Origin of the sequence: Nocardia sp. CA-120079, assembly GCF_050955745.1 — a bacterium.
GTDB lineage: Bacteria > Actinomycetota > Actinomycetes > Mycobacteriales > Mycobacteriaceae > Nocardia.
The window spans coordinates 8,986,065-9,099,674 of the sequence record NZ_CP192088.1; the positions used below are offsets into that span (position 1 = coordinate 8,986,065).

Annotated in this window: 110 protein-coding genes and 5 tRNA genes (2 of these 115 running past the window's edge); 47 read left to right on the forward strand and 68 right to left on the reverse strand. The window is 65.5% G+C overall.

What is annotated here, in order from left to right:
* From ACQPYR_RS40565 to ACQPYR_RS40590, 6 genes are all read right to left on the reverse strand, one after another.
* Positions 1-197: the beginning of a polyprenol monophosphomannose synthase gene (locus ACQPYR_RS40565; RefSeq protein ID WP_433624999.1), read on the reverse strand. 523 nt of this gene lie to the left of the window's left edge; only the first 197 of its 720 coding nucleotides appear in the window; the start codon lies at positions 195-197; the stop codon falls past the left edge of the window.
* Between the two features lie 582 nt (positions 198-779).
* Complete coding sequence (locus ACQPYR_RS40570) at positions 780-1,007, reverse strand: hypothetical protein (protein ID WP_433625001.1); 228 nt, start codon at positions 1,005-1,007, stop codon at positions 780-782.
* A gap of 340 nt (positions 1,008-1,347) precedes the next feature.
* Positions 1,348-1,421: transfer RNA gene (locus ACQPYR_RS40575), tRNA-Phe, on the reverse strand.
* Between the two features lie 59 nt (positions 1,422-1,480).
* A tRNA-Asp gene (locus tag ACQPYR_RS40580) sits at positions 1,481-1,554 on the reverse strand.
* A gap of 29 nt (positions 1,555-1,583) precedes the next feature.
* Positions 1,584-1,656, reverse strand: a tRNA-Glu gene (locus ACQPYR_RS40585).
* Between the two features lie 93 nt (positions 1,657-1,749).
* Positions 1,750-2,415, reverse strand: coding sequence for a TetR family transcriptional regulator (locus tag ACQPYR_RS40590; RefSeq protein WP_433625003.1), 666 nt, complete (start codon positions 2,413-2,415; stop codon positions 1,750-1,752).
* A gap of 850 nt (positions 2,416-3,265) precedes the next feature.
* On the opposite strand from ACQPYR_RS40590, the gene ACQPYR_RS40595 reads away from it, so the two are divergent.
* A tRNA-Lys gene (locus ACQPYR_RS40595) sits at positions 3,266-3,338 on the forward strand.
* 862 nt (positions 3,339-4,200) lie between these two features.
* A complete protein-coding gene (locus tag ACQPYR_RS40600; protein ID WP_433635375.1) occupies positions 4,201-5,166 on the forward strand; it encodes an acyl-ACP desaturase in 966 nt (321 codons plus the stop codon).
* 120 nt (positions 5,167-5,286) lie between these two features.
* Here the strand turns inward: ACQPYR_RS40600 and ACQPYR_RS40605 are convergent, their stop codons facing one another.
* Both ACQPYR_RS40605 and ACQPYR_RS40610 read right to left on the reverse strand, forming a co-directional pair.
* Positions 5,287-5,505 carry a hypothetical protein gene (locus tag ACQPYR_RS40605; protein ID WP_433625005.1) on the reverse strand — a complete coding sequence of 73 codons (219 nt, stop codon included), beginning with the start codon at positions 5,503-5,505 and terminating at the stop codon, positions 5,287-5,289.
* Positions 5,502-6,020 (reverse strand): hypothetical protein, encoded by a 519-nt coding sequence (locus ACQPYR_RS40610; protein ID WP_433625008.1) that lies wholly within the window; start codon positions 6,018-6,020, stop codon positions 5,502-5,504. Before ACQPYR_RS40610 ends, ACQPYR_RS40605 begins: the two co-directional genes overlap by 4 nt.
* A gap of 22 nt (positions 6,021-6,042) precedes the next feature.
* Between ACQPYR_RS40610 and ACQPYR_RS40615 the strand changes: the two genes are divergently transcribed.
* The 4 genes from ACQPYR_RS40615 (at position 6,043) to phoU (ending at position 11,504) form a co-directional block, all read left to right on the forward strand.
* Positions 6,043-6,909: an SDR family oxidoreductase gene (locus ACQPYR_RS40615; RefSeq protein WP_433625011.1), complete on the forward strand. Its 867-nt coding sequence runs from the start codon at positions 6,043-6,045 to the stop codon at positions 6,907-6,909.
* A gap of 64 nt (positions 6,910-6,973) precedes the next feature.
* Positions 6,974-8,128: a tRNA dihydrouridine synthase DusB gene (gene dusB / locus ACQPYR_RS40620; protein ID WP_433625014.1), complete on the forward strand. Its 1,155-nt coding sequence runs from the start codon at positions 6,974-6,976 to the stop codon at positions 8,126-8,128.
* 222 nt (positions 8,129-8,350) lie between these two features.
* Positions 8,351-10,741 (forward strand): LCP family protein, encoded by a 2,391-nt coding sequence (locus tag ACQPYR_RS40625; RefSeq protein ID WP_433625017.1) that lies wholly within the window; start codon positions 8,351-8,353, stop codon positions 10,739-10,741.
* 100 nt (positions 10,742-10,841) lie between these two features.
* Entirely contained in the window at positions 10,842-11,504 is a 663-nt protein-coding gene (phoU, locus tag ACQPYR_RS40630; protein WP_433625019.1) for a phosphate signaling complex protein PhoU, read from the forward strand.
* Between the two features lie 198 nt (positions 11,505-11,702).
* Here phoU and pstB read toward each other — a convergent pair whose 3' ends face one another.
* From pstB to ACQPYR_RS40660, 6 genes are all read right to left on the reverse strand, one after another.
* On the reverse strand, positions 11,703-12,479 hold the full coding sequence (gene pstB, locus ACQPYR_RS40635; RefSeq protein ID WP_040686399.1) for a phosphate ABC transporter ATP-binding protein PstB: 777 nt from the start codon (positions 12,477-12,479) through the stop codon (positions 11,703-11,705).
* Positions 12,480-12,493: 14 nt separating this feature from the next.
* Positions 12,494-13,399, reverse strand: coding sequence for a phosphate ABC transporter permease PstA (gene pstA / locus ACQPYR_RS40640; protein WP_433625022.1), 906 nt, complete (start codon positions 13,397-13,399; stop codon positions 12,494-12,496).
* The gene (gene pstC, locus ACQPYR_RS40645) at positions 13,399-14,391 is read right to left on the reverse strand and encodes a phosphate ABC transporter permease subunit PstC (RefSeq protein ID WP_433625025.1); all 993 of its coding nucleotides are present in this window, start codon (positions 14,389-14,391) and stop codon (positions 13,399-13,401) included. The genes pstA and pstC overlap by 1 nt, the downstream gene beginning before the upstream one ends.
* A 91-nt stretch (positions 14,392-14,482) precedes the next feature.
* A complete protein-coding gene (gene pstS, locus ACQPYR_RS40650) occupies positions 14,483-15,598 on the reverse strand; it encodes a phosphate ABC transporter substrate-binding protein PstS (protein WP_433625027.1) in 1,116 nt (371 codons plus the stop codon).
* 249 nt (positions 15,599-15,847) lie between these two features.
* A complete protein-coding gene (gene mshD / locus ACQPYR_RS40655) occupies positions 15,848-16,759 on the reverse strand; it encodes a mycothiol synthase (RefSeq protein WP_433625029.1) in 912 nt (303 codons plus the stop codon).
* A 139-nt stretch (positions 16,760-16,898) separates the two neighbouring features.
* Entirely contained in the window at positions 16,899-17,666 is a 768-nt protein-coding gene (locus ACQPYR_RS40660; RefSeq protein ID WP_063044454.1) for a winged helix-turn-helix transcriptional regulator, read from the reverse strand.
* Positions 17,667-17,849: 183 nt separating this feature from the next.
* Between ACQPYR_RS40660 and ACQPYR_RS40665 the strand changes: the two genes are divergently transcribed.
* From ACQPYR_RS40665 to ACQPYR_RS40690, 6 genes are all read left to right on the forward strand, one after another.
* Positions 17,850-18,656, forward strand: coding sequence for an LmeA family phospholipid-binding protein (locus ACQPYR_RS40665; RefSeq protein ID WP_433625031.1), 807 nt, complete (start codon positions 17,850-17,852; stop codon positions 18,654-18,656).
* Positions 18,653-19,093, forward strand: coding sequence for a thioredoxin family protein (locus tag ACQPYR_RS40670; protein WP_433625033.1), 441 nt, complete (start codon positions 18,653-18,655; stop codon positions 19,091-19,093). The genes ACQPYR_RS40665 and ACQPYR_RS40670 overlap by 4 nt, the downstream gene beginning before the upstream one ends.
* 322 nt (positions 19,094-19,415) lie before the next feature.
* Entirely contained in the window at positions 19,416-19,913 is a 498-nt protein-coding gene (locus tag ACQPYR_RS40675) for a DUF4395 domain-containing protein (RefSeq protein ID WP_433625035.1), read from the forward strand.
* A 31-nt stretch (positions 19,914-19,944) separates the two neighbouring features.
* On the forward strand, positions 19,945-20,778 hold the full coding sequence (locus ACQPYR_RS40680) for a sulfurtransferase (protein WP_040686391.1): 834 nt from the start codon (positions 19,945-19,947) through the stop codon (positions 20,776-20,778).
* Positions 20,779-20,782: 4 nt separating this feature from the next.
* Positions 20,783-21,088, forward strand: coding sequence for a DUF1416 domain-containing protein (locus tag ACQPYR_RS40685; protein ID WP_433625037.1), 306 nt, complete (start codon positions 20,783-20,785; stop codon positions 21,086-21,088).
* 183 nt (positions 21,089-21,271) lie between these two features.
* Complete coding sequence (locus tag ACQPYR_RS40690; RefSeq protein WP_433625039.1) at positions 21,272-21,979, forward strand: FABP family protein; 708 nt, start codon at positions 21,272-21,274, stop codon at positions 21,977-21,979.
* On the opposite strand, the gene ACQPYR_RS40695 is transcribed toward ACQPYR_RS40690, so the two are convergent.
* From ACQPYR_RS40695 to ACQPYR_RS40725, 7 genes are all read right to left on the reverse strand, one after another.
* Positions 21,976-22,563: a Uma2 family endonuclease gene (locus tag ACQPYR_RS40695; RefSeq protein ID WP_433625041.1), complete on the reverse strand. Its 588-nt coding sequence runs from the start codon at positions 22,561-22,563 to the stop codon at positions 21,976-21,978. The two genes, ACQPYR_RS40690 and ACQPYR_RS40695, sit on opposite strands and share 4 nt — an antisense overlap.
* Positions 22,564-22,648: 85 nt before the next feature.
* Positions 22,649-23,086, reverse strand: coding sequence for a hypothetical protein (locus ACQPYR_RS40700; RefSeq protein ID WP_433625043.1), 438 nt, complete (start codon positions 23,084-23,086; stop codon positions 22,649-22,651).
* A 291-nt stretch (positions 23,087-23,377) separates the two neighbouring features.
* On the reverse strand, positions 23,378-25,408 hold the full coding sequence (locus ACQPYR_RS40705; protein WP_433635376.1) for an ATP-binding cassette domain-containing protein: 2,031 nt from the start codon (positions 25,406-25,408) through the stop codon (positions 23,378-23,380).
* A 68-nt stretch (positions 25,409-25,476) separates the two neighbouring features.
* A complete protein-coding gene (gene cydD, locus ACQPYR_RS40710) occupies positions 25,477-27,228 on the reverse strand; it encodes a thiol reductant ABC exporter subunit CydD (RefSeq protein WP_433625045.1) in 1,752 nt (583 codons plus the stop codon).
* A gap of 2 nt (positions 27,229-27,230) precedes the next feature.
* Positions 27,231-28,262, reverse strand: coding sequence for a cytochrome d ubiquinol oxidase subunit II (cydB, locus tag ACQPYR_RS40715; RefSeq protein ID WP_433625047.1), 1,032 nt, complete (start codon positions 28,260-28,262; stop codon positions 27,231-27,233).
* 9 nt (positions 28,263-28,271) lie between these two features.
* Positions 28,272-29,756, reverse strand: a complete 1,485-nt coding sequence (locus tag ACQPYR_RS40720; RefSeq protein ID WP_433625049.1) for a cytochrome ubiquinol oxidase subunit I — start codon at positions 29,754-29,756, stop codon at positions 28,272-28,274.
* Positions 29,757-29,930: 174 nt separating this feature from the next.
* Positions 29,931-30,848, reverse strand: coding sequence for an aminodeoxychorismate lyase (locus ACQPYR_RS40725; RefSeq protein WP_433625051.1), 918 nt, complete (start codon positions 30,846-30,848; stop codon positions 29,931-29,933).
* A gap of 424 nt (positions 30,849-31,272) precedes the next feature.
* Here ACQPYR_RS40725 and ACQPYR_RS40730 point away from each other — a divergent pair, with 424 nt between their 5' ends.
* The 4 genes from ACQPYR_RS40730 to ACQPYR_RS40745 all read left to right on the forward strand — a co-directional run bounded on the left by ACQPYR_RS40730 (position 31,273) and on the right by ACQPYR_RS40745 (position 34,439).
* On the forward strand, positions 31,273-32,388 hold the full coding sequence (locus ACQPYR_RS40730; RefSeq protein WP_433625053.1) for a YgfZ/GcvT domain-containing protein: 1,116 nt from the start codon (positions 31,273-31,275) through the stop codon (positions 32,386-32,388).
* Positions 32,388-33,110: an MOSC domain-containing protein gene (locus tag ACQPYR_RS40735; RefSeq protein WP_433625055.1), complete on the forward strand. Its 723-nt coding sequence runs from the start codon at positions 32,388-32,390 to the stop codon at positions 33,108-33,110. Before ACQPYR_RS40730 ends, ACQPYR_RS40735 begins: the two co-directional genes overlap by 1 nt.
* Positions 33,107-34,051, forward strand: a complete 945-nt coding sequence (locus ACQPYR_RS40740; protein WP_433625057.1) for an asparaginase — start codon at positions 33,107-33,109, stop codon at positions 34,049-34,051. Before ACQPYR_RS40735 ends, ACQPYR_RS40740 begins: the two co-directional genes overlap by 4 nt.
* Positions 34,052-34,226: 175 nt before the next feature.
* Positions 34,227-34,439, forward strand: coding sequence for a DUF3073 domain-containing protein (locus ACQPYR_RS40745; RefSeq protein WP_364396718.1), 213 nt, complete (start codon positions 34,227-34,229; stop codon positions 34,437-34,439).
* A gap of 235 nt (positions 34,440-34,674) precedes the next feature.
* Here the strand turns inward: ACQPYR_RS40745 and purM are convergent, their stop codons facing one another.
* From purM to purF, 6 genes are all read right to left on the reverse strand, one after another.
* Complete coding sequence (gene purM / locus ACQPYR_RS40750; protein WP_433625059.1) at positions 34,675-35,754, reverse strand: phosphoribosylformylglycinamidine cyclo-ligase; 1,080 nt, start codon at positions 35,752-35,754, stop codon at positions 34,675-34,677.
* A gap of 217 nt (positions 35,755-35,971) precedes the next feature.
* Entirely contained in the window at positions 35,972-37,681 is a 1,710-nt protein-coding gene (locus ACQPYR_RS40755) for an ABC transporter ATP-binding protein (protein ID WP_433625061.1), read from the reverse strand.
* Positions 37,678-38,733, reverse strand: a complete 1,056-nt coding sequence (locus ACQPYR_RS40760; protein ID WP_433635377.1) for an ABC transporter permease — start codon at positions 38,731-38,733, stop codon at positions 37,678-37,680. Before ACQPYR_RS40760 ends, ACQPYR_RS40755 begins: the two co-directional genes overlap by 4 nt.
* 44 nt (positions 38,734-38,777) lie before the next feature.
* On the reverse strand, positions 38,778-39,788 hold the full coding sequence (locus ACQPYR_RS40765) for an ABC transporter permease (RefSeq protein ID WP_433635378.1): 1,011 nt from the start codon (positions 39,786-39,788) through the stop codon (positions 38,778-38,780).
* A 119-nt stretch (positions 39,789-39,907) separates the two neighbouring features.
* Positions 39,908-41,464, reverse strand: a complete 1,557-nt coding sequence (locus ACQPYR_RS40770; protein ID WP_433635379.1) for an ABC transporter substrate-binding protein — start codon at positions 41,462-41,464, stop codon at positions 39,908-39,910.
* A 400-nt stretch (positions 41,465-41,864) separates the two neighbouring features.
* Positions 41,865-43,424, reverse strand: coding sequence for an amidophosphoribosyltransferase (gene purF / locus ACQPYR_RS40775; RefSeq protein WP_433635380.1), 1,560 nt, complete (start codon positions 43,422-43,424; stop codon positions 41,865-41,867).
* 217 nt (positions 43,425-43,641) lie between these two features.
* Here purF and ACQPYR_RS40780 point away from each other — a divergent pair, with 217 nt between their 5' ends.
* Positions 43,642-44,895: an ABC transporter permease gene (locus ACQPYR_RS40780; protein WP_433635381.1), complete on the forward strand. Its 1,254-nt coding sequence runs from the start codon at positions 43,642-43,644 to the stop codon at positions 44,893-44,895.
* Positions 44,896-44,950: 55 nt separating this feature from the next.
* Complete coding sequence (locus ACQPYR_RS40785; protein WP_433625063.1) at positions 44,951-46,018, forward strand: acyl-CoA dehydrogenase family protein; 1,068 nt, start codon at positions 44,951-44,953, stop codon at positions 46,016-46,018.
* 140 nt (positions 46,019-46,158) lie between these two features.
* Here the strand turns inward: ACQPYR_RS40785 and ACQPYR_RS40790 are convergent, their stop codons facing one another.
* Positions 46,159-46,443 (reverse strand): hypothetical protein, encoded by a 285-nt coding sequence (locus ACQPYR_RS40790; RefSeq protein ID WP_433625065.1) that lies wholly within the window; start codon positions 46,441-46,443, stop codon positions 46,159-46,161.
* Between the two features lie 521 nt (positions 46,444-46,964).
* Between ACQPYR_RS40790 and ACQPYR_RS40795 the strand changes: the two genes are divergently transcribed.
* The 5 genes from ACQPYR_RS40795 to ACQPYR_RS40815 all read left to right on the forward strand — a co-directional run bounded on the left by ACQPYR_RS40795 (position 46,965) and on the right by ACQPYR_RS40815 (position 49,764).
* Positions 46,965-47,864, forward strand: a complete 900-nt coding sequence (locus tag ACQPYR_RS40795; protein WP_433625067.1) for a helix-turn-helix domain-containing protein — start codon at positions 46,965-46,967, stop codon at positions 47,862-47,864.
* Positions 47,861-48,070, forward strand: coding sequence for a DUF397 domain-containing protein (locus ACQPYR_RS40800; RefSeq protein ID WP_433625069.1), 210 nt, complete (start codon positions 47,861-47,863; stop codon positions 48,068-48,070). The genes ACQPYR_RS40795 and ACQPYR_RS40800 overlap by 4 nt, the downstream gene beginning before the upstream one ends.
* Before the next feature lie 418 nt (positions 48,071-48,488).
* Positions 48,489-48,827: an SAM-dependent methyltransferase gene (locus ACQPYR_RS40805; protein ID WP_433625071.1), complete on the forward strand. Its 339-nt coding sequence runs from the start codon at positions 48,489-48,491 to the stop codon at positions 48,825-48,827.
* A gap of 80 nt (positions 48,828-48,907) precedes the next feature.
* Positions 48,908-49,309 (forward strand): hypothetical protein, encoded by a 402-nt coding sequence (locus ACQPYR_RS40810; RefSeq protein WP_433625073.1) that lies wholly within the window; start codon positions 48,908-48,910, stop codon positions 49,307-49,309.
* Positions 49,306-49,764, forward strand: coding sequence for a hypothetical protein (locus ACQPYR_RS40815; protein WP_433625074.1), 459 nt, complete (start codon positions 49,306-49,308; stop codon positions 49,762-49,764). The genes ACQPYR_RS40810 and ACQPYR_RS40815 overlap by 4 nt, the downstream gene beginning before the upstream one ends.
* A gap of 147 nt (positions 49,765-49,911) precedes the next feature.
* Here the strand turns inward: ACQPYR_RS40815 and ACQPYR_RS40820 are convergent, their stop codons facing one another.
* The 4 genes from ACQPYR_RS40820 to ACQPYR_RS40835 form a co-directional block, all read right to left on the reverse strand.
* Positions 49,912-50,307 (reverse strand): sterol carrier family protein, encoded by a 396-nt coding sequence (locus tag ACQPYR_RS40820; protein ID WP_433625076.1) that lies wholly within the window; start codon positions 50,305-50,307, stop codon positions 49,912-49,914.
* A gap of 321 nt (positions 50,308-50,628) precedes the next feature.
* On the reverse strand, positions 50,629-51,315 hold the full coding sequence (locus ACQPYR_RS40825; protein ID WP_433625078.1) for a hypothetical protein: 687 nt from the start codon (positions 51,313-51,315) through the stop codon (positions 50,629-50,631).
* A gap of 189 nt (positions 51,316-51,504) precedes the next feature.
* Positions 51,505-52,170: a lysostaphin resistance A-like protein gene (locus ACQPYR_RS40830; RefSeq protein ID WP_433625080.1), complete on the reverse strand. Its 666-nt coding sequence runs from the start codon at positions 52,168-52,170 to the stop codon at positions 51,505-51,507.
* Positions 52,167-53,918, reverse strand: coding sequence for an alpha/beta hydrolase (locus tag ACQPYR_RS40835; protein ID WP_433625082.1), 1,752 nt, complete (start codon positions 53,916-53,918; stop codon positions 52,167-52,169). Before ACQPYR_RS40835 ends, ACQPYR_RS40830 begins: the two co-directional genes overlap by 4 nt.
* A gap of 294 nt (positions 53,919-54,212) precedes the next feature.
* Here ACQPYR_RS40835 and ACQPYR_RS40840 point away from each other — a divergent pair, with 294 nt between their 5' ends.
* Positions 54,213-54,503, forward strand: a complete 291-nt coding sequence (locus ACQPYR_RS40840; protein ID WP_063044483.1) for a YiaA/YiaB family inner membrane protein — start codon at positions 54,213-54,215, stop codon at positions 54,501-54,503.
* A 56-nt stretch (positions 54,504-54,559) separates the two neighbouring features.
* Here ACQPYR_RS40840 and ACQPYR_RS40845 read toward each other — a convergent pair whose 3' ends face one another.
* Positions 54,560-56,338, reverse strand: coding sequence for an alpha/beta hydrolase (locus ACQPYR_RS40845; RefSeq protein WP_433625084.1), 1,779 nt, complete (start codon positions 56,336-56,338; stop codon positions 54,560-54,562).
* The gene (gene purL / locus ACQPYR_RS40850; RefSeq protein ID WP_433625086.1) at positions 56,335-58,629 is read right to left on the reverse strand and encodes a phosphoribosylformylglycinamidine synthase subunit PurL; all 2,295 of its coding nucleotides are present in this window, start codon (positions 58,627-58,629) and stop codon (positions 56,335-56,337) included. Before purL ends, ACQPYR_RS40845 begins: the two co-directional genes overlap by 4 nt.
* A 177-nt stretch (positions 58,630-58,806) precedes the next feature.
* Between purL and ACQPYR_RS40855 the strand changes: the two genes are divergently transcribed.
* A complete protein-coding gene (locus ACQPYR_RS40855; protein WP_433625088.1) occupies positions 58,807-60,165 on the forward strand; it encodes a glycosyltransferase 87 family protein in 1,359 nt (452 codons plus the stop codon).
* Between the two features lie 236 nt (positions 60,166-60,401).
* Here ACQPYR_RS40855 and ACQPYR_RS40860 read toward each other — a convergent pair whose 3' ends face one another.
* Positions 60,402-61,700, reverse strand: a complete 1,299-nt coding sequence (locus ACQPYR_RS40860; protein ID WP_433625090.1) for a M18 family aminopeptidase — start codon at positions 61,698-61,700, stop codon at positions 60,402-60,404.
* 311 nt (positions 61,701-62,011) lie between these two features.
* Positions 62,012-62,437, reverse strand: a complete 426-nt coding sequence (locus tag ACQPYR_RS40865; protein WP_433625092.1) for a MarR family winged helix-turn-helix transcriptional regulator — start codon at positions 62,435-62,437, stop codon at positions 62,012-62,014.
* A gap of 49 nt (positions 62,438-62,486) precedes the next feature.
* Here ACQPYR_RS40865 and ACQPYR_RS40870 point away from each other — a divergent pair, with 49 nt between their 5' ends.
* Entirely contained in the window at positions 62,487-63,563 is a 1,077-nt protein-coding gene (locus ACQPYR_RS40870) for a substrate-binding domain-containing protein (RefSeq protein WP_433625094.1), read from the forward strand.
* Between the two features lie 342 nt (positions 63,564-63,905).
* Here ACQPYR_RS40870 and purQ read toward each other — a convergent pair whose 3' ends face one another.
* Together purQ and purS are read right to left on the reverse strand one after the other, a co-directional pair.
* Positions 63,906-64,583 (reverse strand): phosphoribosylformylglycinamidine synthase subunit PurQ, encoded by a 678-nt coding sequence (purQ, locus tag ACQPYR_RS40875; protein WP_433625096.1) that lies wholly within the window; start codon positions 64,581-64,583, stop codon positions 63,906-63,908.
* Positions 64,580-64,816: a phosphoribosylformylglycinamidine synthase subunit PurS gene (purS, locus tag ACQPYR_RS40880; RefSeq protein ID WP_062988386.1), complete on the reverse strand. Its 237-nt coding sequence runs from the start codon at positions 64,814-64,816 to the stop codon at positions 64,580-64,582. Before purS ends, purQ begins: the two co-directional genes overlap by 4 nt.
* 95 nt (positions 64,817-64,911) lie before the next feature.
* On the opposite strand from purS, the gene ACQPYR_RS40885 reads away from it, so the two are divergent.
* Positions 64,912-65,556 carry an MBL fold metallo-hydrolase gene (locus ACQPYR_RS40885; RefSeq protein ID WP_433625098.1) on the forward strand — a complete coding sequence of 215 codons (645 nt, stop codon included), beginning with the start codon at positions 64,912-64,914 and terminating at the stop codon, positions 65,554-65,556.
* Between the two features lie 88 nt (positions 65,557-65,644).
* Here ACQPYR_RS40885 and ACQPYR_RS40890 read toward each other — a convergent pair whose 3' ends face one another.
* Entirely contained in the window at positions 65,645-67,009 is a 1,365-nt protein-coding gene (locus tag ACQPYR_RS40890) for a dipeptidase (RefSeq protein WP_433625100.1), read from the reverse strand.
* 231 nt (positions 67,010-67,240) lie between these two features.
* Here ACQPYR_RS40890 and ACQPYR_RS40895 point away from each other — a divergent pair, with 231 nt between their 5' ends.
* Complete coding sequence (locus ACQPYR_RS40895) at positions 67,241-68,653, forward strand: glutamate decarboxylase (protein WP_433625102.1); 1,413 nt, start codon at positions 67,241-67,243, stop codon at positions 68,651-68,653.
* Between the two features lie 115 nt (positions 68,654-68,768).
* Here the strand turns inward: ACQPYR_RS40895 and ACQPYR_RS40900 are convergent, their stop codons facing one another.
* The gene (locus ACQPYR_RS40900; RefSeq protein ID WP_433625104.1) at positions 68,769-69,470 is read right to left on the reverse strand and encodes a DUF2334 domain-containing protein; all 702 of its coding nucleotides are present in this window, start codon (positions 69,468-69,470) and stop codon (positions 68,769-68,771) included.
* A gap of 103 nt (positions 69,471-69,573) precedes the next feature.
* Here ACQPYR_RS40900 and ACQPYR_RS40905 point away from each other — a divergent pair, with 103 nt between their 5' ends.
* A complete protein-coding gene (locus tag ACQPYR_RS40905; RefSeq protein ID WP_387286375.1) occupies positions 69,574-69,864 on the forward strand; it encodes a hypothetical protein in 291 nt (96 codons plus the stop codon).
* A 1-nt stretch (position 69,865) separates the two neighbouring features.
* Here the strand turns inward: ACQPYR_RS40905 and ACQPYR_RS40910 are convergent, their stop codons facing one another.
* Positions 69,866-70,516, reverse strand: coding sequence for a nitroreductase family protein (locus ACQPYR_RS40910; RefSeq protein WP_433625106.1), 651 nt, complete (start codon positions 70,514-70,516; stop codon positions 69,866-69,868).
* Between the two features lie 121 nt (positions 70,517-70,637).
* Between ACQPYR_RS40910 and ACQPYR_RS40915 the strand changes: the two genes are divergently transcribed.
* Entirely contained in the window at positions 70,638-71,081 is a 444-nt protein-coding gene (locus ACQPYR_RS40915; protein ID WP_433625108.1) for a MarR family winged helix-turn-helix transcriptional regulator, read from the forward strand.
* A gap of 31 nt (positions 71,082-71,112) precedes the next feature.
* Here the strand turns inward: ACQPYR_RS40915 and ACQPYR_RS40920 are convergent, their stop codons facing one another.
* Both ACQPYR_RS40920 and ACQPYR_RS40925 read right to left on the reverse strand, forming a co-directional pair.
* Positions 71,113-73,284 (reverse strand): S9 family peptidase, encoded by a 2,172-nt coding sequence (locus tag ACQPYR_RS40920; RefSeq protein ID WP_433625110.1) that lies wholly within the window; start codon positions 73,282-73,284, stop codon positions 71,113-71,115.
* Positions 73,285-73,294: 10 nt separating this feature from the next.
* Positions 73,295-73,666, reverse strand: coding sequence for a MerR family transcriptional regulator (locus ACQPYR_RS40925; RefSeq protein WP_433625112.1), 372 nt, complete (start codon positions 73,664-73,666; stop codon positions 73,295-73,297).
* A gap of 80 nt (positions 73,667-73,746) precedes the next feature.
* Between ACQPYR_RS40925 and ACQPYR_RS40930 the strand changes: the two genes are divergently transcribed.
* Both ACQPYR_RS40930 and ACQPYR_RS40935 read left to right on the forward strand, forming a co-directional pair.
* Positions 73,747-74,835, forward strand: a complete 1,089-nt coding sequence (locus ACQPYR_RS40930) for an alkene reductase (protein WP_433625114.1) — start codon at positions 73,747-73,749, stop codon at positions 74,833-74,835.
* A gap of 42 nt (positions 74,836-74,877) precedes the next feature.
* A complete protein-coding gene (locus ACQPYR_RS40935; protein WP_433625116.1) occupies positions 74,878-75,912 on the forward strand; it encodes a DUF2330 domain-containing protein in 1,035 nt (344 codons plus the stop codon).
* 2 nt (positions 75,913-75,914) lie between these two features.
* Here the strand turns inward: ACQPYR_RS40935 and ACQPYR_RS40940 are convergent, their stop codons facing one another.
* The 5 genes from ACQPYR_RS40940 to ACQPYR_RS40960 all read right to left on the reverse strand — a co-directional run bounded on the left by ACQPYR_RS40940 (position 75,915) and on the right by ACQPYR_RS40960 (position 80,838).
* Complete coding sequence (locus ACQPYR_RS40940) at positions 75,915-76,871, reverse strand: alpha/beta hydrolase (RefSeq protein ID WP_433625118.1); 957 nt, start codon at positions 76,869-76,871, stop codon at positions 75,915-75,917.
* A gap of 148 nt (positions 76,872-77,019) precedes the next feature.
* On the reverse strand, positions 77,020-77,442 hold the full coding sequence (locus ACQPYR_RS40945; RefSeq protein ID WP_433625120.1) for an HIT family protein: 423 nt from the start codon (positions 77,440-77,442) through the stop codon (positions 77,020-77,022).
* A 21-nt stretch (positions 77,443-77,463) separates the two neighbouring features.
* Positions 77,464-78,885 (reverse strand): adenylosuccinate lyase, encoded by a 1,422-nt coding sequence (gene purB / locus ACQPYR_RS40950; RefSeq protein ID WP_433625122.1) that lies wholly within the window; start codon positions 78,883-78,885, stop codon positions 77,464-77,466.
* A 6-nt stretch (positions 78,886-78,891) separates the two neighbouring features.
* The gene (locus tag ACQPYR_RS40955; protein WP_433625124.1) at positions 78,892-79,530 is read right to left on the reverse strand and encodes a TetR/AcrR family transcriptional regulator; all 639 of its coding nucleotides are present in this window, start codon (positions 79,528-79,530) and stop codon (positions 78,892-78,894) included.
* Between the two features lie 141 nt (positions 79,531-79,671).
* A complete protein-coding gene (locus ACQPYR_RS40960; RefSeq protein WP_433625126.1) occupies positions 79,672-80,838 on the reverse strand; it encodes a pyridoxal phosphate-dependent aminotransferase in 1,167 nt (388 codons plus the stop codon).
* A 126-nt stretch (positions 80,839-80,964) separates the two neighbouring features.
* Between ACQPYR_RS40960 and ACQPYR_RS40965 the strand changes: the two genes are divergently transcribed.
* Positions 80,965-81,939, forward strand: coding sequence for a M23 family metallopeptidase (locus ACQPYR_RS40965; RefSeq protein WP_433625128.1), 975 nt, complete (start codon positions 80,965-80,967; stop codon positions 81,937-81,939).
* Between the two features lie 58 nt (positions 81,940-81,997).
* Here the strand turns inward: ACQPYR_RS40965 and purD are convergent, their stop codons facing one another.
* Positions 81,998-83,269 (reverse strand): phosphoribosylamine--glycine ligase, encoded by a 1,272-nt coding sequence (gene purD / locus ACQPYR_RS40970; RefSeq protein WP_433625130.1) that lies wholly within the window; start codon positions 83,267-83,269, stop codon positions 81,998-82,000.
* Positions 83,270-83,522: 253 nt separating this feature from the next.
* On the opposite strand from purD, the gene ACQPYR_RS40975 reads away from it, so the two are divergent.
* The gene (locus ACQPYR_RS40975; RefSeq protein ID WP_063046650.1) at positions 83,523-83,897 is read left to right on the forward strand and encodes a PH domain-containing protein; all 375 of its coding nucleotides are present in this window, start codon (positions 83,523-83,525) and stop codon (positions 83,895-83,897) included.
* On the opposite strand, the gene ACQPYR_RS40980 is transcribed toward ACQPYR_RS40975, so the two are convergent.
* Positions 83,885-84,955 carry an alpha/beta fold hydrolase gene (locus ACQPYR_RS40980; protein WP_433625132.1) on the reverse strand — a complete coding sequence of 357 codons (1,071 nt, stop codon included), beginning with the start codon at positions 84,953-84,955 and terminating at the stop codon, positions 83,885-83,887. The genes ACQPYR_RS40975 and ACQPYR_RS40980 overlap by 13 nt on opposite strands.
* Before the next feature lie 113 nt (positions 84,956-85,068).
* Between ACQPYR_RS40980 and ACQPYR_RS40985 the strand changes: the two genes are divergently transcribed.
* A complete protein-coding gene (locus tag ACQPYR_RS40985) occupies positions 85,069-85,494 on the forward strand; it encodes an HIT family protein (RefSeq protein WP_433625134.1) in 426 nt (141 codons plus the stop codon).
* A gap of 223 nt (positions 85,495-85,717) precedes the next feature.
* Here the strand turns inward: ACQPYR_RS40985 and ACQPYR_RS40990 are convergent.
* The 3 genes from ACQPYR_RS40990 to ACQPYR_RS41000 form a co-directional block, all read right to left on the reverse strand.
* Positions 85,718-85,792, reverse strand: a tRNA-Thr gene (locus ACQPYR_RS40990).
* A gap of 122 nt (positions 85,793-85,914) precedes the next feature.
* Positions 85,915-86,157, reverse strand: a complete 243-nt coding sequence (locus ACQPYR_RS40995) for an MbtH family protein (RefSeq protein ID WP_011207082.1) — start codon at positions 86,155-86,157, stop codon at positions 85,915-85,917.
* A 128-nt stretch (positions 86,158-86,285) separates the two neighbouring features.
* Positions 86,286-87,119, reverse strand: coding sequence for an alpha/beta fold hydrolase (locus ACQPYR_RS41000; protein WP_387287424.1), 834 nt, complete (start codon positions 87,117-87,119; stop codon positions 86,286-86,288).
* A 188-nt stretch (positions 87,120-87,307) separates the two neighbouring features.
* Between ACQPYR_RS41000 and ACQPYR_RS41005 the strand changes: the two genes are divergently transcribed.
* From ACQPYR_RS41005 to ACQPYR_RS41020, 4 genes are all read left to right on the forward strand, one after another.
* Positions 87,308-87,478: a hypothetical protein gene (locus ACQPYR_RS41005; protein WP_433625136.1), complete on the forward strand. Its 171-nt coding sequence runs from the start codon at positions 87,308-87,310 to the stop codon at positions 87,476-87,478.
* A 177-nt stretch (positions 87,479-87,655) separates the two neighbouring features.
* Positions 87,656-89,140: an alpha,alpha-trehalose-phosphate synthase (UDP-forming) gene (locus ACQPYR_RS41010; RefSeq protein ID WP_433635382.1), complete on the forward strand. Its 1,485-nt coding sequence runs from the start codon at positions 87,656-87,658 to the stop codon at positions 89,138-89,140.
* A gap of 249 nt (positions 89,141-89,389) precedes the next feature.
* A complete protein-coding gene (locus tag ACQPYR_RS41015; RefSeq protein ID WP_433625138.1) occupies positions 89,390-90,121 on the forward strand; it encodes a response regulator transcription factor in 732 nt (243 codons plus the stop codon).
* A 2-nt stretch (positions 90,122-90,123) separates the two neighbouring features.
* Positions 90,124-91,620, forward strand: coding sequence for a sensor histidine kinase (locus ACQPYR_RS41020; protein ID WP_433625140.1), 1,497 nt, complete (start codon positions 90,124-90,126; stop codon positions 91,618-91,620).
* Positions 91,621-91,656: 36 nt separating this feature from the next.
* Here the strand turns inward: ACQPYR_RS41020 and ACQPYR_RS41025 are convergent, their stop codons facing one another.
* From ACQPYR_RS41025 to ACQPYR_RS41080, 12 genes are all read right to left on the reverse strand, one after another.
* Entirely contained in the window at positions 91,657-92,196 is a 540-nt protein-coding gene (locus ACQPYR_RS41025; protein WP_433625142.1) for a h domain protein, read from the reverse strand.
* The gene (locus ACQPYR_RS41030; protein ID WP_433625144.1) at positions 92,193-92,921 is read right to left on the reverse strand and encodes a hypothetical protein; all 729 of its coding nucleotides are present in this window, start codon (positions 92,919-92,921) and stop codon (positions 92,193-92,195) included. Before ACQPYR_RS41030 ends, ACQPYR_RS41025 begins: the two co-directional genes overlap by 4 nt.
* Before the next feature lie 73 nt (positions 92,922-92,994).
* Positions 92,995-94,404 carry an MCE family protein gene (locus ACQPYR_RS41035; RefSeq protein WP_433625146.1) on the reverse strand — a complete coding sequence of 470 codons (1,410 nt, stop codon included), beginning with the start codon at positions 94,402-94,404 and terminating at the stop codon, positions 92,995-92,997.
* On the reverse strand, positions 94,401-95,621 hold the full coding sequence (locus tag ACQPYR_RS41040) for an MCE family protein (protein ID WP_433625149.1): 1,221 nt from the start codon (positions 95,619-95,621) through the stop codon (positions 94,401-94,403). The genes ACQPYR_RS41035 and ACQPYR_RS41040 overlap by 4 nt, the downstream gene beginning before the upstream one ends.
* Positions 95,618-96,886 carry an MCE family protein gene (locus ACQPYR_RS41045; RefSeq protein WP_433625152.1) on the reverse strand — a complete coding sequence of 423 codons (1,269 nt, stop codon included), beginning with the start codon at positions 96,884-96,886 and terminating at the stop codon, positions 95,618-95,620. Before ACQPYR_RS41045 ends, ACQPYR_RS41040 begins: the two co-directional genes overlap by 4 nt.
* The gene (locus ACQPYR_RS41050; RefSeq protein ID WP_433625155.1) at positions 96,883-97,950 is read right to left on the reverse strand and encodes an MCE family protein; all 1,068 of its coding nucleotides are present in this window, start codon (positions 97,948-97,950) and stop codon (positions 96,883-96,885) included. The genes ACQPYR_RS41045 and ACQPYR_RS41050 overlap by 4 nt, the downstream gene beginning before the upstream one ends.
* Positions 97,947-98,975, reverse strand: a complete 1,029-nt coding sequence (locus tag ACQPYR_RS41055) for an MCE family protein (protein ID WP_433625158.1) — start codon at positions 98,973-98,975, stop codon at positions 97,947-97,949. Before ACQPYR_RS41055 ends, ACQPYR_RS41050 begins: the two co-directional genes overlap by 4 nt.
* Positions 98,972-100,105, reverse strand: a complete 1,134-nt coding sequence (locus tag ACQPYR_RS41060; protein WP_433635383.1) for an MCE family protein — start codon at positions 100,103-100,105, stop codon at positions 98,972-98,974. The genes ACQPYR_RS41055 and ACQPYR_RS41060 overlap by 4 nt, the downstream gene beginning before the upstream one ends.
* A gap of 99 nt (positions 100,106-100,204) precedes the next feature.
* Entirely contained in the window at positions 100,205-101,056 is an 852-nt protein-coding gene (locus tag ACQPYR_RS41065; RefSeq protein WP_433599983.1) for an MlaE family ABC transporter permease, read from the reverse strand.
* Positions 101,057-101,060: 4 nt separating this feature from the next.
* Positions 101,061-101,825, reverse strand: coding sequence for an MlaE family ABC transporter permease (locus ACQPYR_RS41070; protein ID WP_387286415.1), 765 nt, complete (start codon positions 101,823-101,825; stop codon positions 101,061-101,063).
* A 296-nt stretch (positions 101,826-102,121) separates the two neighbouring features.
* Positions 102,122-103,039 carry a 3-oxoacyl-ACP reductase gene (locus ACQPYR_RS41075; protein ID WP_433625160.1) on the reverse strand — a complete coding sequence of 306 codons (918 nt, stop codon included), beginning with the start codon at positions 103,037-103,039 and terminating at the stop codon, positions 102,122-102,124.
* Between the two features lie 122 nt (positions 103,040-103,161).
* Positions 103,162-103,350, reverse strand: coding sequence for a ferredoxin (locus tag ACQPYR_RS41080; protein WP_063046666.1), 189 nt, complete (start codon positions 103,348-103,350; stop codon positions 103,162-103,164).
* A gap of 260 nt (positions 103,351-103,610) precedes the next feature.
* On the opposite strand from ACQPYR_RS41080, the gene ACQPYR_RS41085 reads away from it, so the two are divergent.
* Entirely contained in the window at positions 103,611-104,804 is a 1,194-nt protein-coding gene (locus ACQPYR_RS41085) for an acyl-CoA dehydrogenase family protein (RefSeq protein WP_364357308.1), read from the forward strand.
* 94 nt (positions 104,805-104,898) lie between these two features.
* Positions 104,899-106,005, forward strand: coding sequence for an acyl-CoA dehydrogenase family protein (locus ACQPYR_RS41090; protein ID WP_433625163.1), 1,107 nt, complete (start codon positions 104,899-104,901; stop codon positions 106,003-106,005).
* 119 nt (positions 106,006-106,124) lie between these two features.
* Here ACQPYR_RS41090 and ACQPYR_RS41095 read toward each other — a convergent pair whose 3' ends face one another.
* Positions 106,125-106,883, reverse strand: coding sequence for a helix-turn-helix transcriptional regulator (locus ACQPYR_RS41095; RefSeq protein WP_433625166.1), 759 nt, complete (start codon positions 106,881-106,883; stop codon positions 106,125-106,127).
* Between the two features lie 47 nt (positions 106,884-106,930).
* Positions 106,931-107,542 carry a TetR/AcrR family transcriptional regulator gene (locus ACQPYR_RS41100; RefSeq protein ID WP_433625168.1) on the reverse strand — a complete coding sequence of 204 codons (612 nt, stop codon included), beginning with the start codon at positions 107,540-107,542 and terminating at the stop codon, positions 106,931-106,933.
* 86 nt (positions 107,543-107,628) lie between these two features.
* Between ACQPYR_RS41100 and ACQPYR_RS41105 the strand changes: the two genes are divergently transcribed.
* From ACQPYR_RS41105 to ACQPYR_RS41130, 6 genes are all read left to right on the forward strand, one after another.
* Positions 107,629-108,774, forward strand: a complete 1,146-nt coding sequence (locus tag ACQPYR_RS41105; protein ID WP_433625171.1) for a cytochrome P450 — start codon at positions 107,629-107,631, stop codon at positions 108,772-108,774.
* On the forward strand, positions 108,768-109,670 hold the full coding sequence (locus ACQPYR_RS41110; RefSeq protein WP_433625174.1) for an SMP-30/gluconolactonase/LRE family protein: 903 nt from the start codon (positions 108,768-108,770) through the stop codon (positions 109,668-109,670). The genes ACQPYR_RS41105 and ACQPYR_RS41110 overlap by 7 nt, the downstream gene beginning before the upstream one ends.
* Positions 109,671-109,707: 37 nt before the next feature.
* Entirely contained in the window at positions 109,708-110,817 is a 1,110-nt protein-coding gene (locus ACQPYR_RS41115; RefSeq protein ID WP_433635384.1) for a cytochrome P450, read from the forward strand.
* Between the two features lie 71 nt (positions 110,818-110,888).
* Positions 110,889-111,680, forward strand: a complete 792-nt coding sequence (locus ACQPYR_RS41120) for an alpha/beta fold hydrolase (protein ID WP_433625176.1) — start codon at positions 110,889-110,891, stop codon at positions 111,678-111,680.
* Positions 111,681-111,868: 188 nt separating this feature from the next.
* A complete protein-coding gene (locus tag ACQPYR_RS41125) occupies positions 111,869-112,843 on the forward strand; it encodes a hypothetical protein (protein WP_433625179.1) in 975 nt (324 codons plus the stop codon).
* Positions 112,840-113,601 carry an SDR family NAD(P)-dependent oxidoreductase gene (locus ACQPYR_RS41130; RefSeq protein ID WP_433625181.1) on the forward strand — a complete coding sequence of 254 codons (762 nt, stop codon included), beginning with the start codon at positions 112,840-112,842 and terminating at the stop codon, positions 113,599-113,601. The genes ACQPYR_RS41125 and ACQPYR_RS41130 overlap by 4 nt, the downstream gene beginning before the upstream one ends.
* Here ACQPYR_RS41130 and ACQPYR_RS41135 read toward each other — a convergent pair.
* Positions 113,598-113,610, reverse strand: partial view of a TetR family transcriptional regulator gene (locus tag ACQPYR_RS41135; RefSeq protein WP_433625183.1) — the 3' portion only. 578 nt of this gene lie beyond the right edge of the window; the window shows 13 of its 591 coding nt (coding positions 579-591); its start codon lies off the right edge, out of view; the stop codon is at positions 113,598-113,600. The genes ACQPYR_RS41130 and ACQPYR_RS41135 overlap by 4 nt on opposite strands.

A 113,610-nucleotide genomic window follows, 5' to 3' on the forward strand; every position in this document is an offset into this window, starting at 1 on the left:
TCGGTGCGGTGCAGCACGCCGACGACATTCGGCAGCTCGGCCGCAAGCTTGTCGGCGATCTCACCGGTCCCGTCCGGCGAATTGTCATCCACCACGAGCACATGCAGATCGGGCACCGGCAGCGCCGTCAGCCGCTCCACCGCAACCGGCAGATTCTCCCGCTCGTTGTAGGTCGGCACAACAACGGTAACCCTCAAGGGTCGCCCTCCCTGCTCACCTGTTCCAGCCCGCAGACCCACGACAGGACCCGGAGCACTCGTCTGATTGCCAAGAACCGTACTTGATCGAACTGAAGACCACCTGAGCGCCCGCACGCTCCCGCCGCCACCCGAATACCCGCGACATGCCGACTACCTCGCGAATCGCGGCGCCCACCCCACCGACCACCCCCGGAGCCACATCGAAATCAGTTGTCGCACACCACCCCTGGCGCGCCCTCACTTCTCCCCAGCACGCCAATCCCGATCCCGAGCATCCTCACGAGCATTGCGCGCATGCACGATCTCCAATGCCCGCTCAGCAGTAGCCCGATCCGGATACGGCCCCATCCGGTCCCGGAACCAACACTGCTTCCCACTCTCGGGCCGCTGATGCTTCAAGCAGTAATACCACTTCTCCGCCATCCCCCCAGCATCCCACCACCATGATCAACAGACCCCCTTTTCCCATGACCCTCCAAGATCCGGCCCAGGCTCCGCGGCGCCTGTGGGCACAAGATGGGGCACGGTCGAAAACCGGTCGTCCCGGCTTCGTGACGGCCAGGACGACCGGCGGGCCGATTAGAGGCAGCCCTTTTCCCTGAGCTGGGCGGCAACCTCATCGGAGACAGTGATGGAGCGGCCGATATTGGCCTCCGTCAGGTCGGATGCGCTGATCCCGGCCTGCATCGCGCAGCCCAGCAACTTGGCGTCTACTGAGATGGTTTCGTCGGCGTGCGCGATACCGACCCCGCTCATGAGAGCACCGGCCAGCGCTATAGCGAGAACACCGGTCTTGACGAATCGCATGAGATTTCCTCCTTCGAATCGCAGTCCTACGGTTCTGCTCGGCAACTGGTTCACTTGCCTGATGTGCATTCGGAGCACGCCCGTCGGCCGCAGCCGACCAAGCCCACCCCCTGAGTTGCAGGCTCCAACATACGCACGGACGCGGATGCGCGCCGGAACTTCGTCACTTCTGGAGCGCAACACCAGATAGACGGTCGCACTCGAGCAACGGCACGCTGGAAGGACTGGGGGTTCGGGGGGCGAGAGCCCCGCCGAGCGGGTGTGGGGTTGCACCCCACAATGACAAAAGACGAGGAGCCCCTGTCCGCGCACTTTGCGGACAGGGGCTCCTCGCGACGAGTGGCCAGGGCCGGGATCGAACCGGCGACCTTCCGCTTTTCAGGCGGACGCTCGTACCAACTGAGCTACCTGGCCGCAGGCACCCGTGGTGAATGCCATACGCGAAACGCCGGATTGCTCCGGCGCTTATTTTGCGACCCTGACGGGACTCGAACCCGCGACCTCCGCCGTGACAGGGCGGCGCGCTAACCAACTGCGCCACAGGGCCTTGCGTTGCTTCCAACGATCCGAAGACCGTACCCCCTACGGGATTCGAACCCGCGCTACCGCCTTGAAAGGGCGGCGTCCTAGGCCGCTAGACGAAGGGGGCTCGCCCCGGATTTCTCCGGACCGGCTTCAACGGCTGTCCGTTGGGAGCTGGGATAGCTTATGACAGATCGGCCGCGTTTCCCAAATCGGCTGTTCAGGCTCCCAAACCGAGCTCTTCGAGTCGAGCTTGCGCCCGCCAGCCGTCGTTGCGGAACTTCTCCGCCCACTCCGGGGTGGCCATCGCCTCGACCACGACCTCGAGCGCCTCCTGGAACCGGGTCCGCAGATCGACCCCGCTGCCGAGGAGGTCGATCAGATAGCGCTGGCCGGCGAGGGCGGCAGAGATGGTGCGGGTGAAGCGGTCCGGGTCTGCATCGGCGCGCAGCTGGCCCTGATCGATGGCGCGGACCGCGAGTGCTCTGGTGGCGCGGCCGAGTATTCGACCGCCGCCGGTCTGCACATCGCGATAGAAGTCCGGTTCGATGATCAATCGGAATTCGGCCTGCACGATGATGTCGTGCTCGAGTCGCAATGCCACCTCGTCGACCATCCCGTGCAGGACGTCGAGCGGACCGAGATCCGTTCTGGCAAGCCAACGCTCGGCCGATGTGCGGTATCTGTCGACCGCGGTCTCGAGTACCGCGCGTGCGAGATCTTCCTTGGAATCGAAATGAAAGTACATGGCGCCCTTGGTGGCGCGTGAACCTTCCAAAATGCGGTTGAGCGATGCAGCGGCATAGCCGCTCTTCCCGAACTCAACGGCGGCGGACCTGATTATCGCCGCGCGTGTCCGGCGGGCCCGCTCTTGCTGCCGTGCCATGCTCGAAACGCCTCCGAAGCCTATTCGTCGCCAATCGGTGCCCCCAAAAGAACGGACCCTTGGCGCGAAGTTATGAGTTTTATCAATACTTCAAACCGGGATTTCGCCCCGTTTCAAACTTTCGGTACGAAAACTTGCGAAAATCCTGAAACACACCAGCTGGTATAGTTTTCCTGCCCAGGTGCGCCGCAGGGGGTGCGCACCTGGGCATTACTTCGTCTCGGATCTGCCTCCCCCGGCGTCGACTCGTAGGAAGTCGCGAGCGGTCGAACCGGCCGCGACACGTTCGGGCACACCAACGATAAGCCGAATTCCGGATCGCCGGGTAAGTCGGCGATTCTTCCGTAATTCACCAAGTCGTCACCGTACCCGGAAACACCATCCGACACGCGGCAAACCGAAGACTCCAGCGGCCGAAACGTCCGGATATCTGTTACAGCAAACTTCACGCAATCGAGCAAAGCGATGCCTCGGATTTCCGAATTCGACAGCGTCGCAGCACTGTTCACCCGAGTCGACCAGCGGCCCGGTCGCCGCGGAGCCGTCCGCGCGACACCGGCCAGTCGCCTCGCTGCGTCCCCCCGCGCACTGGCCCTAAACCCCCCGCAAATCCAAAGACATTGGTACGCAACATGATTGGATGGTAGCCCGGCTGGGTGGGAATGAACAAAGCTGGGTACCAATTGTTTACCGGCAGCATCGCTACCCGCACGCATCGTGTTACCCGGTGCACCAGCACGACTCGGCACCGGCACCCGACATCCCCGAGCGAACCGATCCACGCCCCCAACCGACGCGCCCCGCCCCCGGTTACCCGATCCGGGCCCGGCCCACTACACTGTCCATCCGCGCCCCTATAGCTCAGTTGGTAGAGCTACGGACTTTTAATCCGCAGGTCGTAGGTTCGAGCCCTACTGGGGGCACCTCCTCAGGCGTCCGGTTTCCACACCGGACGCCTGAGTCATATTCCAGACAGCGCGCAGTCGCGACACACATCGGCTGCGGCCATGAAACACCACATTCCGCGGCAGGCTTTTCCATACCGTCCATACCGTCCATACCGTCGCCGCCGCACACCCGAGGGCATCACCCGGCAACACGTGGAGCCGATGACTTCGCTCGATGATTCGATTTTCTCGGATTCCCATTGGACAGGTCGCCGACAAGTCGACCAGGCCACCGACACGAAGGTGGTATTGCTCGGTTGATCGCCACCCAGGGCGACCGAGCCGAGGCGCGGCTCGCCGATCGGCGCGTCGGATCAGCCCTCGGCGTGCAGGAACACGCCAGCGTCGCCGATGCCGCCTCCGATCGTGACGGCTGTCCGGCCGAGCAGCGGAGCGGTGGCGCGCACCACAGACGCGGCCCGGCGACGGCATCGGACACATACTCGGCGGTCTGCTCCGCGGCAGCGGCAAGCGTGGTGGCATCGACAGCGCGATCGGAGAAGCGTTGGCCGAGAACACAGGTGGTGCGCTCGGGCGGCCTTTTCGGCGGCGAAGCGGACCGATCACGGTGGCGACACCAGCGGCGTTGTGCGTTACGGCACGCTGGGCTAACGACTCTCGGCCGGTGGCGATAAACCCCTTGCTGCGGGCCGAGCCCCTACACTCGGTGTGGTTGTCGAACGCCGACGTCGGCATATGACCTCTATCACGAGGTCTCATTTGTCAGCCAGATGCGTTTCGCATCACACCTACGGTGCCGTAAGGTATGGCCGAATCGGCACACGGTCTACCCCGGGGGACTGACCAGCAAGAGCGCACACACATGAAGGGCTTGTATATGGCAAGGGATCTGACTCAACTCGAGCTGCTCACGGAGTTGGAGCCGGTTGCCGAAGAAAACGTCAACCGGCACCTCTCCCTGGCAAAGGAATGGCATCCGCACGACTACGTCCCGTGGGACGAGGGCCGCAACTTCGCGGCACTCGGCGGGGTGGACTGGGACCCCGAGCAGTCCCGACTGAACGAAGTCGCCAAGGCGGCCATGATCACGAACCTGCTCACCGAAGACAATCTGCCCTCCTACCACCGCGAGATCGCCGAGAACTTCTCGCAGGACGGCGCCTGGGGTACCTGGGTGGGTCGTTGGACCGCCGAGGAGAATCGCCACGGCATCGTCATGCGCGACTACCTCGTGGTGACCCGTGGCGTCGATCCCGTGGCGCTCGAAGAGGCGCGCATGATCCACATGACCAACGGATTCGCTTCGCCGACCGAGGCCGACGCAGGCTTCCTGCACTCGGTCGCGTACGTGACCTTCCAGGAGCTGGCCACCCGGGTCAGCCACCGCAATACCGGCCGGGTCTGCGACGACCCGATCGCGGACCGCATGCTGCAGCGCGTCGCCGCCGACGAGAACCTGCACATGATCTTCTACCGCAACATGTGCGGCGCGGCCCTGGATCTGTCCCCCGACCAGGCGCTCGAGGCGATCACGCTGATCCTGGAGAACTTCCAGATGCCCGGCGCCGGTATGCCCAACTTCCGCCGCAACGGCGTACTGATGGCCAAGCACGGCATCTACGATCTGCGCCAGCACCTCGAAGAAGTGGTGCAGCCCGTGCTGAAGAAGTGGAACATCTTCGAGCGCACCGATTTCACCGCACGCGGCGAGGCCGTGCGCGAACGGCTCGGCCTTTTCCTGGAGAAGCTGAGTCAGGACGTCGTCAAGTTCGAAGAGCAGCGCGACCGCATGCTCGCCCGCGAGGCGAAGAAGCGCGAGTTCGCCGGAGTCGCTGCCGGCTGATCTGGACCCGCAAACGTAACGCGCCGCCGCCGGATTTCTCCGGCGGCGGCGCGTTTATTTTCGGCAACAACGAGCTCAGTGGCGAACTTATAGCTTCAACAACCGAAACTCCTTGCGGCGCTACTTCACCGGCAGTGCGTCGTCGACACCGCCCACATCGGTGATCTTCCAATCCGAGTTCTTATCCAGCGTGACGTTGTAGGTCACCGTTGTCTGCGCGCCTTCCGGACTCTGCGCATTCGTCGAACTCACATTTACGAACACATCGACTTTGTAGATACCCCCTTGCTCCGACATCACCTTCGCGGTAATCGGCGCGGCGGTGGAGGTCCACTTCAACGGAACCAAATCTGTTCGAGCTTGGGCGCGGTCGCATCGAACTTATTCGCCAGCTGCGGAACGGTATTCGCCTTCAGCTCGGCCACCCAAGACGTGATGTCCTGGTAATTGACGGTGGCCGCGCCGACCGCGTATTCGGTGGCCACCTGCTCGGCCCGCTTATCCGCGGCTTCCCGATCGTTTCGATCGGCAAGATCACCGCGTGCCGAGACGAGCAAGCCGCCCAGCACCGCGACCGCGATTACCAATGCGGCTATTACCGCGCCCACGACCACGGTGGACACGCGAATCGACAGGGTGCCCCGCCGCTGTCCGGACTTGCCGGCCCGCGTATCGGAGGCCTTTGCCTCGGCCGTCTTGCCCAACTCCACGCCGGAGTCGTCATCGCCTGATGCGGTGCCCTCGATCGAATCATCTCGGGGCCCGATTCCGAATCCGCCGACGATCCGCCCGCGAACCTCGACACTGGTGGTATTGCCGCCGACGGCGCGCCGCGCTGACCGGCCATGACTCACAGGACCGCAGGAGGCCGAGGATATGTCCAGCACATCGAAGGGCGACGGGGCGCTCACCGGCAAGGTCGTCGCGATCACCGGCGGCGCACGCGGGATCGGGCGGGCCACCGCGGAGGCATTCCTGGGGGCGGGCGCCGCGGTCGCGATCGGTGATATCGATGTCGAGCTGGTCGCCAAAACGGCGGCGGAATTGGGTGCGGACCCGGATGCCAAGATCGTCGGGTTACCCCTGAACGTGACGGATAAGGCATCCTTCGCCGCCTTCCTCGACACCGTGGACAGTGAACTCGGCCCGCTGGACGTGCTGGTCAACAATGCGGGGATCATGCCGACCGGCCTGTTTGCCGAAGAGGACGAGACTATGACCGAACGAATCATCGCCATCAACCTCAATGGGGTGATCCACGGTTCGCGGCTCGCCGTCAAACGGTTCAAAGACCGCGGCAGTGGACATCTGATCAATATCGCGTCTTTGGCTGGGACACAGGGCTTTCCGGGCCTGGCCACCTATTGCGCGACCAAGCACGCGGTGGTCGGTTTCACCTCGGCGCTGCATCTGGAGATGAAGGAGCACGGCGTGCACGTCGGCGCGGTGCTGCCGGGCATCGTGCGCACCGAACTGTCCGCCGGCGCCAATATGCCGGCCTGGATTACGCCCCTGACCACAGTTGATCCGGAGGATGTCGCGCAGGCGATCGTGAAATCGGTACAGCAGGACAAACCGCTGGTGACCGTGCCGCGCCGACTCGCGGCCATCATCAAATCAGCACAACTGCTGCCCTACCGCGCACAGCTGGGTGTCGCGAAGTTCACCGGCGCGACAACGGCTTACGCCCAACCCGACCCGGCCGTGCGCGAGATCTACCACCGCAGACTCCGCGGCGAATAGCAGGTGGGTCAGCGCACGTCAGCGCATACGGCTCGAGGACAACCCCGCCGCTGATGAGACACTGATGGGCGTGACGATTACTGCCGAAGCCAAGAGCACGCTGCGGATCGGGCCGTATCCGGTCGATCCGGCGGTGGTGCTCGCGCCTATGGCGGGCATCACCAACCTGGCGTTCCGGAAGCTGTGCCGGGAGTTCGGCAGCTCCACGTCGATCTATGTGTGCGAGATGATCACCGCGCGGGCAGTCGTCGAGCGCAATGAGAAAACGCTGCACATGATGTCCTTCGACGAGGACGAGCATCCGCGCTCGATGCAGCTCTACGGTGTCGATCCGGCGACACTCGGCGAGGCCGTGCGGATCATCGTCGGTGAAGGCTGGGCCGATCACATCGATCTCAACCTCGGCTGCCCCGTTCCGAAGGTCACTCGGCTGGGTGGCGGCGCGGCGCTGCCGTACAAGCGCGCGCTGTTCAGCAAGATCGTCAAGGCGATGGTTTCCGGCGCCGAACCGGCCGGCGTTCCGGTGACGGTGAAGTTCCGCATCGGCATCGATGACGACCACCTCACCTACTTGGACGCGGGCCGCATTGCCGAGGCCGAGGGCGCGAAGGCCGTCGCACTGCACGCCCGCACCGCCGCACAGCGGTATTCGGGCCAGGCCGACTGGACGAAGATCGCGCGGCTCAAGGAGGCCGTCACAACGATTCCGGTGCTCGGCAACGGCGATATCTTCTCCGCCGCCGACGCGGTGCGCATGATGGACGAAACCGGTTGCGACGGAGTCGTTGTCGGCCGCGGCTGCCTCGGGCGCCCGTGGTTGTTCGCCGAATTGCAGGCGGCGCTGCGCGGCGAAGCACTGCCCGAGGCGCCGAATCTCGGCCGCGTCGGCGAGGTGCTGTACCGGCACGGCGCACTGCTCGCCCAACACCTCGGCGAGGACAAGGCCATGCGCGATCTGCGCAAGCATATGGCCTGGTATCTGATGGGCTTTCCGGTCGGTGCGGACCTGCGCCGCTCCTTCGCCACTGTGTCGAGTCTCACTCAATTGCAGGACCTCATCGGCGAACTCGACCCGACCGCGCCATTCCCCCGCGATGCCGAGGGTCCGCGCGGCCGTCAGGGTTCGCCGGGCAAGGTGGCGCTGCCACACGGCTGGCTCGACGATCCCGACGATCCGGCCGTCCCCGCGGGCGCGGATCTGATGCACAGCGGCGGCTGATCGTTCCGGGCGACCGGCAAGCGACTTGTACGTGCAATCGCACTGTCACCCGATCGTCAAAAACCCTCCGACCAGCACATATACAAATGCGCAACATAACCTCGGCCCGTCGATTTCGCACTGGGCTGGCTCGCCGTGGCGGAATCGTTATCATTGGCGGAATCGGTCATGCGGGTCGAAAGCGGCCGAAACGGCAGCGGAGACGAAAAGCGAGGTTCGTTGGTGGGTGACGATCGGCACGGGCAGTCGCCACGGCCCGGAGGTCGCGCCCCGTGGGAGCGCTATCCCACGGCGGATTACACCGAACGCGACGGTGCACGATCGTCCCGGAGAGCCCGACATAACGATCCCGATTCCGGCTCGACACCGCTGACGGTTCAGGACCTGGTCCAGAAGGTCGACAACGAACGCAGCGGGCGCAGACGCCGGTCCACGACTCCGGATGCACCGCCCACGCAGGCGAACCGGGCGGCCCCGAAGCCGCCGGAGTCCGCCGCACGCCAAGGTGACACCCCGCCACGTAAATCGAGCGCTCCCGCCGCGCGCCAAGCGGACGCACCGCCCCGCACATCGGCCATGCCCGCCGGACGCAATGCCGACGCACCCCGCACCTCGGCCACCCCGGCCGGACGCAAGGCCGACGCACCGCCGCGCACATCTGCAATGCCGGCTGGACGCAAAGGCGACGCGCCTCGTACGTCGAGCACCCCAGCCGGGCGCAAGACCGATGCGCCCCGCACCTCGGGCAACCCGGCTGCACGCAATCCCGACGCACCGCGTACCTCGAGCACCCCGGCCGGACGCAAGGCCGACGCACCCCGTACGACGGCCACTCCAGCCGCCAAAGCCGACGCCGCCCGCCGTTCCGGGGCCTCCCCGGTCGTCGACGACATCGCGGGCACCCCGACGACGGCGCGCACCGGGAAACGCCGCGCATCGACGGTTTCCGGAAAAGAGCCGCCGGAGGTCGTCACCGACGTCATCCCCCCGGTCGAGGAGACCCCGCGACCGAAGAAGCGCACCATCGGCTGGCCGACCACCGATCCGGACGCCCCGGAGACCGCGGCCGCATCGACGCGTGTCGGCCTGTCCCGGCTCGCCGCGAGCCGACAGCGCCGCAATAGGCGGCTACAGGTCGCGGGCCGGGCCACCCTGACAATCTGTGCGGTGGTCGCGCTGTTGGTCACCGGCGGCGGCTGGAGCTATTTACGTTCGACCGCCAATGGCTTCACCCAGGTCTCCGCGCTCGACGATCATCCGGAAGACGTCCTCGACTCCGGCGCCCAGCTCGGCGACGAGAACTTCCTCCTCGTCGGAACCGACACCCGCGCGGGTGTCAACGGACAGGTGGGTGCAGGCACCCTGGACGATGCCGAGGGCTCCCGCGCCGACACCGTCATGCTGGTGAACATCCCCAAGAACCGTTCGCGCGTCGTGGTGGTCTCGTTCCCACGTGACCTCGATGTCACCCGTCCGCAGTGCAACGGCTGGGACAACGACAAGGCCGAATACACCAACGAGGTGTTCCCCTCGGCCATGGGCGACAAGCTCAATGCCGTGTACGCGCTCGCCGGACCAAAGTGTCTGGTCAATGTGATCCGCAAGATGACGGGTCTGAGCATCGGACACTTCATCGGCATCGACTTCGCCGGATTCGAGGCGATGGTCGATCAGGTCGGCGGCGTCGATGTCTGCACGCCCAAGCCGATCATCGACGGCATCCTCGGTACCGTCCTGGAAAATTCCGGCCGCCAGCACATCAACGGCGAGACCGCACTCAACTACGTGCGCGCCAGGCACGTCTACGGCGAGGAACGCAGCGACTACGACCGGATCAACCGGCAGCAGCGCTTCCTGGCCTCGCTGCTGCGCGGCGCACTGTCGAGCCGGGTGCTCTTCGATCCCGGCAAGTTGAACGGCTTCATCTCCGCATTCACCAGCCACACCTTCGTCGACAAGGTGCAACCGACCGACCTGCTGACCCTGGGCCGCTCGCTGCAGAAGGTCGACGCGGGCGCGGTCACCTTCCTGACCATCCCGACCGCGGGCACCACCTCCTACGGCAACGAGATCCCGCGCGATTCGGATATCAAGGCGATCTTCCGCGCCGTCATCGATGACCAGCCGCTGCCCGGCGAGAAGAAGTCGACCCCGGCTCCCGGTTCGATCCCATCGGCCCAGCCGGCGCCGCCGAAGCTGACCGCGGTCGATCCGAGTTCGGTATCGCTGCTGGTCTCCAATGGATCGGAGACGGCAGGCGCGGCCAATAAGGCGGCGACCAAGCTCGGCAATCAGGGCTTCCAGATCTACAACACCGGCAACTACTCCGGCGGCAATTCCGAGGTCGCCACCAAGGTGCGCTTCGGGCCCGGCCACGAGGCCGAGGCGGCCACGGTGGCCAGTTCCCTGCCCGGGGCGACGATGGAGCAGTCGAATAGTCTCGGTGGCATCGTCGAGGTCGTGATCGGTGCTGACTATGCGGGTACGGTGCGTGCGCCGACCCCGGTCGGCGATCCGATCTCGAACGTCTCGGTCACCGTGGCGAGTGCGGAACCGGTCACACTGCCTTCGGACCTGGAGCACGTCAACGCCGCCGACGAAACCTGCAAGTAGTGCCGCCGCGAGCTGGGGCAACACCGTCGCAATCGTTCGGCACCACCCATTAACCCTGTGTTGGTGACTAGGTCAAGACCTCGCACTAATGTCTCTATTCATGCGTGTCATCTACAACGAGCAAATGGCCGACCTTGCCCACCTGCTGGGCGAGATGGCCGGTCTGGCGGGTTCGGCGATGGAACGGGCCACCCAGTCGCTGCTCCAGGCCGATCTCACTCTGGCTGAATCGGTGATCAGCGAGGGCGACCGGATCGCCGAAATGATCACCGACGCCGAGGAGAAGTCGTTTGCCCTGCTTGCGCTGCAGGCACCGGTGGCGGGTGATCTGCGGCAGGTAGTGAGCGCGATCCAGATCGTCCAGGACGTCAACCGGATGGGCGCGCTGGCGCTGCACGTCGCCAAGGTGACCCGGCGCCGCCACCCCAACCACGCCCTGCCCGAGGCGGTGAACGGCTACTTCGCGGAAATGGGCCGCATCGCGGTGAATATGGGTGAGGGCGCCAAGGAGGTGCTCGAGTCCCGTGATCCGGAGCGCGCCGCGCAGCTCAACGAGGACGACGAGGCGATGGACGATCTGCACCGTCACCTGTTCACGTTGCTGATGGATCGCGACTGGAAATACGGCGTCGCCGCTGCCGTCGATGTGACACTGCTCGGCCGCTACTACGAGCGCTTCGCCGATCACGCCGTGGAGATCGGGCGCCGGGTGATCTTCCTGGTCACCGGTGAGCTGCCGGCGGACCCCGACGTCGAACTGTGAATATCGAAGGCCCGCGTTCTACGCGGGCTGTTCCGCCCTCCCCGCGCCTTCAGGCGCCCAAGAGTGACATTTGCGGCCGCCGGAACGAGCAGATCGAGTTAGCCGGTCCCCGGTGAGTTACCCATGTGCTCGCGAAATCAGTTGGACCGGCTGAACGTAAAAAGCCCGCACCAAGTGCGGGCCTTTTGACGTTGTGCTTTATCCGAAGCGACCGGAGATGTAATCCTCCGTCGCCTTCTGGCCCGGGTTGGAGAAGATCTTCTCGGTATCGTCGATCTCGATCAGCTTGCCCGGCTTGCCCTGTGCCTCCAGGTTGAAGAAGCCGGTCTGGTCACTCACGCGCGCGGCCTGCTGCATATTGTGCGTGACGATGACGATGGTGAATTCCTTCTTCAGCTCGGTGATCAGGTCCTCGATCGCCAGGGTGGAGATCGGGTCCAGCGCCGAACACGGCTCGTCCATCAGCAGCACATCGGGCGATACCGCGATGGCGCGCGCGATGCACAGACGCTGCTGCTGACCACCGGAGAGGCCACCGCCCGGCTTGTCCAGCCGGTCCTTGACCTCGTTCCACAGGTTGGCGCCGCGCAACGAACGCTCGGCGACCTCGTCGAGCTCCTTCTTGTTGCGCACACCCTGCAGCTTCAGTCCGGCCACCACATTGTCGCGAATCGACATGGTGGGGAACGGATTCGGGCGCTGGAACACCATGCCGATGGTGCGGCGCACGCCGACCGGGTCGACGGTGGAGCCGTAGATGTCCTCGCCGTCGAGCAGCACCGCGCCCTCGACGCGGGCATTCGGGGTCACCTCGTGCATCCGGTTGAGCGAACGCAGCACGGTGGACTTACCGCAACCCGACGGGCCGATGAAGGCGGTCACGCTGCGCGGCAGTACCGACAGCTTGACATCGGCAACCGCATGGAATTTGCCGTAGTAGATATTCAGGTCTTTGACGTCGATCCGCTTGGCCATTTTTCCGTTCGCTTCTATCGGTTCCGCGTGAGCAGCTTGTTGACGACCGCGGCCGCCGCGTACAACAGGGCGATCAACAGGATCAGCGTCAACGCCGCGCCCCACACCCGGGCTCGGCCGGCCGGTTCCGGGTTCGCCAACTCTTGGTAGATCAGCAGCGGCAACGACGCCATATTGCCGTCGAACAGGTTGGTATTGATCGACTTGCTGTAGCCGACCAGCACCAGCACCGGCGCCGTCTCACCCATGACGCGGGCGAGCGAGAGCAGGATGCCGCTGATCATGCCGGGCGCCGCGGTCGGCACCACGATCCGAACGATGGTCTTCCACTTGGGAATTCCGAGCGCGTAGGACGCCTCGCGCAGCTCGTCGGGAACCAGCTTCAGCATTTCCTCGGTGCTGCGAATCACCACCGGAAGCATGAGCAGTACGAGCGCCAGCGATACCGCCAGCGAGCTCTGCGGGAAGCCGAAGGTCGCGATCCACAGCGCGAAGATGAACAGCGCCGCGACGATCGACGGGACACCCGCGAGGATGTCGACCATGAAGGTGGTGACCTTGGCCAGCACGCCACGCCCGTATTCGACCAGGTAAACCGCGGCCATGATGCCGAGCGGCACCGCCAGGATCGCGGCGACGACGGTCTGCACGATGGTGCCGTAGATCGCGTGGTACACACCGCCACCGGTCTGGTCCGGCAGAATGCCCTTCTGCGATTTCTGCCACCAGTCCGGCGAGACGACGGACTCGAGGCCCTTCGAAACCACCATGAACAGCACCCAGATCAGCGGCACGAGCGCGATGGCGAAGCAGGCCCAGACCACTGCGGTCGCGAGGTTGTTCTTGAGGCGGCGGGCCGCGCTCACATGCCGGAAGGTGGGCGCCTTGACCGGCTTGTCGAGAGTCGTCGTGGTGGTCATTACCCGTTCACCCTTCCACCGGACACGAGCCGCGCCAGCGCATTGACGATGAAGGTCAGCGCGAACAGCACGAAGCCGGCCGCGATGTAGGCGCCGGTCGGCAGTGGCTGACTGAATTCCGATGCGGCGGCGGCGATTTTGGAGGCGAAGGTGTAGCCGCCGTCGAACAGCGACCAGTGACCGGCCTGTGCCGAGGTGCGCAGAATCACCAATACCGCGATCGTCTCACCGAGCGCGCGACCGAGGCCGAGCATGGAACCGGCGATCACACCGCTGCGGCCGTAGGGCAGCACCGTCATCCGGACCATCTCCCATTTGGTCGCGCCGAGCGCCTGCGCGGCCTCGATATGCGACCGGGGTGTCAGGTTGAAGACTTCGCGGGAAACCGAGGTGATGATCGGCAGGATCATCACCGCCAGCACCACCCCCGCGGTGAAGATCGTGCCGCCACCGGAGATCGACACATTGCCGTCGGAGAACAGGAAGAACCAGCCGAGATTCTTGTTCAGGAAGGTCTCGACGGGTTCGAGCTTCGGCGCGAGCACCAGGAAGCCCCAGAGACCGAACACGATGGACGGCACCGCCGCGAGCAGATCGACGAGCATCGCGAACGGACGTGCCATCGGCTTCGGCGAATAGTGGGTCAGGAACAGTGCGATGCCCACACCGATGGGCACCGCTATCACCAGCGCGAGTATCGAGCTCAACACCGTGACCATCAGCAGGTCCCGGATGCCGAACCTCAGGTGGTCGGCATTGGTGGTGTTGAACTCGCTGGTGGTGAAGAAGTTCGCCTCGTTCGCGATGATCGAGGGCCAAGCCCGGATCAATAGGAACAGGGCGATCAGTGCGATGGCCGCCACGACCGTGGCACCCGCTGCGGTGGCAAGCGACCGGAAGACGACCTCGGCCCCTTGGTTGTGGCCTTTCCTGGCCGGTGTTGCGGCCGGACCTTTCGGTGAGTCCGGTTCGGTGCTCGGTTCACTCGACATAGGGGCAGTATCTCCAGCCGCCAGCGGACCAGTCGAGTCCGACTGGTCCGCGGCGGACACCTCAGGGTGCACGGTCATGGCGTGGCGGCTATCAGTTGACGGCGTTGATCGCGGTGGTCAGCTTGGTCTTGAACTTGTCCGGGATCGCGACGTAGCCCGCGGTGTCCAGACCCTTCTGGCCGTTGTTGACAGCCGAGGTCAGGAATGCCTTGACCGCCTTGGACGTATCGGCGTCGGCGTACTTCGAGCAGACGATCTCGTAGGTCGGCAGGATGATCGGGTACGCACCGGCCGCGGTCGGCTTGTAGAACGACGAGGTGTCGAGCACCAAGTCGTTGCCCTCGCCCTTGATCTTCACGCTGTCGACGGCCTTGGCCGCGGACTCCGGGGTCAGCTTGACCGGATCCTTGGAGGCCGAGGTGACGACCTGTGCGATGGACAGGTTCTGCGCCTTGGCGAAGGACCACTCGTTGTAGGTGATCGAGTTCTTGGTGCTCTTGATGGCGGCCGAGGTGCCCTCGTTGCCCTTGGCACCCTCACCGACACCGCCGTTGAAGGTCTTGCCCGCGCCCTTGCCCCACGCGCCGTCGGAGGCGGCGTCCAGGTAGAGCTGGAAGTTGTCGGTGGTGCCCGACTCATCGCTGCGGAAGATCACCGAGATCTTGTCCGAGGGCAGCTTGGCGGTCGGGTTCAGCGCCTTGATCTCCGGGGCGTCCCAGGTCGCGACGGTGCCGTTGAACACCTTGGCGGCGGTCGGGCCGTCGAGCACCAGATCGCTCACACCGTCGATGTTGTAGGTGACGGCAATCGGGCCGAAGACGGTCGGCAGGTTCCACGCCGGGGCGCCGCAGCGCTCCTGTGCCTTGGCCGGCTCACCCTTCTTGTCGCTCAGCGGCGAGTCGGAACCGGCGAAATCGGTCTGGCCGCCGAGGAATTCGTTCACGCCGGCGCCGGAACCGCTGGAGGTGTAGTTCAGCGTGGAGCCGCTGCAGTTGGCCTCGTAGGCGGCGACGAAGCGGTCCATCGCGTTCTTCTGCGCCGAGGAACCGCTGGCCTTGAGGGCCTTCTTACCGCCACAGGCGACATCGACCTTGGCGGTGGAATCGCCGCTGGACGAGGTGCTGTTGTCGTCGCTGCCACAGGCGGCCAGGGGCATGGCGACGGCGGCCAGCACACCGATCAGGGCGCTGCTGCGCTTGAAGTTCACTTATTCCTCCGGGGAATCGCGTTCGACACGCCCGGTCCCTCACCGGCCCGGGCGGGTTTCGTGGTGCCGTTCGCGGGGAACTTGCGCACCAGGCGGCAACGGTGCCGCCCCTATGTAACGTAAGGTCGCTCGGTTGACATTTGGACCAGGCTGAGTGAACGGAGGGTGAACAGCCCGGCGCTAATGGTCCCGTTATGTGTGACATTTGCCCCGGTGTTACTCGAGCAACCCCAGCGAGCCGCCTGTTATTCAGTCAGCGGCCGAATACGCGACATCGATATGTGACGCGGCGAAGCCGAGCCGCGTGTAGGTGTGCACGGCCGCGGTGTTGTCGGCCTCGGTATAGAGCAGAACCTCCGGCAGATCGCGTTCACGCAGGTAGCGCAGGCCCGCGAGGGTGAGCAGGCGGCCGAGTCCCCTGCCCTGTGCAGCCGGGTCGATGCCGACCACATAGACCTCGCCGACCGGTGGGTTCTCCTCGTAATGCACCTTGGTCCAGTGGAACCCGAGGATGCGGTCCGGATCGGCCGGATCCACCGCGATGAACAGCCCCTTCGGGTCGAACCAGGACTCTTCGCGGCGGACGGCGATATCCTGCTCGGTCCAGCCGCCCTGTTCCGGATGCCAGGCGAAGGCGGCGTTATTGACACGCAACAGTTCGGCATCGTCGCCGGCGCCTTCGTAGGTCCGCAGCGCGGTACCTTCCGGAACGCCCAACTCCGGTAGCTCCGGCGTTGCCAGCGACCGCCGCATCTGCCACAACTCCCGTGCGACGCGCAGTCCGAGCCGGGCCGCGAGCGCCCGGGCGGCGGGGCGATTTCCGTGCGCCCAGACCCGAGCACCCGATCCACCCTTTGTCAGCGCGGCCGAGACCAATTCCGCACCGATGCCATGGCCGCGCGCAGCCGGATCGACGGCGACCTCGGCCATTGCGGGGTGTTCGCCATGTGCGGCAACGAGATTCGCGTAACCGGCGACGACGCCATCGCGCAGCGCCACCAGATGTTCGGCCCCGGAATCGGTCGCGAGGAGCGAGAGGACGGCTTGTTCGGAGACCGGCGCGACGCCATCTTCGGCACTCGCCCGCTCCAGCAGTTCACGCACCGCCCGCGCCCTGTCGGCACCGAGCTCCGTGCCCCACCGCAGCGTCATCTCACCCATGAGCTTCTCCCTCGTCGATCCCGTCATCGCGACGAACGCGCGAATACCCCGCGCCATTCCATCCGCTCGAGATCAGGTGGAACTGGTGGCAGCGACTTCTCGACGAATGCCGCCATAGATTTCACCTGGTCTCGAGCGGCTACGGGACGGATCCGTTGACGGTGACGGGTGGGGAATCGTCGGTGCCTTCGGCGGATTCGTCGTCGGGGAAGGTGACGTGGTCGCCCTTGGTGCTGTTGCGCGCGGGGCGGACGGCCTTGTAGCCGACATTGCGGACGGTGCCGATCAACGATTCGTATTCGCTGCCGAGCTTGGCGCGCAGGCGTCGCACGTGCACATCGACCGTGCGGGTGCCACCGAAGAAGTCGTAGCCCCAGACCTCCTGCAGCAGCTGGGCCCGCGTGAAGACCCGGCCCGCGTGCTGCGCGAGGTATTTGAGGAGTTCGAATTCCTTATAGGTGAGATCCAGCGGGCGACCGCGCAGCCGGGCGGTATAGGTGCCCTCATCGATCACCAGTTCGCCGAGGGTGATCTTGCCGGTGTTCTCCGGGCTCGCGACACCGCCGTTGCGGCCGACCAGTAGGCGCAACCGGGCGTCGAGCTCGGCCGGTCCGGTGCCGGGCAGCAGAATGTCGTCCAAGCCCCAGTCGGCATTGACGGCGACCAGCCCGCCCTCGGTCAGCACGGCGACCACCGGCACCGACGAACCGGTGCTGCCGAGCAGTCGGCACAGGCCACGGGCCGCGGCCAGGTCGGTGCGCGCATCGACCAGCGCGACATCCGCGGTCCCCGCCTCGAGCAGGGACGCCACCTCGGTCGGCGCCGGGCGCACATTGTGCGCCAGCAGTGACAACGCGGGCAGAACCGACTCCGGGTTGGGGTCGGAGGTCAGCAGGAGCAGCTCCACAAGCCCTCCTCCCATCTACTAGCTCCGGACATCAGCCACACCGCCGGGGCCACGTCGCTCGATCACAGGTAATCGGTGCAAGATTAGCGCGTGAACGCCGATGACCTCGCCATCCGGGGTTAGTGTGGCACCTCGGAGCAGACGTGCGATACCCGAAACGCACCGCCAAGTAGTGTTGCCCGCATGCGCAAGCTGATCATCGGGCTGCTGTGCCTCGCGGCATTGGCGGTAGTCATCGATTTCGGCGCCGCCGCCTACTCCGAGTACCGCGTGTCGCGTGCCCTGCGTGTCGGCGCCGACCTCACCGCGGACCCCGACGTGGTCATCTACGGGTTCCCCTTTCTCACCCAGGCCCTCGACGGCCGATACCAGACCGTCGACATCCGCGCGCGGGTCATGCGACCCGATATCCCCGGCGAAATCTCGGTCGGCGCGACGCTGACCGGAGCCCACCTCTCCCTCGGCGACCTCACCGACGGGAACGTGCGCGCGGTGCCGGTGGATCGGGTCGAGGGGCAGATGCGGCTCGAGCCGACCGAACTCGGCAGGCTGTTCAAAATCCCGGACCTGCAAGTACATTCGGCGCCGGGGAACAAATCCGACGGAACCGGCGGATCGGGCGGGTCCGGTATGACCACCGGCGGACAGCTCCTGCTCACCGGCACCATGCCGGGCAAGACGCCGAGCAAGCCGGGTGCACAGCTCGGCGGTGACAATGTGAGCGTGACCGCAGACCTCGTGGTCGACGGCGATCAGGTGAAGATCATCGCGACCAGCATCTACCGCGGTACGGGCGATGCCACGACGACCGCGGTCGTCACCGATACCGAGCGCCCCAAGGTGCTCGAGCAGTTCACCCGGATAATCGATACGAACGAACTGCCGTTCGGGCTACGGCCGACGAAGGTCTCCGCACAGGGCGGCCAGATCGTCATCGAGGCCAAGGCCGAGAACGTGACCATCGACCTGGACAGATTGCGGCGACCATGATTGAAATCACAATTCTGCTGGTGGTGGTGCTTGCTGCGGCGGCGGTCGGAGTGGTGCTGCAGCGCCGCAACGGCAAGCTGCGCGCGAGCGAGACCGAGGCACAGGACGAATCGGCGCGCACCGGTCTGCTGGCATCGGTCGGCGCCGACAACTCGGGCCCGGCGGTACTGCACTTCTCCGCCGACTGGTGCGGACCGTGTGACGCGGTTCGTCGCGTGGTCGCCGGGGTGACCGAGGAATTGTCCGGATCGCCGCGCCCGCCGCTGGATATCGAGGTCGATATCGATGCCGAGCCCGCGCTGGCCAAAGAACTGAACGTGCTCTCGCTGCCGACCACCTTCGTCTTCGATATCGAAGGGCGGGAACGATTCCGGATCTCCGGGGTCCCCAAGTCCGCGGACCTGCGTACCGCACTCGAACCACTGACCGTGGGATAACTCTTCCGGTGAATCGCCCCCGAGGGTGGAAAAACCGGGTGTGACAAGGGTTGATAGCAACTGTGACGAACCCCGGGTCCAATTCTCCGGCAGAACCAGGTAAACTCCTCTGCGTGCAAGCCAACCACGAGCTGATGCTCACCCGACGCCGCACAGTTGATCTGTGTCGCCTCGGTGGTTGTTGCTGCCTGTGTGGCTGAGCGGTCGGCTCCGTCAGAATTCCTGATGCCGACCTGCGTCCGTCGTGCGAGTGATCTTTTGATCCCCCGGCGAACTGGCATTTTTCCCGCCAACAGCGAAATTCAGCGCAGGAGTACGCACAATGTCCACAAATTCCCGAAACACAGCCGTTGAGAACGGAATTCCCGCAAATCCGGCTCGAGTCGATGTGCGCGGGCCACGCTTCGCCGCGTGGGTCACCACCGGCGTCCTCGTTCTGATCCTGCTCGCAGCAGCCGTTTCGACGCCGGTCGCCGCGGTGCTCATCGCCGCACAGGCGGTGGTCTTCGCGATCGGCGCGGCCTACGGGCCCCGTCGGCACCCATACGGCCGGATCTTCGCCGCGTTCGTAGCACCGCGCGTGGGTCCGACCCGCGAAACCGAACCGGTGGCACCGCTGCGGTTCGCCCAATTACTCGGCCTGGTCTTCAGCGCCGTCAGCCTGCTGGGTTTCCTGGTCGGCTCTACCGTCGTCGGCGCGGTGTTCGCCGGCTTCGCCCTGTTCGCGGCGTTCTTGAATGCGGCGTTCGGGATCTGCCTGGGTTGCCAGATCTATCCGCTGGTCGCCCGACTCCGCCGGAACCCGTCCCCGGCGAACTGACACTGCAAGTCACCACCCCGAAAGGAACAACATGGCTCGCTCCGATGTCCTGGTCTCCGTTGACTGGGCCGAAGAGAACCTCAACGCCCCCGGCGTCGTCTTCGTCGAGGTCGATGAGGACACCTCCGCCTACGACGGCGGCCACATCGAGGGTGCCGTTCGGCTCGACTGGAAGAAGGACCTGCAGGATCAGGTTCGTCGCGACTTCGTGAACCAGGAGCAGTTCTCCGATCTGCTCTCGGCGCGCGGCATCGGCAACGACGACGAGGTCGTGCTCTACGGCGGCAACAACAACTGGTTCGCCGCATACGCCTACTGGTACTTCAAGCTGTACGGCCACAACAACGTCAAGCTGCTCGACGGCGGCCGCAAGAAGTGGGAGCTCGACGGTCGTCCGCTGTCCCGCGACGCCGTGAACCGCCCGGCCACCCAGTACAAGGCCGCTGCCCCCGACCTGACCATCCGCGCGTTCCGCGACGAGGTCATCGCCGCCATCGGCGCCAAGAACCTGGTCGACGTGCGCTCCCCTGACGAGTTCTCCGGCAAGATCCTGGCGCCGGCACACCTGCCGCAGGAGCAGAGCCAGCGTCCCGGCCATATCCCGGGCGCCATCAACGTGCCGTGGAGCAAGGCCGCGAACGAGGACGGCACCTTCAAGTCCGACGCCGAGCTGACCGAGATCTACGGCGAGGCCGGACTGGACGGATCCAAGGACACCATCGCCTACTGCCGCATCGGTGAGCGCTCCTCGCACACCTGGTTCGTGCTGCAGGAGCTGCTGGGTCACCAGAATGTCAAGAACTACGACGGCAGCTGGACCGAATACGGCTCGCTCGTCGGTGCACCGATCGAGTTGGGAGAGTAATCACATGTGCGCAGCACCTACCCAGGGACAGGCCATTCCGGCCGGAGTCGATGTCGAGAAGGAAACGGTCATCACCGGCCGTGTTCTGAGCAACGACGGCCAGCCCGTCGGCGGCGCGTTCGTGCGTCTGCTCGACGGCAACGGTGACTTCACCGCCGAGGTCGTGGCCTCGGGCACCGGTGATTTCCGCTTCTTCGCGGCGCCGGGCGCGTGGACCGTGCGGGCGTTGTCCTCCTCGGGCAACGGCTCGGCCGAGGTTCGTCCGGAAGGCGCGGGCATCCACCCCGTGGATGTGGCAGTCGCCAAGTAAGTAATGCCACCGACGGCCCCGTCGTTTCCCGGTAGCTGGGAAGCAACGGGGCCGTTGTGCTGGGCGGGACGCAACTCGTTAGACTCCAGTTGTGGTCCTCTTCTTCGAGATTCTGCTGGTGGCCGTGGCCGTTCTGATCGGCTGGTTCGGCCTGTACGTCTTCTACCGGTTGTTCACCGAATCATGAGTGAACTCGCGAGCGAAGGTTCCAACCCGGCCGAGCGAGCGAGTGAACAACTGAACGGCAACGGCCCGGCCGAGTCGGCGCCGCGCCGCAGTGGCGACGAGGCCGTGGCCGAGGCTGCCGAACGGGCGAAATGGACTGGTGCGCGCAATATTCCAGTGCTACCGGATCTGCCGCTGCCCGAGGACACCGCGAATCTGCGGCTCGGTCCGGATCTGAGTTCGTCGATGCTCGCCCTGCTGCCGATGGTCGGCGTGTGGCGCGGTGAGGGCGAGGGCAACGATCCCGCTCGCGGCGACTACCGCTTCGGCCAGCAGATCATCGTCTCCCACGACGGTGGCGATTACCTGGCCTGGGACTCGCGTTCCTGGGTCATCGAATCCGACGGCTCCTTCGGCGGACCGGACCTGCGCGAGAGCGGCTTCTGGCGGGTCGGCATCGACGGTGATGACGAGGTCATCGAACTGCTGTTGACCCACAGCACCGGCATTGTCGAACTCTTCTACGGCACCGCACTGACCCAGTCCTCCTGGGAATTGGCCACCGATGTCGTCATCCGCAGCCAATCCGGCATCGTCGTCGGCGGAGCCAAACGCCTGTACGGCATCGTCGAAGGTGGTGACCTCGCCTACGTCGAGGAGCGGGTAGTCGCCGACGGTCCCCTGGAGCCACGCCTGTCAGCACGTTTACAGCGCTACATCGGTTAGTCGCGCGGCCAGATCGATGTCAGGTCGATGTCGATCGGAAACGGCACGTTGATCTTCAGGCGGTCGTGGAAGATACCGACCAGGCCGTAAGTTGCTGTGGCGGGGTCGAGTTCGTAGACGTAGACGACGGCTTCATCGTCACGACGCTCGACCCTCCAGTAGTTCGAGATTCCTGCCTTCGCATACTTGGCTGGCTTCGTCTCCCGGTCGCGTTCTTCGGAATCCGGAGACACTGCCTCGACCGCAAGAACAACGTCCTCAGCGAAGTAGTAGGTGGATGGGCCGCCTGCTCGACGAGTCGCCGCTTTGCTGACCACCAGGACATCTGGTTCCGGCATCTGACGCGGTCCGAGTTTGACGGCCATTTCACGGTCAGCATAGAGATCCGGCGGAGTTTGTTGATCGAGGTCCCGCCAGAGAACCGACACGGCCCGGCTGTGCCACATTTCCCGCGGACTCACGAAGACCAGACCGCCATCGATCAACTCGGTATGCTTCGGAAGGCCGCGCAGCTCCAGGAAGTCCTCGACTGTGAACCCACCCGCAGGTGGAATCAACCAGTCGGGAAACGGCTCAACGGTCATTGCCCAAGCGTAACGCCTGTCGAAGGGAACTTAACCGGATTAAGTTCCCCGAGCGAACGGCTACACCAATGAGCGTGCAGGCGAATCAGGTTGCGTGCCAGGTGACGAGGAGTTCGTCGGCGAGGGTTTCGACGGCGAGTTTCGAGCCGTTGACCTCGAGGACGGCGGCGCGGAGGCGGTCGTCGTGCAGGCGGGATTCGGAGACGGCGGCGATGTGGGAGCCGATGAGGTGTGAGTACGGGGGTTCGGAGCCGACGTCGAAGGCGGTGTATTTGCCGGATTCGGCGACGTAGTCGATGTATTCGGGTTCGGTGAGACCGGCGAACGGGTCGCGCCACGGTTTCGATGCGACGAGGAGTTCCTCGCCGTCGGTTCCGGCGTCCAGCAGCAGTACCGAACCGTCGTCGAAGGTCAATTCGATGGGGCCTTCGGTGCGGTCGACATCACTGCCCTGTACGTAGAACATGCGGCGAACCGCCCTGATGCGGCGCCCAACCACTGCCGCGAGACCCTCCGATGGCATCGGCTACCCCTCGTGTCGAACCCGGTCGCCGGACTCTACCGTCCGAGAGAATTGTGCCGAAAAAGGAACGGCCCCCGAGCCATACCCCGCAGGCGGTGAAGCCTGCATGGGTCCCGGTCGGACTAGACCGGTAGCTCGGGGGCCGGGTGGCTGCCTGGAATTCGCTCAGCGCTCGCGCGAACGGAAATCCGTTGCAGCGGTGGCGCTAGCGGACAGCCACCTCACGAGTCCTATGAACATACATTCTTCGAACCACCTCCTTCCTTGTGTACAAACGAATGTAGTCAGCGGTCAGTGCGTCGGCAACGGAATTTCGCGGGGCGCTGAACCGGTGCGCTCCTCGACTCCTCCAGTGGTCGTGACCTGGCCTGATCCGTCGAATTGCAGCACCGCCTCGGCGCGGTGATCAGCTGGCAGCTGATGTGTGACGACGACCACAGTTCGGTCGGGCTCGACCAGGCCGCTGCCGATATCGAGTAGCTCGCGCAACAGTCGCGCGCCCGCCTCGGCTTCGAGATGTTCGGTCGGCTCGTCGAGCAGCAGCACCCGCGCGGGCGAAATGAGCGCTCGGGCGAGCAGAATCCGCCGCCGCTGCCCGCCCGAAACCGCGGCCGCACCTGCGACCAGATCCGTGTGCACACCATCCGGCAACGATTCCAGCCAATCCCCGAGACCGACCGCGCACAAAGCGTCCTCGGCCACTTCAGCCGTGAGATCCCCCCGCGCGACCCGCAGGTTCTCGAGTACCGAGGTGCCGAAGATGTGCGCATCCTCGGCAAAGAACGTCACGCCGGGCACGGGCGTACCGAACAGCCCCGCCCACGCCATGAGCAATGTGGTCTTGCCCGCGCCGCTCGGCCCGACGACGGCGATCCGCTTTCCCGCCGGACGCTCGGGGAGGTTGCCCGGCAATCGATTTCGTGCGTCGCGGAGGTCCGCATCAGCATCGAGGCGATCGGATACGCGCGGTACGCCTGCCGGCGACGAGGCAGCGACGCCGGACCGATTGCGGCCGGTCGCACTGCCCGGCAACATGTCTCGCCCGTTGCGAGTATCCGTATCGGTATGCGGGCGGTCCGATGTGCAGAGGACGCCGTCTGACGGCGCAACGCCGTGCCAGCTGTCTTCGGCTCGGCCGGTCGCATTGTCCGGCAAATGGTCTCGTATCGACCCACTGCGGTGTTCGGTGAATGGGCGGGCGGATTGCTGCGCGGTGGTCTCTGCCAGAGGGAGGCGGTGCAGGGCCGCGCGGGCGGTGGTGAGGGCCTGCGCGGCGGCGGGGAGTGGAGCGACTGCTTCGAAGGCCGAAAGGGGGAGCAGGACCAGGATGGTGAGGGCCATGGGGGTCATGGCGGGCGGGTTGGTGCCATAGATCGCGATGCCGATCAGGAGGGCGCCGAGGACGCTGGCGCCGATCGAGAGTGGCGTCGCCGCGGCGGCCCATGCGCTGCGTGCGGCCGCGGAGTCCTCGGCGGCGACCGCACGTTGTCCGGCGCGGTCGGCGGCCGCCAGCGCGGCATCCAGCTTGCCCGCGACCCGGAGTTCGGCCGCGTGGTCGAGGACCGTGAGCGCCTGCGCGGTGAATTCGGCACGGTCGGCGCGCACCGCGCGTTCGGCCTCGCGAGCGGCCCACCCCGAAAGCCACGGTGCGACGATTCCGGCAATTCCGAGCGATACCGCCAGAATGACCGCCGCCCCAACCGAAATGGTGGCCATGAGTCCGATCGCGGCCAGCGCCAGCACAATCGCGACCGCGATCGGCACGAACACACGGACGACGACGGCACCGAGATCGTCGATATCGCTGCCGATTCGAACCAGGAGATCCCCGCGCCGCAGCGACGCGGCACCCTCCGCGCCTGCCGAATCCGTTGCGGCGATCGAGACATCCCGGTCGAGCCTACGACTGAAGCCGGCCGCGCCATCGTGGCCGGGCCGGCCAACCGCCCCGTCGAGCTTCTCGGCACGCGAACCGGCACCGCCGCCCGACCCGCCTGAAGTGCCACCGCGCATATCCCGCCGCATCCAGACGTCGGATCGAGCCAGGGTCCGGTAGACGGTTGTCCGAGCGGTCGTCATCGCACGCAGCGCGACATCGTGGGTCGCAAGACGTTCCAGGTATCGGCACAGCCCACGGGATATACCGAGCGCCCGTACCGCGACAACGGCAACGCTCAGATCGAGCACCGGAGGCATCTCCCAGGCACGCGCGATCAACCACGCCGCCAGTGCCGCCAGCCCGAGCCCGCTGCCCAGTGCCAGCACACCCCACCCGATCGCGACGGCAACCCGCCACGGCGACAACTCGAGCAGCCCCCACATGCGCCGCAGATCCGCTACTACTCCGCGACGCGCCGTTGTCCTCGGCACCGAAGTGTCTCCCGCGCGGTTCATGAGACGACTGCCTGTGCGGTGCAGTGGATAGGGATTATGTGATCGGCGGCGGCGAGGACGGTCGGACGGTGGGCTATGACGATTACGGTTGCGCCGGTGCGGGCTCGCTGCTGTAGGGCAGTGAGGACGGTGGCTTCGGCGGCGGGGTCCAGGTGGGCGGTTGGTTCGTCGAGAAGGAGAATGGGGCGGTCGGCGGCGAGCACTCTGGTCAGGGCCAAGCGTTGGCGCTGACCGAGGGACAGTCCGATGCCGCCCGCGCCGACGATCGTGTTCCATCCGTCGGGGAGTTCGTCGAGTACTGCGTCGAATCCCGTTGCGATGCAGGCGGCTTCGAGTTCGTCGAGCACGCGTGCCGCCCCCTTGGCCGTGGTGTCGGGTGTGCGCGCACCGAGTAATTCGAGATTCTCGCGCAGTGTTCCCGGGACCAGGACCGGACGTTGCGGCAACCAGGCGAGGCGTGACCACCAAGTCTCCTGATCCAGCGCGCGTACGTCGGTGCCGTCGACCTTCACCGAGCCGGACTCCGGTGTGATCAAACCCAGGATTGCTTGCAGCGCAGTCGATTTCCCACTCCCGTTGGGACCGGTGAACACTGTCACCAACCCCGGCCGCAACACCGCTGTCAGCCCGGCGGGCGCAAACCCGTCCCTGGCGCGTACCGAGAGATCGCATATCGCGATGAGGCCCGAGCCATCTCTGCCGACTTCATCGCCTGCGTCCCCACCATCCGCTCGACCATCGGCACCCGATTCGGCCTGAACCTGCGCAGACGGCTCGAGAACAGCAAAGGCCTTGTCCGCGGCGGCCATTCCGTCCTGCGCCGCATGGAACCGCTCCCCCACCATCCGCAGCGGCAGATACACCTCCGGCGCGAGAATCAACGCCACCAGCCCCGCATAGAGACTCATCTCCCCGTATACGAGCCGCAGACCGATGGACACCGCGATCAACGCGACGCTCAGCGTGGCAAGCATCTCGAGCACCATCGACGACAGGAACGCGATCCGAAGCGCACGCATGGTGCGCTGCCGCAACGCATCCCCGAGCGCACGCACCCGGTGTTCCATCGAACCCGTCCGTCCCGTGCTGCCCTCCCGCCCCAACGCCCGCAATGTCGGCATCCCGGCGAAGAGATCGAGCAGTTGATCCGACAGCCGTGTGGTCGCGACGAGGGTGGCCTCCGCTCGGCCCTGCGTGAGCAGACCGATGAGCACCATGAACACCGGAATCAACGGCAGCGTGACCACGGCGATGAGGCCGGAGACCGGATCGTGAAACCCGATGACCACCAAGACAATCGGCGGCACCAGGCAAGCAAGGAGCAGCGCAGGCAGATACCCGGTGAGATACGCCCGCAGCCCGGTCAGCCCGGTACTCACGACAACCGCCAATTCGGTTCGCCGAGTTTCGAGTTCGCGCGGCGGCAGCTGAGCACCGGCGGTAAGCACCGCGGTTTCCAGTTCCGCGACCACCGCGGCCCCGGCCCGATGCGCGATCCGCGACTGGACCCAGGTGGCGAGCACCCGACAGCCGATGGCGGCCACGAGCACCACCAACTCGAATGTCCACGCCCCGAAGCTGCGCCGACCGGGATCGGTGACGACCCCCGCCAGCACCTTTGCCAGGGCGACCGCCGTGACCACGATCGAACCCGTGATCACCACGGACAGCGCCACACTCAGCACCAGATAGCGACGGGCCGAGTGCGCGTACTTCCACAACCGAGGGTCGACGGGCGGGCGAGCCATGATCAGTCCTTGACGGCTTCCAACGGCAGGCCGATCGACGCGGGAATCTGCTCGACCGTAATCCGTTTGCGGAACACCCAGTACGTCCAACCCTGGTAGCCAAGCACAACGGGCGTGACGACCACGGCGGCCCAGCTCATCACCTTCAGCGTGTACGGCGTCGAGGAGGCATTGTCGATGGTCAGGTTGAACATGTCGCTGATGGTGGACGGCAGCACATTCGGATACAGCGACCCGAACAGCAGCACCGTGGCCGCCGCGGTGGTGACCGCCGTGCCGAGGAACGCCCACCCGTCGCGATCGGCGAAACTCGCCGCGCCCGCGAGCAGCAGCCCGATTACCGCCAGCGCCAACGGAATCCAGGTCCATCCGGTTCCGTACGCCAACTGCGTCCACACCCCGAACACACCGACCACGATCGCGGTCGGTGCCAGCAACAATCGCACCGTCCGCACCGCATCGTCGCGCACCTCGCCGCCGGTCTTCAGTACCAGGAATACCGCACCGTGCAGCGCGAACAGCAATCCGGTCGCGAGTCCGCCGAGCAAGGCGTACGGCCCGAGCAGATCCCACGCCGAGCCCGCGATGTGCTTCTTCTCGTTCAGTGGCACCCCCCGTACGACGTTGGCGAATATCCAACCCCATGCCAATGCCGGTACCCAGGACCCGATTCCGATCGCGGCATCGCACCAGGCCCGCCACCGCGCATCGTCGATCTTGCTGCGATATTCGATGGCGCAGACCCGCACGATCAGCGCGATCAGCACGAGCAGCAATGCGATGTAGAAACCGGAGAACAGGCTCGCATACCACTCCGGAAAGGCGGCGAACATCGCACCGGCCGCAGTGATCAACCACACCTCGTTGCCGTCCCACACCGGCCCGATCGTATTGAGCACCACCCGCCTTCGGGTATCGCTGCCCTTGCCGAGTATCGGCATCAGCATGCCGACCCCGAAGTCGAAGCCCTCCAGCACGAAGTAGCCGGTGAACAACACGCCGATCAGCAGAAACCAGAACTGTTGCAGATTCATCGTCGGCTCCTAATAGGCGAACGAAAGCTGTTCGACGGCAGGTTCTTCGGCCTGATGACGACCGCCCGTATCGTCTGGTCCGCCGGTCGGAATCTTCGCGGGCTCGGGTCCCGCGACCGTGTAGCGCCGCATCAGGTAGAACCACACCACCGCGAGCGCGCCGTATAGCAGGGTGAACACCACGAGCGAGGTGATGACCGTGCCCGCGACGTGGTCGGAGACGCCCTGCTGAACCATCAGCCGCAGGCTCTGGTCACCGGTCGGGTTGGGCGCGACAACCCATGGCTGCCTACCCATTTCGGTGAAGACCCAGCCCGCGCTATTGGCCAGGAACGGAGTCGGGATGGCGATCAGGCACAGCCACGAGTACCAGCGCTTATCGGTGATCCGGCCACCGCGGGTCAGCCAGAGGCCGACCAACCAGAGCAGGATCGCACCGGCCGAAAGGCCGATCATGGCGCGGAAGGACCAGTAGGTGACGAACAGGTTGGGCCGGTAGTCGCCGGGCCCGAATTTCTCGTTGTACGCGTGCTGCAGATCGGAGACACCGTCCAAGGTGACGTCGCTGAACTTGCCCTTGGCCAAATACGGCAACACATAGGGCACCTCGAGCACGTGCGTCACGCTGTCGCAGTTGTTGTGTGTGCCGATGGTCAGCACCGAGAAGTCCGGATCGGTTGCGGTATTGCACAGCGATTCCGCCGAAGCCATTTTCATCGGCTGCTGTTCGAACATCAGCTTGCCCTGCACATCACCGGTGAAGAACAGCGCGACACCGGCAATGACGATCACCCACAGGCCGCCGCGTCCGCCGGAGCGCCACATCGTTCGCGCATCAGCGACTTTGGTCTCGTCACCGCTGCGCGCATTGCGCACCATCCACCAGCCGCAGATGCCGACCACGAAAGTTCCCGAGGTCAGGAATGCTCCAGCCACCACGTGCGGAAATGCCGCCAGCGTCGTGTTGTTGGTGAGCACCGTCCAGATGCTCGTGAGTTCGGCGCGCCCGCGCTCCGGGTTGTATCTGGCGCCGACCGGATGCTGCATGAACGAATTGGCCGCGACGATGAAGTACGCGGAGGCGTTCACCCCGATCGCGACGAACCAAATCGTCGCCAGATGCACCATTTTCGGCAGCCGGGTCCAACCGAAGATCCACAGGCCGAGGAAGGTCGATTCGAGGAAGAATGCGACGAGCGCCTCCAGCGCGAGCGGTGCGCCGAAGACGTCACCGATGAAGCGGGAGTATTCGCTCCAGTTCATGCCGAACTGGAATTCCTGCACGATGCCGGTCGCGACACCGAGTGCGAAATTGATCAGGAACAGCTTCCCGAAGAATTTGGTCAGCCGGTACCAGTGCTCTTTGCCGGTAATCACCCAAGCGGTCTGCATACCCGCCACCAGCGGGGCCAGACCGATCGTCAGCGGTACGAAAATGAAGTGATAGACGGTCGTGATGCCGAACTGCCAACGCGATAAGTCCAGGACGCTCAAAACCGACCTCCCGCCGATCTACGACATTACGTAGTAAGCGTACGCCCGGGAATGGGTCCATCAAGGAGTCGTACGCCACGACCCACCGGCGCAACCGACCCTCAACGACCTATTTTCCGAGCTCGCCGAGTACTCCTACATGCTGTAGTAGGACGAAGATCACGGCCGGCGAACTCACCAATCGCCGATGGCCCCGGCCCGCTCCACTCCTCGATCCACCAGTTCGATGATTTCGGCCGCATTGTCCGGCGCCATCATGCGCAATCCGTCCAGTGAATTCACCCGCGCAGCGAGCGTGATGCTCGACATCAGCCAAATGCTGTCGCAGGTCAACAGGTCGGCGGTGAACAACGAGTCGTAGCTGCACTTCCACCCGGCCTTCGCGGCCTCGGCGAACAGCGCGCGCTGGGTAACCCCGGGCAGTACGCCGTTCTTCGCGGGCGGGGTGATCAACTGCTTGTCGCGCACGATCACCACCGACGAGCGCGGCCCCTCCAGCACCCGGTTCTCGGTACTGGTGAAGATCACGTCATCGGCGCCCATCCGCTGCGCGAACCGCAGCGCCGCCATATTGGTGGCATAGGAGAGCGTCTTCGCGCCCAGCAGCTGCCACGGCGCGGCCTGCGCCAGATCGACCGAGATCCCGCGCGATAGCGACACCACCGCGACGCCATCGGTGCGCGCCTTCTGCACCCGCTCCGGCACCGGCAGCACCAGCACATAGGAAGTCGGCACCGGCACCGCGGCCGCGAGATCGCCCGAGGTGACGCTGGACGGAGCCGACAGCTCGGTATCGCGCCCTCGGGTGAGGACCAGCCGCATCAGACCCTCGCGGTCGGTCCCCCATTCCTTCGTCGCCGTCTCGACCGCGTCTCGCCATTTCCCCAGTTCGGGTTCGGGTAGATCGAGCGCCTGCGCCGAACGACGCAGTCGGCCTAGATGAAATTCGATCGCGCACGCGTCACCGGCACGAACCAAAACCGACTCGAAGACACCGTCACCGCGCAGTACGCCGATGTCGTCGGCAAACAACAACGGCGCGTCCGGATCCTGGACGGCGCCGTCGAGTGTTACAAGAACTCGATCCACCATGGGTCGAGCGTAGGCGCTGTTCGTTGACCGCGCCTGTGTTTGATTTGCGGCGCCGCGAACGTCGCTCGTAAGACTCGCTCCGTCGTGGTCGGTGATGGCGGGGCGTTCGGCGCTTGGTGCACCCGTGCTCAATGGTCGAGTCCCAGACCCGCAGCATGCGCTTCGACGACTCGGACGCGAGACGGGCCGCGAACGTCGCTCGTAAGACTCGCTCCGTCGTGGTCGGTGATGGCGGGGCGTTCGGCGCTTGGTGCACCCGTGCTCAATGGTCGAGTCCCAGACCCGCAGCATGCGCTTCGACGACTCGGACGCGAGACGGGCCGCTTATAAGACTCGTCCATTGTGGTGCTGCGGAGCGGACGTTCCGCAGCAGTCGACAGGCCGCTGACAGCAAGCAATACGGTTCGCGCTTAGAGTGGTTTACGTGTCCGTGGTCGTCGCACCCAGTCCCATCCTCGCTGTCCCGGGCGCCGTCGCGGGCGCGGCCGGTACGCCGGACGCCGCCGTCGCCTGGCATTACGGGGATCCCTTCCGAGAGCAGCGCGCCGCCGCGGAGCGGGTGGCGATCGTTGATCGGTCGCATCGCTTCGTCCTGAAAATCACCGGGGCCGAGCGGCTGACCTGGTTGCACACCATCAGCAGCCAGCACATCGCGAGCCTCGGCGACGGTCGGTCCGCCGAGAACCTGGACCTCGATCTCAACGGCCGGGTGCTGCACCACTTCGTGCTGACCGAACTCGACAGCACCGTGTGGATCGACACCGAAGGCGAGCACGGACCGGCGCTGCTGGAGTTCCTCGCGAAGATGGTTTTCTGGGCCGATGCCAAACCGGTCGAGGCCGCCGATCACGCGGTGCTGAGCCTGCTCGGCCCGCGCATAACCGAGTTGACCGAGGCGCTCGGCATTTCCGCCCTCCCGGACACATACGAAGCAGTGCCGCTGCCCGACGGCGGTTTCCTGCGCCGCATGCCGTGGCCCACCGCGGACTCGTTCGACCTGGTCATCCCGCGTGACCAACTCGCCGACCGCTGGGCCCGCCTCACCGCCGCCGGCGCCGAACCCGCGGGCATGTGGGCCTTCGAGGCACTGCGCGTCGCGGCACTGCGCCCCAGGATCGGACTCGACACCGACGAACGGACCATCCCGCACGAGGTCCGCTGGATCGGCGGCATCGCCGAACACGGTGCGGTGCACCTGGACAAGGGCTGCTATCGCGGCCAGGAAACGGTGGCCCGGGTGCACAACCTCGGCAAGCCGCCGCGCCACCTGGTGCTGCTGCATCTCGACGGCTCGGCCGACGAACGTCCGGCCACCGGCGAGGACGTCACCGCGGGCGGCCGTGCTGTCGGCCGACTCGGCACCGTCATCGACCACTACGAATTCGGTCCCATCGCACTGGCTTTGATCAAACGCACCATCCCGGCCGATACCGAACTGGTCGCGGGCCCGACCGCCGCCGCCATCGATCCGGATTCGGTCCCCGCCGACGACGCACCCCAGGCGGGTCGGATCGCCGTCGACCGGTTGCGTGGCCGTTGATGCAGCCCGATAGCGCTCGGGTGCTTGCCGTGTGCGTCGTCCATGCCGAACTGGAGGTGCCGACCCGTGTCGGCCGGACGGCCATCGACAAGCGACCTGTTCCCCATCGCGTCGCCGCGCGCGCCCACGGTCTGGACGGCGACTACGTGTGCGACACCAAGAATCACGGCGGCGTACATCAGGCCGTCTACGCCTACGCCGAGGAAGACGCGCGGCGCTGGGGCGAGGAACTCGGCCGCGAACTGCCCGCGGGTTGGTTCGGCGAGAATCTGCGCATCGCCGGACTCCCGGTCAGCGATGCGGTGATCGGTGCGCACTGGACCATCGGGGACACCCTGCTCGAAGTGAGCGCGCCCCGCGTGCCGTGTTCGACCTTCCAGCACTGGGCCGGCGAGTCGCACTGGGTCAAGCGGTTCACGTTGCAGAGCGATACCGGCGCCTACCTGCGCGTACTCACCGAGGGCACGATCGGCGTGGGCGACGAGGTGCGCATCGTGCACACACCCGAGCACGGCATCACCGTGCGCGACCTGTTCACCGGCCGCGATCCCGATCTTCTCGCGATTCTGCTCGCGACCGAACCGACCATCTCCGATGATGTGCGGATGCAGATCGAGCGGCACGGCCGCCGCAACGCCAATGCCGCCCGGGCCCGCGAGCAGCGGTCCGATGTGGCAAGCGCGCGCGAGCAGCGGGCCGAACCGACAGGAGCCGAGCTATGACGGTCGAACTGGTCGAGGTCGTCCGCTCCGGCTTCCGCGAATGCGTGCACAGCGGTTCGGTGGTGATCCTCGGCACCGACGGCGAACCGACCCTCGCGCTCGGCGAGGTGCACGTCCCGATCTTCCCGCGTTCCACCAACAAGCCCATGCAGGCGATCACCTTGCTGCGCAACGGCTTCGAACCGCTCGACGATGCCGAGCTGGCCATCGCGACCGCATCGCACTATGGCGAACCGGATCACGTCGCCCTGGTCGAGCGCCTGCTCGACCGTTTCGGTTTCGACGAGAAGGCCCTCGAATGCCCGCCCGACCTACCGCAGGACGAGCGCGCGCGGGCCGAGGCACTACCCGAACCCCGCCGCGTGTACATGAACTGCTCCGGTAAGCACGCGGCCATGCTTGCCACCTGCGCCGTCAACGGCTGGCCCACCGAGGGCTACCTGGACCAGTCGCATCCGCTGCAACAGGCGGTGATCGCCACCATCACCCACCTCACCGGCGAACCCGAAACCGACCTCGGCATCGATGGCTGCGGTCTTCCGATCATTCCCGTCTCGCTGGTGAATCTGGCCCGTGCGTTCGCGGCCATGGCTACCGCCGCGCCCGGTTCGCCGCAGCGGCGCGTCGCCGATGCGATTCGCGCCAATCCGCGAGTGATTTCCGGCACCAACGCACCCGATTTACTGACCATGCAGGCCACCCCCGGCCTGGTCTGCAAGATCGGCGCGGACGGTGTGCACGCGGGTGCGCTACCGGACGGAACGGCCTTCGCATACAAGATCGCCGATGGTCACGACCGTGCGCGAATCCCCCTGACGCTGGCCATTCTGCATCGCATGGGCGTCGAATGGACCGCCGCGCATGCCGAGCTCGCGGCGCCGCCGGTGCTCGGCGGCGGTGCCAGGGTCGGCGTCATCCGAGCGATTCCCGGGGTCGTCTGAGGGGGCGGCCCGACGGCGACAACCGGGCAAACGGCGCCACTTCCGGAGTTCTTCCCCCACTCCTGGAAGCGCGACCGCCTGACACACGCTAAAGTGTCTGTCAGGAAGAGTATTAATTCGAACGGGGCCGCCAACAAACCCCAGGCCGCCCCGCAGTGACGCGAGGGGGTCAGCCATGGGCCGTGGCCGGGCTAAGGCAAAGCAGACCAAAGTCGCACGCGAGCTGAAGTACAGCTCCGCGCCGACTGACTTCGCGAGCCTTCAGCGCGAGCTTTCGGGTAGCCCCACCTCCCAGCGGAGTGGTGGTGTGCTGTCCGATGAGCACGACGCGGACGAATCCTCATCCCGCTGGGACGAGGACGACGACTACAACGACTGGCGCCGCTGACTCGGTAGACGACGAAGGGGGAGGCCGACGGGCCTCCCCCTTCACCCGTTGAAGCCGCGTGACCGGACTAACCATTCGAGGCTTGCACAACAACAGCGTCCCGCATCCGACGATGCGGGACGCTGTTGTGAATTTCCATGCGCGACAAACGGAATCACTACGCGCGAAGGCGAGGCCACCGCACACCAGGGGGCCGCGAACACGCAGCGCCGCAGGCGCTGCCAAAGACTCAGACTCAGAAGCGCGGGTGCTCGCCGACCAGTAAGGCGCGGACCGCGTCGGCGTCCTTGGCCTTCTTGACGGTGCCGAGGGTCCAGCAGGCGATGTGCCGTGCCGTCAGCACGGCCAGGGCCCGGTCGACGTCTTCGGGTGCCACCACGGCAACCATGCCGACGCCCATATTGAAGGTCTTCTCCATTTCGACCCGATCGACCCGGCCGCGCTGGGCGATCATCTTGAATACCGGCGCCGGATTCCAGGTTCCGCGATCCAGTTCGGCGACCATGCCCGCGGGAATCACCCGGCCCAGATTCGCGGCCAAGCCACCGCCGGTGACGTGTGCGAAGGTGCGCACGTCGGTTTCGGCGATCAGCGCGAGGCAGTCCTTGGCGTAGATGACCGTCGGCTCGAGCAGCTCCTCACCGAGGGTACGGCCGAACTCCTCGACATGGCCGGTCAGCGACATCCGGTCGATATCGAGCAGCACCTTGCGGGCCAGGCTGTAGCCGTTGGAGTGCAGGCCCGAGGAGCCCATGGCGATCACCACATCGCCGGGACGCACCCGGTCCGGACCGAGCACCGAATCGGCCTCGACCACGCCGACACCGGTCGCGGACAGGTCGTAGTCGTCGGGATCCATCAGGCCGGGATGTTCGGCGGTCTCGCCGCCGAGCAGTGCGCAGCCCGCCCGCACGCAGCCCTCCGCGATACCGGAGACCAGTTCGGCCACCTTCTCCGGGACGACCTTGCCGATGGCGATGTAGTCCTGCAGGAACAGCGGCTCGGCGCCGCAGACCACCAGATCGTCCACGACCATGGCGACCAGGTCGAGGCCAACCGTGTCGTGCTTGTCCATCGCCTGGGCGACCGCGATCTTGGTGCCGACCCCGTCGGTGGAGGCCGCGAGCAACGGCTCGCGGTAGCCACCCTTCAGTGCGAACAGGCCGGCGAAACCGCCGAGCCCACCCTGCACCTCGGGTCGGCTGGCCTTCTTCGCCAATGGCCCGAACAACTCGACTGCGCGGTCACCTGCCTCGATGTCCACGCCGGCCGCGGCGTAGGAAGCACCGGCACCACTGGGGGTCTGTTCAGTCATTTTCGGGGAAAGCTCCAAACCGAATCGGCGGATAGATGCCAGCTCACGCTACCGGAGCCACATAACAAGCTTGCACCGGACGTAGCGCTGTATGGCTCCCCGCCTCCCCGGGACTTCGGCCGGTCGCGAGTGCCAGGAGGGTTCGAGACCGGGCCGACGGTTGGGACAGGTGACACCTGCTGGGCGTTCCCGACGAGTTACCCGTGTACTCACGAAATCAGTCGTCACGTTCGTGCTCGCGGCCGCCCTCGTGCTCTGTCGCGAATAGGGCGGCCGTTTGCGCACGCCTGCGCCGCTGCTCCACCGGATCCGGCACCGGCACCGCGGCGACCAGTCGCCGGGTGTACTCCTGCTCCGGACGGCGCAGAATGCGATCACGATCACCCTGCTCGACCACCGCGCCGTTGCGCAGTACGACGATCCGGTCGGCCAGCTGGTCGACGACCGCCAGATCGTGGCTGATGAACAGGCAGGCCCAGCCGCATTCCTGCTGCAGCTGACCGAACAGTTCCAGCACCGCCGCCTGCACCGAGACGTCCAGCGCACTGGTCGGCTCGTCGGCCACCAGCAGATCCGGATCGAGGACCAGCGCTCTGGCCAGGCTGGCGCGCTGCCGTTGGCCGCCGGACAGTTCGTGCGGATAGCGGCGTTCGGTGCCCGCGGGCAACTGCACGTCATCGAGGAGTTTGCGGACTCGCGCCCGGATCTCCGCCGAACTGCCCGTCTTGTGCACGATCAGCGGTTCCGCCACACAGTCGCCGACCGTGAGCCGCGGATTCAGCGAGCTGGCCGGATCCTGGAAGACGAATCCGAAGCGGCGGCGAATCGGTCGCAGCTGCCGCTGTGACAGCTCCGCGATGTTCTGTCCGCGCACCTTCACGACCCCCGAGGTCGGGCGCTGCAAGGCCGCGACGCAGCGGCCGATGGTCGACTTCCCGGAACCGGATTCGCCGACCAGGCCGAGGGTTTCGCCGGGCCGAATGGACAGGCTCACGTCGTCCACGGCGCGGAACGGTGGTCGGCCGAACGGTCCGGGAAACTGCACGACAAGATCGGTCACCTCGAGCACCGGCTCGCCCGCGGCGACCTCCTCGACCGCGCCGTGCTCCAACTGCTCGGTGCCCAAATGCGGAACGGCCGCGAGCAGTTTGCGGGTGTACTCCTGCTTCGGCGCCGCGAAAAGCTCGTCCACCGGCGCCTGCTCGACCACCTTGCCGTCACGCATGACCACCACCCGGTCGGCGATATCGGCGACCACGCCCATATTGTGCGTGATCAGCACGATGGCGCTGCCGATGCGATCGCGCAGATCGCGCAGCAGTTCCAGGATTTCGGCCTGCACGGTGACATCGAGTGCGGTGGTCGGTTCGTCGGCGATGATCACCTTCGGCTCGCAGGAAATCGCGATCGCGATCATCACGCGCTGTTTCTGGCCACCGGAGAGCTGATGGGGGTAGTAGTCCACCCGATGCTCTGGATCGGGCAGGCCGACCATGCGCAGCAGTTCGATCGCCCTGGCCTTGGCGGCCTTGCGGCTCATATCGCTGTGCGCCCGCAGTGCCTCGGCGATCTGATAGCCCACTGTGAACAGCGGGTCGAGTGCGCGACCCGGCTCCTGGAAGATCATCGAGATCGCGCCGCCGCGCAGCGCGGTGAGCTGCCGCTCGCTCATCGAGGTGACCTTGTCCGCACCGAGGGTGACCAGGCCGTCGACCCGCGCGGTATTCGGCAGCAGTCCGATCGCGGTCCGCGAGCTCACCGATTTGCCGGAGCCGGATTCCCCGACGATGGCGAGCACCTCGCCGGGGAACACCTCGTAGGAGACATCGCTGACCGCGTAGACCGGACCGGCGTCGGTGGCGAAGGTGACCGACAGCGATTCGATGGACAGCGCCGGGGGTTTGGTCTCGGCGACCGCTTCGGTCATTGCGATACTCCTTCCCCTGCTGAACTGTCTTTATCGGCGGCGCTGTCGCTTTCGCGCAGATCCAGTTCAGCGGCGGTGAGTTCCGTTGCGGGAACGTCTTTTTCGAGGGCGGTGTCACCGGCGACCGTGGCGGGGGCGAGGGCACGACGGGTGCGCAGCAACGGATTCAGCACCTCGTTGAGGCTTTCGCCGACCAATGTCAGCCCGAGTACGACCAGCACGATGGCCGTGCCGGGGAAGATACCCGTCCACCAAATGCCATTGGACACATCGGAAAGCGCCTTGTTGAGGTCGTAACCCCATTCGGCGGCCTGGGTCGGTTCGATACCGAACCCGAGGAAGCCCAGCGCGGCCAACGTCAGGATGGCATCGCCCGCGTTGAGGGTGACGATCACCGGCAGCGACTGCGTGACGTTGGCGAGGATGTGCCGGAACATGATTCGAGTGGTGGACGCACCGGTGACCCTGGCCGCGTCCACATACGGTTCGTTCTTCACCGCGACGGTCGCATTGCGAACCACCCGAAAGTATTGCGGCACATAGATTGCCGTGATCGCGACGGCCGCCGACAGCACGCCGCCGAAGCTGCTCGACTGCCCACCCGCGACCACGATGGACACGACGATCGCGAGCAGCAGGGTCGGGAATGCGTAGATGGCGTCCATGAACAGCACGAGCACCCGGTCGAGCGCACGTCCGATGTACCCGGACACCAATCCCAGCGGTACCCCGACGACCAGTGACATCACCAGCGAGATCGCGATCACGAACAGCGCGGTGCGAGCGCCGAAGATCACCCGGGACAGCACATCCTCGCTGCGCACCGACGTGCCGAACCAATGCTGACCCGACGGCGGTTGCTGTGCGACGAAAGCGACTCCGTCCGAAGAGTTCTGGGCGAGCCCGTACGGTGCGATCAGCGGTGCGAAGATCGCGACGAATACGAATGCCGCGACGAGTGCGAGTCCGACGATCAGCGTCACCCGCTGCAATCCGGCGGTCATGGTGAACAGCCGCAATCCGGGGATCCGCCTGCGCTTCGCCGTCGGCATCGGCGGGATCACCAGTGGTTCGTTCGCCAATTCCGGAGCGGTCATCAGAACCTCACTCTCGGGTCGATCAGCGCGACGATGACATCCACCAGGAAGCTGATGACCGCGACGGCCAGCGCCAGGAACGCGACAATCCCCTGCACCGCGATGAAATCGCGTTGATGCAGGTATTCCGCGAGCTGATAACCCAGCCCTTTCCATTCGAAGGTGGTCTCGGTGAGCACCGCACCGCCGAGCAGCGTCGCGATATACATGCCCATCACCGTGATGATCGGAATCATCGCGTTGCGCACGGCATGTCGTCCCGTCACCACCCGCGCCGAAAGTCCGCGTGCGCGTGCGGCATCCACGAATTCGCTCTGCAGCGTCTGTATCAGATTGACTCGCACCAAGCGCAGGAAGATGCCCGCTGTCAACAGACCGAGTGCGACCGCGGGCAATATCGCGTGCTTCAGCACATCGATCAGATAGCTGTTGTCCCCGTAGAGGATTGCGTCGACCACCATGATGTTGGTCTTCGGCGAGACATGCTGCAGTTGTAGCTCGACGGGGGTGCTCGCCCGGCCTGCGACGGGCAGCCACTCCAGCTTCACCGCGAAGATCAGCTTCAGCAGCAGACCGACGAAGAAGACCGGCGCCGCGTATGCCAGGATGGCGAACAACCGCAGCCCGGCGTCGGCCGTCGAATCACGATGTGTCGCAGCGTATCTGCCGAGCGGCACGCCGACCGCGAAGGCGACGAGCAGCGCCCAGAACACCAGTTCCAGGGTCGCCGCGCCGTAGGTTGTCACCACCTCGCTGATCTGCCGATTGTCCTGGGAGTGACCGAAATCCCCGTGCATCAGCCCGGAGATGTACTCCCAATACTGGGTCAGGATCGGCCGGTTCAAACCGGCGGCCTCCTTGCGCACTTCGATCTGTTCCTGGGTCATCCGTCCGCCCATTGCGGCGCTGATCGGATCGCCGATCACCCGCATCAGGAAGAACACGACGGTGACCAGGATCCACGCCGTCGGCAGGATCAAGAACAGTCGAATCACCAAGTACCGCAACAACGCCAGCTGCCGGGAATCCCCACTCGACTTCCCGGCCCTTAGCAGCCCGAAGCGCCGGGCCCGAACCGGTGCCTGCTTTTCAGCGGCGGCAACAGCTTCGGGCCCGGCTTCGCCCGATGTCACTTGCTCAGCACCGTGTACCGGAACTTGAAGGACGCGTCGAGTGTGTCCGACACACCTTTGACGCTCGGATTCGACACCGCGATCTGCTTACCGGACAGCAGCGGCAGGGTCGGCAGGTAGTTCTGCGCGAGATCCTTCTGTACGTCCTCGAGCAGCTTGATGCGCTTGGTCTTGTCCTGCTCGGTCGTCTCCGCGGTGAGCTGCGCGTTGATCTTCGGGTCCTCGAAGTGCGACTGCAGGAAGTTGTTGGGGCCGAAGAACGGGGTCAGGTAGTCATCGGCGTCCGGGTAGTCCGGGAACCAGCCGAAGTGATAGAGCGGGTAACCGTCGCGGGCCCGTTCCTTCTGGTAGGTAACCCATTCGGTGGATTGCAGATTCACCTTGAACAGCCCGGTCGACTCCAGCTGCGATTTGATCGCCGCATACTCCTCGGAGCTGCTCGAACCGTAGTGATCGGGGTTGTACTGCAGGTTCAGCTCCACCGGTGTCGCGACGCCCGCACCGGAGAGGAACTTCGCCGCCGCATCCTTATTGGGCTTGGCCCCGTAGAGGTCTTTGAGCGGCTCGGCCGCACCCGGCATACCTTGCGGCACAAAGCCGTACGCGGGCTGATAGGTGTTCTTGTAGACGCCCTCGGCCAGCGCGGGTCGGTCGATCGATGACGCGATGGCCTTGCGCACCGCCAGCTTCTGCTCCGGGGTGCCGCCCGGCATGGTGTTCAGATTGAAGACGATGTAGCGCAGCTCGCCGCCGGGCCCGTCTGCCACCTTGACCTTGCTGTCCTTGCGCAGCGATTCGATATCGGTCGGCGTGAAGGATCGGTAGGCGACATCGAGCGCACCGCTCTGCAGATCGAGCTTCATATTGTCGGAGGTCGCGTAGTACTTGGTGGAGACCTGCGATGTCTTAGGTGTGCCGAGGATGCCCTTGTAATCCGGGAACGCCTTGTACTCGACCAGCTTGTTCTTGTCGTAGCTGGCGATCGTGTACGGGCCCGAGTAGCCCTTCGTCTTCACCACTTCCTCATCCGGCAGCACCTTGTCGGCCGGGAAGACCTTCTCGTCCACGATCGGACCGGCCTGGGTCGGCAGGATCGCGGGGAAGGTCTGATCGTTGGCGACCTTCAAGGTGAAGTTCACCGTCAGGTCGTCGGCGATCTCGGTCTTCTCGAGATTGCCCAGCAGCGAGGCGGGACCGTTCGGGTCGTTGATGCCCAGCATGCGATCGAAGGAGAACTTGACGCTCTTGGCGGTCAACGGGTTCCCATTGGCGAACTTCAGCCCCGACTTCAGCTTGCAGGTGTACACCGTCGGAGAGCTGAAGTCACATTTCTCTGCGGCATCGGGCTTCGGGGTGGCATCGCCGGGCGCGAAATTCAGCAGATACGAATAGATCTGGGTTTCGACCAGCAGCGAACCGTTGTCGTAGGCGGCCGCGGGGTCCAGCGAGAAGATCTTGTCCGTGGTGCCCGCCACCAAACCTGCTCCGTCACCACCCCCGCCGGTGCGCCCGGAACCGCATCCCGCGATCGCGGAGACGGCCAGTGCCGCCATCCCGACCGCCGCGATTCGTCGCATCCGATCCCGTCGCCCAGACTTGTTCGAAACCCTCATCATCAGGCCCCACTTCTCGAGCGCCCACCACGTGTGCTGGATCACAGCACTGTGGTGGGCACGGTGAACTTCCGATATGTCGGGCACCGTACCCACGATCCATTTCTGGGATGTTGCGTTTTCAAAGAAAAAATCACGGGCCTGTTAGCGGAGGTTACGAACGGTGCGCGGGCAACACCGGATCACCGGACGAATGACCAGGTTCGCCCCGAATGCGTGATCGCCGCGTCTCGAGTAGGCCATGGCACGACCGCGGACAGGTCGCGCGGTAAGCCGGCCCCGAACAAGATCGAACCCCCCGGCATTCTCTTGCCGAGGGGTTCGCGATCTTCTAATGGCGTCAGGGACGGCTCAACGCACTCGCATTCGCGTTCTCGCTCAACAACATTGCCTCGGACTGGCCGGTGAGCATGCCCTCGAGCACGTTCTTGCCGATGGCCGCCTCGGTGGGCAGCGGGATCGGGTAATCGCCGTCGAAGCAGGCCGAGCACAACCGCGAGCGCGGCTGCTCGGTGGCGGCGATCATGCCCTCGGTGGAGATGTAGCCGAGGGTGTCCGCGCCGATCGAACGGCGCACCGCCTCCACCATGTCGTCGTAGCTGTCATCGGCGCCCGCGCCATTGGCGATCAGCTCCGCGCGCGAGGCGAAGTCGATGCCGTAGAAGCACGGCCACTTCACCGGCGGCGAGGCGATCCGCACATGGATCTCCAACGCGCCCGCCTCGCGCAGCATCCGGATCAACGCGCGCTGGGTATTGCCGCGCACGATCGAGTCGTCCACCACGATCAGCCGCTTACCGCGGATCACCTCGCGCAGCGGATTCAGCTTGAGCCGGATGCCGAGCTGGCGGATGGTCTGACTCGGCTGGATGAAGGTGCGTCCGACGTAGGCGTTCTTCATCAGGCCCTGCCCGTAGGGCAAACCCGAACCCTGCGCGTAACCGACCGCGGCGGGAGTGCCGGACTCCGGCACCGGGATAACCAGATCGGCCTCGACCGGATGTTCCTTGGCCAGGCGACGGCCGATCTCCACCCGGGTGGCATGCACCGAGCGACCGGCGATGGTGCTGTCGGGCCGGGCCAGGTAGACGTATTCGAAGACACAGCCCTTGGGTTCGGGATTGGCGAAGCGCATGGACCGCACGCCGTCGGCATCGATCGCCAGCAATTCGCCCGGCTCGATCTCCCGGACGAAGGCGGCGCCGACGATATCCAGCGCGGCGGTCTCACTGGCTACAACCCAGCCACGGTCGAGCCGACCGAGGCACAGCGGACGAACACCGTGCGGATCCCGCGCGGCATAGAGGGTGTGCTCGTCCATGAAGGTCAGACAAAACGCGCCCTTAAGGGTCGGCAGCAGCTTCATCGCGGCCTGCTCGATGCTCGAATCCGCGGCGGCGTGCGCGAGCAGCGCGGTCATCACATCCGAGTCGGAGGTGGCGGTGATCGGCGCGGGGCGGCCACCGGAGACCGGCGGCATACCGATCAGCCCGAGTTCGCGTGCGCGCGCGCTCAATTCGGCGGTATTGACAAGATTTCCATTGTGGCCCAACGCAAGTCCGGAACCGACTGCGGTGGTACGGAAGATCGGCTGCGCATTCTCCCAGGTGGTTGAGCCGGTGGTGGAGTAGCGACAGTGACCGACGGCGATATGCCCCGGCATCGCGGCCAGCGTCTGCTCGTCGAAGACCTGGCTGACCAGGCCCAGATCCTTGAAGACCAGAATTTGTGAGCCGTCGGAGACGGCGATGCCCGCGGCTTCCTGGCCGCGGTGTTGCAGCGCATACAAGCCGTAGTACGTGAGCTTGGCCACGTCCTCGCTCGGCGCCCAGACTCCGAACACACCACACTCTTCGCGTGGTTCGTTCTCGACCTGATCGGGGGTAGTTTCGACCGGCATCTCGGCGTTGGTCACCGTTTGCTCCCTGTTCGGGCGGGCTGGGGGCAATGGCCATTCTACGGGTGAACGATGCGCCGCGATCACCGCCACCGGGTAGGCACAGCAATCGCCGAGCGACGCTGCCGTTTTTCCACACGGCACGGTGCTACCGTGCCAAGCCGTGACGACTTCGGACAGTGCGCGCACCCGTGGGTCGGATACCCGGTTGACCGCGCGCATGTGGCTGGTCCCGATCGCGGTACTTACGCTGTTCATGGCGCTGCTGGCCACGATGTATCTGGATTACGTCGTCGATCCGGAGAAGAACCTGCACGACTTCCCGATCGCATTGGTGAACCAGGACGTCGGCGATACGGTCGGCGGGCAGCAGGTGAATTTCGGCACACAGATCACCGATGCGCTGCGCCACGGCATTCCGGCGGACAAGGTCGATCTGCAGGTGCTCGGCATCAACGACGCCGAGCTGAAGCTGCAGTCCGGTGCGGTCTACGGCACGATCCTGATCCCCAGCGATTTCAGTAAGCGCCTCGGCATTCTCGGTGTGGGCAGTGTGGTGCCCGGTGATATCCAGCGCCCGACGCTGACGCTGCAGACGAATCCGCGCAGTGGTGCGTTCGTCACCAATATCGTCACGACCATCGGCACCCAGGCGCTGACCCAGGTGAACGAGCAGGTCGGTAAGAAGCTGACCGATCAGGTGAATGCGCAGTTGACGCCGCCGAGCGGCGGGGCAGCGCCCGAGTTGACGGGTGCGACGCGGGTGGCGCTCGCGGATCCGGTGCACATCGTCGTCTCGCCGTTCCGTCCGCTGCCGTCCGGCACCGGACAGGGTTTGACGGCGTTCTTCTACGCGCTGCTACTTCTGCTCGCCGGACTGGTCGGCTCGATGACCGTTCACACCATGATCGATGCCGCACTCGGATTCGTGCCCACCGAATACGGGCCGTGGTACGTGCATTTTCCGGCCACTCCGATCTCGCGGTTCAATACGCTGCTGATCAAATGGGGTGTGATGGTGATCACCGCGAATATCGTCGCCGGCGTATTCCTGGGCGTGGCTCGGCTGCTCGATATGCCGATCGATCATCCGCTCACGCTGTTTCTCTATAGCGCGCTGGCCATCATTGCGGTCGGGATCACCGGGTTGTCCATCCTCGCAGCGGCCGGTTCGGCGGGTTTGCTGATCAACCTGATCCTGTTCATCATTCTCGGGCTGCCCTCCTCGGGCGGCACCGTGCCGATCGAGGCGACACCGAAATATCTGGGCTGGCTGGCGAAATTCGAGCCGATGCACCAGGTGTTCGTCGGTGTGCGCGCAATTCTCTATTTCGACGCGAACTTCCCGGCGGGGTTGGCGCGCGGGGTGTGGATGGCGGTGCTCGGGCTCGCGATCGGGCTGGTGCTCGGCACCTTCATCACCCGGTACTACGACTACCGGGGCCTGCATCGGCGCGATCTGTCCCGCGGCTGAGTCGAGCCCCGTGGCGGCTGCGACCGAGTTCGCGGCATGCACCAAGATGGGTCCTGTGAATTCGTGGATCGAACACGCGCGTTATCTGGCCGATGAAGTATTCGCACCACAGGCCGACGCGGTCGACCGCACCGGCGAAATTCCCGGCAGCCATTTCGACCTACTCGCCGAGTACGGCTTCTACGGCGCGACCATGGACCCAGCATCGCGCAGCGATTCGATGAGGGGTGGTGGCCGGGTGACGAGGCGGGCCGATATGGATATCGCCACCTTTACCCAGGCCGGTGAGATCCTGGTGGCCGGATGTCTGACGACCACCTTCGTCTGGGCGCAGCATCTCGGGGTCGCGCGACGGATCGCCACCTCACCGAATCTCGAACTGCGCGAACGACTTACCGAGGATCTGCGGCACGGACGGGTGCGCGCGGGTGTGAGTTACGCGGGCGCGAACGACCAACCCGGCCTGATCGCGCGTCGCGTCGACGGTGGGTATGTGCTCGACGGCACCGCGCCGTTCGTCACCGGGTGGGGTCTGGTGGACGTCCTCGGCGTGATGGCGCGCGATGCCGACGACGAAGGATCGCTGATCAGCGTGCTGGTGCCCGCCGAACCGGGCCCCACGATGCATGCCACCCCGCTCCCGCTCATCGCCGCGGACGCGAGCAAGACCGTGACGCTCACCTTCGACGGTGTCCAGGTGCCCGATTCCGCTGTGGACAACCGGATTTCGCTGCGCAGCTTCAACGCTTCCTTCATCCTGGCCGCCTGGCGCAACGGCGCGATCGCTCTCGGCATCGTGCGGCGCTGTGTCGGCGAACTCACCCGGCTCGGTATCGACACCACCGCCCTAGCCGCCGAATCCGCCCGCATCCGAACCGAACTCGACGATGCGCTCACCGGCCAGTCGGATGTCTACCTGGCCCGCGCCCGTGCCTCCGAACTCGCCGTCCGCGTGGCCACCGCCCTGGTGACCGCGGTCGGCAGCGCGGCGGTCACCCGCGGCAACCTCGCCGAACGCTCCGTCCGCGAGGCCACCTTCACCCTGGTCTTCGGGTCCCGTCCGGCCATCAGGACCGCGCTGCTGGACCGCCTGACCCAGGCCTCCGACACCGTCTACCCTTAGCCTGCGAATCCGCGCATCCCGCACCGGGATTCACGCCTGCGCTGGGCAAAATGTAGACACGGCGCCGGAACCTGTTGTGATAGCGGCTATCCTGGGCACCCCCGTACCCCCTACCGAAGACCTCTCGGGCGGGAATTCTTTCAACTGGTGATGATGACTTCCAGGATTCGGTCGAAGACATCGGTTCCCTCGACCTCATCGCCGTCCAGGATGGCGTCCAGGAGTGGCGCGTCGAGCAGACACATTGAGCCGATGGAGTTCTCGCGGGCGCTGGCCAGGACTTCATAGATGACCGCGGCATAGATGCGGGCCTTGGGCACGGTGAGTTTCCGAGTGCCCGCCATCGCGGAGATCCGCTTGTCCACCGCGTCGATGACTTCACGGATCACGGCCGCTTCGACCTGTGCCTTCTCTGCGATATCCATGATCAGAATCCGAAGCGGTCGCGGGAGTTGGTTCGCGGCTGCAGCAGGCCGTGGTGTACCAGGTAGAGCTTGGCCTGAAGCTTGGCCGCGCAAACGGTGGTCGGACACTCTTTGTGGTCTTGCATGATCGTGTGAGCGTGTGTGCTGCTATTGATTTCGGTTGCGCGGTGATCGAGAAGGGGGTCCACGTCGGCACTTCCCTCGGTTCGGTTGGAGGCACCTGGTGACGGGCCGCAGGGGGTCGGCCACCGGAGGCAACGACGGTCGGTGTCATTTGTCGGTGTCCCGCAGTACCCTTCAGCTGGGAGAGCGTGGGGGTTTCAACGAATTTCCGTTCACCAGGTGCGCGCTTAGGAAATCACCAGGTCTCACGGTTTTACAGCACAATTGGGCCGTCCAAGAAGATCCATCCGTTTGTCCAGCAAGGCATCCGATCCGGATGCGCGATGTCATCCAGGCAACTCCGATCCACACACCCATCAACAGGCGCTGTGCCATCCAAAGATTCGGGAGCAACGCTAATGACAGGCAAGAACCCGACCACAATCCCCCGACGCCAGCTCGGACGCCAGCTGCGTGAGCTGCGGCAGGCAGCAGGGCTGTCCATAGCCGACGCCGCCCGCCTGATCGAGCGAGGGGCTGGAACGCTACAGCGGCTGGAGAAGGGTGAGAGTCCCCGGATTCGCCAGCTCGACATCGAAGCACTCTGCAAGATCTACAGCGCCACGGATCGTATGAAGACGCTCAAAGCCCTTGCCGCGCAGGCAGATGAACGAACCAGGCCCGTCGATGATTCGTGTTGGTGGCAGCGCTACGAAGACCTGATTCCAGAGGACTTCGGAACATATCTGAGCTTGGAGTCAGCGGCAGCCAATGTGATCATGTATCAGGCGGACGTGGTTCCGGGAATCGTGCAGACAGCCGATTATGCGCGGGCACTGGACCGTTTGTTCTTCAAGTCCGACACGCCGATCGAGCTGGAGCAGCGAATACAGGTACGGATGCAGCGGCAAGCCGCCCTCACACGCGGGCTGTCCCCCGTGGAAGTGGATCTTCTTCTGGACGAGTCTGTCCTTCGGCGCATGGTGGGCGGGAAGAGAGTTATGGCCGCACAGCTCCGCAAGCTGGCGGACACTCCGCCGAACGTTCGAGTTCGGATCATTCCGTTCTCGGCGGGCCTCCCGCTGGGCATCGCAACCGGGCCGTTCGTGATCCTGCATTTCCCCACCGACCTGAGCACCAAACAGCCTGTCGAGCCGACCACGGTCTACGCCGAGTCGTACGGTTCCCGGCTGTACTACGACAGTGCGGACATCGTGAGTCGATACCTGGGGGCGCATGAGGCCATCAGCCGAGTAGCGTTGACCGAAGCGGATAGCAAACGTCTGCTGAGGCAGGTAGCGAAGGAGTTCGAGACGTGAAAAGCGTTGATCTGTCCGGGGCACGCTGGTTCAAGAGCAGCCGGAGCGGCGGGGGAGAAGCCTGTGTTGAGGTCGCACACCTCGACGGCGGCATGATCGGCGTACGCGACTCCAAAGACCCCTCGGGACCCGCGCTGATCTTCACCCCATCCGAATGGGACGCATTCCTCGCACGCGCCAACGATGGCGAGTTCGATCGGCCGTAATCCTCCCACTGGAACCCCCGGAATCCGGGGGTTCCGTCATTTCTTGCCTGTCCTTCGCTGCGCGCACTGCGCCTTTACTGTCCACACATGAACTCGCGCTGAAGCTGGTAGTGCAACGTCCAGATTGCTGGCTGCGCTGTCCGCCTCCGACAGCTCGCCGAGCGTAGTGATACGGCGGTCTGATTCGGCGTGGACGACCACCATTCGACTACGTTCGACGGAATCCGCGGCCTGCGCAGCGATGCGTCGGAAGGTATCTGGATACGGCACCAGTCGTTGTGCCACTTCAGCATTCAAGTAGACTGCGCGCGGCTTGTGGCGCCGTGAACGGAGGGCGAGTCCCGAGCAGTCCGCACGTCGACGGTGCGACTGGCCAGGACGATCGTCAGTCTGCGGACGGACGCATGATAGGCAGCCAGTGGGAGAATTCGACAGCTCGACAGGGCACATCGACTTCGGCCAGCCGGTCGCGATCCTGATGGTTGGCTTGCTGCATTACTTGATGGACGAGGATCACCCGTTCGATATCGTCGCGCGACTGCGCGATGTGATGGCGCTTGGAAGCATCCTGGCCTTCACCCACGCTTCGTCGTGGTCGTCCGATGAGCTAGTCGCTCAGGTGACTGGCGACACCGAGGGCACCCCGGCGCAGTGTCAATTCCGGACACCCGATCATCTGGCGGTCTTCCTGCAAGGTTTCGAGGTGGTCGAACCCGGTCTGGTGCCGGCTGGAGATAGGCGATCTGGAACCCGTTGATACTCAATGTAATTGATCACTGAGCCAGCCCGGGAATGACCGGGTACAGAAATATCGAAATACTCTCCAAAGGGGGAATCATGCATACTGCACGTCTGGCGGCTACCGCAATCACGACAGCCGCAGTCACTGCCGCATTCGCCATCGGCACTGCCGATGCCGACGCGAGCAAGCAAGACGGTCCGGTCAGCCTCACGGTGATCGGCACCGGTTTGGTTGTGGGCAAAACCGTCACCACATATGCCAGCCACGGGGGCGAGGGGCAGGTGCAGGCGTACTACATCGTCGTCGGCCCGGACGGTCAGGCCAAAAGGTTCAACTCCGAGGTGACGCAGGCCGGCGCGACCGGCAGCGGCGTTTACCGGGACAGTTACGGGCCAAGCGGGGGGTTCCTGGACGGCACGCGGATCTGTGCTGGCTGGTGGGACCCTACGGGACGGGTCTCGATCTCCGGTTATCCGTGTGTGACAATCCATAAATGACCCTCCGCGATCAAGGCTGGGAGCCGGTCACGCCGGTCGGCTCTCACGGCGAATACAGCTGGCGCGTCTGGTGCGACGCACGACGACCCCCTGAAGCCGATCTCATGGGCTGGCCGGGGGATGGCGATTTTCTGATGACCTTCGTGGAGGTCACCAACGGCGCAGGCAAACTGCACTCCGGCGGCATGGGCGGAATGCGCGAGCCTGACGAGCAACTGAGGTATTGCACCGGCGGGCGCGACGGGTTCCCCGAGATCGTTGCCGTCCGGGTGGCCGAGGCCCGGCCCGGCATTGCGGTCGAGACGACGCGACGATTGGTCGAGGTCGACGCCTCCGAGCTCGAATCTCATTACGGGATGCGATTTTTCGCGATGCCGCTGGATGACGGGGAAGACCTCGTCGCCGTCGCCAGTGGCGACATCCGGCGCGAACACATTGCGCTGCCGGCCCGCTGAAAACTCCACGATGCTGAGACGGAAACCCCGCCAAACCTGGGGGTTCCGTCGTTTCTTGCAAGTAGACCGCGCGGCTTGTGGCGCCGTGAACGGAGGGCGAATTCCGAGCAGTCCGCATGTGGACGGTGCGACTGGCCAGGACGATTGTCAGTCTGCGGACGGACGCGTGATGGGCAGCCAGTGGGCCACTTCGCCGGTTCGACTGCCGGAAGCGCTGACCGCGCCCGATGCCACCGCAACGTCGAAGTCGAGCAGGCCGGTGGCAAGCAAAAGCCAAGTGCGCGGGTCGGTTTCGACGACATTCGGCGGTGTGCCCCTGGTGTGCCGTGGTCCCTCGATGCACTGCACCGCCACGAAGGGTGGGACGCGGACCTCGACGGAATGGCCGGGCGCCGAGGCGGCGAGGGTGCGGGCGGTGGTGCGGACCGCGGCGGCGAGTTCAGGCCGGGCGGGTGCGGGCGTGGCATCGTCGCGCAGCCAAGCACTGACCGCCGCGATTGCTGTCCGTAGTTCCGCCGGATCAACCTTTGCTTTTCCTGCCACGATGCCGAGAATACTGGGAGACGCCCGGCCCAGCGCCCGTGCTCTTGGCCGGATCCGGGGGATCCCTGCCGGATCGAGGATAGGCGCCGGGCCAGACGACTGTGGGTCGATCGTTCAGCGGATGGTGTCGAGCCGGTCCAGCCGGATACCCGAGAAGCCATCAGACCACCAGCGGCACATCGGTGAGCTGGCCTCGATACGAAAGTGGTTGTGCGCCATCGAGGATGACGCTGGTGTCGGCTATCACGTGTTGCACCTCGCTGATCATCAACGGGTGTCGCTGACGACGACCAGGCGAGAATGGGTGGTAGGCGAGGCCCATCACCTGGTGGCGGACCAGACGGTCACAACAGCTGTGTAGGCGTGGATGGCGTCGCTGACCGAAAGTTCGGTAATGAAGGCGACGCGATGGGCCGCGGTCTCGACGCAGTAACTGCTGTTCTTGCCGAGGGGCAGGGAGTCGACGCCCTGGGTGGCGATGAGGTCCGCGCACTGTTGCCGGGTCGGCTTGGTCGGATTGCTCCAGGACGCGATGGTGGGCTGCACGGTGAGGAAGTCGCCTCGGCGACCGTAGAGCGTGGCTTCGGAGAATTTCTTGGACGAAGAGTAGTTGTAGCTGGCCCACACGCTGGCGCCATTGTTCCCGGATACCACCTTGGGCGGGACGGAGTCCAGGTCGAGGTAGGTCAGGTTGACCGTGCCGGACCACCGAACCTCCTCCGACGAGGTCGACGTCGGGGAAGGCGGCGCGGAGACAGTGGTCGGTCGGTCGGTGGGCTCGGTCCGGGCCGGTGGTGGGGATTGCGCGGAGGAGTTTCCGTCCTGCTTGGCGTCGAAGAACTTGTCCGGCACGAGGATGATCAAACCGACGATCAACCCGGGAATGACCGGCAAGAGTATCGCGCCGAGAACGGGGTGGCGACTGATCCAGCTGCGCCGCTCGGGGGGAACTTCCTGCTGGGGTCGGCTCGAGTTCCGAGACTCGTCGTCGTGCTGGTCGTCCCCCATGATCAGCCTGGTCTCCTTTGCCGTGGCCGACGAAAACCTCGCGCCTGTGTGGCACCGAGTACCGCAGCCATGCTGGTAGACCACTCTTCAATTGTCAATGGCGGCAACGAGTTCGGTCGCCTCGATCAAGTATCCGCATCCGGGCTCGTTCGCGCCGGGATGGGTGGTTCGACCACAAGCTGGGAACCGCTACGTGACAGCGGCTGAAGCCGGTCGACCGCGCGGCGAACCCGTCGCGGCGAGGTGCGGCGCGAGCGCGCCACCGGCGTTCAGGGCGAAGTGCAGCAGCGCGGGCGCGGTGGCACTGTCGGTGCGACGGCGCAGCAAATCGAATACGAGGCCACCGGCCGCGGTCGCGGCAATGGTCGCGGGAACGCCGTCGCCTGCCGCGCGGGCGGGGTGGATGTGCCAGAGGCCGAAGATGGCCGCTCCGATCAATGCACCGCCGCGCGACCCGAAAGCGTTGTCCAGCAGCGGGTTCAACGTGGCACGAAAGATGAGTTCCTCGCTGTAGACGGTTCCGACCGGGATATGTATCGCGACCCACTCATCGAGCGGGACGTCCGGAGCCCGGTCGGCAAACCCACCGAGACGTTCGCGCAGCGCCGGAATGGCAACGGCCACACCATAACCGGTGGCGACCACGCCCGCCGAGGCGAGCCCGTAACCGAGCCCCCGCGCGGACAACCAGTTCGGACGGCCGCGAAATGCCAGTGCGTATCCGGTCGCGAACCCGGCATTGGCAGCGGTGCGACCGCGCAGATCCAGTTTCGAGCGCGGCAACAGCCAATTGCTCCAGGCCAACGGAACACCGACGGCCACAGCAGTTTTCGCGACACACCCGATAAACGTCATTTGATCTCGCGCTCGTAGTCCTCGGCGGCCTCGAGCTGGGCCCGGATCTTGTCGGACTGATCCACGGTCCAATCCGGCGGTGCGGCAACGGCGATCCAGCCGTCCAATACCAGACTGCCGTACCGGTGCCCATGCCCGTCTGCGACGCCCTGCGCATTGGACAGGTCACACGTGACCTGCCAGAACGTGACGAACGGCCACCAGCGCATCTGCGAGGACACATCGGAGCCGCGCGGTTCGGACAGCCAATCCGGTTGGGAGAAGATCAGATCCGAGGACCACCAGACGATCGGGTCGGAGGCGTGCTGTAGATAGGCGATGCGCGGGGCGCGCCATTCGGTGGTCGGACGCGCGAGATCGGCGCTGTCGGAGGCGAATCGGACCACAAGACCGTCGGCGTACACCGGTTCGACCTCGCGCGATCCGGGATCGCGTCGCGAAACGAACTGCTCCCACAGTCGATTCGAATTCGGCGGCCCGACCCACAGCGCACCGTCGACCTTGGAGCGCAGATCGGCGAGTCCGTCGAAGGCCGCCTCCGAGCCCTGCGAGCCCAGGCTCTCGCCGTACACGAGCAGCTTCGGGCGCGCCTCCTCGGTCCGCGCCGACCAATGCTGGTAGACCGCGTCGAACAGCTGCCTACCCGCATCCGACGCCTTGCCGCGGTCCGCGAGGAAGGACAGCACGCTGGGCAGATACGAATACTGCGAGGCCACGATGGCGGAATCGCCGCCGTACATGTACTCGATGGCGCCGGCCGCCATGGAATTCACCCATCCGGTGCCGGTTGTGGTGACCACCACCAGCACCTTCCGGTCGAACGCGCCGGTGCGCTCCAGTTCCGAGACCGCGAGCTCGGCCCGCGCATCACCGCTCGGCGCCGACTCCAGACCCACATAGGCGCGGATCGGCTCACGCGCGGGCTTACCGGTGATCGAGCTGATCCGGGCCGCGGAGGGACCGTGCGAGACGAACCAGCGGCCCTCGAATCCCAGCGAATCCCATTTCGCCAGCGACGCCGGACTGCCCGATCGCTCGGGCTGCACCGGTTGGACCGCATTCGGCGAGGTGTGATCGTTCTGCACACTGAATGCCGAGTTGGCCACCGCGAAGAAGGCGCGCGAGGCGACGCCGTTGAACACCGTGACGGTCAGCACCACCAGAACCAGGAATCCGGCCGATGGCGCCAGCTCGCGCGGGACCCGCACCCAGCGGTTGAGCTGACGGGCCAGGAATCGGATGAGCTCGCGCAGCGTCCGATACACCGCGACCACCCCGGTCCCCACCGCGATGCTGAGCAATCCCGTACGCAGATACGCGGGGGTGGTGGTGCCCGCCATGCCCATCAGCGCGGTGATCTCGCGTTGCCAGCGAGCCGACTGCACCAGCATGAAGGCCGCCGTGACAGCGGCAGTGAGCAGGATCGCCGATTTCACCGCATAGCGCACCCAAGTCGGCGGCGCTGCGATCCGGTCGCGCAGCAGCTCGGCCAGCCGCGGCCTGGCCCAGAGCCGGAACAGCCACTCCAGCAGGCAGCCGAGCCCGTAACCGAGCGCGGCATTGATGCCGCTGATCAGGCCCTGGAACAGCCAGTCGCGGGGTACCAGCGACGGCGTCACCGAGAGTGCGAAGAAGATCGTCGCGAAAACCAGCCCGGCATAGTTCAGATCGATGATGTCCTCGGCCCGGCGCACCATCACGACGCCGCGCGCACGCAGCTTCGTCAGGGTGGTCGTGGTTTCGAGCATCGGTCAGCGCGACGCCGCGATGCCCGGGTTGTCGGTGGGATCGGGCACGGGCGGCGACGTCAACGGGTCCGTAGCGATCATCACTCGAACAGTATGCGGGTGCGCTCGGGGCAGCGGGTGCGTTGCCCCGAGCGCCATGCGATATTGCCGGTACAGATCACACCGCCGCTCGGCCGACACGATTCGCGAATCATCCAGCGGCAGTGCCACTACCGTGTCGTCCGGCAACTACCCAATGCGCTCGAGTAGTTGTACGCGGTTGCGCAACGCGCCGAAACAGCAGACTTCATATTCATGAGCAATCCCAACGCCCGGCCGAAAACCTCTTCGGCCTTCCTCGCGCAAGCCGCGATCGCGTTCGGCGTCAGCTTCTTCGGGACCGGCGTCGGCATCTTCTACCTGCCACTCGATATCGCACAGCGCGGCTTCCTCGGCATGTCCGTGCTGTTCCTGGTGTCGAGCGCGTTCACCCTGGCGAAGGTCGTTCGCGACCAACAGGAATCGGCGAGCATCAGCCGCCGCTTGGACGAGGCGCGGATGGAAAAGCTGATGGCCGAGCACGATCCGTTCAAATCCGTCGCCTGATGGCGCACCTGGGCGAGTCCGGCGACGAGGGGTTCGGGCCCGCCCACGTGTGCGCTCTATTTCAGCTGGTGCTCACGGGCCGAGGAGATGGCCAGATAATCCCGGATCCGATCCGCCAGCTCGGCCGACCAATCCGGCGGCTGTGCGATCGCGGCCCACGCATCCAATACCAGGTTTCCGTAGTTGTGCCCGTGTCCGTCACTGACGCTCTGCGCTCTGGGCAGATCCGCGGCGACCTGCCAGAACGTGACGATCGGATACCACGCCATCCGCGAGGACACATCGGGACCGCGCGGTTCACGCAGCCAATCCGGTTCGCTGAAAAGCAGATCCGCCGACCACCAGACCACCGGATCGGAGGCGTGCTGCAGATAGGCGATACGGGGTGGCAGCCAGTTGTCCCCAGGCTTCCACAGGTCGGCGCGGCTGTCGGAGAAGCGCACCACCAGTCCGTCGGCATATGTCGGCAGGATCTCCGGTGTGCCCGGATCGCGGCGGGCGGTGAATTCACTCCACAGCCGGTTGGAATTCGGCGGTCCGACCCACAGCACGCCATCGGTCTGCGATCGGATATCGGCCAGGCCGGTGAAAGCACCTTCGGAGCCCTGGGATCCCAGGCTCTCGCCGTAGACGAGCAGCTTGGGCCGCGCATCCTTCGGCCGGGCCGACCAATGCTCATAAACCTTGTCGAAGACCAGCTTTCCCATCTGGGTGGCCTTGTCCTTATCGGACAGGAACGACAGCACACTCGGCAGATAGGAGTACTGGGTCGCGGCAATCGCGGTGTCGCCGTTGTACATCAGCTCGATGGATTCGGCGCTGGACGAATCGACCCAGCCGGTGCCCGTCGTCGTCACGACGACCAGCACCTTGCGCTCGAATGCCTTGGTGCGCTCCAACTCCGCCGCGACCAATTCGGCCTGCGCTTCCGGTCCGTCGGCCGATTCCAATCCGGCGTAGACCCGAATCGGTTCGCGCGCGGGCTTTCCGGTGACCTGGCTGATATCGCCCGCACTCGGCACATACGAGACGAACCAGCGGCCCTCGGACCCGAGCGTGTCCCAGGCCGCCAGCGAATTCGGACTGCCGGAGCGCTCCGGCAGCTGCGGCTGTACGGCATTCGGCGAGGTATGGCTGTTGCGCACGCTGAAGGCCGAATTCGCCACGTCGAAAAAGACTTTGGTGAGCACGCCGTTGAACAGCAGCACCATCGCGACCACCACGATCAGCACACCGGTCGGCACGGCCAATTGGCGCGGAAAGTGGGCGCGCCTGATCAGCTCGAATGCGATCGAACGGACGAGCCGCCGCAGTATCCGGAACACCGCGATGACGATCGCGCCGACCAGCGCGCTCATACCCCCGGTGCGCAGGAACCCGGATGTAGTGACGGGTTCCATGCCCATGAGCGCGGTGATTTCGCGCTGCCAGCGGGCCGATTCGATCAGCAGGAAAACAGCGACGCCGAGACAGACGAGCACAATCGTGGTCTTGACCGCGCCGGAGAGCCATTTCGGCCGCCTCGCCCACACCCGCGTGACCGCAGACGGCAACTGAGCGACTTTGCGGCGCAACGGTTTCCGCAACCACTTGCGATAAATCCATTCGAGCAGACAGCCGACGCCGTAGCCGATGGCCGCATTGATCCCGCTGACCAGCCCCTCGAACAGCCAATCCCGTGGCAACAGTGAGGGTGTCAGCGACCAGCCGAAGAACACCGTGGCCACGATGAGGCCGACATAATTCGGATGGAAGAAACGCTCGACGGCGCCGACAAGCTTGCCGACGCCGCCGCGTAGGTCTGCCGAGACTTCACCAGCCTCCGGCGCGCTCAAACGGCACTGGCCCCGAACAGCTTCGGCAGCGTGCCCTCGTGCGCCTCGCGCAGGTCCTCCAGGGTGATCGAGAACTGGCCCTGCACCTCGACGGAATCCGAGCCCTGGTCGACCACACCGATGCGCACCCACGGCAATTCGCGCGCGGTGCACATCTTGGTGAAGCGGGTCTCCTCCGAGCGCGGCACCGCGACGAGCACCCGGCCCGCCGACTCGGAGAACAGCTGCACGAACGGATCCGAGCCCTCGGGAAGCAGAATGCGGCAACCGGTTTCGCCGGCCAGCGCGGCCTCGACCACGGTCTGGATCAGACCGCCCTCGGAAAGGTCGTGCGCCGCACTGATCATGCCGTCGCGCGAACCCGAGGTCAGCACTTCGGCGAGCAGCTGCTCGCGGGCGAAGTCGACCTTGGGCGGCACGCCGCCGAGATGGTCGTGCGCGACCTGCGACCAGATCGAGCCGCCGAATTCGTCGGCGGTCTCGCCGAGCAGGATCAGCGTCTCGCCCGGCTCCAGGCCGAGTCCGGTCGGGATGCGCCGGTGCACATCGTCGATGACGCCGAGCACGCCGACCACCGGGGTCGGCAGAATGGCGTCCTGACCGGTCTGGTTGTAGAAGCTGACATTGCCGCCGGTGACCGGAATGCCGAGGGCCACACAGCCGTCCGCGAGACCGCGCACCGCCTGCTGGAACTGCCACATGACGCCCGGATCCTCCGGAGAACCGAAGTTCAGGCAGTTGGTGACGGCCTTCGGCGCCGCGCCGGTGGTGGCCACATTGCGATAGGCCTCGGCCAGCGCGAGCTGCGCGCCGGTGTAGGGGTCGAGCTTGGTGTAGCGGCCGGATGCGTCGGTGGCCAGCGCGATGCCGCGGCCGGTCTCCTCATCGATCCGGATGACACCCGCGTCGGCATGTTCGGCGAGCACGGTATTGCCGCGAACGTAGCGGTCGTACTGCTCGGTGATCCACCGGCGGCTGCACAGCTGCGGGCTGGCGACCATCTGCAATACGGTGGCGCGCAGTTCCTCCGGGGTCTTCGGCCGGGGCAGCGTGTCCGGGGTATCGGCGATGAGCGCGTCCTGGAAATCCGGTCGCTGGACCGGCCGCTCGTACACCGGGCCCTGATGTGCGACCGTGCGCGGCGGCACATCGACGACAGTCTCACCGTGCCAGCTGATCACCAGCCGGTCGCCCTCGGTGACCTCACCGATGACCGTGGCCAGCACATCCCACTTGTGGCAGACGGCCATGAACGCGTCCACGTTCTCCGGCGTGACCACCGCGCACATGCGCTCCTGCGATTCGCTGGAGAGCACCTCGGCCGGGGTCATCCCCTTGGCACGCAGCGGCACCCTGGTCAAGTCGATGTGCATGCCGCCGTCGCCCGCGGCCGCGAGTTCGGAAGTGGCACAGGACAATCCAGCGCCACCGAGGTCTTGGATGCCAACCACCAGCTTGGCCGCGTACAGCTCGAGACAGCACTCGATGAGCACCTTCTCGGCGAACGGGTCGCCGACCTGGACACTCGGCAGTTTCTTGCGGCCGGTGGCGGACTCGTCACCGGAGAAAGTGTCCGAGGCCAGCACCGAAACACCGCCGATGCCGTCGAGGCCGGTGCGCGCGCCGAACAGAATGATCTTGTTGCCCGCGCCGGAGGCAAAGGCAAGATGCAGATCCTCGACCCGCATGACACCGGCGCACAGCGCGTTGACCAGCGGATTGCCTTGGTAGGAGGCGTCGAAAACGGTCTCGCCGCCGACATTCGGCAGGCCGAGCGAGTTGCCGTAGCCACCGACACCGCGCACCACACCGTCGACCACGCGCCGGGTATCGGCCGCGTCCGCCGCACCGAAGCGCAGCTGGTCCATCACCGCGATGGGCCGCGCGCCCATGGCCATGATGTCGCGCACGATGCCGCCGACACCGGTGGCCGCACCCTGATACGGCTCCACATAGGAGGGGTGGTTGTGGCTTTCCACCTTGAAGGTGACCGCCCAGCCCTCGCCGATATCGACGACGCCCGCGTTCTCACCGATGCCCGCGAGCATCGCGGACTTCATCTCGTCGGTGGTGGTCTCGCCGAAGTAGCGCAGGTGCACCTTCGAGGACTTGTAGGAGCAGTGCTCGCTCCACATCACCGAATACATCGCCAGTTCGGCGTCGGTCGGCCGACGGCCGAGGATTTCCTTGATCCGCGCGTACTCGTCGTCTTTGAGACCGAGCTCCTTGTACGGCTGCGGGGCGTCGGGAGTTGCTGCGGCTGCGCTGACGGTGTCGACCTGCGGAGTCACGGAGTACCAGGGTCCTTTCGGGCCGGAGCGCGAAGCTGGGGATTCGCCATGAAGTTTAGCCGTGGCCCTCGATGGGCAGCCGCTCGCATCGACCGGTCGTCCGGATCGTCGGTTTTCGGGCCCGGATGCCTCGGGTCGGCACACCTCGCGCGAGCTCGCAACCGCTACGCTTTGGCCGTGAACGATCGATCGGGGGTTGCGGATCCGGCCGAGCAGCCCGTCACCACGCAGAACACTCGGCTCGAACTCGACTCGGATGTCTCGCCGCGATTCTCATTGTCGAACCCGCAGGTGCGCTGGCTGTTGATCGCCGTGGCGATGTTCGCCGTGTCGGCCATCGTCTCGCTGGTGGTGCACTGGTGGAACGGATACATCGATCTCCAGGTCTATCGCAACGGTGCGCGCGTCTGGCTCGACGACGGCGAGTTGTACGGACCGATGCCCCCGGTCGAGGGGATCGGGCTGCCGTTCACCTATCCCCCGCTGGCCGCCCTGTTCTTCGCACCGCTCGCGCTGATGCCACTGCCGCTGGCCGAGGTGCTGGTGACCGCCACCTCGGTGCTCAGCCTCGGCATCACGCTCTGGTTGGTGCTCGCGCGGCTACGCCCGAGCCTCGAGCGGCGGACCATGCTGGCGCTGGTCATCGGTATGGTCGCGGTGGCGCAGACTTCCGAACCGATCCGGGCGACCTTCGGCTTCGGCCAGATCAATCTGGTGCTGCTGGCCGCGATCACCATGGATTGCCTTGTCCGCAAACCGTTCTGGCCGCGCGGCATGCTCATCGGCATCGCGGTCTCGGTGAAATTGATTCCGGCCGGATATCTGCTGTACTTCCTGCTGCGCCGGGATTGGAAGGCGGCGGGCACGCTGATCGTCTCCGCGATCGTCGCGGTCGGACTCGGATTCCTGCTGTTCCCGAGCGATTCGGCCGAATACTGGTTCCACACGCTGGCCGACACCGGTCGCATCGGCCCGCCGTACTTCGCGGGCAATCAGTCGATCAAGGGCTTGGCCTTCCGCCTCGGCGTCTCCGATTCACTGGCCACCCTGATCTGGATCACCCTGTCGCTCATCGCGATTGCCCTCGCCGCGGTGTGGATGCGCCGCCTGCTCGAAGCGGGACAGCAGGTCGCCGCACTGATGGTGAACGCTGCCGCGGTACTGCTGGTATCCCCGGTTTCCTGGTCGCACCATTGGGTTTGGATTGCCCCCGCCATCCTGGTCGCCGCCGACGCCATCGCCCGCGGCACCCGCAATCGCTGGTTCATCGGCTCCGTCGCCGCCTTCACCGTCCTGTTCATGATCGGCCCGCAATGGCTCCTGCCGCATTCGAAGGACCTGGAACTCGGCTGGGCCTGGTGGCAACAGATCATCGGCAGCAGTTACGTCCTCGCGACTCTTGCGGTGTTCGCGGTTGCCGTCGTCACCTACCACCCGGCGAGAAGCGCGGCCCCCGAGAGGCCGGCGCCGCAGCCTGATCAGCGATCGCCCGCCCCGGCCGGAGCGGTGCCCGAGAAGGCCGGCGACGCAGCCTGATCGGCAATCACTTGTCACTGCCGCACGGACGCCCGGCAGCACGTTCCACCGGTATGCACCCCGTGTGAGCCTGCTGCCGATTTGCTGTTGGCACCGGACCTGCCCGCCGATAATGGCGCACACCTCGACGCATAGGACTCGATCACGGAGTGTCGCAGCATGAGCCCGCATCGGGCTCGCCAGCCGATGCGGCGAGCTCCTCGGCAAAGCGCGAAACCGCAGGTCTCCGAAGCGGCCTACCGGTCGAGCGGTACGGGAGTCAGGAAAGCGGCTAGTGCGGCGGCGTAGGCCGAAACATCTGCTGCGCCCATGAATTCGCGGGCCGAATGCATTGCGAGTTGCGCGGCACCGACGTCGACGGTTGGCATGCCGGTGCGGGCGGCGGTCATCGGGCCGATGGTGGAGCCGCAGGGGAGATCGGCGCGGTGCACATAGCGTTGCAGGGGGACCTCGGCCTGCGTGCAGGCCAGGGCGAACGCACCCGCACCTGCGGCGTCGGTGGCGTAGCGCAGGTTCTGGTTGACCTTGAGCACCGGGCCGCCGTTGACCTCGATGCGGTGCGCGGGCTCGTGCCTGTCCGGGTAATTGGGATGGGTGGCGTGCGCCATATCGCCGGAGGCGCAGACGGATCCGGCCAGCGCGGCCAGGTATTCGGCGCGGCCGCCACCGCGTGCGAGCACGATCCGCTCCAGCACCGTCGGCAGCAAATCGGACTGCGCGCCGCGATCGGACTGACTGCCGACCTCCTCGTGATCGAACATCGCCAAAACCGGAATGGCCGCACCTGGTTCCTCGACCGCCGCGAGGAAGGCGTTCAATCCGGCGTAGCAGGTGCCCTGGTTGTCCAGGCGCGGCGCGCTCACCAGATCGCGATCGCGGCCCACCAACCGGCTCGGTGCCAGATCGTGGGTCATCAACTCCCAGCCGAGTACCGCCTGCGGATCGACCTCGGCATATTCGGCGACGAAATCGAGGAACGAGCGCGGCTGCGCACCCAGACCCCAGATCGCATTGACGTGCCGCTGCGGATCAAGCGTGACACCCCGGCGGTCCTCCGAAAGGTGGATGGCCAACTGCGGCACCCGCAGAATCGGTTCATCGATGCGAACCAGCTGGTCGCGCACCGCATTTCCATCGCGCACGCTGAGCCGCCCGGAGATGCCGAGTTCCCGGTCCAGCCATGAATTCAGCCAGGCGCCGCCGTAGGGTTCCAACCCGACCAGCTGCCAGCCCGCCGCGGCCAGATCTGGATACTGCTTCACCCGCAGATTCGGACTGTCGGTATGCGCACCGACCACCCGGAACGGCGTCACACCGGCGGAATCGGCAGTCGCCCATGCGACCAGCGAACCGCCGCGCACGACGTAATGGCGGCTCGGCCCATCCGATGGCCACGGCGCCGACTCCGCGAGCGGGGTGAAGCCGTTGGCGTCCAGTTCCCGCGCGACCGTCCGGCACACGTGGAACGGCGACGGTGAATCGTCGATGAAGGCGCACAGTCCGGCGGCCGTGGCCGCGGTAGTGGAAACGGGCATGCCTGCGATCCTATGCAGACCTCGCGCAGACCTCGAGATACGTCTCGATCAGACCCCGCACGCGCTCCTGCCTTTCGAGCGGTGGTTTGTCCGGGCTCGATAGTGATCGAGCGGGCAGTCCGCTCGCCGGGAATCACCGCCGCGGGCGGCGGAACACAACTCGGTCCAGTCGTACTACCTCGAATACCGGAGCACCATAATGCGGTCTATTCGGAACATAACCGAAGGAATGGAAATTACGCGCGCACACCGGCACAACCGGACATTCATAGGATTAATTCATCCGACGACTCAGGCGGTACCGATTTGAACTACTCCGCGGAAACGAGTTCCAGCAAACGCATCAGCTCGGCATAACGCCGCGTACCGATACGCGAACGCAACTCCTGCTCCGCACGCTCCTCCTCGGCGCGCACCGCGTCGACCAGATCCGAACCGAGCCTGCTCAGGCCGATCAGGATGCGGCGGCGGTCGTCCTCGGCGGCCACCCGGAAGATCAGGCCGCGTTCGGCGAGTGCGTCGGCGTGCCTGGTCGCCGAGGACGGCGGTAGCTGTGACCTGGCCGCGAGCTCACTCATGGTGACCCCGAACTCGGTGGACAGATTCGACAGCATCGACCATTGATCGGCCGTCAGTTGCCTGGCGCACAGGGCGGCGTCGAGGTGGTCCAGCCAACGCCGTTCCGCGGCACGCAGCGCACCATGCAGCGTGGAATATCCGCTTACAATGGTCGTCATTATTTCCTGCCTGCCATGAATTTCGCTCGAACGAGAAGAAGAGTACCGAATGTCAGCGTTCGGCGAGAGCCCAGACGGCACGATCGAGATCCTGAACATAGTTCCGATGCAGGGACCGGGCGGTATCGTCGCGGCGTCGTGCGATGCGGCGATTTCCCTCGCGGTCGACGAAATCAATGCTGGAGCCGGTTTTCTCGGTCGCGAAATTCGTACTACGAATATCGATGGCGGCCGGAATCCGCGCGAGGTCGCCGATGAGGTTTCCGCGCTGCTCGCCACCGGAATGGTGCACGCGATCACCGGCTGGCACACCTCGGCGGTGCGATTGGCCGTCGCGCGGGCCAATGCCAGCCGGGTGCCCTACCTTTTCGCCACCGGACACGAGGGCCTCACCAATGAGCTACCCGGGGTGCTGATGCTCGGGGAACATCCGGCGGGTCAGACCCTGCCCGCCGTGCACTGGCTCGAGCGCGAACACGGCGTGCGCCGCTGGGCGATCATCGGCAACGACTACATCTGGCCGCGCGAATCGGCCAAGGCGGTGCGCCGCAGTCTGGCCGATCCGAGTGCCATCGTGCTGGAGCGATTCGTACCGCTCGGCGCACCGGACTTCGGTGAATTCCTCAGCCATCCCGCATTGGACCGAGCCGATGCCGTCATCATCCTGATGGTCGGCGCGGACGTCTCCCGCTTCAACCAGCAGTTCGCCGCCACCGGACGCGCCGACACGCTGCTGCGCATCAGCCCGGCCGCCGACGAGAACGTCCTGCTGACCGGTGGTCCCGACGCCAACCACAACTTCTACGTGGCATCGAGCTTCTTCGTGGACCCGGACACCGACGACGGTCGCGACCGACTGGCTCGCTACCGCCGCCTACACGGCACCTTCGCACCCGCACTGACCAGCTTCAGCAATATGAGCTACGAGGGGATCCACACCCTGCGCGCGATCGGCGAGACGGTCGGATCACTGGCCGTACCCGAGGTACACGCGGCGCTCGATCAGGGTGTGCAACTCGAAACACCGGGCGGTTCCAGATCTTTCGTCGGAAACCAGGCGCAGCAGCACGGCTATATCGCGCTGGCCGACGGCGTCGATTTCGACATCATCGCCCGGATCACTTGACTGGCGAGTCCCCCGACCGGCGGCATCCGATGCGAGTGCATCCGGTGCCGAACACCCCGTCAGCACCGACCACGACGGAGCGAGTCTTACGAGCGAGGAGTTCGCGGCCCGTCTCGCGTCCGAGTCGTCGCAGCGCATGCGACGTAGTCGCGAGTCTCGACGGCGCCGCTGGCGAGACTGCTGGCAGGCCGCTCGAAAGGGTCAGCCGCGCCCATCGAACGCCGCCGGACGCAGTCCGTCATCAGTCTCTTGCGCTTGGACGAGCGAATGCGAGGCCACCGCACACCAGGGGGCCGCGAACACGCCGCGGCCACGCGGCCGAAAACAGAGGCGCGGCAAAAACTACACAGCGACCAGGGTGTCCAGTACCGAGAGGAACAGGCCGAGGCCGTCGTCACTCGGGCCGGTCAGCGGCTCGGTGGCGTGCTCGGGATGCGGCATCAGGCCGACGATCCGGCCATCGGCCGAGGAAATGCCCGCGATATCGCGCTGGGAGCCGTTCGGATTGTCGCCCGCGTAACGGAAGACCACCCGGCCCTCGCCCTCGAGTTCATCGAGCACGCTCTCCGACGCCTGGTAGCGACCCTCGGCGTTCTTGACCGGGATGAGGATCTGGGCGCCGGGCTCGAAGCGCGAGGTCCATGCGGTGTTCGCGGTTTCGACGCGCAGCCATTCGTCACGGCAGACGAAGTGCAGGCCCTCGTTGCGGGTCAGCGCACCGGGCAGCAGACCCGCCTCGCACAGCACCTGGAAGCCGTTGCAGATGCCCAGGATCGGCAGACCCTTACCCGCGGCCTTGATGACCTCGCCCATCACCGGGGCGAACCGGGCGATGGCACCGGCACGCAGGTAGTCACCGTAGGAGAAGCCACCCGGCACGACCACCGCGTCGACCTGCTTCAGATCGGCATCGGCATGCCACAGGCTGACCGCCTCGGCGCCCGCCAGTTTCACCGCCCGAGCCGCGTCGACATCGTCGAGCGTGCCCGGAAAAGTAATTACCCCGATCCGGGCGGTCATGAGACGCGCACGACCTTCCAGTCCTCGATCACAGTGTTGGCGAGCAGCGCCTCGGCGATCTGCTCGAGCTCAGCGTCGCTGACACTGTCGTCGACATCGAGTTCGAATCGCTTGCCCTGCCGCACATCCGACACTCCGGCGAATCCCAGGCGCGGGAGCGCGCCGGCGATGGCCTGACCCTGTGGATCCAGGATCTCGGCCTTCGGCATCACCTCGACCACGACTCGTGCCACGCGTTGCTCCTCAGGTGGTGTTGGGGTTACCTGAGCAGCGTAGTTGTCCAGCTTGTCCGAGCTACGGTCGGGGTCGAGTCAAATAGCATGGCCCCATGCGCATAGCCCACTTCGGCCACTCCTGCATCCTCGTCGAATTGCACGGCAAGAAGGTGCTGTTCGATCCGGGCACCTTCTCGCACGGCTTCGAGGGCATTACCGGCCTGGACGCCATCGCCGTCACCCATCAGCATCCCGACCATATCGATCCGAGCCGGATCGAGGCGCTGCTCGACAACAACCCGAATGCGCGCCTGTTCAGTGATCCACAGACCGCACAGCAGCGCGGCGAGCCGTGGGAGCCGGTGCACGCGGGCAATGTGATCACCCTCGGCGATCTCCAGATCACCGGAGGCGGCGGCAGGCACGCGGTGATCCACCCCGAGATCCCGGTGATCGACAACACCGTCTTCCAACTCGGCACCCCGGACGATCCGGCCCAACTCGTGCACCCCGGCGACTCGCTGTGGGTGCCACCGGTACCGGTCGGCGTCCTCGCCATTCCAGCATCCGCACCGTGGATGCGCATCAGCGAGGCCGTCGACTACCTGCGCGCAGTCGCTCCCCGCACCGCCTTCCCCATCCACTTCGGCATCATCCAACCCGAAGCCCAGGGCATCTACTTCGGCCGCCTGGCCGAAATGGGCCCCACCACCACAGAATTCACCGTCATCCCCCCCGAGGCCCACCGCGACCTCTAAAACCTCGGACTGCTGATCACCATGTATCCCTGGCGGCAAATGTCGAGAGGGTCCGCCACGGATGCATGGTGATCGGGTGTCCAACGTCTCAGTGGATTTGTTCGGCGTAGGTGGTGAGGAAGAGGGCCTCGGCTAAGGCCATGTGTTCGATTTCGGAGGGGGCGACGCTTTCGTTGGGGGCGTGGATCAGGCATTTGGGTTCTTCGACGCCCAGCAGCATGATCTCGGCGTGCGGGTAGGTGGCGGCGAAGACGTTGCACAGCGGGATCGAGCCGCCCTGGCCCTGGGTGGTGGTCGGGCGGCCGTATGAGGCGGTGAGTGCGGCTTCCATGGCGGTGCGAGCGGGACCGCCGGTGGCCGATCGGAACGGTGCGCCGGTCGACTCGGTTTCCACGGAGAGTTTCGCGCGCCACGGCGTATGCGCACGCAGGTGCGCGGTCAGCAGTTCCAGCGCCTGGTCGGGATCGGTGCCCGGCGGAATGCGCAGGTTGAGCCGGGCTCGCGCGGCGGGCTGGATGGCCGCCGCTGAGCCGACCACCTTCGGCGCGTCGATGCCGAGCACCGTCAAAGCCGGTCGCGCCCAGAGCATATCGGCGACCGTGCCGTCACCGATGAGTTCGACGCCGCCGAGTACGCCTGCGTCAGCACGGAATTGGTCCTCCGAGTACTGCACACCGGTCCAGCGCTGATAATTGGGCAGTCCGGCCACCGTGGTGTTGCCGTGTTCGTCGCGCAGGGAGGCGAGCAGGTGGACGAGCGCGGCGAGCGCATCGGGGGCCGGACCGCCGAACATGCCGGAATGCATTGGCCCGGCGAGGGTTTCGATGGTGACGACAACGTTCACGCTGCCGCGCAGGGTCTCGGTCAAGGTCGGCACCCCGATCGCGAAATTGCCGCAGTCGCCGATCAGAATCGCATCCGCGCGCAGCAGATCCGGGTTGGCCTCGACGAATTGTTCGAGTCCGCCGGTGCCCTGCTCCTCGGAACCCTCCGCGACCAGCGTCACCCCGAGCGGCAGTTCCGCGCCGAGGGCCCGCAGCGCGGTCAGGTGCATAACGATATTGCCCTTGCAGTCCGCACTGCCGCGCCCGTACCAGCGGCCGTCCTTCTCGGTCAGCTCCCAAACCGGAGTGCGCCAGGCATCGTCGTCGAGTGGCGGCTGCACGTCGTAGTGGCAGTAGAGCAATACCGTCGGCGCACCGTTCGGCGCGGGACGCGAGGCGATGACGGCCTTACTGCCGTCGGGAGTTTCGTGCAGACCCACCTTGGTCAGACCCGCCCCGGCGAATGCGTCGGCCACCCACTGCGCGGTCCGGTCGCACTCCTCCAGCGGGAACTGCCGGGGATCGGCCACCGACTTGAACGAAACCAGTTGGGTGAGATCGGTTTTCGCCTGCGGCATCAGCGCGGCCACCCGCTGGCGCAGCGCCGCGGTGCGGGAGTCGTCGATCATCTGCGAAACCTCATTTCAGATCCGATCCGGCACAGAAGCGGCGACCGCCCGCCGCCCGCCAACTCTGGCATGAACCGCTCGGTGCATACGGAGAACTCAGCCGACCGATCGGTCTGTGTCGTCCGGTTCGGAACACCGAAAATCCGGTCGCCGCTGTGACATGCTGAAACGTCGACGCTGGTTGCCACTGTTTTCGCAAACATCACGCGATCCATATTCGGAGGCGGTTCGATGACAGAAGGACTGGAGCCCGACGACCTATTCGCCCTGCCGGGCCTGCGCCGGTCGGCGCCGAAGGCCGGATTTCCGATCAACGAGTTGTTCCCGCAGGTCGCCTACGAGATCGTGCACGACGAGTTGATGCTCGACGGCGTCTCCCGGATGAATCTGGCGACGTTCTGCACCACCTGGGTGGACGACCAGGCGCGCAGGCTGATGAACGAATCCCTGGACAAGAACATCGTCGACAAGGACGAATACCCGCAGACCGCCGAATTGGAGCGTCGGTGCGTGCGGATGGTCGCCGATCTGTGGCATGCGCCGGATCCGGCAGGCACGCACGGCACCTCCACCACCGGCTCGAGCGAGGCCGCCATGCTCGGCGGTCTGGCCGCCAAGTTCCGCTGGCGCAAGCGTGGCGGCACCGGCACCCCGAATTTCGTCTGCGGCCCGGTGCAGGTGTGCTGGGAGAAGTTCGCGCGCTATTTCGATGTGGAGATACGGCAGATTCCGCTGCGCGGCGACCGGCTGACCATGCATCCCGACGACGTCGCCGCCTACTGCGATGCGCGCACCATCATGGTGGTGCCGACCTTCGGGCAGACCTACACCGGTCTGTTCGAGGATGTCGCGGAGATAAGCAAGGCGCTGGACCGGCTGCAGGAGGTCAGCGGCCTGGATATCCCCATCCATGTCGACGCCGCCAGCGGCGGATTCCTGGCGCCGTTCACCGCACCGGATCTGATCTGGGATTTCCGGCTGCCGCGGGTCAAATCGATCAATGCCTCCGGCCACAAGACCGGGCTCGCGCCGCTCGGCTCGGGCTGGGCGATCTGGCGCGAGGCCGCCGATCTACCCGAAGAGCTGATCTTCAATGTGGATTACCTCGGCGGCAGCATGGCCACCTTCAATCTCAACTTCTCCCGCCCCGGCGGGCAGGTGATCACCTCGTACTACGAATTCATCCGGCTCGGCCGCACCGGATACGCTCGACTGCAGTCCCAGCTTTACCACGTCGCCCAGCATCTGGCCGATGGCCTGCTGAAACTCGGGCCGTTCGAGATGATCCACGGCGGCGATCCACATCGGGGCATCGCGGCGGTGTCGTGGCGACTGACCGAGGATGTCGGCTTCAACCTCTACGAACTCTCGGATCGGCTGCGGACCAGGGGTTGGCTGATCGCCGCGTATCCGCTGCCCGCCGACCGCGAGAACGAGACGATCATGCGCGCACTGGTCCGGCACGGGTTCAGCATCGACATGGCCGACCTGCTGCTCGCCGATATCGCGCGCAGTATGGCGCAACTCGAAAAGCATCCACAAGCCAAACCGCTCACCCGCGAAGAAGCGGGCGGATTCACGCATAACGCGACCGCGGCTGTCCCGAGCGAGCAGGCCAAACCCGTTCGACCGAGCCGCGAATAGCGCTGGGGCAGCGCCGATTACGCCGCGCGCCGCCGCCCGGTCACGCCATTACGGGCGGCGGCGCCTCGTGCGGGCGGTGCCGACCACACCCCTGCACGGCTTCCGGCGGACCCGATCAGGCCGCCTTGACGGCGGCGAACGGCTCCCAGCGGTACACGTCGCTGGCCGCGCCGTGGAACAAAGCGAGATCGACCGCGTCGAGCATCGCCTGCCGCGGACCGGAACGGCCCAGCTGAGCGGCGGAAACGGCCAGGCGCAGCACACCGCCGCGACGCGCGGTCCTGGCCGCGCCGAGCACCAGCGCGCGACACCACCACGGCTCGGCTCGAAAACCCTCGCCCATGCCGTAGACCCGCGCCTTCTGAGCGATATTGCGCTCGAGATCGAAAATCGAGGTCAGCCCGAGCGCGAGCCGGAAACCGGCCTCGGGCAGCGCCTCGATGGCGCCCGCCGAGGCATCCCAGCGCGGCGCCGCGAACAGCCGGGTGCGCAGTTCCACCTGCTCGAGCACCCGATCCGCCGCGGTCAGCCGCAGGCGCGCCTCGTGCCGGGGCAGGGTGGCGAATTCGGCCCGGCGCCGCTTGGTCGCCGCCTGGTCGTAGCCGTGCAGCACGATCGCATCGCCGCGGGCCCGCCGACCGCGCAGCCACGACTGCGTCGCTGGATCTTCCACCAGCCGGTAGCCACCCTTCAACCGGGGCGCGACCAGCAGCGAAAGCCGCACATCGCGGCGATCCATTTCGGCCGCGAATTCGATAGCCGCGTCCCGCGTGGTGTCCCGGATCCCGGAAATCGACACGATCAGCTCAGCGTTCATGGCCTTACGGTGCCAGCCGCAGATGTACTCGGCGTGCAGGGCGGATGACCCGCCGACGAACACTGCGTTCCACCCGCGGCACATCTGCCCTAGGATCTCCGGCGTGAAGACAGCCCTGCTCAGTGCTCTGTCAGTTCCGCTCCTGCTCATCGCACCGGCTACGGCCCTAGCCGATCCGGGCGACCCCCAGATCTTCAGTCAAGACGAAACATGCACGGCCACACAGGGGTTCGTCAACCAGGTGCGCAGCAAGACTCCCGACGCGACGCCGGATCAGATCGCCGACGCCTACATCGCGATCATGGATGCGAACGGCGCATACCAGGGGATCGAGCAATTCCGCGACAGCGATCGTGCGACATTCCTGGACAACATGCGTACCTGCGGCCTCTGATTTACCACCGCTCCCAGTGCAGTACCTGCGCCCTCGGCACCCGAACGGCGGGTTCGAAGTCGGTGCCGAGGGTGTAGGCCAGCGGAATGAATGCCGCGAGCATCACCTTGTCGTACGGAATCCCCAGCGCCGCAGCGAGTTCGCGCTCCAGCGGCCCCTGCGCACTGGTCCAGGTGGTGCCCAGTCCGCGGGCGCGAGCGGCGAGCATGAAGCTCCACACCGCGGGCAGAATGGAACCCCAAGCGCCCGACTGGATCTCGACCGAGGCGCGATCGGTTCGGCCCTCGATGGCCGGGATCACCATGGCCGGAACACGATGGATGTTCTCGGCGAGATAGCGCAGCCCGTCGAAGACCCGCTCGGTCGAACGCGCTGAATAGTTCATGCGCCACACGTCATCGGCGGTCAGCGGCTGTCCGGTCCCGACGGTGAGCGCGCGACGGAAGATATCGCCGACCACTCGACGCTTGGCCCGATCTGTGACGACGATGAAATGCCAGCGCTGCCGATTGCGTCCGGTCGGCGCCTGGGTTGCGAGATCTATGCACTCCTCGATCAGCTCACGCGGCACCGGACGGTCGAAGTCCAGGCGTTTGCGCACGGCACGGGTCGTGGACAGCAACTCGTCCGGGGTCAGATCCAGCGTTGTCATCGGGTACTCCTCGGGCCGATTCATGCAGACCATCAGACCGTATGACCACAAATCGTCTGCTGTCAAACGATTGGCCAACAGACGATTAATGGTAGGCTGACGCCACCGACAGTGAGGCACCATGACCAAACCGACTTACTTTCCACAGCTCGCCGCCGAGCGGCCGGATATCGCGCTCTGCCGCGCATCGACCGCGGTGGCCAGAGCAGGCGAAATCCACGCCGCGACACAGGGTTTGGGCGTGGGGCAGCAGTTGGTGTTGAAGATGCTCGATGCTGTAGGCGCGTGCTCGCAGCAGACGCTGAGCGAGGAACTGCGGATCGATCGCAGCGTCATGGTCGGCGTCTGCGATGACCTGGAGAAGTCGGATTACGTACGGCGCGAACGCAATCCGCGCGACCGGCGCTCCTACGCCGTGACCATCACCGATGCGGGCCGCGAACGGCTGCACGAGGCGGAGGCGGCGATTCCGGCCTACCTCGACGAGACCTTCGCAGCGCTGACCGCCGCCGAGCGCCGCCAGCTCACGACGCTGCTCGGCAAACTATTGGTACCCACCGGGTGAGCGGCCGGGGTGAACCGGCCGCGCACGGAAGCTATGCGTCGGCGAGGCCGAGGGTGTCGAGCACCCAGGCGTATTCGAAGGCGACTTCCTTCCACTTCTCGTAGCGGCCGCTGACGCCGCCGTGGCCCGCGCTCATTTCGGTCTTGAGCAGCAGCGGTGTGTCACCGGTCTTGGTGGCGCGCAGTTTGGCGACCCACTTGGCGGGTTCGACATAGAGCACGCGAGTGTCGTTGATGCTGGTGATCGCCAGAATGGCCGGATATTCCTTGGCCTCGATGTTCTCGTAGGGCGCGTAGGACTTCATGTAGTCGTAGACGTCCTTGTCCGCCAAGGGATTTCCCCACTCGTCCCATTCGATGACGGTAAGCGGCAGCGACGGGTCGAGGATCGAGGTGAGCGGGTCGACGAACGGTACGTTGGCCAGGATGCCCTTGAACAACTCGGGTGCCAGGTTCGCTACCGCACCCACCAGCAGGCCGCCCGCACTGCCGCCGTCGGCGATCACCCGGTCCGCGGAGGTTATGCCGGTATCGATGAGATGCCTTGCGCAGGAGACGAAATCGGTGAAGGTGTTCTTCTTGGTGAGCGTCTTGCCGTTCTCGTACCAGAGCCGCCCCATTTCACCGCCGCCGCGCACATGCGCCACCGCGAACACCATGCCGCGGTCGAGCAGCGAAAGCCGCGATACCGAGAAGGACGGATCCATACTGGCCTCGTAGGAGCCGTATCCGTACAGCAGCAGCGGTTTCGGCCCCTCGGGCAGACCCTTCTTCCGCACCAGGGAGATCGGAATCCGGGTGCCGTCCGCGGCGATCGCCCAATCCCGGTGCTGCTCATAGTCGTTCGCGTCGTAGCCGCCGAGGACCGGCTGCTCCTTGCGCAGCAGCAGCTCACCGGTGGCGGGCACATAGTCGAAGACCTGCATCGGCGTGATGAACGAGGTCAGCCCGATTCGCAGCGTCGGCTGCTCCCACTCCGGATTGGCGCCGGAACCGACCGCGAAGAGTTCCAGATCGAATTCGAGTTCGCGCCGCTCGCCGTAACCGGATTCGGTCAGCGGCCAAATGGCGACGCGGGTCAGGGCTTCGCGCCGGTAGCTCAGCACCAGATGACTGGCGAACGGATCGATATCCTCGAGCCGCACATCGTCGCGATGGCCGATCAGCAGCGTCATATTCGACGGATCCGATACCGGCGCCTCGGCGAGTACGAAGTTCTCGGCCTTCACCCCGTCCACGACGTCGTTGTGCAGGATCAGGAAACGGTCCTCGCCGCCGACCACCGCATGCTCCGCGGAGTACTCGACGCCATCGCGGCGCGCAATGATGACCCGGAAATCCCCTTCCGGATTATCGGATTCGAGCACCCAGCCCTCGGTGGTGATCTTGGAGCCGACCCAGATCATCAGGTACTTCTCCGAGCGCGTCGCGCCGATGCTCACCCAGTAGCGCTCATCGGGCTCGTGGAAGACCTTGACATCGTCGTCCTTGCCCGTACCGAGCCGGTGCCGCCAGACGGTGTCGGGCCGCCAGGATTCGTCGACCGTCTGATAGAAGACGTGCGTGCCGTCCAACGACCAGGTCGCGCCCGGCGCGGTACCCGCGATCTCGTCGGCGAGCACCTCGCCGGTGCGCAGATCCTTGAAGCGCAGCAGGTAGCGCTCGTCACCGCTGGTGTCGACCGAGTACGCGAGCAGGTTGCCGTCATGGCTGATCGAGAACGCGCCCAGTGCGAAGAAGTCGTGCCCCTCGGCGACCTGGTTGCTGTCGAGCAGCACCTGCTCCCCGGGAATCTCGGTATCGACCTCGAGCTGCGGCGGAGTCCAGGCATCGATGCCCTCGGCCGCTGCATCGATGGGACAACGGCAGTGCACGCCGTACTGCTTGCCCTCGAAGCTGCGCGAGTAATACCAGTACTCGCCCATCCGGGTCGGCACCGACAGATCGGTCTCCTGGGTGCGCGACTTGATCTCGTCGAAGATCCTGTTCCGCAGTCCGCCGAGATGGGCGGTCTGCGCCTCGGTGTAGGCGTTCTCGGCCTCGAGATAGGCGATGACCTCGGAGTTTTCCTTGTCGCGGAGCCATTCGTACTCATCGATGAAGACGTCGCCGTGGTGCACCCGCTCGGTGCGCACCGTCTTGGCGACCGGCGCCGTCACATCACCCGAACCGGCGAGCGTTCCGATTCCACTATCGAGAGCCATGGGCTCCACCCTACTGTTCGGGCCGCGCACCGCCCGCCGCTCGCAGGATCTCGTCGAGTACCGCGCCCGCCCGGTGCAGGTCGGTCATGGCCTGGTCGATGCGTCGGCGCTCCTCGGCCAGCTTGTCCACCAGGAACGGTGTCGCCCGCTCGTTCGGTGTGCCGTCTTCGTCATGGATACACGGCAGCAGCTGGCTGACGGTATCGCTGCCGATGCCCGCGGCGAACATTTCGCGTATGCGCAGCACCCGGGCGACCGCGGACTCCGGATATTCGCGCTGACCACCGGAGGTGCGCTCGGATCCGAGCATGCCCTTGGCCTCGTAGTACCGCAGTGACCGGACGCTCACCCCGGTCCGCTCGGCCAGCTCACCTATGCGCATATCTGTTCCGCCTCCCCGGACCTTTTGCCGACAACAAGCATACTTGACCTGACATCGATGTCAGGTTTTATGGTGCCGTCATGCAGCTATTGAGCGAATACCGCAACCATGGTCTGGCCCTGCCCAATCGCATCGTCATGTCACCGATGACCCGGTTGCGCTCGCATCCGGACGGTTCGCCGACCACCGATGTCGTCGACTACTACGCGCAGCGGGCAACGGCCGGACTGATCGTGACCGAGGGCATCTGGCCGCATTCGACCGGCCAGAGCGAGGCCTGGGTCCCGGGCCTGCAGACGGGTCGCCATGTCGATGCCTGGCGCAAGGTCACCGATGCGGTGCACGCGGCGGACGGGCGGATCGTCGCACAACTGATGCACGGAGGGCGCAAGGGGCATCCGCTGGCGCGGGTCGACGGCTCATGGCCTACCGGACCGTCGTCGGTGCTGGATGACGATCGGCCGCACCTGCTCGACGGCACCAAGGCCGATCCGATCACGCCGGGCGCGTACAGCCGTGCCGAAATCGCGGCGGTGGTCGAGCATTTCGCGGCAGCCGCGGCCAATGCGATCGCGGCGGGCTTCGACGGTGTCGAGATCCACGGCGCCAACAGCTACCTGCCGCACCAGTTCCTGGCCGACAACACCAATCTGCGCACCGATGAATTCGGCGGCTCGATCGAAAACCGCATGCGTGCGCCGCTGGCCATCGTCGACGCGGTCGTCGGGGCCGTCGGATCGCACCGGACCGCTATTCGCCTGTCGCCGGGCAACCCGCAGTTCAATATGCACGAGGCCGATCCGGCACCGCTATACCGCACGCTGGTGGCCGAGTTGGATCGCCGCGACCTGGCCTATCTGCATCTGACCGACAACGACGACTATCCGGCCCTGGCCGATCTGCGGCCGCGCTGGCACGGCACGCTCATCGCGAATATCGGTGAGAACCGCAAGCCGACCAGCGCGATCGAGGCCGAGGCGGTACTCGGGCAAGGGCTCGCCGATCTGGTGTCGTTCGGACGCGCGTTCATCGCCAATCCCGATCTGGTGGAACGGATTACGCACGACCTGCCGCTGGCTTCGATCCGCGAAGAGCTGCTCTACGGGCGCGAGGCGGCTGGGTACAGCGACTATCCGAGCTGGGATTTGCGCGAAACGCGGTGTGCCTGACGGTCCGGCCGCATGGCCGCGCAGCCCATTAGGCTCGCGGCCATGCGTGCTGTTCACCTGCTGGCCGTCATCGGAATGCTGTTCGCCACAGCTGGAATCGGCGCGCTTGCACCGGCTTCGGCATGCGCGTGCGGCGGGGTCGCCAATCGGCCGGGTCACCTGGCATCGGTGCGCGAGGAGACGGCGCTGGTCAGCTGGGACGGTCAGCGGGAGACGGTGCTCATGCGGCTCGCGCTGAAATCCGGCACCGATCAGGCAGCACTGATCGTGCCGACACCGAAGCCGGCAACCGTCGCGAGTGGCTCCGCCGCGACCTTTACCGAACTGGCGGGCTTGACCGCACCCAGGGTCATCACCCAGCGTCGATGGTTCGGCTCGGGTGCCGGCGACTCCGCGGGCGATGGCGCAATGAGCGCTGCCGGTGGCGGCCCGACCGTCCTCGACCGCGTGCAACTCGGCCCGCTGGAGGCGACCACTCTGTCCGGCGGCAACCTGGATGGCATTCGAAAGTGGCTGAGCGACAACGGCTACGAGATGCGCCCCGAGGTGGTCAGCACCCTGGAGCCGTATCTGCGCGAGGGCTGGTCCTTCGTCGCTATGCGCCTCACCAGCGCCCAACCGCTCGACGGCGCAATAGATCCGGTGCGCCTGACCTTCGATTCGGATCGGCTCGTGTATCCGATGCGCATGTCGAGTGCCGCCGAACGGGCCCAGTACGTGCACCTTTACGCGCTGAGCGAGCATCGCGTGCGACGCTCCGATCCCGATGCCACCGCACAGAGCGTGCACGTCGATTTCGCGGGCCGGGTCGCCACATCGGATCCAGAACTCGCGCCGGTGACGACGAATGGCCGCAACTACCTGACCGAACTGCGGATTTCGATCGATAACCCCGCGGATATCCGCTCCGACTTCGCCTTCGAGGCCGATGCCAGCGACGCGGAGGTCTACCAGACGATCCACCGAACCGAGAACGTCGAACTATTCGGCGCGCCCGCGGGCATCGTCATTCTCGGCACGGTCTTCCTGGCCGCGATCATCGTGGTGTTCGCCATCGTCCGCGTGCTGCGGGCCTGACCTCAGGCTCCGATGGCCGGACCGATGGTCGGCCAAGAGGCGTGCAGGGTGTCCTGCCAGTACGACCAGGAGTGGGTTCCGGTCGGGCTGTAATCGACCTCGGCCGGGATGCCGAGGGAACGCAGCCGCTGTTCGAACGAGATGACGCAGTTGTTCACGCCGACCTCGACCGGGCCGCCGAGGACGATGTTCTCGCCCAGTTGGGGTTTGACCTCGGCCTCGTGCGGACCGGGTAAACCGGTGCCGGTGGAGAGATAGATCGTCTTGCCGCGCAAGCGATCCGCGAGCGCCGCCGCATCGTGTTCGGCCCAGGCCGGGCTGCCGGGACCGCCCCACATGTTCACCGGGTCGCCGCCGCGGTTGGCGATGGAGAACATCACCGCGCCCATGGCCAGAGTTGTGTCGGGACAGGCGCTGTAGCCCGCGATCGCCCGGTACAACTCGGGATGGCGGGCGGCGAGGATGAAGGCCGCATTGCCGCCCATGGACAGACCGCCGATGGCATTGACGCCATTGCCGTATCGGGCGTCGATGATCGGCGGCAACTCCGCGGTCAGGAAGGTTTCCCACTGGTAGCGGCCGAATTTCGGATCGTCGCGCTGCCAGTCGGTGTAGTAGCTGGCCTGGCCGCCGACCGGCAGCACCACATTGACGTTCTTGCCCCGGAAGAAGGATTCGGCGTCGGTGGCATTGGTCCAGGTGCTCTGGTTGATGCCAGGATCGAGGCCGTCCAACAGGTAGAAGGACGGATGCGAGCCGCCGCCCGCCGGGTGCAGAACATCGACTTGGATGATCCGTCCCATCGATGGCGATTCGATGAACAGCGCCGAGCGCGTCGTGCTCAGCTCATCGATCCGATCGATCCGTGCGGCCGATGCCGTGCCCGGCTCGACGAGCATGGGCCCCGTCAGGGCGGTCGCAAAGGCGAGCACCGCAACAGCAATCTTCGTTCGCCGCACGAACCTACCTCCGTCACCGCATGACAATGGCCTTCAACGTAACTCACGTCGAGACGTTGGAGAAGAGATTCGTTATCCGGCGTTTCCGCGGCAAACCTTCCGGTAGGTAATAACTTTCACGGCAGTCGCAGCCCGGCCCGGCGACGGCTCAGCGCCCGAGCGCGCCGCGGATCGAACTCGCCAGATAGTCCAGGTCAGCGCGGTGCGGACTGGTCGACCGCCCACGTAATCCGAACCCGTCACCCGGTGTCCGCGGAATGACGTGCAGGTGCACATGGAACACTTCCTGACCTGCGGTCACTCCGTCGGCCAAGAAGAAGTTGACGCCATCACAGCCCACCTCGCTGTCCCGCAGCGCCCCCGCCAATTTCTGCGCCACCTGGAACAACTTCCCGCCGACCGCCGGATCCAATTCCGCCAGATTCCGTGCCGCCACCTTCGGCACCACGAGTAAATGCCCCGGCGTCATGGGCCGAATATCCATGAACGCCACCACATCATCGTCCTCATACACCCGGCTGGCCTCGGCCCGCCCAGCCACAATGTCGGCAAAGATCGTGTACGGATTCACGCCGATCACTATGGCCGATCGCTAGAGGATCGGCGAGGGGGTGTAGCGAGCGGCGTCGGGGTACTGGTCCACCAGCTTCTGGACGGCGGCGACCACATCGGAAACCTGGGCTTCGGCCGCGCCGATGAAGGCGGACTTGTCGGCCAGGGCGGCGTCCAATTCGGCGCGGTCCAAGGGGAAGCGGGAGTCGGCGGCCAGGCGGTCCAGCAGGTCGGGTTCGCGACCCTGTTCGCGCATGGCGAGGGCGACCGCTACGGCGTGTTCCTTGATTACCTCATGGGCGGTTTCGCGGCCCACCCCGGCGCGCACGGCGGCGATGAGCATGCGGGTGGTGGCGAGGAAGGGCAGGTAGCGGTCGAGTTCGCGGGAGATGACGGCCGGGTACGCGCCGAATTCGGTGAGCACGGTGAGGAAGGTTTCGATCATGCCGTCGATGGCGAAGAAGGCGTCCGGCAGCGCGACACGACGCACCACCGAGCAGAAGACATCGCCCTCATTCCATTGCGCGCCAGCGAGTTCGGCGGCCATCGAGGCATAACCGCGCAGCACCACCTGCAGGCCGTTGACGCGCTCGCAGGAGCGGGTGTTCATCTTGTGCGGCATCGCGGAGCTGCCGACCTGGCCGGGCTGGAAGCCCTCGGTGACCAGCTCGTAACCCGCCATCAGCCGGATGGTGTGCGCGAACGACGACGGACCCGCACCGACCTGCACAAGCGCCGACAGCACATCGTGATCGAGCGAGCGCGGATACACCTGGCCGACACTGGTCAGCACATTCGCGAAACCGAGATGCCGCGCGACCTGCTGCTCCAGCGTCGCGAGCTTGGCCGAATCGCCGCCGAGCAGATCGAGCATGTCCTGCGCGGTGCCCATCGGACCCTTGATACCGCGCAGCGGGTAGCGGTCGATGAGCTCCCGCAGGCGGGTCAGCGCGATCAGCAGCTCGTCGGCGGCGGAGGCGAACCGCTTGCCGAGCGTGGTGGCCTGGGCGGCGACATTGTGCGAACGACCCGCCATCACCCGCGTGTGGTACTCGGCGGCCCGCTCGGCCAACCGCGCCGCCACCGCGACACCGTGCGCGTGCACATGCTCGAGCGAGAGCCGGATCTGCAACTGCTCCACATTCTCGGTGAGATCGCGGCTGGTCATGCCCTTGTGCACCTGCTCGTGCCCGGCCAGCGCATTGAATTCCTCGATGCGCGCCTTCACGTCGTGGCGGGTGACCCGCTCACGCTCGGCGATCGAAGCGAGATCCACCTGATCGATGACCCGCTCGTAGTCGTCGATAACGCCGGCGGGCAGCTCGATGCCGAGTTCGGACTGCGCCCGCAACACCTCCAGCCACAGCCGCCGCTCGAGCACGATCTTGTTCTCGGGCGACCAGAGATGCACCAACTCGGGGCTGGCATACCGGGTGGCAAGGACGTTCGGGACGAGGCTCACGTCTTGTCAGTCTAGTGTCCGGAACCTGTCGACCTGCTGCGGCGTCGCGGGCGCGACGATATCGATGACCTCGAGCAACGCACCGCGCGCCATTCGCCTTGGCTCCGGGTCCATTTCGCTCAGCGCCGCCACCACCGCCCCGTCGACCACCGCGACCATCCTGCGCAACTGCTCCGCCCGAACCGCCCGATCGGAGCGGCGCAACACATCGGCGAGCAGCTCGTCCAGCTGCGCCCTTAGTCGGAGCTGGACTTCCCGCAGTTCCGGATGCCGCGCCGAGGCCACCGAACGCTCATAGCGCGCGATGAGCTGCCCGCGTGCCCCCTCGTCGCTTCCGTCCGACCCAACCAGCAGGTCCAACACCAGGTCGACGGTCGCCTCCGCGCCGCGTCTGCGGTGGCTCACCTCGCCGACCCGGCGCCGCATCGCGTCCAGCTCCGCATTGCCGCTGAATTCGACCGCTCGCGCGATCAGATCATCGAGCGACTCGAAGTAGTACGTCGTCGACGCCAGCGGAAGGTCGGCGCGCGTTGCGACCGAGCGATGCCGCACCGCATCGAATCCGCCTTCGAGTAACAACTCGGCGGCGGCCGCTACCAAAGCCTGGCGACGCCGTTCGCCTTTCGGGGTCGTCGCGGTTATCACCGTGCCATCGTGCCAGTCATCATCAGCTCATCCGTGCGAAATCAGAGGAAACCCAAAGAGTGAAAGCCCAGCCATCGTTGTTTTACCGCATCTGCTCGTTCATGGTGCCGAACTGTGCAAACTTGTTGTCGGACAGCATGATCAACCACGCAGATAGTGACCCAGCCGAACGAGTGCCGCCTCGATGTCCGCGGTAGCTCCGGCGAAGGAGAACCGTACCGTCCGGTGCCCCGCCGCGGTATCGAAATCGATTCCGGGGGTCAAGGCGACTCCGGTGTGGTCGAGCACCTCGGCACACCACTTCCGGGAATCGTCGGTGAGGTGGCCGATATCGGCGTAGGCGTAGAAGGCGCCGTCGGCCGGGGCCAGCTCGGTGATGCCGAGCTTGGGCAACCCCTCCAGCAGCAGTTGCCGATTCACGGCGTAGCGCCGGACGTGACCGTCGAGTTCCTCCTTGGCCTCGGCGCCGAACGCGTGTAGCGCCGCGAACTGCGAGACCGCGGGCGGACACACGGTCATATTGGATGCGAGTCGCTGCAGCGCGGGTCGCAATCCGCTCGGCGCCAGCATCCAACCGAGCCGCCAGCCGGTCATCGAGAAGTACTTCGAGACCGAACCGATGACCACGGATTCGCGCGAGGTCTCCCAGGCCGATGATGTCCGGCCGCCGCTGCGGCCCTGATAGGTGATGCCGTGGTAGATCTCGTCGGAGATCAGCAGGGTGTCGTGCGCATCGCACCAGCGGGCCAGCGCGGCGAGTTCATCCGGATCGATCATGGTGCCGGTCGGGTTGGCCGGACTGGCCACGATCAGGCCCGCGGGCGGCTCCGGGAGCGCCTCCAGCATGGCGACCGTCGGCTGGAATCGAGTCTCCGCACCGCAATCGAGTTCGATGACGCGACAGCCCAGGGCGGTGAGGGAGTTGCGATAGGCCGGGTAGCCCGGCCTGGCCACCACGACGGTGTCCCCGGCGTCGAATGCGGCCAGGAAGATGAGGGTGAACGCGCCGGAGGAGCCGGTCGTCACCACGACGTCATCCGGTTCCACGGCGTATCCGTAGGTATCGCGGTGGTGTTCGGCGATCGCCTCGCGCAGCGGCAGAATGCCGAATGTCTCTGTGTAACCGAGCAATTCGGAATCGATCGCCGTCTTCGTCGCGCGCAGCACCGGGGCGGGCGCCGGCGTCGAGGGCTGCCCGGCCGCCAGCACCAGCACATCGCCGTGCGTCCTGGCCCGTTCCGCGGCAGCTTTCCATACATCCATCACGTAGAAAGGTGGAATGGTCGACCGGCGAGATTCTCTGGACACCCGACGTACGGTAGACGGTCCCGCACGTCGGGTGTGCGCCGATGCTCGGCTTTTGCCGGACCGAAATGCGACCCACCCGTGGTTCGTCAGGTGCGCGGCACGCGGCGCGGGTTATGGTCGGCGTTAATGCTTGACAAGGCGCGCCGTGCGCGGCTGGACCGAGTACCCGGGGTGGGTGGCATCGGTGTCATACCCCCCGATTGGCGTGCCAAGTTGCGCGAACGGCGCGAATCCGAATTGCGTGAGTGGGCGCGCGCGGTGCTCGGCGAGTGCAAGGACGGCCTGGTCTGGCTGCGTCGGCAGCCACCGCCCGACCTGCACGCGCTGTGGGAGGACCGACCCAAACCCGACTATCGCGCGCTATTGCGCAAGCACCGGATCCTGATCGCGGGACTCTGCGTCACGGCCGTATTCGCGGCCGCCGATTCCCCGGCCACCTGGAGCGTCACCGATCGCACGCCCGGCCCGGACGAAGCGCAACGCGTCGCCTTCGCCTATCCACAGCAGACGCAGTCGACACCGCCGTCGGTGAAGCGCTATCTCAATGCCATCGCCAACGGCGAGCGCATTCGTGAGCAGGAGGTGGTCGCCGCGGCGGCCCGCGCAACGCTGGAACGCGCCAAGGCCGAGGCGGCCGCAGCCGTGTCCGGTGAGTATCAGCCGTGGATGGCGGGCAGCGCGCCGGTCACGACGGGTTCGGTGCTGCCCGGCATCACTGGCATGGTGTTACCCGCGCGCGGCGCCTTCACCTCCGGATTCGGTTCGCGCTGGGGCACTTTCCACAACGGCATCGATATCGCGGGGCCGATCGGTACCCCGATCTATGCCGTCGCCAGCGGCACCGTCATCGATGCGGGACCCGCGCAGGGGTTCGGACTGTGGGTGCGGATCCGGCACGATGACGGCAGCATCACCGTCTACGGCCATATGTACGACTTCTTCGTTTCGGTCGGCGAGCGCGTTCCGGCGGGTATGCAGATTGCTCGCATGGGTAACCGTGGTGACTCCACCGGGCCGCATCTGCACTTCGAGGTCATCGTCAACGGGCAGCACGTCGACCCGCAGCAGTGGTTGGCGGTGCACGGGCTCACGCTCGGCTGAGTTTTTGGCCGCGCGGGCGCGGCGTGTTCGCGGCCCCCTGGTGTGCGAGTCAAATGACTCACACAGAAATGCGGTCCTCGACGGCGGCGAGACCGATGTCGGTGCGAAAGTGGCTGCCCGGCAACTTGATCGAGGCAATTCGGTCATAGGCGTGCGCGCGAGCCTCGGCCAGATCCGCGCCGATGCCGACGACGCTCAGCACCCGACCGCCCGCGGAGACCAGGGCCCCGTCCTCGCGCAACGCGGTTCCCGCATGCAGCACGGCGGACGAGTCGTCGGTATTGCCCTCGCCCGCTCCGGTGATCACATCACCGACGCGGGGGCGACCCGGATAGTTCTCGGCGGCGATAACGACCGTGACGGCCGAACCGTCGCGCCAACGCGGCGCGGCGACCTCGGCGAGCGTGCCGGTCGCGGTGGCATTCAGCAATTCACCGAGCGGGCTCTCCAGCAGCGCGAGCACGGCCTGGGTCTCCGGATCGCCGAAGCGACAATTGAATTCGACGACGGCGGGTCCGTCCGCACCGATCGCCAGACCCGCGTACAGCAGTCCGGAGAAGCCGCAGCCACGCCGCACCAACTCCGCCGCAACGGGCTTCACGACATCCTCGACGATCGCGGTGACCGTCTGCCGCGGCAACCACGGCAGCGGCGTATACGCACCCATACCGCCGGTATTGGGCCCGGTGTCGCCGTCGCCGACGCGCTTGTGATCCTGCGCGGGCAGCAGCGGCACCACGGTCTCGCCGTCGACCAGGCAGAACAGCGAAACCTCTGGCCCGTCCAGGAAGGATTCCAGCAGCACCGGATGGCCCTGCTCGAGCAGTTCGGCACCGTGATCGCGTGCCGCGTGCCGGTCGGCGGTCACCACGACGCCCTTGCCCGCGGCCAGACCGTCGTCCTTGACCACCCAGGTCGGGCCGAACCGATCGAGCGCGGCATCGAGTTCAGCGGGGTTGTCCACAATCTCGCTGTGCGCGGTGCGGACCCCGGCGGCGGTCATGACGTCCTTCGCGAACGCCTTCGAACCCTCGATGCGCGCGGCCGCAGCGGACGGACCGAAGCACGCGATGCCCGCGGCCCGGACCGCGTCGGCGACGCCGAGCACCAGCGGCACCTCGGGGCCGATCACCACCAGGTCCGCGTCCAAGTCGGCAGCCAGCGCGACAACTGCCTCCGCGGAGGACTGATCGACCGCTCTGACCTGCGCGTACTGGGCGATCCCCGCATTGCCCGGCGCCGCGAACAGCGCGGTCACCGCGGGGTCCCGGCGCAGTGCCAGGACGAGGGCATGTTCACGGGCTCCGGAACCGATGACGAGTACGCGCACGGGCAACAGCTTAGGTTGTTGCCAATGGTGGCTCCCTCGCCTCCCCGGAACTTTTGCCGGTCGTTGGGTGCGTCGTAACTTCGTCCGCGGACCGGCGGTCGAGTCGCCGGCCCATTCTTGGGCGTGCCCGACGAGTTACGAATGTGCTCGCGAAATCAGTCGCCACGTTCTCGACCCCCAGCGGTGGTCGTGTGGATGATTGATGGGAGGGGGCGCGACGGCCGACCTCCACCGCGCAAAGGACGTGCTGACTATGGGTCTGATCGACGGACTGATGGGCAATGCCGGGCGGATCGATCCCGGTAAGGCGCAAGAGGAATACGCGAGACTGATGGGCGGCGGTGAGCAGGTCTACGCCGCGTATCTTCTTGTCCGCGACGCGATTCTGTTCACCAACAAGCGGCTCATCCTGGTCGACAAGCAGGGGGTCACCGGCCGCAAGGTGAGCTATCACAGCATCCCCTATCGCGCCATCACCCACTTCTCGGTGGAGACCGCGGGCACCTTCGACCTGGATGCCGAACTCTGCATCTGGATCTCGGGCACCCATGAACCGGTGCAGAAGCGGTTCAATCGCCAGGTCGACATCTACGAAGTGCAGAGCATCCTTTCGCACTACGTCGCCTGAGCACACGACCCGAGCCCGCTGGTGACTGCCGGCCGGACCCGGGTCAGCAGCAGTTCGAGGAACTGCTGGGGCTGCCAGAACGCCGCGAAGTGGTTGGCGTCCGCGATCAGCGCGAACTCCTTGTGCGGCGCCTCGACGTCGTCGAAGTAGCGGCGCGCCCTGGCCGCGGGCATCAGGCTGTCGTGTTCGCCCTGAAAGATGAAGAACGGCAATTCGAATCGCGTGCCGTCGCACCAGGCGTCGAAGTGCACGGATTCGACGCCGACCTGTTCGGAGTACTTCATGCCGTCCGCGCCCGCCTTCAGATCGCGCAGCCGATGCTGCGGCGAGAACCACATCGACGGCACGATCAGCTTCTTCAGTATGCCGGTGAGCATGGGATCGGAGCTGGTCGCCAGTTTTGCGTGCAGGCCCCACTGCTCGGCCGTCCACCGCGTGGCATCCGGCCCCATCTCCTCCAATTTCGCTGCGGCGGTGCGCTTTCCGGCTTTGCGCAACCGTTGTACAACCGCGAAGAAAGCGCTGTGGTCGGGTTCGCCGCCGGTGATGTTCTGGTCGGTGCCCACATATGCCGAGTACAACTCGGGGTGGTTGCGGGCCAGGCGAAGACCGAGCACCGATCCGAAGGAGGCGGCCAGCAAGACCACCTTGTCGGCGAGCAGTCGATCGCGCACGTGATGGGTGACCTCGAGTGCGTCGGCGTACAGCCGGTCGAACGTCATCTCGCCCTGTGCGCCGCGACCGAAAGTCTTTCCCGCGCCGCGCATATCCCACCGAACGATCGTGAAGTGCTCTTCCCACGCCCGAGTTCGATTGGCGAAGTAGGTGTTCGAGGCGCCGGGGCCGCCGTGCAATTCCAGCAGCACCGGGTTGGCCCGATCCTCGCCGCGGATTTCGATCCACTGCTCGATGCCCCCGATGGTGACGAAGCCCGCCTCCGAGATGCCGTCGGGCGTATCGATCCGGAGCGCATGAGCATTGCTGCGGCGACGCAGCTGACGGTGGGTGAGCAGGCCCGCGGGGGCGGCGACTGTCGCGGCAAGGGCGATGGTGATCATGTCGTTCCTAAACTGTGTCTGGCGGAAACTGATATGTGTACGATAGACACAGTTTGATGGCGAGGTCAACACCCGAACCACCGATCGAGAACTCCCGGCGTAGCCTGCGGTGCATGGCTTCTGTTTTCAGCGCGATCATCGAAGGCCAGCTGCCGGGCCGTTTCGTCTGGGAGGACGACGAATTCGTCGCATTCCTCACCATCGCCCCGGTGACGCAAGGGCACACGCTGGTGGTCCCCCGCAAGGAGATCGATCAGTGGCAGGACATCGACGCCGACACCTTCGCGCGGCTCAACAGCGTCGCGCAGAAAATCGGCCAAGCGGTCCGCCACGCCTGGGACGCCCCCCGCGCCGGCCTACTCATCGCCGGCCTCGAAGTCCCCCACCTCCACGTCCACGTCTTCCCAGCCTTCACCATGGGCAACTTCGACATCTCCGGCGCCAACCCCCACCCCACCCCCGAATCCCTCGACGAAGCCCAAACCAAAATCAAGACCGCCCTCCGCAACCTGGGCTACGGAACCAACGTCCCCGACTAACCCCCAAACACTCCCTGAACTTCGAGAATGTATTGAAGGAGGGGTTTTCTCGGGGTTCACGTCAACCAGCGCATGGTGATCACGCGTCCAAGGGTGCGCTCACGAGAGTCGGGACGGTGTGGTCTGAATTAGCCGCCAGTGCGGCCGAATACGAGGAACGGGCACGCCGTTGACGGCGGGCCCGTTTCACGTGAATGGGCGCGCCGAAACCGACGCGCCCGACTGGAGCCCCCTGTCAGGATTGAACTGACGACCTTCGCTTTACAAGAGCGGTGCTCTACCACTGAGCTAAGGAGGCGGACGGTGTCTTACAAAACGGTGCCCATCATAACCGGGCACGCCAGCTGCGTGACACCGGCTTTACGGTGCCACGCAGTGACGGTTCAGCAGTGGGCCCGGCGCAGTATCGGATACCGCGGGTCAGGACTGGGCGCCCTGGCGGGCCGCGTCATCGGCGGCCATTGCGTCACGCAGGCTCTTCGGACGCATATCGGTCCAGTTCTTCTCGACGTACTCCACGCACGCGGCGCGGCTGTCCTCGCCGAAAACGACTCGCCATCCGGCCGGAACCTCCGCAAAGGCCGGCCACAGCGAATGCTGTTCCTCATCGTTGACCAGAACGAAGAAGCGGCCGTCTTCGTCATCGAAGGGGTTGGTGCTCAATTTCACCTCACTGGATACTGGCGCATGTACGGGATCGCCCTTGGCTCGTCCAACGCTGTCGAGCGCCGGAAGCTCCCCGAGCGTTGTGTCGACCCTAGCAAGGCAGACGTTACGCGTAGGCAGTTACCTCAGGCCGCGAAGAAATCGAGCAGGATCTTGTTCACCGCTTCTGGACGCTCGAGATAGCCGTAGTGCCCCGCATCAGGAACTTCCAGGTAACGCGCACCCGGAATGGCCTCGGCAACCTCCCTGGACAGATACGGCGGAATCATCCGATCGTCGGCGAATCCGATGGCCAGGCACGGCACCTTGATGCCGCGGTAGGCCTGCACCCGATCGAAATCGTGGTCCATCCGGCGCTGGGCACGGATACCGGGCGTCACCGCACCGCCGGTGAATTCGAACAGATCGAGCCAGTCGCGGGCAGCGTTCGGATCGGCCATGGTCGCGGGCGACATATTCATCACCGCGGTCACGGCGGCCTCGTACTTCGCGGGCAAGCTGACCCCGCTGGCGTCGAGTTCGTGTTCGCCGAGCGAGAGCGTCTTCTGGAACTGGTCGAGGCGGCCGTGTCCGGCCATGAATACGGCCTTGCGCACCAGTTCCGGACGCGCCAGCGCGAGTTCCTGCGCCACCCGCGCGCCCATCGACGTGCCGACCACCAGTGCAGGACCCTCATCGAGCAGTTCGATGAGTCCGGCGGTATCGCCGACCAGCTGATCGATGGTCATACCGTCGGCCGCCTCGTAGGACGGTTTGATGCCGCGATTGTCGAAGGTGCAGACCCGATATCCGGCCTTGACCAGCGCCGGGACCTGATGCAGCTCCCAGACCCGGCCGGGGCTGCCGGTGCCCATGATCATGACGACCAGCGGACCTGTGCCCTTCGCCTCCGTGCCCTTGGTTCGGTCGCCCTTGACCTGGTAGTTGAGTGAAATTCCGTTCACCGTGGCCAGCGGCATATCGACCCTTTCGTGGAGTTGGTGCTGCGTTCCCACGGTATAGGGCTTCGGTTTTCGGCGAGCAGGCGAAGGGTATGACGCCGAACGTGTCGGAGGTCACCCGGATCCGGGTGCGGCATACCGCCGTGGTGGCCAGATACCATTGACTATTCGCACGTACGAGCGTACTGAGCCGGGAGGACAAGAAGATGGCCGCGAAGAGCAGCGCGAACGACATCGCGGACGACGATCTGGAACCACTCGCCGACGAGACCGCCCGTCAGGCGCAGCGAGTTGTCGCGGCCTACGCGGAGGATGCGGACGAATGCCGGATGCTGCTGGCCATGCTGGGCATCGGGCCTAACTCTCGGGGCGAGTAACCACCTCGACGTCAACGGGGCCGTCGACTATTCACAACTTCAAACGCCGAAAAGCGACGCGCAAAGGATGCGTGAGTGGACCAGATGACCCAACAGCCGTCCAAGGACTCCGAACACGCCTTTCTAGAGCCCCCATCCGAACCCGACACCACGGTGGTCCCCTCCGCCCTCGCCGAGATGAGCGGGGCCGGTTCCGGCTTCGTCGTCGTCGCCAACCGGCTGCCGGTCGACCTGGAGAAACTGCCCGACGGTTCCACCCGCTGGAAGCGCAGTCCGGGCGGTTTGGTGACCGCACTGGAACCGGTGCTCCGCAATAACAAGGGGGCGTGGGTCGGCTGGGCCGGCGTTCCCGATGTCGATATCGATCCGATCATCGAGGACGGCCTGGAACTGCATCCGGTGCCGCTGTCCGCGGAGGAAGTCTCCGAGTATTACGAGGGCTTCTCCAACGGCACGCTGTGGCCGCTGTACCACGATGTGATCGTGCGCCCGGTCTATGACCGGGCCTGGTGGGCCGCCTATGTCACGGTGAACCGGCGCTTCGCCGAGGCCACCGCGAAGGTCGCCGCCGAGGGCGCGACCGTCTGGGTGCAGGACTACCAACTGCAGTTGGTGCCGAAGATGCTGCGGATGCTGCGCCCCGACCTCACCATCGGATTCTTCCTGCATATTCCGTTCCCGCCGGTCGAACTGTTCATGCAGATGCCGTGGCGGACCGAAATCATCGAGGGTCTGCTCGGCGCCGACCTGATCGGCTTCCACCTGCCGGGCGGCGCGCAGAACTTCCTCTACCTGGCCCGCAGGTTGGCCGGCCAGCCCACTTCGCGCGGCACCGTCGGTGTGCGTTCCAAGCTCGGCGTGGTGCAGGTGGGCTTCCGCACGGTCCGGGTCGGCGCGTTCCCGATTTCGATCGCCTCGGCCGAACTCGATGAGCATTCGCGGCGCCGCTCGGTCCGCGAGCGGGCCGCGAAAATCCGAGCCGAACTCGGCAACCCGAAAAATATCCTGCTCGGCGTCGACCGCTTGGACTACACCAAGGGCATCGATATCCGCTTGGCCGCGCTGGAGGAATTGCTGCTGGAGAACAGACTGGATCCGGCCGATACCGTCATGGTGCAGCTGGCCACCCCGAGCCGTGAGCGGGTGGAGAGCTATATCCAGATGCGCGGCGATATCGAGCGCCAGGTCGGCCGGATCAACGGTGAATTCGCCAGGGTCGGCTATCCGGTCGTGCACTATCTGCACCGCCCGATCCCTCGTGACGAACTCGTCGCCTTCTTCGTGGCCGCCGACGTCATGCTGGTGACGCCGCTGCGTGACGGGATGAACCTGGTCGCCAAGGAGTACGTCGCCTGTCACAGCGGTCTCAACGGAGCGTTGGTATTGAGCGAATTCACCGGTGCCGCAGCGGAATTGCGCCAGGCGTATCTATGCAACCCGCACGACCTGAACAGTGTGAAGGATGCCGTCATCTCGGCACTGGAGGACGACCGCGATACCCGTCGCCGCCGAATGCGCTCTCTGCGCCGTCAGGTGCTCGCCCACGATGTGGACCGCTGGGCGCGCTCATTCCTGGAGGCACTGGCGCAGGACCAGGTCGCAGGCAGCGCGCTGCTCACCGACGACGATGTGTACCCGGAGTCTCGAGCGCCCCGTCGCTGACGCAACCACAACGGAGCGAGTCTTACGAGCGAGGAGTTCGCGGCCCGTCTCGCGTCCGAGTCGTCGAAGCGCATGCGACGTAGTCGCGAGTCTCGACGGCGCCGCTAGCGACTGCTTGCAGGTCGCTCGAAAAGGTCGGACGCGAGACACCAGGGGGCCGCGAACACGCCGCGCCCGCGCGGCCAAGTTCACAGCATTCACCCAGCCAAGGTCCAGACAGTTCCCAGTCGATTGCCGGACTATGAAGCAATGAGTGGTGCGCCTGCGGAGTCCACGCCCGAGGCCCGAGTGCTGGTGGTGGACGACGAACCCATGATCGTGGAGCTCCTGTCGGTGAGCCTGCGCTATCAGGGGTTCGCCGTCGATACTGCTATCGACGGGGCGCAGGCGCTGGACAAGGCGCGCACCTTCCGGCCGCAGGCACTGATCGTCGATGTGATGATGCCCGGTATGGACGGCTTCGGGCTGCTGCGCCGACTGCGCGCCGACGGCATCGACGCACCGGTGCTGTTCCTGACCGCGCGCGACGATGTACAGGACAAGGTCGCCGGACTCACCCTCGGCGCCGACGACTACATCACCAAACCGTTCAGCCTCGAGGAAGTGGTGGCGCGGCTGCGAGTTGTCCTGCGCCGCTTCGGTCATGCCGCGCCGCAGCGCGAGAGTTCACGCCTCCGGTTCGAGGACATCGAACTCGACGACGATACGCACGAGGTGTGGAAGGCGGGCGAGCCGGTTGCGTTGTCGCCCACCGAATTCACTCTGCTGCGGTACTTCATGGTCAATGCCGGGACGGTGTTGAGTAAGCCGCGCATCCTGGATCATGTGTGGCGCTACGACTTCGGGGGTGAGGTCGGTGTGGTCGAAACGTATGTCTCGTATCTGCGTAAGAAGGTCGACACGGGCGATCAGCGCTTGATTCACACGCTGCGTGGGGTGGGCTACGTGATGCGCGCGCCGAATCGCACACGCCAGTCGTAGAAATGATCACGTCTCGGCTCGAACAGACCCGTCGCAAACTGGCACGCGCTTCTTCGGCGATTCCGCTGCGAGTGACGCTGGTGCTGGCGCTCGTACTGCTTTGCGCGCTCGGACTGTTCGCATCCGGCATGGTCGTCACCTCGGCGCTGGAGAATTCGCTGCTGCACCGCACCGATCAGCAACTTCGCGATGCGGTGATGGCGTGGTCGCGGCCGCGGCCGCCGACTCCTTCGAACCCGTCGCATCCGTCCAGCACCTTCTATGTCCACATCGAGCCGACCCCGGGCGGCAATGGCACGACTTATCTCGAGACCAGACCGTTCAACGAGGAGGCCGAGCCGGAACTGCCGCGACTGCCCGATGTGCGGCCGACCACGGATCCGCCGGGCAGCAAGGTCCTCACCAGAGCGGTGACCGTCGGCTCCAAGAACGGTTCGACGGTCAAATGGCGGACCATGACGGCGGTGTCACCCGACACGACGACAACGATCGCAATACCGCTCACCGAGAACATCGACACGGTCAATCGACTGATCATGTTGCAGCTCATGGTCGGTGCCGCGGTGCTCGCCGCGCTGGCGGTGCTCGCCTACTTCGTGATCCGACGCAGTCTGCGGCCGTTGCGCGCGGTCGAGAAGACCGCCGCCGACATCGCCGCCGGTGACCTGCATCGCCGAGTTCCGGTACGCGGCACCAACACCGAGGTCGACCGGCTGTCCCAATCGCTCAACGGCATGCTGGCCCAGATCCAGCGGGCCTTCGCCGCGACGGAAGCCTCCGAAGCGGCGGCCCGGCGCTCCGAGGCGAAGATGCGCCGCTTCGTCGCCGACGCGAGCCATGAACTGCGCACCCCGCTCACCACCATCAGCGGCTTCGCCGAACTGTATCGACAGGGCGCTACCGCGGATCCGGCTATGTTCATGGACCGTATCGAACATGAGGCCCAGCGCATGGGGCTCTTGGTCGAGGACCTGTTGATGCTGGCCCGCTTGGACGCACAGCGTCCGCTGGAACTGGGCCCGGTCGATCTGCTCGCCATCGCCAGCGACGCCGTGCACAATGCCCGCGCCGTCACCGCGGCCAGTGGCGAGGAGGGCCCCCGCCGCTCCGTCGAACTGGAAATCCGTTCGGGCACAGGAACATTGGAAGTGACCGGCGACGAGGCGCGGCTGCGTCAAATACTGGCCAACCTGCTGAACAACGCACTCACGCATACACCGCCGGACGCCGACGTCAAGGTCAGGCTGACCCCTACCGACGACGAGGTCCTGCTGGAGGTCGCCGACACCGGTCAGGGTTTGCCACCCGAGGAGGCCGAGCGCATCTTCGAACGCTTCTACCGCACCGACACCTCCCGCACCCGCGCCAGCGGCGGCACCGGCCTCGGCCTGTCCATCGTCCAAGCCTTGGTCGACGCCCACAATGGCACGGTGAGCGTGGAGAGCGCCGAGGGCGAAGGCACCACCTTCACCGTCCGCCTGCCCCGCCAACCCCACTGAAGGCGATGCCGCCACCAGCTCCACCTGATCGGCCGACTAGATCGGGGCGACTGCGGAGACGAGCCAGCGGCCGCCGTCCTTGTCCAGGCTTACCCGGACTCGGCTGGTGGTGATGTTGGCTTGGGGGGAGTCCTTGCCGGTGGTTACCTGGTTCAGGTAGAGCAGGACTACGGCGTGGGCGGGGGCGGCGGAGACTACGCCGGTGGCCTGGGTGGTGGCCTGGACGTTGAGTTCCTTTTCCTTGGCGCCGGGGGCGATGGCTTCCTTGATCAGTTTCAGGTAGTCGTCGCGGAAGCTGCCGCCGAGATTGTCGGCAGCCTTCGGCAATTCGGCGTCCACCGTTTTGAAGTTGTAGGTGAACATCGCTTCGACGGTGCGCTGCGCCGCGGGGACGGCCTGGGTGCGCGCCTGTTCGCTCTTGCGGTCGTTCCAGTACTTGTATCCGGTGACGCCGCAGACGGCCGCCAGCGCGACGATGACGAGGGCGACCGCGGAAGCCACCAGAATCAGACGCCTGCGCCCACCCGTCACCCGACCGCCACCCCTCATCGAATCGCTACGCGATGCTGTACTCATGCGACGAACTCCACTTGTGAGGCGGTGATCCCGTTGTCGCCGCGGGTGACGGTGACCCGGAATCGGTAGTACCGCGTCTGCGGATCCGCCATACCCGCATTGGTCAGGGTCTGCTTGGCGGCGACCAGCACGCGTGCCGAATCACCGTCCTCGCTCTCGATGGCGGATTCGATGATCTCACCGGTGGCCTTCACCTTGGCCTGTTCGACCACGCTCGCGTAGGCGTCCTTGCGCTGCGAGTATTCGGCCTTGAGTTCGCCGGAGGCCACCGCGAGGACGCGGTCGATATCGGCCTTGGCGGTGTCGTCCTTGATGGTGGTGAGATTGAGGATCGCCTGTTTGGCGGTCTGCACGTAGTCCGCGCGCCGCGCATCGCGGTCGGATGCGGTGTGCAGGTTGTAGGCGAAGACTCCGGTGCCGATCACCAGCGCGATCGCCACGACCGCGGCTGCGGCGGCACCGGCGATGAGCACCCAGCGCGGCGGCCCGGATTCCGGAGCGTCGTCGACGACATCCGTGACGCTGGGTATCTCCAGCGTGGTCACGGGTTCGGCATCCTCGCTCGGACTGTCCGACTCCGACTTCGTCACCTTGACGGTGACGTCGACGGCCTTGGTCAGCTCGACGCCTTCGGTCTCGAGCGGGAGGGTGTCCTCCGGCGGCGGACCCGCCGAACGCACCGCCCGTCGCCTGGCCCGGGCCTTGACCACACTGGATTCACTCATGCCTGCTCCTCGCTGACGCTCGGTTCCGGCATGCGCGAAGCACGCTGTGACATGGTTCGTTCGCTGCGCTCTCTCACTGCTGCTGCTCCTGAAGCATCGCCTGCCAACTCGACGGTATCGTGCCGGATCCGTCCTTTCCGATATCCCCCTGACGGTACGTGCGTCCGTCCGGTCCTATGAAAGTCCCACTGCTGGGATCCAATGTCGTACTGTGTGCGGCCGGGTGGGTCGAGCCCTGATCGCCGATCGGGTCACCCGACGGTGTCACCGGCTGCGGCGGACCGAAAGCCGGGTTATTGCCTTCGGGCACATAGCCGTTCGGGTCGCGGCACAGCTCCGGCGACGGCGCCCGCTTACCCGGCACCTCCATGCACGGCGTATTGCGGATACCGCGCACGGCTTCCTTGGCGTTCTGCGCCACCTTGCAGTACAGCCCGGGTGGCGTGTCCGGCGTGTCGAGCTGGGCGGGTGAGCGGCGCTGTTCCGGCGTGAGGAAGCCGGTGGTGCAGCCGGGCGGATCGTTGAGCTCCAGGTGGAAGTCCACCACGGCACCGTATTCGACGGGGCCGCGGATGGCCGTCAGGAACGCGGCGGTCAGTGGCGGATAGATCACCAGGATCTGTTCCAGACCCGAGTGATAGGTCACCGCGACCTGCCCCACGCTGACCAGATTCGACAACAGGATCGGCAGGGTCGGGCGCAGGTCCTGGAACAGTGAACTCACCTGCTGTGCCGCACCGGGCGTCTTCTCGATGACATTCCGCAGCGCCGGATCATGGGCGCGCAATTGGTCGGTGACCGTCGCCAGGTCCTGGGTCCACGACCGGATCGCCGCATCGGACTGATTCTGCGTATCCAGCAGCGGCCCGATCTTTTCCAACAGATCCTTGGTCGGCTCGGCATTCGCCTGGGCCTCCTGCACCAGCAGCGATGCGGAATCGATGAACTTCTGCAGATCCGGTCCGGCCCCGTTGAACGCCTTGAACGCATCGTCGATCACCTGCCGCAGCTTGGTATCGGCAATGCTGGACAGCAGACGATCGGAGCGATCGAGCACGGTGCCGATATCCTCGGGCAGCCTGGTGCGATCCACCGGAATCACCGAACCGTCGGAAAGATTGCCGCCCTTGGCATTCGCGACCGGCACCAGATCGACGTACTGCTCACCGATGGCCGAGACGCTGCGCACCCACGCGTCGACGTCGGAGGGAATCTTGTAATCGCTCTTGATGGACAGCTTCGCGTCCACACCCGTCGGGGTGAGCCGAACCTCTTCCACCTTGCCGACATTCGTGCCGCGGTAGGCGACATTGGCCGTCGGGTACAGCCCGCCGGTGGCCAACAGTTCGACGGTCACCTCGTAGCGGCCGATACCGAACATGGCGGGCAGTCCCACATAGGTACCGCCCATCACCACCAAGCCGATCACCGTCAGCACCGAGAAGATGGCCAACTGGATCTTGACGAATCGCGTGAGTTTCATCGGCCCGCACCTTCCTGCCCGGCGGGCGGAACGGTGAGGCCGGGAATCGCGGGCAGGCCCGGAATCGGCGGCAGTCCAGGGATACTCGGCGTCGGAGCCGGTGTCGCGCCCGGCGACTGCAGCGGTGCCGTCGCCGGATTGCTATTACCCTCCGCCGTCCCGGCCAGACCGCCGAGTGCACCCTCGACCCCGCCGAACCGACCGCCGAGCGGAGTGCCGGTGAGGAAGTTCGAATCCAATCGCTTGCCCGTGATATCGACGGTCATGATCAGGTTCATGTAGTCACCCTTGACCGCGTGATCGAGATTCTTCATCGGGAACGGGAAGGTGAAAAGTATCTTCATGACCTCGACCAGGCTGTTCCCGGTGCTGGCCAGCGTCTCCAGCACGGGTGCCAGATTCGCCAGATTCGCCTTCAGATTGTCCCCACCCTGGGCGATGATCCGCTGCACCACATCGCTCAGATCACCAAGGGCGGTAAGGGTATGCGTGATGTTCTCGCGCCGATCGGCGAGCACGGTGAGCGCCGGGTGGATCTGTTCGATCGCCGCGGCCACCCGATCCTTCTGTTCGGCGAGCGTGCCCGCGAACCGGTCGAGTCCGCCCATCGCATCGATGATGTCTTTGGTCTGCGAATCCAGTGTGGTGGTCAGCTCGGTCAACTGCGGCAGCAGATCCCGTATCGCATCCTCGCGACCGTTGAATGCGGCATTGAGTTCGTGGGTAATGGTTTCGAGCTGACTGATGCCGCCGCCGTTGAGCACCACCGACAGCGATGACAGGGTCTGCTCGGTGGTCGGATAGACACCGGCCCGATCCAGCGGGATCAGGTCGCCGTTCTTCAGCTCACCCTGTGCCGGAACATCTTTCGGCGCGGCGAGTTCGAGATGGTTGCTGCCGAGCAGACTGGTCTGCCCGATTCGGGCGGTCGCATTGGCGGGCAGCTTCACGTCGTTGTTCAACGAGACGGTGACCAGCGCGTGCCAGCCCTCGACCTCGATCTTCGACACCGTGCCGACCGTCACGTCGTTCACACGGACCGGCGAATTACGGGTCAGCGTGGTGACATTGGGCATCTGGATCTTGACTTCGTAGGCGTTGTCACTTCCGGCCGTACCGGGCATGGGCAGCGAATTGAGCCCGTCCCATTCGCAGCCGCTGACTCCGAGCACGACGGCCAATCCGATTGCCGCACCGGCCATTCGCATGCGCATCATCGCCCTCCTCCCGGAATGGCCAGCCCGGCTATACCGTTGGGCACCGTGACCGGATCCGATTGCGGCACCGAATCACTCGGCCCGCGCGCGGCCAGACTCGGCGGGCTGTAGACGAGCTGATGCGGGAACGCGGTCTGGTTGGAAACCGGATTCGCGAGCAGCGGTGGGTAATTCATCATGAGCTGCTGGATGACCGGTGCCAGATACTGGCGGCACAGGGCGGCGCTCTGATCGGAACCGTTCGCATCATTCGCCTCGACCGCGCCGCAGAGGAAGGCGAACGGGTTGGCGAAGTTCGTCCCGACAACGGCACCGGTGAGACTGCCCTGTGCGGGATCGTAGATCTGGTAGAAGTTCGCCAGCGCCGTCGGCCCGGCATGCAATACCTGCTCGAGCTGGGGCCGCTTATCCGCGAGGATCTGGGTGACCTCGGCCAGCCGCTGCACACCCTCGGTCAGCGCACCGCCGCGCTCTTGGATGAACCGCTGCACATCACCGACGGCGATATCGAGATTGTCCAGTCCGGTACCGAGATCACCGGAGACATTCGCGAGCACCGACGAGACCGAGGCGAGCCGGCCGCCGAACTGCACGATCTGATCGTTGCTCTTGGACAGCACATCCACGAACTGCTGCAGATTGCGGATGGTGCCGAACAGATCGGTGCGCCCGTCCGACAAGGTACTCAGCGTGTGCGACAGCTCGCGCAGAGTATCGCGCAACGCCTCCGCATTGCCATTGCCGAGATTATCGGCGGCGGTATTCACGAACCGCCCGAACGAGCCCTGCTTGTCATCGCCGACCGGCCCCAATGTCGTTGCCAGTTTGGACAATTCGGCCTTGATGTCATCCCATTCGACCGGAACCGCAGTGTGCTCGATCGGAATCACGCTGCCGTCGTGCATTTTCGGCCCGCCGGTGTAGGCCGGGGCCAACTGGATGAATCGCGCCGACACCAGCGACGGCGAAATGATGACCGCCTTGGCGTCCGCGGGGATCTCGATGCCGCGATCGAGTGTCATCGCGACCCGGACCTGGTCCTTACCGGGATCGATGGAGTCGATCCGGCCGACCCTTACTCCGAGCACGCGCACCTCGTCACCGGCGTACAGGCCGGTCGTGGACGGGAAATACGCGGTGATCGAGGTCTTTCCGATCCGCGATATCAGTGCCCACCCGCCGGCGATCACCAGCGCGGCGACGACGGCCAGTGCGAGCACCCGCACCCATTGCGGTGCCGAACGAACAGTGCGCAATGCATTCATCGCGGCGGCTCCTGAATCGCGGGCTCGATCGACGGCAACGCGGGGTCGGTCAGATAGGCGCGGAAGGAGTCCGGCACATGCTGCGGCCAGACGAGCGCGTCTACCAGGATCTGCAGGCCGCGCGTGGTCGCGTTCGAGACATACGCCTGGAAGTACGGACCACTGCCGACCTGCTCACCGAGCGCGGCCGAGAACGGACCGAGTCCATCGAGCGCCTTCGACAGGTTGTCTTTATTGGATTGCAGCAGTGCGAGCACCGAATTCAGCCGGTCCAGTGTGGGTTTCAGCTGCGCCTCGTTGTCGTTGACGAGGCCGGTCAGCTGCTGGGCCAGCCCGTTGATGTACACGATCAACTGACTGAGCGCGCCGCGCCGCCGATCCAATTCGCCGAGCAGGTCATTGCCGTCGACCAGCAGCGCGTTGATCTGATTGCTGCGATCGGCGAGCACCTTCGTGACGTTCTGTGCCCGGCCGAGCAACTCGGTCAACGCCTTGTCCCTGGCATTCAGGCTGCGCGAGAGCTGGGTGACGCCGTCGAGTGCCGACCGCAGCGGGGCCGGAGTATCGGCGAAGGTCGTGGACAGCGCGTCCAGCGTTCGGTTGACCTGGTCCATGTCCAGGCCCTTGACGGTATTCGTCAGATCGCCGAGCGCGTCGGTGAGCGAATACGGCGAGGTGGTGCGGTCCAGCGGAATCGTTTCGTTCGTCCGGGTCGAACCGCTGCCCGCCGGGGTCACCTCGAGCGACTTGCGGCCGAGCACCGTGTTGGTCTTGATGGCGGCACTCGTCTTATTGCCCAGCACAATTCCCTCGTCCAGCGTGAACCGGACGTAGACCTTCGCACCGTCCAGCTTCACCTGCTCGACGCGTCCCGACTTCACACCGGCGACCTGCACATTGTCACCGGGAACCAGTCCGCCCGCATCGGCGAAGTACGCGGTGTAGGTCGCGCCGGAGCGAATGAACGGCAGCCGGTCGAGCTGCAGTGCGGACAGCGAGACCGTGGTCGCGACGACAATGCCGATGATGCCGAGTGAGACAGCGCGTGATCGGGTTTCGTTCATCGGCTCTTCGCACACCTTCCCGTCGTCTGCATACCGGGCAGGGTGATGTGCATCGGCTTGCCGTCCGGCCCGTCGACAATGAAGTTCGTGCCGCACACGTACATATTCAGGAACGACCCGTAGGAACCGATCCGGACCAGCTTCTTGTAGGTTTCGGGCAGCCGATCGAGCACCCACTGGACGGTGTCGGAGCCGTCGTCGAGCGTCGCGGCGAGGGTGCCGGTCTGCTCGATGGTGGTCTTCAGATCGGGCCGGGCCTGCTGCAGCAGCTCGGTCAGATCCCCTGTCGCACCGGCGATCCGCGGCAGGGCCGCACCGATCGGATCCTTGTCGGCGGCCAAACCGCTGACCAGCCGTTGCAATTCCTCGAGTGTGGTGGCGAACTGCTGATCGCGGTCGTCGATCGTGGCGAGCACGGTCTTCAGATTCTCGATCACGCTGCCGATCAACGCATCTCGATCGGCGAGGGTTTTCGCGAACGATCCGGAGCTGTTCAGCAGCGCGACGAGCGTGCCGCCCTGGCCCTGGAAAACCTGGAGCAGCGCCTCGGTCAGATCGTTGACCTGAGCCGGATCGAGTCCGCGCAGCAGCGGTTTGAAGCCACCGAGCAACATATCCAGATCGAGTGCGGGCGAGGTCCGATCGAGGCCGATGGTGCTGCCCTTGGACATCACCTTCGCGGAGCCCGGCCCCTCCAGCAGTTCGAGGTAGCGGTCCCCGACCAGGTTTTCGTAGCGGATGGTCGCCTTGGTGCTGGTGTAGAGCCGGTACTTGCTGTCCACATCGAAATCGACGTGGGCGAGATTGTCCTTGCCGACATGTACACCGGTCACCGAACCCACCGGCACACCGGCGATTCGAACCTTGGCACCGTCCAGCATGCCGGAGGAGTTGGTGAAGACCGCGTGATAGCCGGTCTCCCTGGCGAAGCGCATCTGGCTGAACACCACCACCAGCCCGGCCAATACCAGCGCCATCACCAGCGTGAAGATCGTCAGCTTGAGCGTTGTCGCGCGCGGTTTCACAGCTGCCCCACCCCCGGCAATCCGGCGAACAGCAGCTGGAACACCTTGGGCCCGTTCAGATGTGTCGTCGTCGACGGCGTCCACACATGGCCTTCGGAAGTATCGGTGACCACGAAGTTCGCATGGCTGTCCGGCACCCGGTCCAGCACGCCATCGCAGTGCGGGCCGCCGGTGGCATTCACCTTCGGCAGATCCTGTGGGTACTGGTACGCATCGGCGCCCGGCATGAAACTCGCATTCAGCGGCACCGCGTCGAACCGTCCGCCGAAGATGTCCTCACCGATCGGGAGCACATTGGCCAGGCCGACGACCAGGCAGTACAGCGCGGGCTTGTAGTCGTCGAGCAGCTGGGTGGTCGGACGCAGCAGATCCAGCGCCGTCACCAGCGGCTGTTCGTTCTCGTGCAGGACCGAGCCGGTGGTATCGGCCAATCCGATGAGGTTGGCCAGCATCGCATCGACGTTCTCCTGCTCCTCGACGAGCGTTTTGGCCGTCACCGTCGCGTTATCGGTGGTGCGCAGCAGATTCGGCACGGTGTCGGCATACAGATTGGTGACACCGGTGGATGAGACCAGATCCCGTTGCAGCGCGGGCAGACTCGGATTGATATCGCGCAGGTAGGCATCGCTGCGGGCGAGCAGATCGCCGAGCTTTTCACCGCGCCCCTGTAGCGCGGTGCCCAGCGCCGACAGTGTGGCATTGAGCTTTTCGGGCTCGATCTTCTGCAGGACATCGGTCAGATGCTGGAACAGCGTATTGAATTCGACGGTCACCGATTCGGCCGTCACGGTCGATCCCGGCTTCAGCGGGGTCGACGAAGCCTGGTCCGGCGCAGTGAAATTGATGTACTTGGCGCCGAATACCGTGGTGGACTTGATATCCACGGTCGCATTGGATGGAACCATCTTCAGCAGTTCGGGATCCATCGCCAGCGTCAGCTTCGCACCGTCGGCGGTCTGCTCGATCTCCGAGACCCGACCGATCTCCACCCCGCGGATCTTCACCTTGGCGTCGGTATCGAGCACCAGGCCGCTGCGCGGCGCGTCCACCGTGACGGTCACCGTCTTGGTGAATCCGCCGAAGAACATGACCATCGCGATGGACACGACCGCGACCAGCGCGATCACCATGCCGAGCCCGGCGAGCTTGAGCCCGAGCCCGCCGCGCAGTGCCGCGGCCCAGGCTGAAGTGTTTGGGCCGCTTCCCGATTGCTTCGTTGCCATACCGCTCTACCCGGAGAGATGGAAGTTGCCGGAGGTGCCGTAGATGGCCAGCGAGATCAGCAGTGTCACCGTGACCACCGCGACCAGCGAGGCCCGCACCGCATTGCCGACCGCGATCCCGACGCCGACCGGTCCGCCCGCGGCGTTGTAGCCGTAGTAGGTGTGAATCATCATGACCGCCAGGGCCATGAAGATCGCCTGGGCGAAGGACCAGAGGATGTCGCTGGGGATCAGGAAGGTGGAGAAGTAGTGGTCGTAGACGCCCGCCGACTGCCCGTAGATGACCACGGTGGCGAATCGGCTGGCGAGGAACGAACAGATCACCGCGAGCGCGTACAGCGGCACGATCGCGATCATGCCCGCGAGCACCCGGGTGCCCACCAGATACGGCACCGGCCGGATGGCCATGGACTCGAGCGCGTCGATCTCCTCGGCCACCCGCATGGCGCCCAGCTGCGCGGTCGAACCCGCGCCGATGGTTGCGGCCAAACCGATTCCGGAGATCACCGGCGCCGCGATGCGCACATTGATGAATGCCGCGAAGAAGCCCGTCAGCGCCTCGACGCCGATATTGCCGAGCGAACTGTAACCCTGCACCGCGATGGTGCCGCCGGTGAACAGCGTGAGAAATCCGACGATGACCACCGTGCCGCCGATAACCGCCAAAGCGCCTGTGCCCATGCTGATTTCGGCGATCAAACGAATGGTCTCGGTGCGATAGTAGATCAGTGCGCGTGGAATGGAACCGATTGTCTGCGCATAGAACACCGCATGTTTACCCAGCGAATCGAGCGAGTTCGAAAAGCGACGCACTCGCCGCACGGTACGCGGGAAGCGGGATTGGATTACGAATGCCATCGCCTCACCGCGCCGCGAACTTGATACCGACGGCGGTGACCACGACATTCACCACGAACAGGGCCATAAAGGCGAAGACAACGGTCTGATTCACCGCATCACCGACACTCTTGGGACCACCTTTGACATTCAGGCCGAGATAACAGGCCACCAGTCCGGCGATCAGCCCGAACAAACCGGCCTTCACTTCGGAGATGACCAGCTCGGGCAGATGGGTGAGCAGCGTGATGCCATTGACGAAAGCACCGGGATTCACGTCCTGCAGCAGCACCGAGAACAGGAAGCCACCGACGATGCCGATGGTGCACACCAGGCCGTTCAACATCAATGCCACGAACATCGAGGCCAGCACCCGCGGCACCACCAGCCGCTGCACCGGGTCGATACCGAGTACCCGCATCGCGTCGATCTCTTCGCGAATGGTTCGCGCCCCGAGATCCGCGCAGATCGCGGTGGCGCCTGCGCCCGCCACGATCAATACGGTGACAATCGGCCCGACCTGGGTGACCGCACCGAATGCCGCACCGGCGCCGCTGAGATCTGCGGCGCCGATTTCGCGCAGCAGAATGTTGAGTGTGAAGCTCACCAGCACGGTGAACGGAATCGCCACCAGCAGTGTCGGAATGATCGAAACGCGTGCGATGAACCAGGCCTGATCAATGAACTCGCGCCCTTGGAACGGGCGTCGAATGCTGGCCCGCGCGACGTCGGCAACGAGTTCGAAGAATCCGCCGACTGCCCGCAATGGCACAGCAAGGACCTCGTTCATGCACGATCCTCCTTGCTCATCCTGCTGATTCTGCTCATCGCACGATGCCCCGCCCTAGCCACATCGCCGCAACGATTAGAACATGTTCACATTGCTGTAGGAAGCTTTTTGGCATATTTGAACTGCCATTTTTCTCAAATTCGGCCCATGAATTTGTAACAGGTGTCATTTGAGGGTGGCCTAACCTTTGTGAGGCGTCACGCACCGTCGACTCCCATGTCTACCAAGCGCCGCATCGGTGATCAACAACTGGACGAGTGATCAGCTAGTTTCCGATGGCATCCGCCATCACAGTCTCAGTTGTCCAGATCGATCAAAGAAGACGCTGAAAACGTACGCCCCGTGGGCCGCTGCGCGAAGTATCCGCCGAGCGTGGCGGCGAGATCATTTACCGACCAGTGATCATCGGCGGCGTCGAAGCGCTCTTCGACGACCGGCGCTGCCATCAACGCGACCATCGGCCCGTACACCACGAACAGTTGCCCGTTGACCGCCTCGGCGGCGGGCGAAGCGAGATATGCGACCAAGCGCGCCACATGATCCGGTGAGAGCGGATCGATGCCCGCCTCCGGTGCCGCACTGAAGACCGACTCGGTCATCGCGGTGCGCGCCCGCGGCGCAATGGCATTGGCGCGCACGCCGAATCGGGACAGACCGCGCGCGGCGGAGAGCGTCAGCGCGGTGATACCGGCCTTGGCCGCACCATAGTTGGCCTGCCCCTCCGGGCCGAGCAGGCCCGCCTCGGAAGAGGTGTTGACGAGCCTGCCGTAGATCGGCGCGCCCGCCGCCTTGGACTTGGCCCGCCAATAGGCGCCCGCATTGCGGGTCAATAGGAAATGACCGCGCAGATGCACCGCGACCACCGCGTCGAAGTCCTCGTCGGACATGTTGAACAGCATGCGGTCGCGGGTGATGCCCGCATTGTTCACCACGATGTCGACGCTGCCGAACGCTTCCTCGGCGGTGCTGATGAGCGCATCAGCGGTCGACCGCTCGGCAATGCTGCCCGCGACGAACTCGGCCTTGGCGCCGAGCGCACGGATATCGGCGAGGGTTTCGGCCACCGCATCCGACTCCGTCAGATCGTTGACCACCACCGACGCGCCCGCCCCTGCCAAAGCCAGCGCCTCGGCGCGCCCCAGTCCGGCGCCGCCACCGGTAACGATGGCCACCCGCCCGGCAAGGCTCACATCCGTGTTGTCTACATCACTCACGGCTGCACCCCGCTGCGCTCGGTTCCACCGTGCGTGATACACGCTGTGTTTTCTGTTCGTTCGCTGCGCTCACTCACGGGGCCGACTCTAGAACGTGTTCCTGTCTGACGGCAAGCACCGGGTTACTGCAACTTCAGCGCCGCCTTCGGACACTGGGCCACCGCGTCCTCGACATCGGCGAGCCGATCCGCAGGTACGTCGGCTTCCACGATGTGCAGCACATCCTCGTCATCGAGTTCGAACACGTCGGGGGCGATTCCGACACAGATTCCGTTGGCCTCGCACTGATCCAGATCGACCGTGACCTTCATGGGAACTCCTTAAACGCGACTCTGGTCGAAGCCTAACAACACCAGGTCATATCGGGTACCGCCAGTGTGCGGATTCGGTAGCAATACTGGAACATGTTTCAGTTCGTATGCAATGATCGGTTGACCGACACCGAACGAAAGCTGAGCTCTACCCACCCCGCCGACTACGCAAGCTCCGTCGGCTGACCATCCCCCAAAGCTCTACCCACCCGCCGACTACGCAAGCTCCGTCGGCTGACCATCCCCCAAGAGGTATTGCCATGCGCATTGCGTACACGCCGCAGCAGGAGGAGCTCCGCGCGGAGCTGCGCGACTACTTCGCGCGGCTGATCACCCCGGAGCGCCGAGCCGCGCTGAGCGCGACCACCGGCGAGTACGGCCACGGCAACGTCTACCGCGAGGTGGTCCAGGAAATGGGCCGCGACGGCTGGCTCACCCTGGCCTGGCCCAAGGAGTTCGGCGGCCAGGACCGCCCGACCATGGACCAGCTGATCTTCACCGATGAGGCGGCCATCGCCGGTGCGCCGGTGCCCTTCCTCACCATCAATTCGGTGGCGCCGACGATCATGCACTACGGCAGCGAGGAGCAGAAGAAGTTCTTCCTGCCCAAGATCGCCGCGGGCGAACTGCACTTCTCCATCGGCTATTCCGAACCGGGCGCTGGCACCGACCTGGCCAGCCTGCGCACCACCGCCGTGCGCGACGGCGACGACTACGTGATCAACGGCCAGAAGATGTGGACCAGCCTGATCGCGTACGCCGACTATGTCTGGCTCGCGGTCCGCACGGATCCGACAGCCAAGAAGCACAAGGGCATCAGCATGCTCATCGTGCCGACCACCGCCGAGGGCTTCTCGTGGACCCCGGTGCACACCATGGCCGGACCGGATACCAGTGCCACCTACTACCAGGACGTCCGGGTGCCGACCAGTTCGCTGGTCGGCCAGGAGAACGGCGGCTGGGCGCTGATCACCAATCAGCTCAACCACGAGCGCGTCGCGCTCACCTCGGCCGGACCGCTCATGGTCGCGCTGAACCAGACCACCGAATGGGCGCGCAACACCAAGGCGGGGGACGGTTCCCGGGTCATCGATCAGGAATGGGTGCGGCTCAATCTGGCCAGGGTGCAGGCCAAGGTCGAATATCTGAAGCTGCTGAACTGGGAGATCGCCAGCCGGGCCGATGCGGGCGGGGATGCCGCACCGCGGCCGTGGGATGCCTCGACCTGCAAGGTCTACGGCACCGAACTGTCCACCGAGGCCTACCGGCTGCTGATGGAAATCCTCGGCCCGCAGGCCTATCTGCGTCAGGATTCGCCCGGCGCCGAGCTGCGCGGACGGTTGGAGCGGTTCCACCGCGCCGCGCTGATCCTCACCTTCGGTGGCGGCACCAACGAGGTCCAGCGCGACATCATCGCCATGACCGCACTGAAGCAACCCGCCGCCGCGCGCTGAGCTGTATCAGATCGCGGTGCTCCCCGGGACCTACGTGGTCACGCAAGCTACCGCCTCCGGGCCCGTCGCTCACCGCAGAAAGCAGGTAGACACCATGGATTTCACACCCACCGAAGCTCAGCTCGATCTGACCCGTCTGACCGCCGAGGTCTGCGCCAAGTTGGTGACCGCAGACCGGATCCGCGAACTCGATGCCGAGGGCCGCTTCGACGAGCCGCTGTGGCAGTCGCTCGCCGAGACCGGCGTATTGGCCGCCGCACTGCCGGAGTCGGTGGGCGGCGGCGATTTCGGCGCGCTCGAGCAGAGCGCCGTGCTGCGTGAACTCGGCAAGCACGTCGCCGCGGTCCCGTACCTGTGGTCGATCGTGGTCGGCGCGGGGGCGCTCGCGCGTTTCGGCTCGCAGGCTCAACAGGATTGGGCGCGCCAGGCGGGTGCGGGCAGCATCATCCTCACCGCCGGACTCGCCGAGGAGCACAACTGGGAGCCGGCCGAACCGACCACCGTTGCGCACGAGGCCGATGGCAGCTGGCGACTCACCGGCGCGAAGACCACGGTGCCCTATGCCGATCGTGCGGCCCGAATCCTGGTCCCCGCCACGGTTTCCGGAGCTCCCGCGCTGTTCCTGGTGGATCCCGCCGATGCGACGGTGAACCTGACCGCCCAGCGTGTGGTCGACTTCAGCGCCGAGTTCGGCGTCGAATTCCATGACACCCCCGCCGAATTGGTCGCGACGGTCGACTCCGGTGCGGAAATACTGGACTGGATCCTGACCCGCGCCTGGCTCGGCCTGAGCGCACAGCAATTGGGCACCCTGGAGCGCGCACTCGAGCTGGTCGCCGAATATGCCCGCGAGCGTGAACAATTCGGCAAGGCGGTCGGCAGCTTCCAGGCCGTCGCGCAGCGCCTCGCCGACGCCTACATCGACGTCCAGGGGCTGCGGCTGGCGGTCACCCAGGCGGCCTGGCGGGTTTCCGAGGATCTGGCCAGCGCGGAAGCCGTACACACGGCCAAGTTCTGGGCCGCCGATGCCGGACACCGGGTGGCGCACACCGTGGTTCACGTGCACGGCGGCGTCGGCATCGACCGCGACCACATCGTGCACAACTACTTCACCGCCGCGAAGCACAATGAATTCGCACTGGGCGGGGCCACCGATCACCTGCGGGCCATCGGCTCTCTGCTCGCGGAAACTCCTGCCTGACCGAGCGCTAGCGACTGCTTGCAGGTCGCTCGAAAGGGTCGGATTGCCGCACCCGAATCGGCCCGCCGGACCTGCCACCGGCGGGCCGATCGCTGTTCACGCAGCTATGTTGATCAGATCTATCCGGCCGCATCGTCCCCGAGCAACCCGACGAAAAGTTGGCGGGTCGGCTCGGGCAGCGTGGTGCGGAATCGTTGGACGTGGATTTCGAACCGCTTGCCGGTCTTGCGATTTCGGAGCCGGATGGTCGGGTCTCGACGGCCGATGTACACCCGGCCGGTATTCCACAGGCGGTGGAAATCGGACTGTGCGCCCAGCTCGCGCAGTAGCAGCTGGACATCGGCTCGGACACCGGCACGGCCCGCGTAGCCGCGAAAACGACCGACCATCAGATCGGCCTCGCGCTCCCATTCCTCGATCACCAGACGTGCCCGCGGATCGGTGAACATCCAGCGCAGCGTATGTCCGTTCAATCGCAGACCGGGGAAGGCCTTGTCGAAGGCATCGTTGCAGTCGATGACGCGCCAGCCGTCGTCGAGCGCCGCCGCGAGATGCGGGGTCAAGGCATCGAGGGTCTTGCGCACGGGCTGCCGCACCGGGCCGGGCCGGCGCGAACCGCCGCTGAATCGCTGCTGCGCAAGGTGATACAGATGGATGCGCTCGTCCGGATCCAGTGCGAAGACCTCGGCGAGCGCATCGAGAATCGAGGGGCTCGGATTGAACGCACCGCCCTGCTCGATCTTGGCGAGATAGCCGACGCTGGAGTGGATCGCCTCGGCCAACTGCTGTCGGCTCAGGCCGCCCGGATGCGCCGCGCTCGGCCGCTGCCGCCGCATCCGCACGAATTCGGCGAGAGTCGGCACCTGTAGTTCATCCATGTTCCTCCTTCGGGTCGCCGCCCATGGATGACGTTATGCCTTGCCGCTCAATCCTTCTGGACCAATTCGCCGCCGGCCACCTCGATGAGCGCGCGGGCCGCGCGATTGATCCGCTCGGCGGCATCGTCCAGGTCCGGCTGTCCGGCATCGAGCCAGGCGATCACCGCATCCAGGATGAAGGTGGGGATGACCTGCGCGGCCCAGTCCTGCCACGGCCCCGCAGGCACGGCATCGGTGAGATACCGCTGCGCGATCATCGTCGAATAGCTGCGGACCATATCGATGACATCGCGGAATTCGGGCTCGCGCACCGCGTGCCGGAACAGCAGCCGGAAGGCGTCGGGATCCGCGGCGGCCGCCCGCAGCAGCGCGGAAATGCTTGTGCCGTCCAGCTTTTCGGTGCCGACGGCGTCGCCGAGCCTGGTGTAGGCCCGTTCCAGCACGGCCCGGTACAGATCGGCCTTCGAGGCGAAGTGCCGGTAGAGGATGACGTGCGTAATGCCGGCCTCGGCGGCGATATCGGGCAGGCCCGTCCCGGTGAATCCGTTGCGGGCCACCGCGCGGGTGGCCGCCGCGAGGATCTGCTCGCGCCGCTGGGCGCGCGGCATGCGCCGGACCGGTTGCGCCGCAGTCTCGGCGGGCGTTGGGCTTTCGGGCACGACATCACCTCCTTGTTCAAGTGGAATAGTACAAGCACTTATGTTTAAGCTTGCTTGTACAAGAGCTTGTTAGCAAGGAGTGAGCCATGACCACCGACTCATCGGAACTCGCATGCCCCTTCACCGGAACCGACGCCGCACCCAGCTCGATCAGCCGCGTCCGCACGGCGACGGGCGACGAGGCCTGGCAGGTCTGCGGCTATCACAAGGTGAAAGAGCTGTTCACCGATGTACGTCTGGGCCGTTCCCATCCGACACCGGAGACAGCGGCACGGTCGTCGGAGTCGGTGTTTTTCGGCCGCCCGTTCGGGAACTTCGAGACCGAACCCGCCGATAACGCGCGCATGCGCGGACTGTTGAATCCACTGTTCTCGGCCAAACGGATGCGCGAACTCACGCCGCGGGTAGCCGCGTTCACCACGCAGCTACTCGACGATATGGCCGAAAAGGGCTCGCCCGCCGACCTGCACAAGGCCTTCGCCGAACCGCTGCCGCTGCTGGTCATCAGTGAACTACTCGGCGTCCCCTACGAGGATCGCGCGCAGTTCCGGATCTGGAGCGAGGCGCTGTTCGACACCAGCGACGGCGCGAAGTCGGGACAGGCCGGGGCCGAATGGTTCCTGTACTGCAAGTCGCTGGTCGAACGGCTGCGCCGGGAACCGGGCGAAGGCGTGATCGCCAAGCTGTGCGAGGTGCCGGACCTGGCCGACGATGCCATCGCGACGCTGGCCATGGGCTTGCTCCTGGCGGGGCACGAGACCACTGTCGTCGAAATCGGCCTGTGCACCGTGCAATTGCTGCGGAATCCGGCACAGTGGCAGCAGTTGGTCGACCAGCCGGAGCTGGTGCCCGCCGCCATCGAGGAACTGCTGCGCGTACACGACTCCACCGCCTTCGCCCGCTATGCGCGCACCGATATGGAGATCGACGGCGTCACCGTCCGAACGGGCGATCTGGTGCTGCTGGACGTCGATTCGGCCAACCACGATCCGGGGATCTTCACCAATGCGCGCCAACTCGACGTGACCCGGGCGCAGGGGCAGCATCTGGCGTTCGGCTACGGCCTGCACTACTGCACCGGTGCGCCGCTGGCTCGCATCGAATTGCGGGTTGCCTTCGGTCAGCTGATATCTCGCTTCCCGACACTGCATCTGGCGGTCGACCCGGATGAGTTGCAGGTGCGCGAGAACGTTGTCACCAAGGGCCTGATCTCGTTGCCCGTCGCATGGTGAACGCGGTAGGGGTCGGCACCGCGATCGCGTGCGCGTTCGTCGGCGTGATTCCGGTTTCGGCCGCGGCCGAATCGGTTTCGTGCGCAACAGCCACCGCCACGATTGCAACGGCCGCTGTCGTTCGGGATGAGGACTGGGCCGAAGGTCTGGCCTATGACGCGCGCGGTGACCTGTGGGTCTCGCGGGTGCGACGCAACGAGGTGGTTCGCTATGACCCGTCCGGCCGCGTTACCGCCAGGGTCGCGCTCGCGTATCCCGGTGCGGTGAAACTCGGCCAAGACCAGTTGATCTACGTGACGTACGGGAACTTCCCGACCAATCTGCTACCCGGCTCGACCGGTGGCGGCGTTGTCCGCATTGATCCCACAGCCGAGACGCCGCGGGCCGAGATCTTCGCCTCCGGCCTGGGTATGGCCAATGGCGCCGCATTCGATACCGCGGGAAACCTTTTCGTCGCCGACACCTCGACCGGCGTTGTCCGGATCCGGCCGGACGGCAGCGTCGACACCGAATGGTCCGACCGGGCAAAGCATTTCGGTGCCGACGGCATTCTGGTCGACGACGACGCGCTCTACGTCACGCTGTATCTCAGCCCGAACGGCCGCATCCTGCGCATCCCGCTTGATGATCCCTCGCACGCCACCGTCGTCGCGGATCTGGCCACCGGACCCGGCGCGCCACCGCTGCCCGACGATCTCGCGATCGGTCCGGACGGCATGCTCTACGACGCCACCACCTCGGGCCGGCTCGTGCGCATCAATCCGGCGGATCACTCGACGTGCACCGTCCTGACGGGTGAGCCGATGACCTCGATCGCCGTATCCCGAAGCGCCGAAAGGGAATTCCTGGTCGGCACCGCCAGCGGAAATCTGCTGCGGGTGCGCTTGCCCGAATAAGTCCGAACCGAGAACTACGTAAGGAGTGACCGTGGACATGGGCTGCCCCGTCACGGGTGACACCATCCAGCGGACGCGCACCGCGCTCGGCCATGAAGGCTGGTTGGCCACCAGCTACGCGCAGGTGCGGACACTATTCGCCGATCCGCGCCTAGGCCGCGCGCATCCAACGCCGGAAACCGCTGCGCGGGCATCGGATTCGATGTTCTTCGGGGGACCGCTCGGCAATTTCGAGACCGAACCCGCCGATCAGGCCCGGCTGCGCGAATTGGTGGTGCCGTTCTTCTCGCCGCGGCGGATGCGCGACTTGCGGCCCAGGGTGGAAGAACTCACCACGCGGTTGTTCGACGAGATGTCCGCGCAGGGCTCCCCCGCCGACCTGCACACCGCCGTGGCGCTGCCGCTGCCGCTATTGGTCATCTGCGAACTGCTCGGTGTGCCCTACGCCGACCGCGATCGATTCCGCGCCTGGACCGAGGCCCTAGGCGAGCAGCAGGACGCCGCGAAGGTCCAGCAGGGTGTCGCCGGATTGTTCGAGTACTTCATGGCATTGGTCCAACGCAAACGGCACGACCAGGCCGATGATGTGCTGTCGCATCTGTGCGCCCGAGACGATCTGTCCGATCAGGGCATCGCGACACTCGGCCTCGGTTTGTTGTTCGGCGGGCACGAGACCACGGTGGTCCAGATCGGGGTCGGCGCCAAACGGCTGCTGGAAAACCTCGACCAATGGCAGGCCCTGGTCGACGACCCCGAACTGGTGCCGACCGCGATCGAAGAACTCCTTCGGACGGCGGATGCCACCCAGATGCCCCGCTATGCGCGCACCGATATGGAGATCGACGGAAACGAGGTGCACACCGGTGATCTCGTCCTGCTGGATCTGACCGCGGCAAACCATGATCCGACGGTCTTCACCGATCCCGACCGCGTCGAGGTGACCCGAAAGGACGGCTCCCATGTGACCTTCGGCTACGGTGCCCGTCACTGCATCGGCGCACCACTGGCCCGCATCGAATTGCACACGGTATTCACCCAATTGGTGACCCGGTTCCCGACCCTGCGTTTGGCCGTCGACCCAGCCGCGGTGCCGATGCGCACCAGCAGCTTCACCGGCGGTGTCGAGGAGTTGCCCGTGCTGTGGTGAAAACCGTTGGTATAACCGGTTCTTGTTAGGCTGCTCTATTTCGGGGGACGCAGTCTGACAGGAGCACGGTTATGCCCTTCGTAACCTCCGCCGGCGCGAAAGTGCACTTTGTCGACAGCGGAGGATCCGGGCCCGCGGTGGTGCTCGGGCACGCCTTCTTCATGGATCACGAAATGTTCGCGAACCAGATTGCCGCACTCGCCCCGGAATACCGCGTGATCTCGATCGATGCGCGCGGCCACGGACTGACCGAACACGACGACGGCGCATACAGTTTCTGGGATCTGGCCCGCGATGCCTGGTCGGTCATCGACCACCTCGGCATCGACCGGGTGGTCGTCGGTGGTGTCGGGCAGGGTGGGTTCACCGCGCTGCGCATGGCCCTGCTGTGCCCGCCGCGAGTGGACGGCCTGATCCTGCTCGGCTGTTCGGCGCAGGCCTACAGCGACGTGCAGCGGGTCGGCTATCGCCAGGTCACCGATGCCTGGATCGGTACCGGCCCGCTGACCGTGATCGCGAAGATGGTGGCGAGCTTGATCATCGGCGGTGATCGGTCCGATCATCAACCGTGGCTGGCCAAATGGTTGAGCGGTGATCGGGAACGGATCGCCGCGGCGGCCGACTGTCTGATCAATGTGGACGACATCTCCGATCTCATCGGCGATATCACCTGCCCCGCGCTATTGGTCCGCGGTGCCTCCGATCCGGCCTTCGATCACGACGCCGTGGATTTACTGACAAAGGGACTCGGTGGTCCCGCGGAATTTCGCACCATCGAGGGCGCCGCGCACACACCGAATCTCACGCACGCGTGTGAAATCGACCAGCTGCTGCTGCAATTCCTCGGACGACTCGGCCGGTAGTACTACCGATCAGGGGTACTACCGCCCAGGGGGCGGCTGATGCCTGGTCCGGGGAAACTCTTGCCCACAGGGGCGCCTGCTTGATGTATTCGATACGGCGGCGCCGCCAATTCCGTTCCGGTCGAACGTGATTCACAGATACGCAGTGGGTGTCGCCATGGTGCGCCCCGGCGTGGGTAGGACATGCAATGAGGGTTTCTTTTCTGTTCGGTGGACAGGTCAGCCTGACCGCCGAAGTCATCGATGAGTTCTGCGAGCGGTGCCCGTCCATCGCACTCGCCTACGAAGAAGCCGCCGCGGTGACCGGATTATCGGTCGACCGACTGCGCGCGCGGGAATCGGCCGCGGAAATGGCGAGCGAACCGGAGGATCGGCACAGCCTCGGCGCATTGCGTCAGGCCGCATTCGCACTCGGTCTCGCCGAGGACCTGGCCGCACGCGGTTTCGAGCCGGAGGCCGCCGGTGGGCTGAGCCTGGGCGCGCTGATCAGCACCTGTGTGGCCGGAGCCGTGGAGCGGCACGAATTGTTCGGCATGCTGCATCACCGCCGGCTCGTGCCGGAATTGCCGGAAGGTGTTGCCGCACAAGGAATGGGTCTGATGTACACGCCGATCGAAGACGATCCGGCGAACTATTACGGTGCACGCCGCCCCGGTGTGCATCTGGCCGTCGACACCGGCCCGATCGATGATGTGCACCGATCATTCGTGATCTCGGGTTATCTCACGGCACTGCAAGAGATCCTGGCCGAAATCGAGGCGTCCTCGGACACCCGCCAAATGTTCGTACTCGACGCGTACAAGGGTGCTTTCCATTCTCCGCTGCAACAGCATGCCGCGGATTTCATGCGCGGATTCGTCGACGATATGACCTTCCGCGATCCGAAAATCCCGGTCTGCTCACCGGTGCGGCAGCGCAGCCTGACCACCGCCGACGATGTCCGGGATTTCGTGCTGCACAACAACTTACAACCCGCCCGCTACGAGCCGTTGATCCAGGAAATGGATCATATCGGCATCCGCGGTGGCCTCATCCTCGGCCCCGGCCTGCCACAGCCCGCAGATCGGCCCTTTCCGGTCGAACTGGTTGCCGAGCCGATCGATCTCGACCGGCTGCCCGGGATAGCGCAGTTGTCGGCCGCGCGGGATGTGCAGAGCGTATGAAGCGTTTCACGCAACGCCGAGTGCTGGTGACGGGCGCGGGTTCCGGCATCGGCCGGGCCATCGTCTTGCGGCTGCTCGAAGAGGGAGCGGAGGTGGTCGGGGTGAGCAGAACCGGCGATGGCCTCGCCAAGACCGCTCAGCTCGCCATGGATCAGGGCTCGGGCGACCGGCTCACCGTCGCGTCGCTGGATATCGCGGACGAAGCGGCCGTCGAGCAGACGGTGCCCGGACTGCTGGCCGGCGGCCTGGATGTGCTGGTGAATGCCGCTGGGATCGTGCGCATGTCGCATACCCATGAGACCACCACCGAGCTGTGGAATACCGTCCTCGGCACCAATCTGACCGGAACGTTCCTGGTGACCCGCACCGCCCTGCCCGCACTACTCGAGTCCGGGCGCGGGGTGGTGGTCAATATCAGCTCCAATGCCGGGTCCTATGCCGCGCCGTATCGCGCGGCCTACGCGGCGAGCAAGGGCGGACTGGAGGCCTTCACGCGAGTGCTGGCGCTGGAGTACAGCAAGCGGAATCTGCGCGCGGTCTGCGTCTCCCCCGGCGGCATCGAGACGGCCATGACCTACAGCCTGCTCGATGTGCCACCGGATATCGATCCGGGCCTGATGAGCAAGCTGGCTCCGGCCATCGGGCCGCTGCTCGGCGCACCCGAGATGGTCGCCGGTGTGGTCGCGATGGTCGCGTCCGCGGACGGCGAATTCATCACGGGCACGACAATTCACGTAGACGGTGGCGCGCACGTCTAGAGACTGATC

Coding starts and splice junctions, on each gene's coding strand:
- ACQPYR_RS40570 (WP_433625001.1), bottom strand. CDS start 1,007: ATGCGATTCGTCAAGACCGGTGTTCTCGCTATAGCGCTGGCCGGTGCT.
- ACQPYR_RS40590 (WP_433625003.1), bottom strand. CDS start 2,415: ATGGCACGGCAGCAAGAGCGGGCCCGCCGGACACGCGCGGCGATAATC.
- ACQPYR_RS40600 (WP_433635375.1), top strand. CDS start 4,201: ATGGCAAGGGATCTGACTCAACTCGAGCTGCTCACGGAGTTGGAGCCG.
- ACQPYR_RS40615 (WP_433625011.1), top strand. CDS start 6,043: ATGTCCAGCACATCGAAGGGCGACGGGGCGCTCACCGGCAAGGTCGTC.
- dusB (WP_433625014.1), top strand. CDS start 6,974: ATGGGCGTGACGATTACTGCCGAAGCCAAGAGCACGCTGCGGATCGGG.
- phoU (WP_433625019.1), top strand. CDS start 10,842: ATGCGTGTCATCTACAACGAGCAAATGGCCGACCTTGCCCACCTGCTG.
- pstB (WP_040686399.1), bottom strand. CDS start 12,479: ATGGCCAAGCGGATCGACGTCAAAGACCTGAATATCTACTACGGCAAA.
- pstA (WP_433625022.1), bottom strand. CDS start 13,399: ATGACCACCACGACGACTCTCGACAAGCCGGTCAAGGCGCCCACCTTC.
- pstC (WP_433625025.1), bottom strand. CDS start 14,391: ATGTCGAGTGAACCGAGCACCGAACCGGACTCACCGAAAGGTCCGGCC.
- mshD (WP_433625029.1), bottom strand. CDS start 16,759: ATGGGTGAGATGACGCTGCGGTGGGGCACGGAGCTCGGTGCCGACAGG.
- ACQPYR_RS40665 (WP_433625031.1), top strand. CDS start 17,850: ATGCGCAAGCTGATCATCGGGCTGCTGTGCCTCGCGGCATTGGCGGTA.
- ACQPYR_RS40670 (WP_433625033.1), top strand. CDS start 18,653: ATGATTGAAATCACAATTCTGCTGGTGGTGGTGCTTGCTGCGGCGGCG.
- ACQPYR_RS40675 (WP_433625035.1), top strand. CDS start 19,416: ATGTCCACAAATTCCCGAAACACAGCCGTTGAGAACGGAATTCCCGCA.
- ACQPYR_RS40680 (WP_040686391.1), top strand. CDS start 19,945: ATGGCTCGCTCCGATGTCCTGGTCTCCGTTGACTGGGCCGAAGAGAAC.
- ACQPYR_RS40685 (WP_433625037.1), top strand. CDS start 20,783: ATGTGCGCAGCACCTACCCAGGGACAGGCCATTCCGGCCGGAGTCGAT.
- ACQPYR_RS40690 (WP_433625039.1), top strand. CDS start 21,272: ATGAGTGAACTCGCGAGCGAAGGTTCCAACCCGGCCGAGCGAGCGAGT.
- ACQPYR_RS40695 (WP_433625041.1), bottom strand. CDS start 22,563: ATGACCGTTGAGCCGTTTCCCGACTGGTTGATTCCACCTGCGGGTGGG.
- ACQPYR_RS40700 (WP_433625043.1), bottom strand. CDS start 23,086: ATGCCATCGGAGGGTCTCGCGGCAGTGGTTGGGCGCCGCATCAGGGCG.
- ACQPYR_RS40705 (WP_433635376.1), bottom strand. CDS start 25,408: ATGTGGGGGCTGCTCGAGTTGTCGCCGTGGCGGGTTGCCGTCGCGATC.
- cydD (WP_433625045.1), bottom strand. CDS start 27,228: ATGGCTCGCCCGCCCGTCGACCCTCGGTTGTGGAAGTACGCGCACTCG.
- cydB (WP_433625047.1), bottom strand. CDS start 28,262: ATGAATCTGCAACAGTTCTGGTTTCTGCTGATCGGCGTGTTGTTCACC.
- ACQPYR_RS40725 (WP_433625051.1), bottom strand. CDS start 30,848: ATGGTGGATCGAGTTCTTGTAACACTCGACGGCGCCGTCCAGGATCCG.
- ACQPYR_RS40735 (WP_433625055.1), top strand. CDS start 32,388: ATGCAGCCCGATAGCGCTCGGGTGCTTGCCGTGTGCGTCGTCCATGCC.
- ACQPYR_RS40740 (WP_433625057.1), top strand. CDS start 33,107: ATGACGGTCGAACTGGTCGAGGTCGTCCGCTCCGGCTTCCGCGAATGC.
- ACQPYR_RS40745 (WP_364396718.1), top strand. CDS start 34,227: ATGGGCCGTGGCCGGGCTAAGGCAAAGCAGACCAAAGTCGCACGCGAG.
- purM (WP_433625059.1), bottom strand. CDS start 35,754: ATGACTGAACAGACCCCCAGTGGTGCCGGTGCTTCCTACGCCGCGGCC.
- ACQPYR_RS40755 (WP_433625061.1), bottom strand. CDS start 37,681: ATGACCGAAGCGGTCGCCGAGACCAAACCCCCGGCGCTGTCCATCGAA.
- ACQPYR_RS40760 (WP_433635377.1), bottom strand. CDS start 38,733: ATGCCGACGGCGAAGCGCAGGCGGATCCCCGGATTGCGGCTGTTCACC.
- ACQPYR_RS40770 (WP_433635379.1), bottom strand. CDS start 41,464: ATGGCGGCACTGGCCGTCTCCGCGATCGCGGGATGCGGTTCCGGGCGC.
- purF (WP_433635380.1), bottom strand. CDS start 43,424: ATGCCGGTCGAAACTACCCCCGATCAGGTCGAGAACGAACCACGCGAA.
- ACQPYR_RS40780 (WP_433635381.1), top strand. CDS start 43,642: ATGTGGCTGGTCCCGATCGCGGTACTTACGCTGTTCATGGCGCTGCTG.
- ACQPYR_RS40790 (WP_433625065.1), bottom strand. CDS start 46,443: ATGGATATCGCAGAGAAGGCACAGGTCGAAGCGGCCGTGATCCGTGAA.
- ACQPYR_RS40795 (WP_433625067.1), top strand. CDS start 46,965: ATGACAGGCAAGAACCCGACCACAATCCCCCGACGCCAGCTCGGACGC.
- ACQPYR_RS40810 (WP_433625073.1), top strand. CDS start 48,908: ATGCATACTGCACGTCTGGCGGCTACCGCAATCACGACAGCCGCAGTC.
- ACQPYR_RS40815 (WP_433625074.1), top strand. CDS start 49,306: ATGACCCTCCGCGATCAAGGCTGGGAGCCGGTCACGCCGGTCGGCTCT.
- ACQPYR_RS40825 (WP_433625078.1), bottom strand. CDS start 51,315: ATGGGGGACGACCAGCACGACGACGAGTCTCGGAACTCGAGCCGACCC.
- ACQPYR_RS40830 (WP_433625080.1), bottom strand. CDS start 52,170: ATGACGTTTATCGGGTGTGTCGCGAAAACTGCTGTGGCCGTCGGTGTT.
- ACQPYR_RS40835 (WP_433625082.1), bottom strand. CDS start 53,918: ATGCTCGAAACCACGACCACCCTGACGAAGCTGCGTGCGCGCGGCGTC.
- ACQPYR_RS40840 (WP_063044483.1), top strand. CDS start 54,213: ATGAGCAATCCCAACGCCCGGCCGAAAACCTCTTCGGCCTTCCTCGCG.
- ACQPYR_RS40860 (WP_433625090.1), bottom strand. CDS start 61,700: ATGCCCGTTTCCACTACCGCGGCCACGGCCGCCGGACTGTGCGCCTTC.
- ACQPYR_RS40865 (WP_433625092.1), bottom strand. CDS start 62,437: ATGACGACCATTGTAAGCGGATATTCCACGCTGCATGGTGCGCTGCGT.
- ACQPYR_RS40870 (WP_433625094.1), top strand. CDS start 62,487: ATGTCAGCGTTCGGCGAGAGCCCAGACGGCACGATCGAGATCCTGAAC.
- purQ (WP_433625096.1), bottom strand. CDS start 64,583: ATGACCGCCCGGATCGGGGTAATTACTTTTCCGGGCACGCTCGACGAT.
- ACQPYR_RS40885 (WP_433625098.1), top strand. CDS start 64,912: ATGCGCATAGCCCACTTCGGCCACTCCTGCATCCTCGTCGAATTGCAC.
- ACQPYR_RS40890 (WP_433625100.1), bottom strand. CDS start 67,009: ATGATCGACGACTCCCGCACCGCGGCGCTGCGCCAGCGGGTGGCCGCG.
- ACQPYR_RS40895 (WP_433625102.1), top strand. CDS start 67,241: ATGACAGAAGGACTGGAGCCCGACGACCTATTCGCCCTGCCGGGCCTG.
- ACQPYR_RS40900 (WP_433625104.1), bottom strand. CDS start 69,470: ATGAACGCTGAGCTGATCGTGTCGATTTCCGGGATCCGGGACACCACG.
- ACQPYR_RS40910 (WP_433625106.1), bottom strand. CDS start 70,516: ATGACAACGCTGGATCTGACCCCGGACGAGTTGCTGTCCACGACCCGT.
- ACQPYR_RS40915 (WP_433625108.1), top strand. CDS start 70,638: ATGACCAAACCGACTTACTTTCCACAGCTCGCCGCCGAGCGGCCGGAT.
- ACQPYR_RS40920 (WP_433625110.1), bottom strand. CDS start 73,284: ATGGCTCTCGATAGTGGAATCGGAACGCTCGCCGGTTCGGGTGATGTG.
- ACQPYR_RS40925 (WP_433625112.1), bottom strand. CDS start 73,666: ATGCGCATAGGTGAGCTGGCCGAGCGGACCGGGGTGAGCGTCCGGTCA.
- ACQPYR_RS40930 (WP_433625114.1), top strand. CDS start 73,747: ATGCAGCTATTGAGCGAATACCGCAACCATGGTCTGGCCCTGCCCAAT.
- ACQPYR_RS40935 (WP_433625116.1), top strand. CDS start 74,878: ATGCGTGCTGTTCACCTGCTGGCCGTCATCGGAATGCTGTTCGCCACA.
- ACQPYR_RS40965 (WP_433625128.1), top strand. CDS start 80,965: ATGCTTGACAAGGCGCGCCGTGCGCGGCTGGACCGAGTACCCGGGGTG.
- ACQPYR_RS40975 (WP_063046650.1), top strand. CDS start 83,523: ATGGGTCTGATCGACGGACTGATGGGCAATGCCGGGCGGATCGATCCC.
- ACQPYR_RS40980 (WP_433625132.1), bottom strand. CDS start 84,955: ATGATCACCATCGCCCTTGCCGCGACAGTCGCCGCCCCCGCGGGCCTG.
- ACQPYR_RS40985 (WP_433625134.1), top strand. CDS start 85,069: ATGGCTTCTGTTTTCAGCGCGATCATCGAAGGCCAGCTGCCGGGCCGT.
- ACQPYR_RS41000 (WP_387287424.1), bottom strand. CDS start 87,119: ATGCCGCTGGCCACGGTGAACGGAATTTCACTCAACTACCAGGTCAAG.
- ACQPYR_RS41005 (WP_433625136.1), top strand. CDS start 87,308: ATGGCCGCGAAGAGCAGCGCGAACGACATCGCGGACGACGATCTGGAA.
- ACQPYR_RS41010 (WP_433635382.1), top strand. CDS start 87,656: ATGAGCGGGGCCGGTTCCGGCTTCGTCGTCGTCGCCAACCGGCTGCCG.
- ACQPYR_RS41015 (WP_433625138.1), top strand. CDS start 89,390: ATGAGTGGTGCGCCTGCGGAGTCCACGCCCGAGGCCCGAGTGCTGGTG.
- ACQPYR_RS41020 (WP_433625140.1), top strand. CDS start 90,124: ATGATCACGTCTCGGCTCGAACAGACCCGTCGCAAACTGGCACGCGCT.
- ACQPYR_RS41025 (WP_433625142.1), bottom strand. CDS start 92,196: ATGAGTACAGCATCGCGTAGCGATTCGATGAGGGGTGGCGGTCGGGTG.
- ACQPYR_RS41030 (WP_433625144.1), bottom strand. CDS start 92,921: ATGAGTGAATCCAGTGTGGTCAAGGCCCGGGCCAGGCGACGGGCGGTG.
- ACQPYR_RS41035 (WP_433625146.1), bottom strand. CDS start 94,404: ATGAAACTCACGCGATTCGTCAAGATCCAGTTGGCCATCTTCTCGGTG.
- ACQPYR_RS41040 (WP_433625149.1), bottom strand. CDS start 95,621: ATGATGCGCATGCGAATGGCCGGTGCGGCAATCGGATTGGCCGTCGTG.
- ACQPYR_RS41045 (WP_433625152.1), bottom strand. CDS start 96,886: ATGAATGCATTGCGCACTGTTCGTTCGGCACCGCAATGGGTGCGGGTG.
- ACQPYR_RS41050 (WP_433625155.1), bottom strand. CDS start 97,950: ATGAACGAAACCCGATCACGCGCTGTCTCACTCGGCATCATCGGCATT.
- ACQPYR_RS41060 (WP_433635383.1), bottom strand. CDS start 100,105: ATGGTGATCGCGCTGGTCGCGGTCGTGTCCATCGCGATGGTCATGTTC.
- ACQPYR_RS41065 (WP_433599983.1), bottom strand. CDS start 101,056: ATGGCATTCGTAATCCAATCCCGCTTCCCGCGTACCGTGCGGCGAGTG.
- ACQPYR_RS41070 (WP_387286415.1), bottom strand. CDS start 101,825: ATGAACGAGGTCCTTGCTGTGCCATTGCGGGCAGTCGGCGGATTCTTC.
- ACQPYR_RS41080 (WP_063046666.1), bottom strand. CDS start 103,350: ATGAAGGTCACGGTCGATCTGGATCAGTGCGAGGCCAACGGAATCTGT.
- ACQPYR_RS41085 (WP_364357308.1), top strand. CDS start 103,611: ATGCGCATTGCGTACACGCCGCAGCAGGAGGAGCTCCGCGCGGAGCTG.
- ACQPYR_RS41090 (WP_433625163.1), top strand. CDS start 104,899: ATGGATTTCACACCCACCGAAGCTCAGCTCGATCTGACCCGTCTGACC.
- ACQPYR_RS41095 (WP_433625166.1), bottom strand. CDS start 106,883: ATGGATGAACTACAGGTGCCGACTCTCGCCGAATTCGTGCGGATGCGG.
- ACQPYR_RS41105 (WP_433625171.1), top strand. CDS start 107,629: ATGACCACCGACTCATCGGAACTCGCATGCCCCTTCACCGGAACCGAC.
- ACQPYR_RS41110 (WP_433625174.1), top strand. CDS start 108,768: ATGGTGAACGCGGTAGGGGTCGGCACCGCGATCGCGTGCGCGTTCGTC.
- ACQPYR_RS41115 (WP_433635384.1), top strand. CDS start 109,708: ATGGGCTGCCCCGTCACGGGTGACACCATCCAGCGGACGCGCACCGCG.
- ACQPYR_RS41120 (WP_433625176.1), top strand. CDS start 110,889: ATGCCCTTCGTAACCTCCGCCGGCGCGAAAGTGCACTTTGTCGACAGC.
- ACQPYR_RS41125 (WP_433625179.1), top strand. CDS start 111,869: ATGAGGGTTTCTTTTCTGTTCGGTGGACAGGTCAGCCTGACCGCCGAA.
- ACQPYR_RS41130 (WP_433625181.1), top strand. CDS start 112,840: ATGAAGCGTTTCACGCAACGCCGAGTGCTGGTGACGGGCGCGGGTTCC.